At 66.2% G+C, this 114,718-nt stretch carries 103 protein-coding genes, 3 tRNA genes and 1 pseudogene; 63 read left to right on the top strand and 44 right to left on the bottom strand.

Translation table 11 applies throughout. The features are described 5' to 3' along the window. Positions 1-112: 112 nt before the first annotated feature. The 3 genes and pseudogenes from RI03_RS12055 (at position 113) to RI03_RS12045 (ending at position 4,852) form a co-directional block, all read left to right on the top strand. Positions 113-2,007: pseudogene (locus RI03_RS12055) on the top strand (putative bifunctional diguanylate cyclase/phosphodiesterase). Then, positions 2,004-3,848: a sensor histidine kinase gene (locus RI03_RS12050; protein ID WP_010217651.1), complete on the top strand. Its 1,845-nt coding sequence runs from the start codon at positions 2,004-2,006 to the stop codon at positions 3,846-3,848. The pseudogene RI03_RS12055 and the gene RI03_RS12050 overlap by 4 nt, the downstream one beginning before the upstream one ends. 143 nt (positions 3,849-3,991) lie before the next feature. Next, complete coding sequence (locus RI03_RS12045) at positions 3,992-4,852, top strand: serine hydrolase (RefSeq protein WP_232283549.1); 861 nt, start codon at positions 3,992-3,994, stop codon at positions 4,850-4,852. Positions 4,853-4,900: 48 nt separating this feature from the next. Here RI03_RS12045 and RI03_RS12040 read toward each other — a convergent pair whose 3' ends face one another. Both RI03_RS12040 and RI03_RS12035 read right to left on the bottom strand, forming a co-directional pair. Continuing rightward, positions 4,901-5,368 carry a hypothetical protein gene (locus tag RI03_RS12040; RefSeq protein ID WP_010217650.1) on the bottom strand — a complete coding sequence of 156 codons (468 nt, stop codon included), beginning with the start codon at positions 5,366-5,368 and terminating at the stop codon, positions 4,901-4,903. 9 nt (positions 5,369-5,377) lie between these two features. Continuing rightward, the gene (locus tag RI03_RS12035) at positions 5,378-5,818 is read right to left on the bottom strand and encodes a copper chaperone PCu(A)C (RefSeq protein WP_026046681.1); all 441 of its coding nucleotides are present in this window, start codon (positions 5,816-5,818) and stop codon (positions 5,378-5,380) included. 168 nt (positions 5,819-5,986) lie between these two features. On the opposite strand from RI03_RS12035, the gene dnaK reads away from it, so the two are divergent. Together dnaK and dnaJ are read left to right on the top strand one after the other, a co-directional pair. Continuing rightward, entirely contained in the window at positions 5,987-7,888 is a 1,902-nt protein-coding gene (gene dnaK / locus RI03_RS12030) for a molecular chaperone DnaK (protein WP_010164421.1), read from the top strand. Positions 7,889-8,012: 124 nt separating this feature from the next. Further along, positions 8,013-9,146, top strand: a complete 1,134-nt coding sequence (gene dnaJ, locus RI03_RS12025) for a molecular chaperone DnaJ (protein ID WP_010217643.1) — start codon at positions 8,013-8,015, stop codon at positions 9,144-9,146. Positions 9,147-9,624: 478 nt separating this feature from the next. Here dnaJ and purB read toward each other — a convergent pair whose 3' ends face one another. Beyond that, complete coding sequence (purB, locus tag RI03_RS12020; RefSeq protein WP_010217640.1) at positions 9,625-10,944, bottom strand: adenylosuccinate lyase; 1,320 nt, start codon at positions 10,942-10,944, stop codon at positions 9,625-9,627. A gap of 235 nt (positions 10,945-11,179) precedes the next feature. Between purB and RI03_RS12015 the strand changes: the two genes are divergently transcribed. Then, complete coding sequence (locus tag RI03_RS12015) at positions 11,180-11,632, top strand: EF-hand domain-containing protein (protein ID WP_010217639.1); 453 nt, start codon at positions 11,180-11,182, stop codon at positions 11,630-11,632. A gap of 163 nt (positions 11,633-11,795) precedes the next feature. Here the strand turns inward: RI03_RS12015 and arsH are convergent, their stop codons facing one another. Genes arsH through radC form a run of 5 tightly spaced genes read right to left on the bottom strand, consistent with a single transcriptional unit; the run spans position 11,796 to position 15,368 of the window. Next, complete coding sequence (gene arsH / locus RI03_RS12010) at positions 11,796-12,533, bottom strand: arsenical resistance protein ArsH (protein ID WP_010217638.1); 738 nt, start codon at positions 12,531-12,533, stop codon at positions 11,796-11,798. Positions 12,534-12,564: 31 nt separating this feature from the next. Further along, positions 12,565-13,851: an arsenic transporter gene (locus RI03_RS12005; RefSeq protein ID WP_010217637.1), complete on the bottom strand. Its 1,287-nt coding sequence runs from the start codon at positions 13,849-13,851 to the stop codon at positions 12,565-12,567. Then, complete coding sequence (arsC, locus tag RI03_RS12000) at positions 13,851-14,273, bottom strand: arsenate reductase (glutaredoxin) (RefSeq protein WP_010217636.1); 423 nt, start codon at positions 14,271-14,273, stop codon at positions 13,851-13,853. Before arsC ends, RI03_RS12005 begins: the two co-directional genes overlap by 1 nt. A 17-nt stretch (positions 14,274-14,290) precedes the next feature. Next, on the bottom strand, positions 14,291-14,623 hold the full coding sequence (locus tag RI03_RS11995; protein ID WP_010164411.1) for an ArsR/SmtB family transcription factor: 333 nt from the start codon (positions 14,621-14,623) through the stop codon (positions 14,291-14,293). A gap of 52 nt (positions 14,624-14,675) precedes the next feature. Then, positions 14,676-15,368, bottom strand: a complete 693-nt coding sequence (gene radC, locus RI03_RS11990; protein WP_010217634.1) for a RadC family protein — start codon at positions 15,366-15,368, stop codon at positions 14,676-14,678. Between the two features lie 198 nt (positions 15,369-15,566). On the opposite strand from radC, the gene RI03_RS11985 reads away from it, so the two are divergent. From RI03_RS11985 to RI03_RS11960, 6 genes are all read left to right on the top strand, one after another. Further along, positions 15,567-15,860: an AtpZ/AtpI family protein gene (locus tag RI03_RS11985; RefSeq protein WP_010217632.1), complete on the top strand. Its 294-nt coding sequence runs from the start codon at positions 15,567-15,569 to the stop codon at positions 15,858-15,860. 20 nt (positions 15,861-15,880) lie between these two features. After that, positions 15,881-16,639 (top strand): F0F1 ATP synthase subunit A, encoded by a 759-nt coding sequence (locus RI03_RS11980; protein ID WP_051007269.1) that lies wholly within the window; start codon positions 15,881-15,883, stop codon positions 16,637-16,639. Between the two features lie 60 nt (positions 16,640-16,699). Beyond that, on the top strand, positions 16,700-16,912 hold the full coding sequence (locus RI03_RS11975; RefSeq protein WP_010164404.1) for a F0F1 ATP synthase subunit C: 213 nt from the start codon (positions 16,700-16,702) through the stop codon (positions 16,910-16,912). A 19-nt stretch (positions 16,913-16,931) separates the two neighbouring features. After that, positions 16,932-17,426: a F0F1 ATP synthase subunit B family protein gene (locus tag RI03_RS11970; protein ID WP_010217624.1), complete on the top strand. Its 495-nt coding sequence runs from the start codon at positions 16,932-16,934 to the stop codon at positions 17,424-17,426. Next, on the top strand, positions 17,419-17,973 hold the full coding sequence (locus tag RI03_RS11965) for a F0F1 ATP synthase subunit B family protein (protein WP_010217622.1): 555 nt from the start codon (positions 17,419-17,421) through the stop codon (positions 17,971-17,973). The genes RI03_RS11970 and RI03_RS11965 overlap by 8 nt, the downstream gene beginning before the upstream one ends. Before the next feature lie 116 nt (positions 17,974-18,089). Then, positions 18,090-18,413: a hypothetical protein gene (locus RI03_RS11960; RefSeq protein WP_010217620.1), complete on the top strand. Its 324-nt coding sequence runs from the start codon at positions 18,090-18,092 to the stop codon at positions 18,411-18,413. A 207-nt stretch (positions 18,414-18,620) separates the two neighbouring features. On the opposite strand, the gene RI03_RS11955 is transcribed toward RI03_RS11960, so the two are convergent. After that, positions 18,621-18,950, bottom strand: coding sequence for an antibiotic biosynthesis monooxygenase (locus RI03_RS11955; RefSeq protein WP_010217619.1), 330 nt, complete (start codon positions 18,948-18,950; stop codon positions 18,621-18,623). A 205-nt stretch (positions 18,951-19,155) separates the two neighbouring features. Between RI03_RS11955 and uvrC the strand changes: the two genes are divergently transcribed. Continuing rightward, entirely contained in the window at positions 19,156-21,078 is a 1,923-nt protein-coding gene (gene uvrC, locus RI03_RS11950; RefSeq protein ID WP_010217616.1) for an excinuclease ABC subunit UvrC, read from the top strand. Between the two features lie 7 nt (positions 21,079-21,085). Here the strand turns inward: uvrC and RI03_RS11945 are convergent, their stop codons facing one another. Then, positions 21,086-22,039, bottom strand: a complete 954-nt coding sequence (locus RI03_RS11945; protein ID WP_238542353.1) for an energy transducer TonB — start codon at positions 22,037-22,039, stop codon at positions 21,086-21,088. A gap of 386 nt (positions 22,040-22,425) precedes the next feature. Here RI03_RS11945 and RI03_RS11940 point away from each other — a divergent pair, with 386 nt between their 5' ends. Further along, positions 22,426-23,385, top strand: a complete 960-nt coding sequence (locus RI03_RS11940) for a phytanoyl-CoA dioxygenase family protein (protein ID WP_232283548.1) — start codon at positions 22,426-22,428, stop codon at positions 23,383-23,385. Positions 23,386-23,419: 34 nt separating this feature from the next. Here the strand turns inward: RI03_RS11940 and RI03_RS11935 are convergent, their stop codons facing one another. Continuing rightward, positions 23,420-24,418 (bottom strand): 2-hydroxyacid dehydrogenase, encoded by a 999-nt coding sequence (locus RI03_RS11935; RefSeq protein ID WP_010217612.1) that lies wholly within the window; start codon positions 24,416-24,418, stop codon positions 23,420-23,422. A 97-nt stretch (positions 24,419-24,515) separates the two neighbouring features. Between RI03_RS11935 and RI03_RS11930 the strand changes: the two genes are divergently transcribed. Both RI03_RS11930 and RI03_RS11925 read left to right on the top strand, forming a co-directional pair. Next, entirely contained in the window at positions 24,516-25,019 is a 504-nt protein-coding gene (locus RI03_RS11930) for an SH3 domain-containing protein (RefSeq protein ID WP_010164393.1), read from the top strand. Beyond that, a complete protein-coding gene (locus RI03_RS11925; RefSeq protein ID WP_010217610.1) occupies positions 25,019-25,480 on the top strand; it encodes a GNAT family N-acetyltransferase in 462 nt (153 codons plus the stop codon). The genes RI03_RS11930 and RI03_RS11925 overlap by 1 nt, the downstream gene beginning before the upstream one ends. A gap of 51 nt (positions 25,481-25,531) precedes the next feature. Here the strand turns inward: RI03_RS11925 and RI03_RS11920 are convergent, their stop codons facing one another. Both RI03_RS11920 and RI03_RS11915 read right to left on the bottom strand, forming a co-directional pair. Next, on the bottom strand, positions 25,532-26,530 hold the full coding sequence (locus tag RI03_RS11920) for an alpha/beta hydrolase (protein ID WP_010217607.1): 999 nt from the start codon (positions 26,528-26,530) through the stop codon (positions 25,532-25,534). 48 nt (positions 26,531-26,578) lie between these two features. Then, positions 26,579-27,778, bottom strand: coding sequence for an acetyl-CoA C-acyltransferase (locus tag RI03_RS11915; RefSeq protein WP_010217605.1), 1,200 nt, complete (start codon positions 27,776-27,778; stop codon positions 26,579-26,581). A gap of 250 nt (positions 27,779-28,028) precedes the next feature. Here RI03_RS11915 and RI03_RS11910 point away from each other — a divergent pair, with 250 nt between their 5' ends. The 3 genes from RI03_RS11910 to RI03_RS11900 are packed head-to-tail and all read left to right on the top strand — an operon-like array spanning position 28,029 to position 30,659. After that, entirely contained in the window at positions 28,029-28,781 is a 753-nt protein-coding gene (locus RI03_RS11910) for a prepilin peptidase (protein ID WP_010217603.1), read from the top strand. Continuing rightward, the gene (locus RI03_RS11905; RefSeq protein ID WP_010217601.1) at positions 28,778-29,233 is read left to right on the top strand and encodes a hypothetical protein; all 456 of its coding nucleotides are present in this window, start codon (positions 28,778-28,780) and stop codon (positions 29,231-29,233) included. Before RI03_RS11910 ends, RI03_RS11905 begins: the two co-directional genes overlap by 4 nt. Before the next feature lie 10 nt (positions 29,234-29,243). Beyond that, entirely contained in the window at positions 29,244-30,659 is a 1,416-nt protein-coding gene (locus RI03_RS11900; RefSeq protein ID WP_010217599.1) for a coniferyl aldehyde dehydrogenase, read from the top strand. 185 nt (positions 30,660-30,844) lie between these two features. Here the strand turns inward: RI03_RS11900 and RI03_RS11895 are convergent, their stop codons facing one another. The 4 genes from RI03_RS11895 to hppD form a co-directional block, all read right to left on the bottom strand. After that, a complete protein-coding gene (locus tag RI03_RS11895) occupies positions 30,845-31,444 on the bottom strand; it encodes a DUF1989 domain-containing protein (protein ID WP_010217593.1) in 600 nt (199 codons plus the stop codon). After that, positions 31,441-32,148 (bottom strand): guanitoxin biosynthesis heme-dependent pre-guanitoxin N-hydroxylase GntA, encoded by a 708-nt coding sequence (gene gntA / locus RI03_RS11890; protein WP_010217590.1) that lies wholly within the window; start codon positions 32,146-32,148, stop codon positions 31,441-31,443. The genes RI03_RS11895 and gntA overlap by 4 nt, the downstream gene beginning before the upstream one ends. 56 nt (positions 32,149-32,204) lie before the next feature. Next, positions 32,205-33,491 (bottom strand): homogentisate 1,2-dioxygenase, encoded by a 1,287-nt coding sequence (gene hmgA / locus RI03_RS11885; protein WP_010217588.1) that lies wholly within the window; start codon positions 33,489-33,491, stop codon positions 32,205-32,207. A gap of 162 nt (positions 33,492-33,653) precedes the next feature. Continuing rightward, positions 33,654-34,718, bottom strand: coding sequence for a 4-hydroxyphenylpyruvate dioxygenase (hppD, locus tag RI03_RS11880; protein WP_010217587.1), 1,065 nt, complete (start codon positions 34,716-34,718; stop codon positions 33,654-33,656). 81 nt (positions 34,719-34,799) lie between these two features. Here hppD and RI03_RS11875 point away from each other — a divergent pair, with 81 nt between their 5' ends. The 10 genes from RI03_RS11875 to argE all read left to right on the top strand — a co-directional run bounded on the left by RI03_RS11875 (position 34,800) and on the right by argE (position 51,830). Next, positions 34,800-35,252, top strand: coding sequence for a MarR family winged helix-turn-helix transcriptional regulator (locus RI03_RS11875; RefSeq protein ID WP_010217586.1), 453 nt, complete (start codon positions 34,800-34,802; stop codon positions 35,250-35,252). A 74-nt stretch (positions 35,253-35,326) separates the two neighbouring features. Next, positions 35,327-37,396 (top strand): malate synthase G, encoded by a 2,070-nt coding sequence (locus RI03_RS11870; RefSeq protein WP_010217585.1) that lies wholly within the window; start codon positions 35,327-35,329, stop codon positions 37,394-37,396. Positions 37,397-37,500: 104 nt separating this feature from the next. After that, positions 37,501-39,615, top strand: coding sequence for an autotransporter assembly complex protein TamA (locus RI03_RS11865; RefSeq protein ID WP_010217584.1), 2,115 nt, complete (start codon positions 37,501-37,503; stop codon positions 39,613-39,615). Continuing rightward, a complete protein-coding gene (locus RI03_RS11860) occupies positions 39,615-43,859 on the top strand; it encodes a translocation/assembly module TamB domain-containing protein (protein ID WP_010217583.1) in 4,245 nt (1,414 codons plus the stop codon). Before RI03_RS11865 ends, RI03_RS11860 begins: the two co-directional genes overlap by 1 nt. Positions 43,860-43,921: 62 nt before the next feature. After that, complete coding sequence (locus RI03_RS11855; protein WP_170318374.1) at positions 43,922-45,424, top strand: flavin-containing monooxygenase; 1,503 nt, start codon at positions 43,922-43,924, stop codon at positions 45,422-45,424. Positions 45,425-45,653: 229 nt separating this feature from the next. Continuing rightward, on the top strand, positions 45,654-46,292 hold the full coding sequence (locus RI03_RS11850) for a CerR family C-terminal domain-containing protein (protein ID WP_010217581.1): 639 nt from the start codon (positions 45,654-45,656) through the stop codon (positions 46,290-46,292). After that, entirely contained in the window at positions 46,289-47,527 is a 1,239-nt protein-coding gene (locus RI03_RS11845; protein ID WP_026046677.1) for an HlyD family secretion protein, read from the top strand. Before RI03_RS11850 ends, RI03_RS11845 begins: the two co-directional genes overlap by 4 nt. Before the next feature lies 1 nt (position 47,528). Next, positions 47,529-49,127, top strand: a complete 1,599-nt coding sequence (locus RI03_RS11840; protein ID WP_010164372.1) for a DHA2 family efflux MFS transporter permease subunit — start codon at positions 47,529-47,531, stop codon at positions 49,125-49,127. Further along, positions 49,124-50,623, top strand: coding sequence for an efflux transporter outer membrane subunit (locus RI03_RS11835; protein WP_010217579.1), 1,500 nt, complete (start codon positions 49,124-49,126; stop codon positions 50,621-50,623). The genes RI03_RS11840 and RI03_RS11835 overlap by 4 nt, the downstream gene beginning before the upstream one ends. 37 nt (positions 50,624-50,660) lie before the next feature. After that, positions 50,661-51,830, top strand: coding sequence for an acetylornithine deacetylase (gene argE, locus RI03_RS11830; RefSeq protein ID WP_010217578.1), 1,170 nt, complete (start codon positions 50,661-50,663; stop codon positions 51,828-51,830). A 525-nt stretch (positions 51,831-52,355) separates the two neighbouring features. Here the strand turns inward: argE and RI03_RS24655 are convergent. After that, entirely contained in the window at positions 52,356-52,790 is a 435-nt protein-coding gene (locus tag RI03_RS24655) for a hypothetical protein (RefSeq protein WP_238542352.1), read from the bottom strand. On the opposite strand from RI03_RS24655, the gene RI03_RS11825 reads away from it, so the two are divergent. The 3 genes from RI03_RS11825 (at position 52,752) to RI03_RS11815 (ending at position 56,582) form a co-directional block, all read left to right on the top strand. Then, positions 52,752-53,642: an EAL domain-containing protein gene (locus tag RI03_RS11825; protein ID WP_238542351.1), complete on the top strand. Its 891-nt coding sequence runs from the start codon at positions 52,752-52,754 to the stop codon at positions 53,640-53,642. The genes RI03_RS24655 and RI03_RS11825 overlap by 39 nt on opposite strands. A 2-nt stretch (positions 53,643-53,644) precedes the next feature. Beyond that, the gene (locus RI03_RS23560) at positions 53,645-56,131 is read left to right on the top strand and encodes an ATP-binding protein (protein ID WP_138995657.1); all 2,487 of its coding nucleotides are present in this window, start codon (positions 53,645-53,647) and stop codon (positions 56,129-56,131) included. A 61-nt stretch (positions 56,132-56,192) separates the two neighbouring features. Continuing rightward, entirely contained in the window at positions 56,193-56,582 is a 390-nt protein-coding gene (locus RI03_RS11815; RefSeq protein WP_010164364.1) for a response regulator, read from the top strand. A gap of 30 nt (positions 56,583-56,612) precedes the next feature. On the opposite strand, the gene RI03_RS11810 is transcribed toward RI03_RS11815, so the two are convergent. After that, positions 56,613-57,500, bottom strand: coding sequence for a class I SAM-dependent methyltransferase (locus RI03_RS11810; protein ID WP_010217571.1), 888 nt, complete (start codon positions 57,498-57,500; stop codon positions 56,613-56,615). 8 nt (positions 57,501-57,508) lie between these two features. Between RI03_RS11810 and RI03_RS11805 the strand changes: the two genes are divergently transcribed. From RI03_RS11805 to RI03_RS11785, 5 genes are all read left to right on the top strand, one after another. Beyond that, positions 57,509-58,234 (top strand): ComF family protein, encoded by a 726-nt coding sequence (locus RI03_RS11805; RefSeq protein WP_010217564.1) that lies wholly within the window; start codon positions 57,509-57,511, stop codon positions 58,232-58,234. Positions 58,235-58,279: 45 nt separating this feature from the next. After that, on the top strand, positions 58,280-58,537 hold the full coding sequence (gene grxC / locus RI03_RS11800; protein WP_010217562.1) for a glutaredoxin 3: 258 nt from the start codon (positions 58,280-58,282) through the stop codon (positions 58,535-58,537). Continuing rightward, the gene (locus RI03_RS11795; protein ID WP_010217560.1) at positions 58,534-59,355 is read left to right on the top strand and encodes a carbon-nitrogen hydrolase family protein; all 822 of its coding nucleotides are present in this window, start codon (positions 58,534-58,536) and stop codon (positions 59,353-59,355) included. The genes grxC and RI03_RS11795 overlap by 4 nt, the downstream gene beginning before the upstream one ends. After that, entirely contained in the window at positions 59,352-59,822 is a 471-nt protein-coding gene (locus tag RI03_RS11790; RefSeq protein WP_010217559.1) for a DUF1178 family protein, read from the top strand. The genes RI03_RS11795 and RI03_RS11790 overlap by 4 nt, the downstream gene beginning before the upstream one ends. 60 nt (positions 59,823-59,882) lie before the next feature. Beyond that, positions 59,883-59,959: transfer RNA gene (locus tag RI03_RS11785), tRNA-Arg, on the top strand. 27 nt (positions 59,960-59,986) lie between these two features. Here RI03_RS11785 and RI03_RS11780 read toward each other — a convergent pair. From RI03_RS11780 to RI03_RS11760, 5 genes are all read right to left on the bottom strand, one after another. Then, entirely contained in the window at positions 59,987-60,970 is a 984-nt protein-coding gene (locus RI03_RS11780; protein ID WP_010217558.1) for an aldo/keto reductase, read from the bottom strand. Between the two features lie 124 nt (positions 60,971-61,094). Continuing rightward, complete coding sequence (locus RI03_RS11775) at positions 61,095-62,117, bottom strand: potassium channel family protein (protein WP_010164348.1); 1,023 nt, start codon at positions 62,115-62,117, stop codon at positions 61,095-61,097. A gap of 112 nt (positions 62,118-62,229) precedes the next feature. Next, entirely contained in the window at positions 62,230-62,511 is a 282-nt protein-coding gene (locus tag RI03_RS11770; RefSeq protein ID WP_010164346.1) for an SWIB/MDM2 domain-containing protein, read from the bottom strand. A gap of 43 nt (positions 62,512-62,554) precedes the next feature. Next, positions 62,555-62,758 carry a DUF2945 domain-containing protein gene (locus tag RI03_RS11765; RefSeq protein WP_010217557.1) on the bottom strand — a complete coding sequence of 68 codons (204 nt, stop codon included), beginning with the start codon at positions 62,756-62,758 and terminating at the stop codon, positions 62,555-62,557. A gap of 130 nt (positions 62,759-62,888) precedes the next feature. Continuing rightward, positions 62,889-65,471 carry a TonB-dependent receptor gene (locus RI03_RS11760; RefSeq protein ID WP_010164342.1) on the bottom strand — a complete coding sequence of 861 codons (2,583 nt, stop codon included), beginning with the start codon at positions 65,469-65,471 and terminating at the stop codon, positions 62,889-62,891. Between the two features lie 249 nt (positions 65,472-65,720). Between RI03_RS11760 and folE the strand changes: the two genes are divergently transcribed. The 3 genes from folE to RI03_RS11745 are packed head-to-tail and all read left to right on the top strand — an operon-like array spanning position 65,721 to position 67,452. Next, a complete protein-coding gene (gene folE / locus RI03_RS11755) occupies positions 65,721-66,341 on the top strand; it encodes a GTP cyclohydrolase I FolE (protein ID WP_010164340.1) in 621 nt (206 codons plus the stop codon). Further along, positions 66,341-67,093 carry an SDR family oxidoreductase gene (locus RI03_RS11750; RefSeq protein WP_010217556.1) on the top strand — a complete coding sequence of 251 codons (753 nt, stop codon included), beginning with the start codon at positions 66,341-66,343 and terminating at the stop codon, positions 67,091-67,093. The genes folE and RI03_RS11750 overlap by 1 nt, the downstream gene beginning before the upstream one ends. After that, positions 67,093-67,452: a dihydroneopterin aldolase gene (locus RI03_RS11745; RefSeq protein ID WP_010217555.1), complete on the top strand. Its 360-nt coding sequence runs from the start codon at positions 67,093-67,095 to the stop codon at positions 67,450-67,452. Before RI03_RS11750 ends, RI03_RS11745 begins: the two co-directional genes overlap by 1 nt. 145 nt (positions 67,453-67,597) lie before the next feature. Here RI03_RS11745 and leuA read toward each other — a convergent pair whose 3' ends face one another. After that, complete coding sequence (leuA, locus tag RI03_RS11740; RefSeq protein ID WP_010217554.1) at positions 67,598-69,256, bottom strand: 2-isopropylmalate synthase; 1,659 nt, start codon at positions 69,254-69,256, stop codon at positions 67,598-67,600. Positions 69,257-69,486: 230 nt separating this feature from the next. Between leuA and RI03_RS11735 the strand changes: the two genes are divergently transcribed. Continuing rightward, positions 69,487-69,879 carry a BLUF domain-containing protein gene (locus RI03_RS11735; protein WP_010164332.1) on the top strand — a complete coding sequence of 131 codons (393 nt, stop codon included), beginning with the start codon at positions 69,487-69,489 and terminating at the stop codon, positions 69,877-69,879. Between the two features lie 46 nt (positions 69,880-69,925). Here the strand turns inward: RI03_RS11735 and RI03_RS11730 are convergent, their stop codons facing one another. The 5 genes from RI03_RS11730 to miaA all read right to left on the bottom strand — a co-directional run bounded on the left by RI03_RS11730 (position 69,926) and on the right by miaA (position 75,389). Further along, a complete protein-coding gene (locus RI03_RS11730) occupies positions 69,926-70,546 on the bottom strand; it encodes a YceI family protein (RefSeq protein ID WP_010217553.1) in 621 nt (206 codons plus the stop codon). Between the two features lie 251 nt (positions 70,547-70,797). Continuing rightward, entirely contained in the window at positions 70,798-71,817 is a 1,020-nt protein-coding gene (gene ilvC, locus RI03_RS11725) for a ketol-acid reductoisomerase (protein ID WP_010217551.1), read from the bottom strand. 103 nt (positions 71,818-71,920) lie between these two features. Further along, entirely contained in the window at positions 71,921-72,436 is a 516-nt protein-coding gene (gene ilvN, locus RI03_RS11720; RefSeq protein ID WP_010217549.1) for an acetolactate synthase small subunit, read from the bottom strand. 197 nt (positions 72,437-72,633) lie between these two features. Further along, complete coding sequence (locus RI03_RS11715) at positions 72,634-74,385, bottom strand: acetolactate synthase 3 large subunit (protein ID WP_010164325.1); 1,752 nt, start codon at positions 74,383-74,385, stop codon at positions 72,634-72,636. Positions 74,386-74,459: 74 nt separating this feature from the next. Further along, positions 74,460-75,389: a tRNA (adenosine(37)-N6)-dimethylallyltransferase MiaA gene (miaA, locus tag RI03_RS11710; RefSeq protein ID WP_010217547.1), complete on the bottom strand. Its 930-nt coding sequence runs from the start codon at positions 75,387-75,389 to the stop codon at positions 74,460-74,462. Between miaA and serB the strand changes: the two genes are divergently transcribed. After that, the gene (serB, locus tag RI03_RS11705; protein ID WP_010217546.1) at positions 75,382-76,263 is read left to right on the top strand and encodes a phosphoserine phosphatase SerB; all 882 of its coding nucleotides are present in this window, start codon (positions 75,382-75,384) and stop codon (positions 76,261-76,263) included. The two genes, miaA and serB, sit on opposite strands and share 8 nt — an antisense overlap. A gap of 70 nt (positions 76,264-76,333) precedes the next feature. On the opposite strand, the gene RI03_RS11700 is transcribed toward serB, so the two are convergent. Beyond that, positions 76,334-77,263 carry an SPOR domain-containing protein gene (locus RI03_RS11700; RefSeq protein ID WP_010217545.1) on the bottom strand — a complete coding sequence of 310 codons (930 nt, stop codon included), beginning with the start codon at positions 77,261-77,263 and terminating at the stop codon, positions 76,334-76,336. A 167-nt stretch (positions 77,264-77,430) separates the two neighbouring features. On the opposite strand from RI03_RS11700, the gene RI03_RS11695 reads away from it, so the two are divergent. From RI03_RS11695 to RI03_RS11685, 3 genes are read left to right on the top strand one after another with little or no spacing between them, the layout of a single operon-like run. Further along, positions 77,431-78,147, top strand: a complete 717-nt coding sequence (locus tag RI03_RS11695; RefSeq protein ID WP_010164321.1) for a ParA family protein — start codon at positions 77,431-77,433, stop codon at positions 78,145-78,147. A gap of 1 nt (position 78,148) precedes the next feature. Then, positions 78,149-78,709: a hypothetical protein gene (locus tag RI03_RS11690; RefSeq protein WP_010217544.1), complete on the top strand. Its 561-nt coding sequence runs from the start codon at positions 78,149-78,151 to the stop codon at positions 78,707-78,709. Further along, positions 78,706-80,046 (top strand): SPOR domain-containing protein, encoded by a 1,341-nt coding sequence (locus tag RI03_RS11685; protein WP_138995656.1) that lies wholly within the window; start codon positions 78,706-78,708, stop codon positions 80,044-80,046. The genes RI03_RS11690 and RI03_RS11685 overlap by 4 nt, the downstream gene beginning before the upstream one ends. A gap of 12 nt (positions 80,047-80,058) precedes the next feature. On the opposite strand, the gene RI03_RS11680 is transcribed toward RI03_RS11685, so the two are convergent. From RI03_RS11680 to RI03_RS11665, 4 genes are all read right to left on the bottom strand, one after another. Next, positions 80,059-81,129 (bottom strand): PA0069 family radical SAM protein, encoded by a 1,071-nt coding sequence (locus RI03_RS11680; protein ID WP_010217542.1) that lies wholly within the window; start codon positions 81,127-81,129, stop codon positions 80,059-80,061. Positions 81,130-81,252: 123 nt separating this feature from the next. Further along, complete coding sequence (locus tag RI03_RS11675; protein WP_010217540.1) at positions 81,253-82,488, bottom strand: dihydroorotase; 1,236 nt, start codon at positions 82,486-82,488, stop codon at positions 81,253-81,255. Continuing rightward, a complete protein-coding gene (locus RI03_RS11670; RefSeq protein WP_026046671.1) occupies positions 82,485-83,471 on the bottom strand; it encodes an aspartate carbamoyltransferase catalytic subunit in 987 nt (328 codons plus the stop codon). The genes RI03_RS11675 and RI03_RS11670 overlap by 4 nt, the downstream gene beginning before the upstream one ends. Positions 83,472-83,556: 85 nt before the next feature. Further along, positions 83,557-84,444 (bottom strand): LysR family transcriptional regulator, encoded by an 888-nt coding sequence (locus RI03_RS11665; RefSeq protein ID WP_010217537.1) that lies wholly within the window; start codon positions 84,442-84,444, stop codon positions 83,557-83,559. A gap of 106 nt (positions 84,445-84,550) precedes the next feature. Between RI03_RS11665 and RI03_RS11660 the strand changes: the two genes are divergently transcribed. Then, positions 84,551-85,417 carry an SDR family oxidoreductase gene (locus tag RI03_RS11660; protein ID WP_010217536.1) on the top strand — a complete coding sequence of 289 codons (867 nt, stop codon included), beginning with the start codon at positions 84,551-84,553 and terminating at the stop codon, positions 85,415-85,417. 46 nt (positions 85,418-85,463) lie between these two features. Here the strand turns inward: RI03_RS11660 and ruvX are convergent, their stop codons facing one another. After that, positions 85,464-85,928: a Holliday junction resolvase RuvX gene (ruvX, locus tag RI03_RS11655; protein WP_010217533.1), complete on the bottom strand. Its 465-nt coding sequence runs from the start codon at positions 85,926-85,928 to the stop codon at positions 85,464-85,466. A 12-nt stretch (positions 85,929-85,940) separates the two neighbouring features. Next, positions 85,941-87,071 carry a DUF3089 domain-containing protein gene (locus RI03_RS11650; protein ID WP_026046670.1) on the bottom strand — a complete coding sequence of 377 codons (1,131 nt, stop codon included), beginning with the start codon at positions 87,069-87,071 and terminating at the stop codon, positions 85,941-85,943. A gap of 274 nt (positions 87,072-87,345) precedes the next feature. Between RI03_RS11650 and gatC the strand changes: the two genes are divergently transcribed. The 8 genes from gatC to RI03_RS11605 all read left to right on the top strand — a co-directional run bounded on the left by gatC (position 87,346) and on the right by RI03_RS11605 (position 96,528). Further along, entirely contained in the window at positions 87,346-87,648 is a 303-nt protein-coding gene (gene gatC, locus RI03_RS11645; protein ID WP_010217529.1) for an Asp-tRNA(Asn)/Glu-tRNA(Gln) amidotransferase subunit GatC, read from the top strand. 187 nt (positions 87,649-87,835) lie between these two features. Then, the gene (gatA, locus tag RI03_RS11635; RefSeq protein ID WP_010217525.1) at positions 87,836-89,320 is read left to right on the top strand and encodes an Asp-tRNA(Asn)/Glu-tRNA(Gln) amidotransferase subunit GatA; all 1,485 of its coding nucleotides are present in this window, start codon (positions 87,836-87,838) and stop codon (positions 89,318-89,320) included. A gap of 2 nt (positions 89,321-89,322) precedes the next feature. Beyond that, positions 89,323-91,416 (top strand): HAD-IIIC family phosphatase, encoded by a 2,094-nt coding sequence (locus tag RI03_RS11630; RefSeq protein ID WP_010217523.1) that lies wholly within the window; start codon positions 89,323-89,325, stop codon positions 91,414-91,416. A gap of 112 nt (positions 91,417-91,528) precedes the next feature. Further along, positions 91,529-92,320 carry an FkbM family methyltransferase gene (locus tag RI03_RS11625; protein WP_081504218.1) on the top strand — a complete coding sequence of 264 codons (792 nt, stop codon included), beginning with the start codon at positions 91,529-91,531 and terminating at the stop codon, positions 92,318-92,320. 71 nt (positions 92,321-92,391) lie between these two features. Continuing rightward, on the top strand, positions 92,392-93,867 hold the full coding sequence (gatB, locus tag RI03_RS11620) for an Asp-tRNA(Asn)/Glu-tRNA(Gln) amidotransferase subunit GatB (protein WP_010217520.1): 1,476 nt from the start codon (positions 92,392-92,394) through the stop codon (positions 93,865-93,867). 154 nt (positions 93,868-94,021) lie between these two features. Further along, entirely contained in the window at positions 94,022-94,717 is a 696-nt protein-coding gene (locus tag RI03_RS11615) for a hypothetical protein (protein WP_010217517.1), read from the top strand. After that, positions 94,718-95,923 (top strand): M48 family metallopeptidase, encoded by a 1,206-nt coding sequence (locus tag RI03_RS11610; RefSeq protein ID WP_010217515.1) that lies wholly within the window; start codon positions 94,718-94,720, stop codon positions 95,921-95,923. It abuts the gene before it with no gap. 11 nt (positions 95,924-95,934) lie between these two features. After that, positions 95,935-96,528, top strand: coding sequence for a hypothetical protein (locus RI03_RS11605; protein WP_026046668.1), 594 nt, complete (start codon positions 95,935-95,937; stop codon positions 96,526-96,528). A gap of 12 nt (positions 96,529-96,540) precedes the next feature. On the opposite strand, the gene RI03_RS11600 is transcribed toward RI03_RS11605, so the two are convergent. Both RI03_RS11600 and RI03_RS23555 read right to left on the bottom strand, forming a co-directional pair. Then, positions 96,541-96,768 (bottom strand): hypothetical protein, encoded by a 228-nt coding sequence (locus RI03_RS11600; RefSeq protein ID WP_010217512.1) that lies wholly within the window; start codon positions 96,766-96,768, stop codon positions 96,541-96,543. Next, a complete protein-coding gene (locus RI03_RS23555; RefSeq protein WP_138995655.1) occupies positions 96,765-96,974 on the bottom strand; it encodes a hypothetical protein in 210 nt (69 codons plus the stop codon). The genes RI03_RS11600 and RI03_RS23555 overlap by 4 nt, the downstream gene beginning before the upstream one ends. 159 nt (positions 96,975-97,133) lie before the next feature. On the opposite strand from RI03_RS23555, the gene RI03_RS11595 reads away from it, so the two are divergent. Beyond that, positions 97,134-97,218: transfer RNA gene (locus RI03_RS11595), tRNA-Leu, on the top strand. A 60-nt stretch (positions 97,219-97,278) separates the two neighbouring features. Then, the gene (gene tig, locus RI03_RS11590) at positions 97,279-98,928 is read left to right on the top strand and encodes a trigger factor (protein ID WP_010217508.1); all 1,650 of its coding nucleotides are present in this window, start codon (positions 97,279-97,281) and stop codon (positions 98,926-98,928) included. Positions 98,929-99,150: 222 nt separating this feature from the next. Here the strand turns inward: tig and RI03_RS11585 are convergent, their stop codons facing one another. Beyond that, positions 99,151-100,611 (bottom strand): hypothetical protein, encoded by a 1,461-nt coding sequence (locus RI03_RS11585; protein WP_010217506.1) that lies wholly within the window; start codon positions 100,609-100,611, stop codon positions 99,151-99,153. Between the two features lie 396 nt (positions 100,612-101,007). Here RI03_RS11585 and RI03_RS11580 point away from each other — a divergent pair, with 396 nt between their 5' ends. From RI03_RS11580 to RI03_RS11570, 3 genes are all read left to right on the top strand, one after another. After that, the gene (locus tag RI03_RS11580) at positions 101,008-101,709 is read left to right on the top strand and encodes an ATP-dependent Clp protease proteolytic subunit (RefSeq protein WP_010164296.1); all 702 of its coding nucleotides are present in this window, start codon (positions 101,008-101,010) and stop codon (positions 101,707-101,709) included. A gap of 164 nt (positions 101,710-101,873) precedes the next feature. Then, entirely contained in the window at positions 101,874-103,142 is a 1,269-nt protein-coding gene (gene clpX / locus RI03_RS11575; RefSeq protein ID WP_010164295.1) for an ATP-dependent Clp protease ATP-binding subunit ClpX, read from the top strand. Positions 103,143-103,293: 151 nt separating this feature from the next. Next, a complete protein-coding gene (locus RI03_RS11570; RefSeq protein WP_010217504.1) occupies positions 103,294-103,944 on the top strand; it encodes a DUF4893 domain-containing protein in 651 nt (216 codons plus the stop codon). A gap of 29 nt (positions 103,945-103,973) precedes the next feature. Here the strand turns inward: RI03_RS11570 and RI03_RS11565 are convergent, their stop codons facing one another. From RI03_RS11565 to RI03_RS11555, 3 genes are all read right to left on the bottom strand, one after another. Further along, positions 103,974-104,573 (bottom strand): methyltransferase family protein, encoded by a 600-nt coding sequence (locus RI03_RS11565; protein ID WP_238542350.1) that lies wholly within the window; start codon positions 104,571-104,573, stop codon positions 103,974-103,976. 26 nt (positions 104,574-104,599) lie between these two features. Further along, positions 104,600-106,336: a M1 family metallopeptidase gene (locus RI03_RS11560; protein WP_010217500.1), complete on the bottom strand. Its 1,737-nt coding sequence runs from the start codon at positions 106,334-106,336 to the stop codon at positions 104,600-104,602. 97 nt (positions 106,337-106,433) lie between these two features. Then, positions 106,434-107,399 carry a bifunctional helix-turn-helix transcriptional regulator/GNAT family N-acetyltransferase gene (locus RI03_RS11555; protein WP_010217498.1) on the bottom strand — a complete coding sequence of 322 codons (966 nt, stop codon included), beginning with the start codon at positions 107,397-107,399 and terminating at the stop codon, positions 106,434-106,436. A 318-nt stretch (positions 107,400-107,717) separates the two neighbouring features. On the opposite strand from RI03_RS11555, the gene lon reads away from it, so the two are divergent. From lon to RI03_RS11540, 3 genes are all read left to right on the top strand, one after another. Next, positions 107,718-110,150, top strand: coding sequence for an endopeptidase La (gene lon, locus RI03_RS11550; RefSeq protein ID WP_010217496.1), 2,433 nt, complete (start codon positions 107,718-107,720; stop codon positions 110,148-110,150). 152 nt (positions 110,151-110,302) lie between these two features. Then, complete coding sequence (locus RI03_RS11545) at positions 110,303-110,575, top strand: HU family DNA-binding protein (RefSeq protein WP_010164287.1); 273 nt, start codon at positions 110,303-110,305, stop codon at positions 110,573-110,575. Between the two features lie 128 nt (positions 110,576-110,703). Next, positions 110,704-110,778: transfer RNA gene (locus RI03_RS11540), tRNA-Val, on the top strand. Positions 110,779-110,839: 61 nt separating this feature from the next. Here RI03_RS11540 and RI03_RS11535 read toward each other — a convergent pair. Beyond that, the gene (locus RI03_RS11535; RefSeq protein WP_010217494.1) at positions 110,840-111,514 is read right to left on the bottom strand and encodes a prolyl hydroxylase family protein; all 675 of its coding nucleotides are present in this window, start codon (positions 111,512-111,514) and stop codon (positions 110,840-110,842) included. Between the two features lie 126 nt (positions 111,515-111,640). Here RI03_RS11535 and RI03_RS11530 point away from each other — a divergent pair, with 126 nt between their 5' ends. After that, the gene (locus RI03_RS11530) at positions 111,641-112,507 is read left to right on the top strand and encodes a type II secretion system protein N (protein ID WP_010217493.1); all 867 of its coding nucleotides are present in this window, start codon (positions 111,641-111,643) and stop codon (positions 112,505-112,507) included. Positions 112,508-114,718 lie beyond the last annotated feature (2,211 nt).

The following is a 114,718-nucleotide window of genomic DNA, read 5'->3' as shown; positions in this document are numbered from 1 at the left end:
CGGGATGAAAATCCTCGGAATTTGAATATCTTCGCTACACAAGTTCTTAACCTAGTTTGCATACCGCAAGGAAAGGGCGCATCGCGTCCTTTGCCGATAATGGTGGTGCCAGATGCGTATTCTCATCGTCGACGACGAACCTGCCATGCACGACAGCTATCGACGCAGCTTTGCGCCGGTCGGCGACGGCATCAACCCGGCGCTCGACGCGATGGCAGCCGAGCTGTTCGGGGCGAATGTCGCTGCGCTCCCGGCTGATCCGCTGCAGTCGTTCGCGCTCGTTCACGCGTTGCAGGGGATGGAGGGTGTTGCCGCGGTCGCCGCCGCACAGCGCGACGACGATCCGATCGCGGTCGCGTTCATCGACGTGCGCATGCCCCCGGGGATCGACGGGCGCGAGACCGCCGCGCGGATCCGCGCGATCGACCCCGAGATCCATCTCGTCATCGTCACCGGCTATTCGGACTTCGCGCCGATCGAGATCGCCCGGGTCGCCGGCCCCGCGGACAAACTCTTCTATATCGCCAAGCCGTTCGAGGTTGCCGAGGTCCAGCAGATGGCGACTGCGCTGGTCCATCGCTGGGAAAATGACCGCGAACTGACCGCCGCGCGGCTTACGCTTGCCGAGCAGGTCGTCCAGTTGCAGGAACAGGGCCATGAGCTCGCCGCGAACGAAAGCCGCGCGATGCATCTGGCGAGCCATGACTCGCTGACCGAGGCGCCCAACCGGCTGGCCTTCCGCCGCGCGCTGGCCGAGCGCGCGCGCTCGAATGTGCAATTTGCGGTCGCGATGGTCGACCTCGACCGGTTCAAGCTCGTCAACGATACGCTTGGGCATCTTGCCGGTGACGAACTGATCCGCGCGATGTGCGGCGTGTTGCAACGCTCGGTCCCGGAGGGCGGGATGGTTGCGCGGCTGGGCGGGGACGAATTCGGCCTGCTGTTCGATACCCCCGGGCAGGATGCCGCCGCAGCGGACTGCGAGCGGATCGCCAAGGCGTGCGCGACCACCTTCAAGGTGCTTGGCCATTCGGTGCACGGCGGCGCATCGATCGGGCTGATCGCGACCGAGCCGGGCGAGACGCGCGATCCGGTCGACCTGATGCGCCGGGCGGATCTCGCGCTCAACGACGCCAAGCGCGACGGGCGCGGGATCGTCCGCGTGTTCGACGACGGGATGGACGAGACGATCCGTCTGGCCGCACGATCGAGACCGGCCTCTCGGGCGCGATCGCGCGCGACGAGCTCAGTCTCGCCTATCAGCCGATCGTCGGGCGCGAGCGGCTCGAGATCGTCGGGTTCGAGGCGCTGCTGCGGTGGAACACCGATGCGCACGGCCCGATCGGCCCCGATGTGTTCATCCCGATCGCCGAGGAATCCAACCTGATCCACGAGATTGGCGACTGGGTCCTGCGGGAATCGCTTAAGGTGCTGGTCGAATGGCCGACGCAATATGTCTCGATCAACTTCTCGCCGCGCCAGTTCCGGCGGCACAATTTCGTCGCGCGGCTGGTCGAGGAAGTCCAGCGCGCGGGGGTCGACCCGACGCGGGTGCAGATCGAGATCACCGAGACCGCGATCTTCGACGATGCCGATCGCGCCGCCGAGACGCTCTACAAGCTGCGCCAGATGGGTTTCCGCATCGCGCTCGATGATTTCGGGACGGGCTATTCGAGCCTCTACAACATCCGCAAGTTCGCGCTCGACTGCCTCAAGATCGACCGCAGCTTCATCGACGGCATGGGACGCGAGCGCGAGAGCGCGGCGATCGTCCACTCGATCATCCATCTCGGCCGTGCGCTCGGGCTCGGCGTGGTGGCGGAAGGGGTCGAGAGCGATGCCCAGTTGCAGGCGCTGCGCGTGGCGGGGTGTTCGCACATGCAGGGGTTCCTGTTCTCGCGGCCGGTGCCCAAGGCTTTCGCACGCCAGATCGCGGTGACGCGGTTCATGACCGATGGGTCGGGAACACCGCCGCTGCTTGAAGACGATCGCGCGACATCGGGATGATCGCGCGCCGCTCCCGCTGGACGCGCGCACGGGTATGGCGGCGGCGTTCGGTCCGGGCATTATGGCCAGGGACGCTGGGCGCGAAGCTCGTGCTGATCCTCACCGTAATCGGTCTGCTCGGCGCGGTTGCGCTGGTCGCGGTGCTGGCATCGGTGATCGTCCCCAGTTTCGATGCGCTCGAGCAGCGCGCGGTGGCGGCCGAGGTCGATCGCATGCATGCCGCGCTCGACACCATCGCGCGATCGGTCGAACAGAATGCGCGCGACTATGTCGACGGTTCCGCCGGCACCCCGATCGCTGCCGGCGCGTCGCGGGCGCTCAAGGTAAAGACGGTGGACGGGATCGCGCAGGTCGCGCCGCTCGACGGCGTGGAAGCGCTGCGGTGGCGCAAATCCGCAGGCGTCCGTGGCGAGCGCGACTTTGCAACGTTGCTGACGCATCTCCCGCTCGAACGCATCGCTGCGGGGCAGCATCCCGCCCATTTCTACACCCGGCTCGGCGGCGGCATCGTCGCGATCGGGGTGGCGCGGGTCTATCCTTCGCCCGGCGGTACCAGCGGATCGCGCCGGTATGTCGTGATGGCCCGGCGCCTGTCGGCAAAGATGCTCTCCGACGCCGCGCAACAGCCTGCGCGGATCGATCTCACGCAAACGCCGTCGACCACGGTCGTCCGTTCGTCGCCCGCGTCGCTGCGGATCGCGGTGCCGATCGCGGCCGTCGACGGGCGCGTGCTCGGGAGCGTGACGGTCACCGTCCGGCGCGATCTCGCGGTGCTGGGGCAGCGCGTGCTGCTGCTTGCGGTCGCCGGGTCGATCATCCTCTTGCTGATCGTGCTGCTCGTGCTGTCCCGGATGATGACGACGCTGGTGCTGCGCCCGCTCGCGCGGGTCGAGCGGCACATGCAGACCGTGCCGCAGACGGGCTCACTCGAATTGCTGCGCGATGTCCCGCGCAACGACGAGATCGGCTCGCTTGCCGCCAGCTTCAACGCGATGCTGTGCCAGCTGCAGGATCTGCGCGGGCAGCTCGAACTGCAGAATTTCGCACTTGGGAGAAGCGACAGCGCGACCGCGATCCTGCACAATGTCCGCAACGCGCTGACCCCGGTCAGCACGATCGTGAGCCGGGATTTGCAACAGCCGCCGCCGGTCGACCGTGACATGATCGACCGGGCGATTGCGGAGCTCGCGCAGGACGATCTCGAGCCGGCGCGCCGCGCGAAGCTCGCGGCCTTCACGGGCGCTGCGGTGGCGGCGGTTGCCAAGGACCGCGCCGAGCGGCAGGCGGCGTTGCTGGTCGCCCGCGAGGCGATGGCGCAGGTGCTCGAGATCATTGGGCAGCAACATCAGGCGGCGCAGGAGCGTCCTGAGCTATCCCCCTGTGACGTAACGGATATCGTCGCGCGGAATGCAACGATCGCGCGCTATTCGGGGACCGTCTCGATCGCGTTCAGTTTCCCCGCGCAGCGCTGCGACGTGATCGCGAGCCGGATCCTGCTGAGCCAGGTGATCGGCAATCTGTTCGCCAATGCCGCGGATGCGATCGCGGCGCGCGGCACCGGGAGCGGCAGCATCGGCGTGACGATCGAACGGGTCGGCGACACCGCCTGGATCGCGATCCGAGATGACGGCGAGGGGATCGAGCGGGGCGCGGCGTCCAGCCTGTTCCAGCGCGGCTATTCCACCCGCGCACACAAGGTCGGGGGGCTCGGGTTGCATTGGTGCGCCAATGCGATGCGCGCGATGCAGGGGACGCTTCGGCTCGACAGCGCGGGCCCGGGGCAGGGCGCGGTGGCCACGCTGACCCTGCGGCTCGCGCCGACCGGGGCGGGTGGAACGTGACGGTCGGCTTTCCGGGCCAGCGCCCCCCACTTTTCGCGCGCTCCCCGGAATTCGACGAACATCAGCACTTTGCAACACGTCGTATTCACATGCCGGAGTTTAGGCTAAGCACAATGCCGAAGGATCCCACGCAAGGACGATCGATGCGCGTACCCCTCCTCTCCCGCCTGCTTCTGTCCGGTCTTGCCGCCAGCCTCATCGTCCCCGCACCGGCCATGGCCGCAAGTTCGCCCGAGCTGATCGGGCTGGAACGCCAGTTGAGCATGCTGGTCGCGGGGCGCACCGGGGAATATGGCATCGCCGCGCTCGATCTGCGCGATGGTTCGGCGGTTGCCGTCAACGGCGACATCGCGTTTCCGATGGCGAGCACGGTCAAGCTCGCGATTGCGGCTGCCTATCTTGCCGAGGTCGACCACGGGCGACGCAGCCTGAGCGAGACGCTCTACGGCCGACCCGCCGCCAAGGTCATGGAATTGATGCTCGTCCGCAGCGACAATATCGCGGCCGACCAGTTGCTTGCGACGCTCGGTGGCCCGATGGCGGTCCAGCAGTGGCTGTGGTCGCACAAGATCACCGGCATCCGCGTGGACCGCACCATCGCGCAGTTGCTGCGCGAGCGTGGCCATCTGGCCGACAGCAAGGACGTCGCCACGCCGGTTGCGATGGTCGCGCTGTTGTACAAGCTCGACAACGGGACCATCCTGAGCGCGCAAAGCCGCAACGTCCTGTTCGACCTGATGGGCCGGTGCCAGACGGGAACGCGCCGTATTCGCGCGCTGCTGCCCGTTGGCACGCGGGTCGAGGACAAGACCGGCACGCTGGACGGGGTCACCAACGACGTAGGGGTCATCACCATGCCCGACGGGCGCCGCGTCGCGATTGCGATCTTCGCGCGTGGGGGGCGCGATCGGCAGCCGGTCATCGCGGAAGTTTCGCGCGTGATCTACGACCGGTTCTCGGACAGCGTCCGCATTGCCTTGTCGCTGTTCCTGCAGATGCGGTGACCCGATCGTCCTGGTCCGGTCGCGACGTCGACCGGATGATGATCGACCTCACCCCGGCCGGAACGGCAGGATGCTCTCATAGGTCGCAAGCGGCAGCGCGCCTCGTATGAACCCGCCGCGCCGCAGCACGAAGGTATGCCGCACGATCTCCGCCTGCTGCTCGATCCCGTAGCCTTTAAGCGGCAGGCCGGGCCGGATCGCGTAATCGTACCGGCAGAACGGGTGCCGCACGAGGGGGAGGAACACCCCCCGCTGGGTCTGCCAGATATGCGTCATCTCATGGATCAGCAGCCCTTGCGCATCGAGACTTTCGCATGCGAAATCATCGCGATACAATGAACCCTTGGGATGGAAGCAGATGCACCCGGTCGGCGCCATCACCGTCTCGCGCGGCTGGAAGAACGCCCATTTGCGCTGTGCAAGGCGCACCTTCGCGTAATCGATCGCATCGCCGAACACGCCTTTCGCCAGCGTGATCTCGCCCTCGGTCAGCGTCCTTTTCTCGCCGCGTGCCACGCCCCGCGCTCAGTCCTTGAAGGTCGGCGCGGGTGCGCCGGGTGCGATCGTCGGCACGAGCGCATCGATCCGTCGCCCGTCCGAGAAAGTGAAGGTCAGCGTGATCGGGCGGCCCGGTTTGATCCCGGGGTTCATGTCGAACAGCATCAGGTGCTTGCCGCCCGGTTTGAATTCGGTCGTCGACTTGGCCGGGATCTTGAGGTCGCCGAGTGGCTTCATCGTCGCCATGCCCCCGGCGGTCATCGATTCATGCAGCTCGCTCTTGACCGCGACCGGGCTGTTGACTGCGATCAGCGTCGTTTCGGTCGGCCCGCCATGGATCGTGAAATAGCCCGCCGACGGGCGGCTCGGCAGCGTGCCCAGCCGGACATAGCCGTGATCGACCTTGAGTTCGGGCGGCGACTGGCACCCGGCCACCGACAGCCCGGCAAAAACCATAAAAGACCGCACGTTCAAATCTTATCTCCCGCATTGGGAACCCAACTGCGTCTCTAGGCGTGCGAAAATCTTGCGACAAGCGAAAGCCCCCCTATATCGCTGGAGTAACGGGTCGTGTCGCTCAGTTCGAGGGCACGGCTGAACGCCAATTTTTTGACTGACGGGGGCCCAAGAGGACCAATGGCAAAAGTAATCGGAATCGATCTCGGCACGACCAACAGCTGCGTATCCGTCATGGAAGGCGGCAAGCCGAAGGTTATCGAAAACGCAGAGGGCGCGCGGACCACGCCGTCGATCGTCGCGTTCGCCAAGGATGGCGAGCGACTGGTCGGCCAGCCGGCCAAGCGCCAGGCAGTGACCAACCCCGAGAACACGATCTTCGCGGTGAAGCGGCTGATCGGCCGTCGTTTCGACGATCCGATCACCAAGAAGGACACCGAGCTGGTCCCGTACCACATCGTGCGCGGCAACAATGGTGACGCATGGGTCGGCGCGGGCGGCAAGGAATACAGCCCGTCGCAGATCTCGGCCTTCACGCTTCAGAAGATGAAGGAAACCGCGGAAGCCTATCTCGGCGAGACGGTCACGCAGGCGGTCATCACCGTGCCCGCATACTTCAACGACGCGCAGCGCCAGGCGACCAAGGACGCCGGGCAGATCGCCGGTCTCGAAGTGCTCCGCATCATCAATGAGCCGACGGCGGCAGCGCTCGCCTACGGTCTCGACAAGGACACCAACAAGACGATCGCGGTCTATGACCTCGGCGGCGGCACCTTCGACATCTCGATCCTCGAGATCGGCGATGGCGTGTTCGAAGTGAAGGCGACCAACGGCGACACCTTCCTCGGTGGCGAGGATTTCGACAACAAGCTGCTCAACTTCCTGTCGGACGACTTCAAGAAGGCGGAAGGGATCGACCTCACCAAGGACAAGCTGGCACTCCAGCGTCTGAAGGAAGCGGCCGAGAAGGCGAAGATCGAGCTGTCGTCGGCAGCCACGACCGAAGTCAATTTGCCGTTCATCACCGCGGACGCGACCGGCCCGAAGCATCTCGTCAAGGCGATCACGCGCTCGGATCTCGAGCGTCTGGTCGAGGACCTGATCCAGCGCACGCTTGAGCCGTGCAAGAAGGCGATGGCGGATGCGGGCGTCAAGGCGTCGGACATCAGCGAAGTCGTTCTCGTCGGCGGCATGACGCGCATGCCCAAGGTCCGTCAGGTCGTGAAGGACTTCTTCGGCAAGGAACCGCATTCGGGCGTCAACCCGGATGAGGTCGTTGCGATGGGTGCCGCGATCCAGGCCGGCGTGCTGCAGGGTGACGTCAAGGACGTGCTGCTGCTCGACGTGACGCCGCTGTCGCTCGGCATCGAGACGCTGGGTGGCGTGTTCACCCGGATGATCGATCGCAACACGACGATCCCGACCAAGAAGTCGCAGACCTATTCGACCGCGGACGACAACCAGGGTGCGGTCACCATCCGCGTCTTCCAGGGCGAGCGCGAAATGGCGGCGGACAACAAGATCCTCGGCCAGTTTGACCTGGTCGGCATCCCGCCCGCACCGCGCGGCGTGCCGCAGATCGAGGTCACGTTCGACATCGACGCCAACGGCCTCGTCAACGTGTCGGCGAAGGACAAGGGCACCGGCAAGGAGCAGCAGATCCGCATCCAGGCATCGGGTGGCCTGTCGGATCGCGACATCGAGCAGATGGTTCGTGACGCCGAGCAGTTCGCCGAGGACGACAAGAAGCGCCGTGCATCGGCTGAGGCGAAGAACAACGCCGAGAGCCTGATCCACACGACCGAGCGTCAGCTTGCCGACAATGCCGACAAGGTCGACGCCGCACTCAAGGGCGAGATCGAAGCGGCGATCGCCGAAGCCAAGACCGCGGTCGAAGGTGGCGATCCCGAGGCGATGAAGGCCAAGGCCGAAGCGCTCGGCCAGGTTGCGATGAAGCTTGGTCAGGCGATCTACGAGAAGCAGGCGCAGGCCGACGCTTCGCCCGCCGCCGACGGTGCAGCAGCACCGAAGGACGACGTGGTCGATGCGGAATTCTCCGAAGTCGACGACACCAAGGCATAAGCACAAACGCCCTCTCTCGCGTGGCGGGGGAGGGCCGCCGGGCGCGGCGGTGGCGGGCTTGGGGCAGGGCGGTCGAACCGTTCGCTGTTCCACCCGCCACCGTCTCCCGGTCTGAGGGCCTGACATGAGCACCGAAGTCGATTTCTACGAACTGCTCGAAATCGAGCGCACCGCCGACGACGGGACGATCAAGACGTCCTATCGCAAGCTGGCGATGAAATATCACCCGGACCGCAACCCCGGTTGCAAGGATTCCGAGGCGCATTTCAAGGCGATCAGCGAGGCCTATGATTGCCTCAAGGATCCGCAGAAGCGCGCCGCCTATGATCGCTTCGGCCACGAGGCATTCCGGCAGGGCGGCGGCGGTGGCGCTCGTGGTGGCGGTGGCGCGCAGGACTTCGGTGCCTTTTCCGATATATTCGAGAACATCTTTGGCGAGTTCATGGGCGGCCAGCGCGGTGGCGGTGGCGCGCAGGGACCGCGGCGTGGTGCCGATTTGCGCTACGACATGGAAATCACGCTCGAGGACGCATTCCACGGCAAGTCGACCGACATCACGATCGACGTATCGGGCGTGTGCGAGGTCTGCGAAGGCAGCGGCGCGACCCGCGGGACCGTCGCAAAGACCTGCGCCACGTGCCACGGCCACGGCAAGGTCCGCGCGCAGCAGGGCTTCTTCGTGGTCGAGCGGACGTGCCCGAGCTGCCACGGTGCGGGGCAGACGATTGCGGACCCATGCGGCGCTTGCCACGGCGAAGGCCGGATCGACCAGACCAAGACGCGCACCGTCAACATCCCCGCAGGGGTCGACGAAGGCACGCGCGTCCGCTTGACCGGCGAGGGCGAGGCGGGTCTTCGCGGCGCGCCGGCGGGCGATCTCTACATTTTTCTCCATGTCGCGCGGCATCCGCTGTTCGAGCGCGAGGGCACCACGCTGTTCGCGCGCACGCCGATCAGCTTCACGACCGCGGCGCTCGGGGGCGAAGTCACGATCCCGGGGCCGGACGGGGTGAATTATGCGATCAAGATTCCTGCCGGCACGCAGTCCGGACGCGAGCTGCGCCAGCGGGGTGCGGGCATGCCGGTGTTGCAGGGTCGCGGCCGTGGCGATCTGGTGATCCGCGTCGAGGTCGAGACCCCGACCAGCCTGACCGCCCGCCAGCGCGAGTTGCTCGAGGAGTTCCGCGCGACCGAGACGGGTAAGGAATGCCCGCAGACGAGCGGGTTCTTCAAGAAGGTGAAAAGCGCCTGGGTGTGAGGCGGGCGTCATGCTCAGAGGGGGTGGCGTAAGCGGGCGTCAGGAAGCGCTTCCCCCTCATCTGCTACTTCCCCGGCGAAGGCCGGGGCCCAGTAGTGAGACAGAAGATCCTCAAGCGCTGCGCTTCTTTCCCTCGGCCATCTCGACTGGGCCCCGGCCTTCGCCGGGGAAGTGGGTGGTAGGGAACAGGCTCGCGCCAAATATCAGGATAGTAAAAAAGCGCTTCTCCCGCCCCTTGTCACAAGGGGCGGTCGAGCGGTCGGTGGTTAGAAGATCAGGACTTCCGCCACCAGCGCGACACCGGCAGCAGCGATCAGGCCGCTGGCCAGGGTTTGCAAAATGCGCATTGTGGGTCTCCGTGCCGGATCATCCCGGCACGGAGGCATTTGGAGATTGTTGCTTAAGCAAGCAACATTGTTACGCACATTCGCAGGTGCAGCATTTGCACGCCGGAATGCCCTATATCGTCGACGAACTGTTAACCCTTCGCCCCGAACACCCGCGCGAAGATCGTGTCGACGTGCTTCAGGTGATAGCCGAGATCGAACTTGTCCTCGATGTCCGCGACCGACAGCGCGGCGGTCACTTCAGGGTCGGCCTTGAGCAGTTCGAGCAGCGACAGCTCGCCATCCGATTCCCACACCTTCATCGCGTTGCGCTGGACGAGGCGATACGAATCCTCGCGGCTCACCCCGGCCTGGGTCAGCGCTAGCAGCACGCGCTGCGAATGGACGAGACCGCCCATCTTGTTGAGATTCTTCTCCATTCGTGCGGGATAAACGAGCAGCTTCTCGATCACCCCGGTCATCCGGCCGAGCGCGAAGTCGAGCGTGATCGTCGCATCGGGGCCAATATAGCGCTCGACCGACGAATGGCTGATGTCGCGCTCATGCCACAAAGCAACGTTCTCGAGCGCCGGCGTGACATAACCGCGTACCATCCGCGCGAGGCCGGTGAGGTTCTCGGTCAGCACCGGGTTGCGCTTGTGCGGCATCGCCGACGAGCCCTTCTGGCCCGGCGAGAAATACTCTTCCGCTTCCAGCACTTCGGTGCGCTGCAAATGGCGCACTTCGGTCGCGAGCCGCTCGATCGACGAGGCGATCACGCCCAGGGTCGCGAAGAACATCGCGTGGCGATCGCGCGGGATGACCTGGGTCGAGACCGGTTCGACCGTCAGGCCGAGCTTGGCGGCGACATGTTCCTCGACGCGCGGGTCAATGTTGGCGAAGGTGCCGACCGCACCCGAGATCGCGCAGGTCGCGATATCGGCGCGCGCCGCGACCAGGCGCTCGCGGTTGCGCGCGAATTCGGCATAGGCCTGCGCGAGTTTGAGGCCGAACGTCACCGGTTCGGCGTGGATGCCGTGGCTGCGCCCGATCGTCGGGGTCATCTTGTGTTCGTGCGCCCGCACCGACAGCGCGGCGAGCAGCGCATCGATATCCGCGATCAGCAAATCCGCCGCCTGTGCGAGCTGCACCGCGAGGCAGGTGTCGAGCACGTCCGAGGAGGTCATCCCCTGGTGCATGAATCGCGCTTCGTCGCCGACCTGCTCCGCGACCCACGTCAGGAACGCGATCACGTCATGCTTGGTGACCGCTTCGATCGCGTCGATCGCGGCGACGTCGATCTCGGGCTTGGTCGCCCACCACGCCCAGAGCGCGTCCGCTGCCTTGCGCGGGACGACGCCGAGGTCGGCGAGCGCCTCGGTCGCATGCGCCTCGATCTCGAACCAGATGCGGAAGCGCGCCTCGGGCGTCCAGATCGCGGTCATGGCGGGGCGGGAGTAGCGGGGGACCATCGGGATTCCTTCGGCAAGCGGGCGTGGATCGGAACGCGCCCAACACAGGGCCGGATCGGCCCATCGTGGATTCGGCACGCATCTGGACGAGCGGGGGGGTAGCAGGGACGGGCCGAGGCTTCAAATCGGGCGTTTCGAGGCTCCTGCCGTAGCATTGCTGGGAAGCCGAGAGCATAAGGACGCATCGGATCCGCCGGGCGGGGACCCCCCCGGATCTTGAACAAGGAGATGCGTAATGTTCAAGTCCATCGTTATTGCGAGTGCGGTTTTGATTTCAGCGCCGGTATTTGGCCAGACCACGCAACCTGCAGCCGCAGTCCCTCCCGGCGCGCAGCAAGGGGCCACGAATATTGATGCCAACTCGTCGGCACCATCGTCGCAGGGTGCGGCTCCGGCCGAATCGACTCCGGGGCAGACCACGACCGCGCAGGCCGCCTCCGGCGCGCAGGTCGCAGAAGTCGTCGGCACCGAATTCCCGACCTATGACAAAGACGGCGACGGTGCGCTCAGCGCGAAGGAGTTTGGCGCGTGGATGGTGACGCTCAAGACCGCGAGCGACCCGTCGACCAAGGCAACCGCCCCCGCGACCAAGACCTGGATCGCCCAGGCGTTCGCGCAGGCGGACGTCGACAAGAACCGTAAGGTCTCCAAGGGCGAGCTGACGACGTTCCTGTCGGCAGCGGCCTGATCCAGGGCGCACGCCGCGCAAACGGCGTGCACCTCCCAACCAACCGTTCGCTTCGAGCGAAGTCGAGAAGTAGCCACAGACGCCGTGCCAGGTTTCTCGACTACGCTCGAAACGAACGGGTGGGGAAGGGTCGGATCCCGGCGAGTGTCGGCGTACCTCAATCCTACCGACCTGCGATGCTCGACAGGTCGGTCGCCGGGTCGATCACCCGCCCGGCGTCCTTGCGCTCGGAATACCGGTCGACCAGCTGCGCGCCATGCGGCCGCAGCAAGACGGTGAAGCGCACCAGTTCCTCCATCACATCGACGATCCGATCATAATAGGACGACGGCTTCATGCGCCCGTCCTCGTCGAATTCGGCGAACGCCTTGGCGACGCTCGACTGGTTGGGGATGGTCACCATCCGCATCCACCGGCCGAGGATGCGCAGCGTATTGACGCTGTTGAACGATTGCGACCCGGCAGACACCTGCATCACCGCCAGCGTCCGCCCCTGCGTCGGGCGCATTCCACCCATCGCGAGGGGAAGGTGGTCGATCTGCAGCTTCATGATCCCGGTGATCTGCCCGTGGCGTTCGGGGCTGCACCAGACATGCCCCTCCGACCACAGCGACAGCTCGCGCAGTTCATGGACCGCGGGGTGATCGTCGCCCGCGACCTGATCGGGGAGCGGCAGGGTCGACGGATCGAAGATCCGCGTCTCGCACTCGAAAAACTGCAACAGTCGCGCGGCTTCCTCGACGCACAGTCGCGAGAAGGAGCGTTCGCGAAGCGACCCGTAGAGCAGCAGGATTCGCGGCGCCGGATCGCTCGGCCCCAGCCCGAGCGCGGGGCGGCGATGCGCATAGCGCGGATCGAGCGCGGGGAGGTGATCGGGATCGGCAAGCAGGCGAAGCGGCATCAGCGCACCTCTTTAATGGGAGGGAGCGGAATCATGCCAGGCTCAGCCGGAGCGCCAGTGCAGCGAGGGTGACCAGCAGCACCGGGATCGTCAGCGTCGCACCGATGCGGAAGTAATAGCCCCAGCCGATCCGGATCCCTTTCTGCCCCAGCACGTGCAGCCACAGCAGCGTTGCGAGCGAGCCGATCGGCGTGATCTTGGGGCCGAGGTCGCAGCCGATGACATTGGCATAGACCATTGCTTCCCGGACCAGCCCGGTCGCGTGCGTCGCCTCGATCGAGAGCGCGCCGACCAGCACCGTCGGCATGTTGTTCATCACCGACGACAGCAGCGCCGCGAGAATCCCGGTGCCGAACGCCGCGCCCCACACGCCGCCCCGCGCGCTGCGATCGAGCAGCACAGCCAGATGATCGGTCAGCCCCGCGTTGCGGAGGCCATAGACCACCAGATACATGCCGAGCGAGAAGACCACGACCTGCCACGGCGCACCGCGCAGCACCGTTCGCGTCGCGATCACGTCGCCGCGCGCGGCGATCCCCAGCAGCAGCAGCGCCCCCGCCGCGGCGATCGCGCTGACCGGCACGCCGAGCGGCTCGAGCAGGAAGAACCCGACGAGCAACGCGCAGAGCACGACCCACCCCGCCTTGAACGTCGCCGGATCGCGAATCGCCGCGGCTGGCGTGCGCAGTTGCTCGACGGGATAGCGCGCCGGAATATCCCGGCGGAAATACAGCGACAGCACGACCAGCGTCGCCGCGATCGACGCAAGGTCAACCGGCACCATCACCGAGGCGTAGCGCCCGAACCCGATCCGGAAGAAGTCGGCCGAGACGATGTTGACGAGGTTGGAAACGATCAGCGGCAGGCTCGCAGTATCGGCGATGAAGCCCGCCGCCATTACGAAGGCAAGCGTCGCCTTGTCGCGATACCCCAGCGCACGCAGCATCGCGATCACGATCGGCGTGAGGATCAGCGCCGCGCCGTCATTCGCGAACAGCGCGGAGACGGTCGCGCCCAGCAACACGATCAGCACGAACAGCCGCCGCCCATGCCCGCCGCCCCAGCGCGCGACATGGAGTGCGGCCCATTCGAAAAAGCCCGCCTCGTCCAACAACAGGCTGACGATGATGATCGCGACGAAGGTCGCGGTGGCATTCCACACGATGCCCCAGACCACGGGAATATCGGACAGCGACACCACCCCCGCGAGCAGAGCGACCCCCGCGCCGCCAAGCGCGCTCCAGCCGATGCCAAGCCCGCGCGGTTGCCAGATGACGAGCGTGATCGTGGCGATGAAGATCGCGAGCGCGAGCAGCATCAGGCGATGCGCTGCCCGGCGGCATCGACCACCTGCTCGCCGTCTTCCTTGGCGAACGCACCTCGCTGCGGGGTGGGGAGCAGGTCGAGCACCGCCTCGGACGGACGGCACAGTTTCACGCCCAGCGGGGAGACGACGAGCGGGCGGTTGATCAGGGCCGGGTGCGCCGTCATCGCGTCGACCAGCGCGGCGTCGGACAGCGTTTCGTCATCGAGCCCGAGCTCGGCATAAGGCGTGCCTTTCGCGCGGAGCAGCGCACGCGGCGTCATCCCCGCGCGCTCGACCAGCGCGACGAGCATGGCGCGCGACGGCGGGGTCTTGAGATATTCGACGACATGCGGTTCGATCCCGGCGTTGCGGATCATCGCGAGCGTGTTGCGCGAGGTGCCGCAGGCGGGGTTGTGGTAGACGATGATGTCCATGGTCACGGTGCGGTCCTTCAGCAGCAGGGGGCAAGTTCGGCGAGGAGCGGGGTGCACAATTCCTGGTTGCCCGCGCAGCAATCCTGGACGAGGAACAGCATCATTTTGCGCACCGAATCGATATCGGCGCGGTAGAAGATCGTGCGACCCTTGCGCTCGAACCGCACCAGCCCCGAGCGGGTGAGGATCGCGAGATGCGCCGACATGGTGTTTTGCGGTACGCCGAGCTGGCGTGCGACTTCCCCGGCGGGCAGGCCGTCGGGTACGTGGCGCATCAGCAGCCGGAAGGTATCGAGTCGAGTCCCCTGGGCGAGTGCGCCGAGCCCGGCGATGGCGAGAGCTGATTCCATGTATCCAGAATAGCGGATGCAACGGCAAGCGCAAGGCTTGGCTAGGGGCGAATCACAGCAATCCCATCGCACGGAGGCTGGAATGCCCCGACGCGGCGATGATGACGTGATCGTGCAGCGCGATCCCCATCCGCTTCCCCGCCTCGGCGACGCGTCGGGTAATGTCGATGTCGGCGCGGCTCGGGGCGGGGTCGCCGCTCGGATGGTTGTGGACGAGGATGATCGCCGCCGAGCCGAGGTCGATCGCGCGGCGGATCACCTCGCGGACATAGAGCGCCGCCTCGTCGATCGACCCGTCGCTCATCACTTCGTCGCGCAGCAGCATGTTGCGCGCGTTGAGGTGGAGCACGCGGACCCGTTCATTGGTACGATGCGCCATGTCGGCGTGGAGATAATCGAGCAGCGCCTGCCAGCTCGCCAGGACAGGGCGCGTGCTCGCCTCGACCCGCAGCAGCCGCAAGGCGGTCGCCTGGACGATGCGGATCGCCGCGGCGGAGGTGTCACCCATGCCCGGCATCCGCAGCAACGCCTCGGGCTCGGCGGTGAACAGCCCCCCGATCCCGCCGAACTCGGCGAGCAACGCCTTGGCCAGCGGCTTGGTGTCGCGCCGCGGGATCGCCAGCGCGAGCAGATATTCGACCAGTTCGTGATCGAGCAGCGCCTCGCCGCCCTGCTGGAACAGCCGCTGACGCAGGCGGGCGCGGTGTCCGGTCTGGTCCGGAAGGGCGGGGGCGGGGCCGGTCATCGTCGCCAGACGTATCGTTACGCTTGCGACGAAGCAACGCATTGGCGGACGCAGGCGCGCGGAAGGACCGGACCGCGACCAATGGTTGACACCCCCCGGCCAGCTTCCTAAACGATCCGTCATACGGGAGGCTTCCTCCTGTTTTCCGAACATACCGTCGCGGTGCCAGACAGCACGGCGGCGTTTTCTTATCAGGACATGCGCCCCTTGGCCGATAACCGCCCGACCGACGACCTCGACGCCCGCATTGCTTCGGCACGTGCGGCATCGCAGTCGCATGGCCGTGGCGCGGTGCCGCAGGCGAAGGGCTATGGCCAGGGCACTCGTGTTCTTGCGCTATTGCTCGGCGCGCTGCTTGGCGGTGGGATCCTGGGCTGGGCGCTCGATTCGTGGTTCGGCACCAGTCCGTGGGCATTGCTCATCGTGCTGGCGCTGGCCGTCGTCGGGGCGTTCATGAACATCATCAAGATTTCGAAGGAGCGCGCGGAGTGAGCGCCGGCAAAATCGATCCGATGGAACAGTTCATGGTGGAGCCCGTCCTCGGGCGCCATCTTTCGCTGTTCGGCTACGACGTCTCCTTCACCAACTCGGCGCTGTTCATGGTCGTCGTGTTCGTGGTGCTCGCGGTGTTCATGGCGGGCGGGCTCAAGCGACAGCTGATTCCCGGGCGCTGGCAGGTGATGGCCGAGAATGCGGTGAGCTTCATCGATTCGATGGTTACCGTGAACATCGGCTCGGGCGGCAAGAAGTTCGCGCCGTACATCTTCTCGCTGTTCTTCTTCATCCTGTTCGCCAACCTGATCGGCGTCCTGCCGCTCGCGATCCTGCCGGGGCTGCACACCTTCGCGGTGACCAGCCACATCACGGTCACCGCGATCCTGGCGTTCCTGTCGTTCGCGATCGTGCTGGTCGTCGGCTTCGCGAAGCACGGCTTCAAGTTCTTCTCGCTGTTCGTGCCGCATGGTGCGCCCGGCTGGCTGATGCCCGTCATCATCCCGGTCGAGTTCGTGTCGTTCATGGTCCGCCCGTTCAGCCTCGCGCTGCGACTGTTCGTCGCGATGACCGCCGGGCACATCCTGCTCGAAGTGTTCGGCAGCTTCGTCGTTCAGGGCATCAACGCCGGCGGCGCGCTCGGCCCGGTCGTCAGCGTCCTCAGCTTCATCATGATCGTCGGCGTCAGCGCGCTCGAGCTGCTGGTCTGCGCGATCCAGGCATACGTCTTTGCACTGCTCACGTCGCTGTACCTGCACGACGCGGTGCATCTGCACTAATCGTTTTCAACACTCATCTGACTGTATTCTAAGGAGCTTAACATGACTGATCTTGGTGCAATGTACATCGGTGCCGGCCTGGCAGCGATCGGTGTCGGTCTCGCGGCACTCGGCGTCGGCAACGTGTTCGGTTCGTTCCTCGAGGGCGCACTCCGTAACCCGGGCGCAGCAGACGGCCAGCAGGGCCGCCTGTTCATCGGCTTCGCGGCATCGGAGCTGCTCGGCCTGATCGCGTTCGTCGTCGCGATCCTCATCCTCTTCGTCGTCAAGTAAGCCAGAGCGAGCGCATCCGATGCCGCAGTTAGACCAGATTTCCGCGATCTACGCTTCCCAGCTCTTCTGGCTGGCGATCGTATTCGCGCTGATCTATTTCGGGATCGGCAAGGCGATGGTCCCCAAGATCGAGGCGACGATCGATGATCGTAACGGCCGGATCGAGGGCGACCTCGCCGCGGCAGAGGGTGCGCGCGCGCAGGCGCACGCCGTCGAGGCGGCCTATCAGACCGGGCTCGAAAGTGCCCGGTCCAGGGCAGCCACGGCGCTGGGCGAAGCCAAGGCGCGGGCGACCGCGAATACCGAGGCTCGGCTCAAGGCAAGCGACGCGGCCCTGCACGACCAGCTGGTCGCCGCGACCGCGCAGGTCGAAGCGTCCAAGACGCAGGCCGTCGCCGAGATTGAAACTGCAACGACCGATGCGGTCGAGGCGATCGTCGCCAAGCTTTCGGGCGTGGCGGTCGACCGTTCGACGATCGCGGCACGCGTGAAGACGGAACTGGCGCATGGCTGAGCAACCGACCGTCACCACCGCCACCACGCGCGGTGTGGTGGAACTGCATCACGAACCGACCGCACTCGGCATCAACGCCGCGGGTTGGGTCGCGTTGTCGATGCTCGTCGTCTTCGCCATCCTGCTCTGGCAGAAGGTGCCGGGGATGGTGGCAAAGATGCTCGACGGCCAGATCGAAAAGATCAAGTCGCAGCTGGATGAGGCGTCGCGGTTGCGCGCCGAGGCCGAAGCGATGCTCACCGCCGCCAAGCAGCGCGACGCGGCAAGCGCTGGCGACGCCGCAGCGATCGTCAAGCATGCAGAGGCCGAGGCAGCAGCGATGCTCGCCAAGGCAGAAGCCGATCTGACCGAACTCGTCGCGCGTCGCCAGACGATGGCGCAGGACCAGATCGCCGCCGCCCAGCGCGGTGCTATCGCCGAGGTTCGGGCGCAGGCGGCGGATGCCGCGGCGCGTGCCGCCTCGTCGATCATCGCCGAACGTCATGGCGCGGACGCTGACAAGGCGCTCGTCGACCGGACGATCGCCGGGCTCGGTCGCCTCAACTGAAATCACGGCCGGATCGGGGGCGACCTCGTCCGGACGCCTCATTCTAAATGTCACACGACCGGGTTAGGGTCAGGATGACGGCGATTCGCGCCGTGATCCTGCAATGAGGCCCTGCCATGAAATCTGCCGTTCTCGCCGCGATCGTCGCTCTGACCGCGACGCCGCTGGCCGCGCAAACCACCGCGCCGGCTGCACCGGTCGCGCCCGCTGCGGCGGCGACCCCCGTTGCCAAATTCACGCTCGATACGCCGATCGAAACGATCGCGTCCGACCCCGTGGCGAAGAAGGTCCTCGACACCGACCTCGACAACATCACCGCGCACCCGATGTACGATCAGTTCAAGAGCATGTCGCTTTCGCAGGTCCAGCCGTTGTCGCAGGGCGCGCTGAGTGATGCCGCGCTGGCGAAGGTCAAGGCGGATCTGGCGGCGCTGAAGTAAAGGGTGTGGTTGGGGTGGCCGGCCGTGTGTTGCGACGCTAGCGGCCACCCGCGATCAAGACAGGATGCGTGGCGGCGATCCTATCGTGCCACGCCCCCCCACCGTTCGTTTCGAGCGTAGTCGAGAAACCCGGCACCACCTCAGGTTTCTCGACTACGCTCGAAACGAACGGTTTTCTTGGGTGCATCCGATACAGACGGCCCCCAGTCAAACCGTGCGCCCGCGCTCCCGCCAGATCGTGGGGATCTCGCTCCAATCGGGTGCTGCGTCCGCCTCATACCCAAGCACCGCCCCGGTCGCGATCGCGCGGAACGCCTTCATCGCCCGCAGATGCGCACCGCTGCGCAGGTACGCCAGCATCGCGGCACGGTCGGTCCATACGGTCAGCGTATGATGCACCCCGTCGATCCGCCGCGCCTCAGCGCGCAGATTGCCCGGGGCGGTTTGGGCCTGCCGCATCGAGCCGACCGCGTGCCATGCGAACCGCGGGAAGCTGAGCGGGCCCTTGAGGCGCAGGCCGGTGATCGAGATGTACATGGAGCGAGCCTTAACCGGTATTGTCGGGCGCGCCCAATGTGCTTGAGCGTAGCGCAACGGGGTGCCAGTCGTTTCGAGCGTAGTCGAGAAACCCGGCACCGCGCAGGTTTCTCGACTACGGTCGAAACGAACGGTGGGTAAGAGTGAGCTCTCATAGCCAACGAAACCGTGGCATCCCCCCGCGGGAATCCCTAGATCGTCGGTAATGTCCGATCCCAATGCCCCGACCCGCTTCAACGAAGACAAGGCCACCTTCACCGTCCGCGGCAGCGACGCGCCCGATATCGAGGCGGGCGTCGCGGCGATCCGCAACGTGCTGGCAACGCTGCCGATACGGCCGGGCGTGTATCGCATGCTCGATGCACGCGGTGAGGTGCTTTACGTCGGCAAGGCGCGCGCGCTCAAGAACCGCGTGACCAACTACACGCAGGTCGACCGGCTGACCAAGCGGCTCCAGCGGATGGTCGCGCAGACGCGCTCGATGATGATCGTCACGACCAACAACGAGGCGGAGGCGCTGCTGCTCGAAGCGCAGCTGATCAAGCGCTATCGCCCGGCGTACAACGTGCTGCTGCGCGACGACAAAAGCTTCCCGTTCATCCTGTTGCGCGCCGATCATGATTTTCCGCGCATCCAGAAGCACCGCGGCGCGCGCCGCGCCAAGGGCAATTACTACGGCCCGTTCGCGAGCGCAGGCTCGGTCAACAACACGCTCAACGCGCTCCAGAAGCTGTTCCTGTTGCGAAGCTGCACCGACGGCTTCTTCAAGAACCGCGACCGGCCGTGCCTGCTCTACCAGATCAAGCGCTGCTCCGCGCCGTGCGTCGGGCGGATCGACACCGAGGGCTATGCCGAGCTCGTCGCGGACGCCAAGGCGTTCCTTGCGGGCAAATCGACCGAGGTTCAGGCCAAGCTCGGCGCGCAGATGCAGACCGCTGCCGAGAACATGGATTTCGAGCTCGCCGCGATCATCCGCGATCGGCTTCGTGCGCTGACCTTCATCCAGGGCAGCCAGGCGATCAACGCAGAGGGGCTGGGCGATGCCGACATCTTCGCGATGGCGTGCAAGAACGGTGTGATCGGAATCCAGGCGTTCTTCATCCGTGGCGGGCAGAACTGGGGCCACCGCAGCTTCTTCCCCGCGCACACCGCCGACGTGCCCGAGGACGAGATCTTCACCGGCTTCCTCGCGCAATTCTACGAGGAGGTGCCGCCCCCGCGCACGATCCTGCTCGACCGCGACCTGACCGAAGCCGAGTTGCTCGGCGAGGCGCTCGGCGCGCAGGCGGGGTTCAAGGTCGCGCTGTCGATGCCGCAGCGGGGCACGCGCCGCAAACTGCTCGAACAGGCCAAGCGCAACGCCGAGGAAGCGCTCGACCGTCGGCTCGCCGAAAGCACCACGCAAGCGAAGCTGCTGCGCGAGGTCGCCGAGTTGTTCGACCTGCCCGAACCGCCCGACCGGATCGAGGTGTACGACAACAGCCATATCCAGGGCACCAACGCGCTCGGCGCGATGGTCGTCGCGGGGCCGGAGGGGTTCCGCAAGGGCCAGTATCGCAAGTTCAACATCAAGAACCCCGACACCATCCCGGGCGACGATTTCGGAATGATGCGCGAGGTGTTCGGGCGGCGCTTCGCCCGCGCGCAGGCGGACGATCCCGATCGGGATTCGGGCGACTGGCCCGATCTCGTGCTGATCGACGGCGGGCGCGGGCAGCTCAATGCGGTGAAGGGCGTGCTCGAGGAACTCGGGATCGAGGACGTCGTCCTCGTCGGGATCGCCAAGGGGCCGCACCACGGGCGCGACGGGCGCGAGGTGTTCCACATGCTCGACGGGCGCGAGTTCCAGTTGCCGGTCAATGCGCCGGTGCTGTTCTACCTCCAGCGGCTGCGCGACGAGGTCCACCGTTTCGCGATCGGCGCGCACCGCGCGAAGCGCGCGAAGGCGATCGGTGCGTCGCCGCTCGACGACGTGCCCGGCATCGGCCCGGCGCGGAAGAAGGCGTTGCTGATGCACTTCGGCACCGCGCGCGCGGTCCGCAACGCAAGCCTCGACGATCTCCAGCGCGCCCCCGGCGTGAGCGCGGCGGTTGCGCAGCAACTGTACGACTTCTTCCACTCCCGCTGAGGAGTGCTCAGCCGTGGTGAGTCCCGGCGGGGAGGCGGAAGCGGACCCGGGTCACGCAGCCGCGATACCCGGTCTCACTTGGCAGGACCGCAGCGCTCGTCAACGCGGCGACCGCGGTTTCGCCGAAGGCCGCTGCGGGTTCGGACGCCAGCACCCGGACGTTCCCGATCGCACCCCACGGCGCGGTATCGTAGCGCACTGCCGCGACGCCCTCGATCCGCCGTCGCTGGAATGCCCTGGGATAGGCCTGGCCGGACAGCAGCCCGGAAATCGTCTTCGGGTCGATCCGGCAGGCGGGGATCGTGTCGTCGGTGCCGGGTGGCGTATCCGCGGGAAAGTCCGCCGGCACCGCGGGGCGACTGCCGACGCGGAAGTAATGATAGAGGCAACCGATGCGCGCGGTGCCCGGCGCGTAGCGGTTGCGCGCCAGCGCGTGCTCGCCCGCGCGGTCGAGCGCGGTGGTCCCGGACGACCCGAGCAGGCGGACGTTGCGCGGGGTTCCATCGGGCATGACGTCGAACGCGAAGAACGCCCACGCCCAGTCCCCCGGCGGCACCGCGATCGTCTCGAACGCAGGATTGTTGAGCGCACGAAATTGCCCGGGTCCGCGCACGCAGGTCGATCCGCTCGGGCGGATCCGGTCATAGACCTCGGGCGGCGCGGCGAGCGGTCCGGGCCGACTGGCCAGCGCGTACAGCGTCTGGAGCGGGACATCGGCAACCGGGGTCAGGCTGGTCGCGAAATCGACGGCACACGTGCGCCGCTGCCCCGCCGCGAAGCGCGACGCAGCGATGGACGGCGCGAGATCGCTCCGGTCGAGATAGAAGAGGGGCTCGGCGGGAGACGCGTCCGGCCGGATCGTACCGGGCTGGCCGTTTGCGGCGATCGTGAAGACGTAGCGGAGGACCGGCAGCGGCTGGGAGGGGCTGGCCGGACGGAATCGCGAGACAACGTTCGGCATCGGGGCGACCAGCACAGCACCGGCGAGCGCTTTCCCATCACAGGTTACAGGTCCGGGGGCGAATCGCTCGATTTCGACCACGCGCGGGTTTGCCGGTGATGTGACGGCGATGATCGGCGGTGGTGGCGGAACCGTCATGCTGCTGAACCCCCGAGCCTGTGCGTCTCTCGCGCTATTATCCTGATCCCCGGAACGAAACAACGCCCGGTCTTGATCGCCCCCCCGCCGCGAAAAACGAACGGACTGCGGCGCTCACCCGAATTCATGGCGCGGCGCTTCTGGTAAATCTGGCCGTAACGGTCCATTACGATGCGGGGGCGCTAGGGATATTTGCCACATCGGGACGGTCTTTCGATCGTGCCGTCCGGCCAGTGGGGCGTAGCGATATGGACGTGATGCGAGGGTTGAAGCGTCGCGCAGGGGCGGTGCCGTGGCGGATCGCGTCCGATCTCGCACAGGTGCGGCCAATCCATTCGGCGCGCGACCGGCACTATCACACCGCGCTCGACCGATATCGGCCGCAGCTTCCCGATCTTGCGCCATGGCAATCCGAAATCGTCGACACCGTGGCGCGGCAGGGCGTGGCGCAGGCCGACCTGTCCGCGCTCGCGCTGTCAGGTGCGGGGCGCTTGTTGCAACAGGCCACGGCACTCGCCGACGTCTGGGCCGAGCCGTTGCGCGAACAGGCGCGCAGCGGCGTCCAGTTCCTCCAGGTTCCCGCCGCCGACATCGCCGCACACCCCGATCTGTATCGCTTCGGATTGCAGGACGCGCTGCTCGATCTGGTGGAGACGTATATCGGGCTGCCGGTCGCGTATGACGGCGTGATCCTGCAATATACCGTGGCGGACGGCCGCGCGGTGTCGACCCGCAAATGGCATCGCGACCGCGAGGACCGGCGGATGATCAAGCTCGCGGTCTATCTGACCGACGTCGACGCGGAGAGTGGCCCGTTCGAACTGGTGCCGGTGGCCGAGCCGCTGTCCTATGAAACCGGGCCGCGCGACCTGTTCTACCTGCGCGATGCCGACGAGGTCATGCGCGACGGGCGCATCCTCGGCGCGGAGCCGATCGCCTGCACCGGCCCAGCGGGGACTGCGGTCTTCGCGGATACCGCGCGCTTCTTCCATCGCGGCAAGCCCGCGACCGCGCAGGACCGCGCAGCCCTGTTCTTCAGTTACTTCGCGCGCGTGCCGCAGCGGCCGTATTTCTGTCATCGCTCGGGGCTGTCGCATCGGGAGATCGTCGCGATGACCGAAGACCTGTCACCACGCCAGCGCGCGGCGGCATTGTGGCGGCAGGGGTTGCCGCTGACGTGGCGGCTGGTGCCGCCGTCGCGGGTTTGAGGAGGGCGAGGGTGGCGCGTGCGCTGCCCCGACCTTACGCCCAGCCCTCCAGCACCTGATCCGGCGGACGATGCCCGTCCGCCCACATGCGGATGTTGGCGATGACCTTCTCGCCCGTCGCCAGCCGCCCCTCGAACGTCGCGGAGCCCATATGCGGCGTCATCACGACATTGGGCAGCGCGAGCAGCCGCGGGTCGATCTGCGGCTCGTGCTTCCACACGTCGAGCCCTGCACCCGCCAGCCGCCCGTTCTCGAGCGCATCGACCAGCGCATCCTCGTCGACGATCCCGCCGCGCGACGTGTTGATGACGTAGACATGTGGTCGCAACAGCGCGATCCGGTCCGCATCGATCAGCCCTTCGCTGTCGGCGTTGCGCGGGGTGTGGATCGTCAGCAGGTCGATCGCGCCGAGCATCTCGTCGAGGTTCGGATGCCATTGCGCCTGCAGTTCCGCCTCGACCACCTTGGGGAGCCGGTGGCGGTTATGGTAATGCACCGACAGCCCGAACGCGCGCGCGCGCCGCGCGACCGCCTGGCCGATCCGGCCCATGCCGAGGATGCCGAGCGCCTTGCCGCCGATCCGGTGCCCGAGCATCCCGCCCGGGGTCCAGCCCTGCCACGCGCCCGAACGCACCAGCTTCTCGCCCTCCGCGAGCCGCCGCGGGACGGAGAGGATCAGCGCCATCGTCAGGTCGGCGGTATCCTCGGTCAGCACCCCCGGCGTGTTGGTGACGAGGATGCCGCGCGCCCGCGCTGCTTTCAGCGCGATGTGGTTCACGCCAGCGCCGAAATTGGCGATCAGCTTGAGCTTCGGGCCCGCGCCCTCGATCAGCGCGGCGTCGATCTCGTCGGTCACGGTCGGCACCAGCACGTCGCAGTCGGCCATCGCCGCAGCCAGGTCTGCGCGAGTCAGCGCGGCCGCGCCGCGGTGGATTCGGGTGTCGAACAATTGCTCCATCCGCTGCATCACCGCATCGGGCAATTCGCGGGTCACCGCCACGCGCGGGTTGGGGACACGTCTGGTTTCGGCCATGCGACAGGCTTGGCGGAGCCCCCGCGCAACGTCAACGGGTGTTGAAGCGCGCGCGCAACTTGGGATAAGCGAGCGCATGAACGCGAGGGAACACGGCATGCGCATCGGGGCCAGGATCATGCTCGCGGGGACGGCGCTCGCGCTCGGCGCAGGGGCGCTTGCGCCTGCGTTCGCCGCGATGGCAAACAAGAAACCGCCGTTCTACGCCTCGATCTCCGCCAAGAAGGCACGGATGCGAAGCGGCCCGGCGCGCAGCTATCCCGCGAACTGGCTGTACCAGCGCGCCGACCTGCCGGTGAAGGTGATCGACGTGTTCGAACACGGCCAATGGTATAAGGTCGAGGATCCGGACGGTACGCAGGGCTGGATGACCGGCGGGCTGCTCAGCGAGACGCGCACCGGGCTGGTGACGGGGCAGGTCGCCGAACTCCGCGACCGCGCGGATGCGGGCGGCCGGATCGTCTGGCGCGCGGCGCCCGGCGTGGTCGGGCGGTTGAGCCGCTGTTCCGGCGGCTGGTGCTATTTCGACGTCCACGGGCGCGGCGGCTTTGTCGAGCAGATGCGCTTCTGGGGCAGCGAACCGGGCGAAACGCTCCCGTGATGGACTGGACGATCCGGCGCGACGATCTGACGCATCCCGACGTTCTCGCGCTGCTCGACCTGCACTTGCGCTCGGCGCACGAGAACTCGCCGCCGGGGAGCGTCTATGCGCTGGATGTCAGCGGGTTGCGCGATCCGTCCGTCACGCTGGGGACGCTGTGGGAGGATAGGACGCTGCTCGGAATGGGCGCGCTCAAGGCGCTCGGCGACGCGCAGGGCGAGGTCAAGTCCATGCGGACCGCGCCCGCGCACCTGCGGCGGGGCGTCGCGGCGGCGCTGCTCGACCATCTGATCGCGGAAGCGCGGGCGCGGGGGTATCGTCGGCTCAGCCTGGAGACGGGCACGGACGCCCCGTTCGAAGCAGCGCACGCGCTGTACGAACGCGCAGGGTTCGTGGAATGCGCGCCGTTCGGCGCGTATCACGACACGGTGTTCGCACGGTATTTCACGAAGGTGTTGTAAGGACGGTCGCGGCCGCCACCCCGGTTTGCCGCCTCGAACGGGCGGCCGGTACTAGCGCCACCGCTCCGACACGAACCGGGCAACCTCCGCCTGCATGTCGCGATCTTCGGGGGTGTCACCACCAAAGCCGCCATGCGGCATCGCCTCGAACACATGAAGTTCGGCCGCGACGCCCGCGCGTCTGAGCGCCCGGTGCAAGCGCACGGTGGTCGACAGGAACAGATCGCGCGTCCCGGTCTGCAACAAGGTGGCGGGCAGACCCGCCAGATCGCCGAAAAGCGGCGACAGATCGGGGTCCGCGAGATCCGCGCCGTTCGCGTAGAGCCGGCTCGTGGCCATCAACGATCCGGGGAGTACGACGTCGACCAACTGGTTGACGCTAAAACTGTCGCCGGATTCGGTCAGGTCCGCCTGTGGCGACAGCAGCACCAGTCCGGCGGGCATCGGCAACCCCGCGTCCCGCGCGCGGCGCAGCATCGCGATGGCCAGATTGCCCCCCGCCGACCGCCCCCCGATCACGATATCGGAGGCGGCGTGGTGCGTCAGGACATGGCGATACGCCACGAGACAGTCGTCGAGCGCAGCGGGGAAGGGGTGTTCGGGCGGCGTGCGATAATCGACGCCATAACAGCGCATGCCATGCTGGTTGGCCTGCATCCGCGCGCCCACGCGGCACGCCAGACCTCCACCGAACACCAGCGCACCACCGTGCAGGTCGATATAGGCGCGCCCCGTCTTGAACGTCGCCTCCGGTCCTGCAACCGGCGTCGCGACATGGATGGTCGTCTCCGCGATCGTCACGGTCTCGACGGTCGATCGCAAGGTTCCGGCAAGCGCTTCCATCGCCGTCGCATAATGGGCGTCGGCGGCGGTCTTGAGGTCGATCCACGCCGGATGATCCGCCGGGTCTGGAAGGACGTGGAGCGTATTGAGCGGCACGCCGTCCGCCCGCACCGCGCGTGCGAGCATCGCGCGCGCTTCGGCCGAAATCGAGCTGGGGAACGGAACCGTCCGGGCCGGAACGGCAACGCCGTGTGTATCATCGTCCATTGCGTTCCGACTTTTTTTGCGTGCGTTCCGGGCGGCTTTCTGTCGCTCCTAGGACATCAGCTCCACTGCCACCGCGGTCGCCTCGCCCCCGCCGATGCACAGCGACGCCAGCCCGCGCTTCCCGCCACGCGCTTCCAGCGCCGACAGCAGCGTCGCAAGAATGCGCGCGCCGCTCGCGCCGATCGGATGGCCGAGCGCGCAGGCACCGCCGTTGACGTTGATCCTGTCGTGCGCGATGTCGAGGTCGCGCATCGCGATCATCGCGACGACCGCGAACGCCTCGTTGACCTCGAACAGGTCGATGTCACTGGCGGACCAGCCTGCCTTTTCGAGCGTCTTGCGCATCGCGAACACTGGCGCAGTCGTGAACAGCGACGGCGCATGCGCATGCGCGCCATGCGCAACGATCCGTGCGAGCGGGGTGAGGCCGAGCTTCTCCGCCACCGACGCGCGCGTCATCACTAGCGCGGCGGCACCGTCCGAGATCGACGAGGCGTTCGCCGCGGTGATCGTGCCTTCCTTCGAGAAAGCGGGCTTGAGCGTCGGGATCTTGGCGACATCGCCCTTGGCAGGCTGCTCGTCGAGGCTGACCGTGGTCGCCCCCTTGCGCCCGGCGATCTCCACGGGGACGATCTCGCGGTCGAATGCGCCCGAGGTCTGCGCGCGTTGTGCGCGGTGGAGCGATTCGATCGCGTAATAGTCCATCTGCTGGCGCGTGAACTGGTACGCCGCGGCGCTGTCCTCGGCGAAATTGCCCATCAGCTTGCCGGGCTCATACGCATCCTCGAGCCCGTCGAGGAACATATGGTCCTTCAGCACATCATGCCCGATCCGCGCGCCGCCGCGGTGACGCATCGAGAGATAGGGCGCGTTGGTCATGCTCTCCATCCCGCCCGCGATCAGCAGATCGGCCGACCCCGCCGCGAGCGCATCCGCCGCGAGGATCGCCGCCTGCATCCCCGATCCGCACATCTTGTTGATCGTTGTCGCCTCGATATGGTCGGGCAGCCCCGCCTTGAGTGCCGCCTGCCGCGCAGGCGCCTGGCCGAGCCCGGCGGGGAGCACGCAGCCCATGTAGATCCGCTCGATCGCGTCGCCCGAAAGCCCCGCACGCTCGACCGCGCCGCCGACCGCAGTCGCGCCGAGCTCGGTCGCGCTCGCCCCCGCCAGCGCACCCTGGAACGATCCCATCGGCGTGCGGGCGTAGGAGACGATAACGACGGGATCGGCTGCGGGACGGGTGGCCATAGTGGGAAACCTCTCAGAGAAGCGATCTTTGACATGCTGCGGCGCGCCTGATCCCCCCCGTTCGCCCTGAGCGCAGTCGAAGGGCCCCTTGCCAAACAGACCAGGTCTGAGGTGCGAAAGGGGCTTCGACTTCGCTCAGCCCGAACGGGTGGGGGGATCGGATACGAGCGGTGTCGATCTAGGGCCGACATCTCAGATTTACAAACTATAGGACGCGCTTCGATGACCCGCAGCGATCGAGGCGAGACGCATGGATGACTGGATCTGGCCGGTGCTGTTGGGCGGTCTCGGCGCGATCTTCGGGAGCTTCATCGCGACGATCGTGCTGCGCTGGCCCGAGGGGCGCTCGGTGTTGCACGGGCGCTCGGCGTGCGACGGTTGCGGGGCCACGCTCACCGTGCGCGATCTGGTGCCGCTGCTCAGCGCGCTCATCGCACGCGGCAAGTGCCGTCGCTGTGGCGCGGCGATCGACCCGCTTCACTGGCAGATCGAGCTGGCTGCGCTGCTGATCGGCGTCGCGGCGGGGCTGGCGGTGCCGGGGCCGGTCGGGATCGCGGGCGCGGTGTTCGGCTGGCTTCTGCTGACCCTCGGCGCGCTCGACGTCGTCGCTTTCTGGCTCCCCGACGTGCTGACCGTCACGCTCGCGGTCGGCGGGGTGGTGACCGGTGCGCTCGGGGTTGCGCCCGAGCTCGACAAGCGGTTGATCGGCGGCGTGGTCGGGTTCGTCGCGTTGTGGGCGGTCGGCGCTGGCTACAAACGGTTGCGCGGGCGCGAGGGGCTCGGTGGGGGCGATCCCAAGTTGCTCGGCGCGATCGGCCTGTGGCTCGGGTGGCGGATGCTGCCGACGGTGGTGCTGTTCGCGGCGCTCGCGGGGCTTGGCGTCGCGGTGATCGGGGCGTTGCGCGGACGGTCGGTGGCGATGACCGACCGGATGCCGTTCGGCGCGCTGCTTGCGATCGCGGCTTACCCGGCGTGGCTGATGCTGTTAGGCATGGCGTCATGACCGCGTTCCTGTTCCTCGCGCTCGCCGCCGTGCAGGCGACACCCGCGCCGCAACCGACCCCTGCGCCGCTCAGCGCGGTCGACGGGCTTCCGCTCGGCGCGATCCCCAAGCAGGACCTGCCGAGGCAGGGCTGCGCTGCGTATCTGTGGACCGCCAGTGGCACGCGCGCCTTCATCGCGATGGCGGGCGCGGACCCGGCGCGGCTGCGGCTCGCGGTCGACGGGCGGATCACCGATCTCGAACGCAGCGGACAGACGGGCGGCGGCAATTTCGGCCTGGCCGAGACGTCGACCTATGGCGGCGGCGCGCTTGTTGCGAAGCTGACGATGCGGATCGAGACTCGCTCCTCGATCAGCGGGGGCGGGGTGGTGTCGGACGGCATCCTCGAGCTCGACCGTGCGGGGCAGGACAGTGTGGTGGTGCCGGTCGCCGGGTTGGTCGGCTGCGCTTAGGGAGACGGGAATGACACTCGACGCGACGCTCAAAGCGCAACGGCTTGCGTTCAATACGGAATTACCCGTCTCGCTGGAGGCCCGCAAGGACCGGCTCAAGCGTGCGGTCGCGATGATCGGTGACAATGCCGATGCTTTTTGCGACGCGTTGAGCGAGGATTTCGGGCACCGCAGTCGCGAACAGTCGATGCTGACCGACATCGCGTCCTCGATCGCGCCCCTGAAGCACGCGCTGCGGTCGCTCGACGGCTGGACGAAGCGCGACAAGCGATCGGTACAATTCCCGCTCGGGCTGCTCGGCGCGCGCGCTTGGGTGGAATATCAGCCCAAGGGCGTGGTCGGCGTGATCGCGCCGTGGAATTTCCCGGTTAATCTGGTGATGGGGCCGATCGCGGGGATCTTCGCCGCGGGCAACCGCGCGATGGTCAAGACCAGCGAATTCACCCCGCGCACCGCCGCGCTGTTCGAACAGGTCTGCGCGAAATATTTCGCGCCCGAGGAACTCGCGTTCTTCAGCGGCGGGCCGGAGGTGGGCAAGGCCTTCTCCGAACTGCCGTTCGACCACCTGATCTTCACCGGCGCGACCGGGATCGGCCGGCACATCCTGCACGCCGCCGCCGACAATCTCACCCCCGTGACGCTCGAGCTCGGCGGCAAGTCACCCGTCATCATCGGCAAGGACGCCGACATCGCGCGCGCGACCGAGCGCGTCGCGATCGGCAAGATGCTCAACGCCGGGCAGATCTGCCTCGCGCCCGATTACATGCTCGTCCCGCAAGCGCAGGAGCAGGCGGTGGTCGACGGGCTCAAGGCGGCGGTTTCGGCCATGTATCCGACGCTGCTCGCCAACCCGGACTATACCGCGATCATCAACGACCGGCATCACCAGCGCCTCGCCGACTGGGTCGCCGACGCGCGGGCAAAGGGCGCGACGGTCGAGGTGGTCAATCCCGGCGGCGAAGACTTCGCGGGCTCCAACGCGCGGAAAATGCCGCTCCACATCGTCCGCGATGCGACCGACGACATGATTGTCATGCAGGAAGAGATCTTCGGCCCGATCCTCCCGGTGCGCAGCTACGTGGGCGGCGTCGACAGCGCGATCGACGAGGTCAACAGGCGCGATCGCCCGCTCGGCCTTTATTATTTCGGGCCGGACGAGACCGAGCGGCGCCGCGTGCTCGATCGGACGATCTCGGGCGGGGTGACGATCGACGACGTGGTGTTCCACGTCTCGATGGAAGACCTGCCGTTTGGCGGAGTCGGGCCGTCGGGGATGGGGTCGTACCACGGGTTCGACGGGTTCAAGACGTTCAGCCATGCGAAGGCGGTGTTCAAGCAGGCGAAGCTCGACGTGGCAAAGCTCGCGGGGCTCAAGCCGCCCTATGGCAAGGCGACGATGACGAGTGTGCGGCGGCAGATGAAGTAGGGGGCAGACCGGCGCTTCTTCTTTCTTCCGTCCGCTTCCTTATCCCCTTCTCCTTCCCCGGCGAAGGCCGGGGCCCAGGAGCGATGGCGGAGGTAACTGCGTCCGGTCGCCCGCAATCTTCTGTTCCTCTCCTGGGCCCCGGCCTTCGCCGGGGAAGTGGTAAGGGCGGAAGCCGCTACGGGATATCAATCCACCCGGTAATGGATCGGCTTAAAACTCCCGCCGTTGCTCGCCGGCGCGGAGCAGGCGGTGAGGCCGATGATCAGATCCATCTCCGCGCGCAGCGAGATATGGTCGCCCGCCTTGCTGATCGGCGGCAACACGTCGAGCTTGCCCGTCGTCCCATCCACCGTCACGTTCATGAAGCAGTTGAACGCGGTCGGGATCATGTCGGGCTTGACGCCATAGGGCTCTAGCGCCGCTGCCAGGTTGCCGAAGCACCCGCGATGCGGCGGCAGGTCCGGGTAAAAATGGTGGAACGTGTCGTACGAACACGGCGTCAGCAGGAAATCATGCCGCCCGACCGTGTCCGCGATGATCGTCAGCATCGGCCGCGAACGGTTGGAATAGAGAATGTTGTTCGTCGTCAGAAAGATCGTCTCGGCATAATCGAGTGTCCGCCCCGACGAGATCACCTCGGCCAGATCGTCGGCGTTATACGCCAGCAGGTCGGACACCTGCACCCCACGCGGGTCGATCACGGTCAGCGTCTGCCCCGCCGTCAACCGAAACGCATCTCCGCTGCGTTCGGGGATCTCGACAACGCTGCCCACTTCGGGGCTCATTCGGGCGCGCCCGAATAGCGGAACGGGCAGGCCCACGCCTCGTCGACGACACGCCCGCTATATTGCCGCGCCTCGCTCATCTCGCCGTGCCGCGCGAGCATCGGGTTGCGCGAACCTGCCAGCACTTCGTCGCGCGTGAGGATCTTCTCGCGCATGCCCTCATATTTGCCCTGCGCGCGAAGCGTCTCGAACTGGTCGTGGAGGTTGAACACCATCGTCGGCCGCGCGAACCGCCGCGCGGGGCGGCTGGCATTGGGGTGGAGCCCGACGATGAAGAACGCCTCGCCGCCGAAGCTCAGCGAGAAATGCGGGCTGTCGGGGTCGGTGCTGACCGTCGCGTCATAGCCCTGGCCGCGCCACACGTCCTTGTCCGAGATCGACTGGACACGCTGCCACAGCGCAGCCTCGAATGCCTGCTCGCTCAGGTCGTCGGGGCCGTCGAAAATCACCGCGAAGCTGCGGAACAGCCCCGGATCCTTGCGATAGGCCGCGGCGAAATGCATCAGACCATCGTGGATCCTCAAGTCGTCCCACGCGCTGTCGAGCCGGTCGCACGCGAGGACGGAGAGCGTCCCCTTCGCCAGCGCCGCCTTGGCGCCGACGCAGGGGAAGTCCGCCTCCGCGACATGCGCATCGAGCAGGGCCTGGAAGTCGTGCTGGGCACGGTGTTTCCACGGGAACAGCGGAGTCTGGGGCGTAGGCATAGAACAACAAGACTCCCGCGCGAGATGCCAGTTCCGCGAATTCGTGCTGATAAGAGTTAAGTATCCGGGAGTTGTGCTTTGGGAAAGCCAGACCAGGCAGCGTCATAGTCTTCGTCAAGCGCGCTTGTTTCTGCAGCGAATCGGGTCGGGGTGAAGACCCAGCGGCTTTCGATCATGAACGCCATCGTGCCGTCGATCTTGCGCGGGGCGAGCGGCGCGTTGCTCGCCGCGTCCCACGTCGCGACGTCGGGGCCGTGCCCGCTCATTTGGTTGTGGAGCGACAGCGCGCCCGGCACGAACCCGTCCGCCTTGGCGTCATAGGCGCCGGTGATCAGCCCCATGCATTCGCTCATCGTGTTGCGGTGGAACCACGGCGGGCGGAACGTGTCCTCCGCCACCATCCAGCGCGGCGGGAAGATCACGAAATCGACGTTGGCGGTGCCGGGCACGTCGCTGGGCGACGTGAGCACCGTGAAGATCGACGGGTCGGGATGATCGAAGCTGATGCTGCCGATCGTGTTGAACCGCGCGAGATCATATTTGCACGGTGCATAATTGCCGTGCCACGCGACGACGTCGAGCGGCGAGCGGCCGAGGTCAGTGGTCCACAGGCTGCCGAGGAATTTCTGGACGAGTTCGTACTCGCCCTCGACGTCCTCATACCAGGCGACGGGCGTTTCGAAGTCGCGCGGATTGGCGAGCCCGTTCGCGCCGATCGGCCCGAGGTCGGGGAGGCGGAAGGGCGCGCCGTGATTCTCCGCGACATAGCCGCGCGCGCTCCCATCGGGGAGGATGACGCGGAAGCGCACGCCGCGCGGGATGATCGCGACTTCGCCGGGGGCGAGGTCGATCCTTCCTAACTCGGTGTAGAGCGTGAGGCGGCCGTGTTGCGGCAGGATCAGCAACTCGCCATCCGCCGACACGAACGCGCGGTTCACCATGTCTGTGTTCGCGCGGTAGATGTGCATTGCGACGCCGGTCTGTGTCTTCGGGCCGTCGCCCGCGACGAGCATGGTGGTGAGCGAGTCGAGCCAGTCGGCGTCCTGCATGTCGAGCGGACCCCAGCGGAGGCGGTTGGGGGCGAGGGGGTCGTCGGTGGTGCCGGGGGCGAAGAGGGGCGCGCCCGCGTAGCGGGTGAAGGCCGGATGCGCGGCGGAGGGGCGGAGGCGGTAGAGCCACGAGCGCTTGTTCTCATGGCGCGGCGCGGTGAAGGCGCTGCCGCTGAGCTGCTCTGCGTAGAGGCCGAAGGGGGGCTTCTGCGGCGAGTTGCGCCCGATCGGGAGCGCGCCGGGGATGGCTTCGGTGGCGAAGTGGTTGCCGAAGCCGGTCATGGTGTTGGTCATTTCGCTCTCCAGCCATTCGGGGCGGTGCTCGGTACGGCCCCACCCCAAACCCTCCCCTGAAGGGGAGGGGCTAGAAGAAGAGCGCAACCGAAAAGCCCCTCCCCTTCAGGGGAGGGGTTGGGGTGGGGGAAGCCTCGCAGAGAACAGCCCACCCCAAAAGCCTCAAGCCTCGACCGCCCCCGGCACCACGCCCCGCCGGATCTGGTCCAGCTCGATGCTCTCGAACAAAGCCTTGAAATTCCCCTCGCCAAAGCCGTCATTGCCCTTGCGCTGGATGATCTCGAAGAAGATCGGCCCGACCATATTCTCGGTGAAGATCTGCAGCAGCAGACCGCCACCCGTCTCGGGCGCGCCGTCGATCAGGATGTCGCGCTTGCGCATTTCCTCGACGTCATGGTCGTGCCCGGGCAGGCGCTTGTCGATCAGATCGAAATAGGTCTGCGGGGTCGTCTGGAACCGCACGCCGTTCGCGCGCAACGTGTCGACCGTCTTGAAGATATCGTCGGTCGCAAGCGCGAGATGCTGGATGCCTTCGCCCTTATAGTCCTTGATGAACTCCTCGATCTGCGAATGCTCGTCCTGGCTTTCGTTCAGCGGGATGCGGATCTTGTCGTCCGGCGCGGTCATCGCCTTGGAGAACAGCCCCGTCGACTGGCCCTCGATGTCGAAATAGCGGATCTGGCGGAAGTTGAAGATCCGCTCGTAATAATCCGCCCAATAGGCCATCCGCCCGCGCTGCAGATTGTGCGTAAGGTGGTCGAGCGTGTGCAGCCCGACACTATGGTCGTCCACGCCCGCGCCTTCGACCGGGGTGAAGTCGGTCTCGTAAATCCGCGACTTTTCATCGACCAGATACAGGTTTGCGCCACCGATGCCTTCGATCGCGGGGAGATCGAGCTCGTCCGGGCCGACGGCGCCCCTGACCGCGACCGCGCCGCGCTCGACCGCCATTTTCAGCGCCTCGTCGCCATCGGCGACACGGAACGCCATCGCATTGGCCGAGGGGCCGTGCGTATCACGGAAGCCAGCGACCTGGCCTGCGTCATCCATGTTGAGCAGGAAGTTGATGTCGCCCTGCGCATAACGGCGGACGTTCTTCGACTTGTGGTTGCCGACATGGGTGAAGCCCATCTTGACGAACAAGTCGGCCATCGCCTCGGGATCGGGCGAGGTGAATTCGACGAATTCGAAGCCGTTAAGGCCCATCGGGTTTTCGGTGGCAGTCATCGCATCGGCTCCGAGATGGTTTCAGATGTAACGATATAGCGGCCTTGCCAAGGCCGGTCCATCCCTTATCCCTGCAGGACAATGACAACGCTCAAGCTCGATCAGTTCCTGCCGTATCGCCTGTCGATTGTGTCGAACCGCGTCTCGGCGGCGGTGGCGAGCACGTATCAGGCGCTGTTCGGGCTCCGGATCCCCGAATGGCGGCTGGTCGCGATCATCGCCGAGAGCGAGGGCGCGACGCAGCAGGCGCTTGGCCTCGCGACGCGGATGGACAAGGTGACGGTCAGCCGCGCCGCCGCGACGCTGGTCGAGCGCGGGCTGGTCGAACGTCGTCCGAATGCCAGCGATCAGCGCTCGCACCTGCTGTCGCTGACCGAAGCGGGCCGGACGCTGTACGAGAATGTCGCGCCCAAGGCGCTCGAGCTCGAGGCGCAGGTCTTCGCCGGCTTCACCCGGGCCGAAATCGCGAGCTTCCGCGCGATGCTTGACCGGCTCGAGACATCGGCCGCGCCGTTCGATCCCGAACGCGCTTGAAGCGGACCGCAAGGCTGGCCTAAGCCTGTCGCCCAAGCCCTCCCCAGGCAGACGTTGGTTCCAGGAGGATGTTGATGCCTGAAATGATCGACCGCGCCGGTCTGTCGGTCGCCGCCCCGCTCGCTGCCTTCATCGAGGCGCGCGTGCTCCCCGGCCTCGACGTAGCGGCAGAGGGCTGGTGGCAGGGCGTCGCGGACATCTACGTTCGGTTCGCTCCCGAGAACCGCGCCTTGCTCGCGACCCGCGACTCGCTCCAGGCGCAGATCGACGCGCGTTATGGTTCGGGGGAGGCGGTCGACGAGCCGTTCCTGCGCGAGATCGGCTATCTGGTTCCCGAACCCGCCGCCTTCACGATCGGCACGACCAACGTCGACGCCGAGGTCGCGACGATGGCCGGACCACAGCTCGTCGTCCCGATCCTCAACGCGCGCTTCCTGCTCAACGCCGCCAACGCCCGCTGGGGAAGCCTGTACGACGCCTATTACGGCACCGATGCACTTCCCGGCATGGCAGTCCCCGGGGGATACGATCCCGTGCGCGGGAAGCAGGTGGTCGAGGCCGCGAAGGCGTTCCTTGACGATGCGGTTCCGCTGACGACGGGCTGCTGGGACGAACTCCGCGGCGACGAACCGGACCTGCGCCACCCCGAGCAACTGGTCGGGCGCAAGGGTGCCTCGTGGCTGTTCGTCAACAACGGCCTGCATATCGAGGTGGTGGTCGACCGCGACCATCCGATCGGTCGCGACGATCCGTCGGGGATCGCCGACGTTATCCTCGAATCCGCGCTGACTACGATCTGCGACCTCGAGGATTCGGTCGCGGCGGTCGATGCCGAGGACAAGGTCGCAGCCTATGCCAATTGGCTCGGGCTGATGCGTGGCGATCTGGAGGAGGCGTTCGACAAGGGCGGCAAGACGATCACCCGGCGGCTCAACCCCGATCGCGTCTATGACGACGGGCTGACGCTGCCGGGGCGGAGCCTGTTATTCGTCCGCAACGTCGGGCATCTGATGACGACGCCTGCGATCAGGCTGCCCGATGGGAACGAAGCACCCGAGGGAATCCTCGACGCGATCGTCACCAGCACGATCGCGCTCTACGATTTGCGTGGGCTGGGTTCCTATCGCAACAGCCGGGCGGGCTCGGTCTATATCGTGAAGCCCAAGATGCACGGGCCCGAGGAATGCGGCTTCACCGACCGCCTGTTCGACGCGGTCGAGGACCTGCTCGGGCTTGAGCGGCATACGGTCAAGGTCGGCGTGATGGACGAGGAACGCCGCACATCGGCCAATCTCTCCGCCTGCATCGCGGCGGTGAAGGACCGGATCGTCTTCATCAACACCGGTTTCCTCGATCGGACCGGGGACGAGATGCACACCGCGATGCACGCCGGACCGATGATCCCCAAGGCCGAGATGAAGGGGAGCGACTGGATCAAGGCGTATGAAGACCGCAACGTCCGCATCGGGCTGGCGGCGGGGCTGTCGGGCAAGGCGCAGATCGGTAAAGGCATGTGGGCCGCGCCCGACCGGATGGCGGACATGATGGAGCAGAAGATCGGCCACCCGACCGCAGGCGCGAACACCGCCTGGGTCCCGTCGCCGACCGCGGCGACGCTCCATGCGATGCATTATCACAAGGTCGACGTGTTCGCCCGGCAGAAGAAGATCGCCCACGAGCACATCCCGTCGCTCGCGTTGCTGTTGCGCGTGCCGGTCGCGGCGCAGGGGCGCAACTGGACGCCCGACGAGATTCGCGCCGAGCTCGACAACAATGCGCAGGGCATCCTCGGTTATGTCGTGCGCTGGATCGACCAGGGGGTTGGGTGCTCCAAGGTCCCCGACATCCATGACGTCGGGCTGATGGAGGACCGAGCGACGTTGCGGATTTCGTCGCAGCATATCGCCAACTGGCTGCTCCACGGCGTTGCCACGCGCGCGGAGGTCGATGCCGCATTCGAACGGATGGCGGCGAAGGTCGATGCGCAGAATGCGGGCGACCCGGCATATCGACCAATGGCCGGGAACGCCGAAAGCCTTGCGCTACAAGCGGCGCGCGCGCTCGTCTTCGACGGGATCACGCAGCCGAACGGCTATACCGAGCCGTTGCTGCATGCCTATCGCCAACGCGTAAAAGCCGAATGAGCAGAATCTCGGAAACCATTTCCTATTCATGCGTTAGGGACGCTGAGCGGGGGACCGAAAAGCCGGCCCTCGTGTGAAGCGGGGAAGCGTAGCTCTTGATTTCTTTGGCGTATTCGAGCGGGCTTCTCGCCATCGCGGTTGCAAGTCTCCAGCAGGCACCCCCTCCGGTGGTGACGGCCGCGCCGGGTGCTGTCCCGGGTATCGGCCAAACCACCGAGTCGCCGATTGTTTCCGATTCGGAGTTCGACAAGGCGCTTCCGCCGCTCAGCAACGACATCAATGCCCCGCTCGAACCGATGATCCCGGTGCCGGTGACGACGACCGGCGTTCCGGTTGCGCCGCAGCCAGCATCGCCTGCAGTGATGGGCGTACCCGTCGCCACAACGCCCGCGCCGACGATCCCCGCCGACCTAAACCAGCCGCTTCCTCCGCTTGCGAGTTTCGACACCGCGCCGCTGGTCGACGTCGCGGTCAAGGACGAGAAGGCGCCCGAGATTCGCTACGAGACCGTGATCCGCGGGCTCGATCCGCTCAAGCTGACCGGGCAGTTCAACGGCCTGTCCGCGCTCAAGGGCGGCAAGGGCAAGGCCCCCAACGGCACCGTCATCGCGGCGCGCGAGCGCGAGGACGAGCAGCTCGCGATCCGGCTGATGAAGAGCTTGGGCTATTATGACGGGACCGCGGTCTCGACGATCGAGACCGTCCCCAGCGACAAGACCCGGGTCAAGGCGATCGTCTCGGCGACTCCGGGCAAGCAGTACAAGCTCGGCACGATCGTCGTGAAGGCGGGCCCGACCGTTCCGCCGACGCTGATCCGCGACGCGCTCCCGCTCAAGGTGGGGGAGCCGATCGAGGCGGTGCGCATCCAGGGCGCGGAAGCCAACGTCGCGCTGACGCTGCCGCAGAACGGATACCCCTTCGCCAAGGTCGGCGAGCGCGACATCCTGCTCGACGATCAGGTCGGCACCGGCGACTACACCCTCCCGGTCGAGGTTGGCGCGCGGTCGTCGTTCGGGACGGTAACGACCGAAGGGCGGCTTGCGTTCGGGGCCGATCACGTCCGCATATTACAACGCTTCCAGGCGGGCGAACTGTACGACAACCGCAAGGTCGATGATCTGCGCGCGGCACTGGTCGCGACGGGGCTGTTCTCGACGGTGTCGGTCGAGCCGAAGCCGACCGGTAACATCAACCCCGACGGGACCGAGCAGGTCAATCTGCTGGTCGAGCAGGAGCGCGGCAAATATCGCTCGCTCGCGGTCAGCGGCGGGTACAGCACCGGGCAGGGCGCGCGGGTCGAAGGCTCGTTCACGCATCGCAACCTGTGGTCGCCCGAGGGCGCGCTGATCGCGACGGCGGTCGGCGGCACGCAGGAGCAGGGGTTGAGCGGGACCTTCCGCCGCTCGAACGCAGGCAAGCGCGATCGCACGGTCACGCTGACCGCTGCAGTCGACCACACCAATTACGACGCGTTCAACGCCTTCACCGCGACGCTGTCGGGCCGGATTTCGTATGACTCCACGCCGTTGTGGCAAAAGAAGTTCACCTACGCCTACGGGTTCGAAGTCGTCGGCACGAACGAAAGCGTCTACGACTTCGCGCGCGGCGATCGTCGGCGCGCGACCTATTTCATCGCGGCGCTGCCGGGTCAGGTCCAGTTCGACCGGTCGGACAGTCTGCTCAACCCGACCAAGGGCTATCGCCTCAAGCTGAGCGTCAGCCCCGAGACGTCGGTGCGCGGGTCGATCAGCCCCTATGCGCGCACGCTGATCGAGGCGAGTGCCTACTATCCGGTCGGCGAGAAGTTCGTCATCGCGGGTCGCCTCCGTGCCGGCGCGATCGCCGGGATCGAGCGTGACGACCTCGCGCCGTCGCGGCGTTATTATGGCGGCGGCGGCGGGTCGGTGCGCGGCTATGGCTATCAGCGGCTCGGGCCGCTCGATCCGCAGGGCAATCCGGTCGGCGGGCGCAGTTTGAACGAGTTCGCACTCGAGGCGCGCTATCGCTTCGGCAATTACGGGATCGTGCCGTTCATCGACGGCGGGAACGCCTATACGAGCGTGCTGCCCAAGGGCTCCGACCTGCGCTTCGGCGCGGGGATTGGCGGACGTTTCTATACCAATTTCGGGCCGTTGCGCGTCGACGTCGCAACCCCGCTCAATCCTCGTAAGGGCGACGGCAAGGTCGCGCTGTATATCTCGATCGGACAGGCCTTCTGATGGCGGAAGTAGAAACCGGCCCTTCGGCGGCGCCGGAAACCGTCGTTGTGCGACGTCCCTTGTGGCAGCGGATCTTCAAATGGGTCTCGATCACGCTTGGCGTGCTCGGGCTGCTCGCGATGGGGATCGTCGCCGGGCTGGATACCGCGCCGGGTCGGCGCGTGATCGCCAATTTCATCGGGGACTATAAGACCGCGGGCGGGCTCAACATCCGCGTCGGGCGGATCGAGGGATCGATCTACGGCAAGATGGTGCTCAACGACGTGCGGGTCAGCGATCCGCAGGGGGTGTTCCTGTCGTCGCCGCGGATCGCGGTCGACTGGAAGCCGTTCGATTACGTCCGCAACCATATCAACGTGCTGTCGGCACAGGCGAACCTCATCACGATGACGCGCTCGCCCGCGTTCAAGCCGACCCCGACCGACCCCAACGCACCGATCCTCCCCGATCTCGACATCGATATCGGTCGCCTGACCGTGGACCGGATGGTGCTGGGCAAGGCCGTGATGGGGTCGCCCCACATCATCAAGATCGACGGCGCGACACACATCGCGGACAAGCGCGCGCAGATCACTGCGGACGTCGATGCGCTGACCGGCCCCGGCATCGCGGGTGGCGACAAGCTTCGGTTGCGGCTCGACGCGGTGCCCGATTCGGACCGGCTCGGGATCGACGCGCGGATCACCGCGCCAGCGCGTGGCGTGGTCGCCGAAATGAGCGGGCTCAAGGCCCCGCTCGACTTCACGATTGCGGGCAAGGGAGGCTGGAAGGCCTGGACCGGCAAGGCGAGCGGGTCGCTCGGCGGCGCGCAGTTCGCCGACCTCGACCTTCAGGCGCATAACGGCTTCTTTCAGATCCGCGGCAAGACCAACCCCGGTCTCTATCCCGGTGGTGCGCCCAAGGACAAGGCGACCCCGACCAACCCGATCGCGCGCCTCACCGCGCCCGCGCTCGACGTGTCGATCGACGCGCGTTTGAACGAACGCAAGATCGATACCGTCATCGCGCTCAAGTCGGATGCGCTGGCGCTCAACGCCAAGGGTCTGATCGATCTCGCGCAGAGTGCCTTCAGCCAGTTCGCGGTCGACGCGAAGCTGCTGACGCCCGGCGCGATCCTCCCCAATCTCAACGGGCGCGACGTGACCGCGCGCGTCGTGCTCGACGGCAAGTTCGCGACACCCACGGTCAATTATGTCGTCAGCGCAGGCGTGCTCGGCTTCGGCGAGACCCGCGTCCAGCAGCTCTACGCCTCGGGTCTTGCGCGCGTGAACGCGGATCACATCGTGATCCCGGTCGCGGCGCGTGCCGCGCGGGTCACCGGGCTCAACGCGGCCGCGGGTGGCCTGCTCGACAATGTTGCGATCAACGGCAGCTTCGCGATCGCCAACGGCAAGGTGCTGTCGGACAATCTCAAGATCCGTTCGCGCAAGATCGACGCGACCGCGCTGATCGTCGCCGATCTCGCGACCGGCATGTACCGCGCCGCGCTCAACGGCCGGGTCAACGATTACCGGGTCGAGAGCTTCGGGATCGTCAGCGTCAAGACCGACGCCAAGCTCGTCACCATGCCCGGCGGGTTCTGCATCACCGCGCACGTCGCGGCGCGGACCTCGCAGATCTTCAACGAAGGCGCGCGCACCTTCCTCGGCGGCAACGCCGCGGTGACTGCGGACGTCGGCTATGATCCGAACGGAATCATCACCTTCCGCAACCTGCGGCTCAACGCACCGCAGTTCCGTGTCACGCGCGGGCAGGGGCGGTACGATCCGAAGGGACCGCTCGCGGTCGATGCGGATGCCTATTCCACCCAATATGGCCCGCTGTTCGCTCGGGTCACGGGTACTGCGACCAAACCGGTCGTGCTGCTGCGGGCGCCGCGTCCGGGCGTGGGCATCGGTCTCGTCAATCTCGAGGCACGCGTGCGCGGCACGGGAACATCGTATCTGATCCTCGCCAAGGGCGGGACCAATTACGGGCCGTTCACCGCCGACCTCAACGTCGTGCCGGCGGCACCGCTGACGGTCGACATCCGTAATGCGCGCTTTGCCGGGATCGACTTCAAGGGTCGCGTCCAGCAGCTCGCCTCCGGTCCGTTCGGCGGGCGGGTGACGTTCGCCGGATCGGGCATCAGCGGGGCGGCGTTGCTCGGCGCGCAGGGCAAGTTCCAGCGGGTTGATGTCGCCGCACGGGCGAGCAACGCCAAGATCCCGGGGCTGGTCGACTTCACGATCGGTCGCGCACTGGTTAACGCCCGCGCCATTTTGACCCCGACGCCGCAAGTCGTCGCGGACGCGCAGGTCGCGGATCTGCGCTACGGTCCGACGGTGATTTCGGCGGCACGCGCCAAGGTCAATTACGTCGGGGGCTCGGGCACCGCGCAGTTGCTCGCGACGGGGTCGAACGGCGTGCCGTTCCGACTCGCCGCCAATGCGCGGCTCAGCCCGAAGCAGTGGCTCGCGGCGCTGCAGGGCCAGGCGAACGGCATCGGCTTCCGCACCGTCAACCCGGCGCGGATCGATATCGACGGCGCCACCTACCGCCTGCAACCGACCAAGATCGACTTCGACAACGGCTCGGCGCGCGTTGCGGCAGTCTATGGCACGGGGCTTTCGGCGCAACTTCGGCTCGACAAGCTCGACCTGTCGGTCGCGAACGCGCTGGTGCCCAACCTCGGGCTCGGCGGTGCGGCGACGGGGTCGCTCGACTACGCACAGCCGCGTGGTGCCTCGGTCCCCAAGATCGCGGGCCAGTTCCGCATCGCCAACTTCACGCGCTCGAGCCTCGCCAGCGTCTCCGATCCGGTCGACGTCGTCGGCCAGATCGGCCTCACCGACGCGGGCGGGGAAGCACGCGCGCTGGTGCAGCGGGGCGGGACGACCGTCGGTCGGATGGTCGCGACGTTGCGCCCGCTGGGTGCGGGGGCGAACTGGACGACGCGTCTGATGGCGGCCCCGCTATCGGGCGGGATCCGCTACAATGGTCCGTCGAGCGTGCTGTTCTCGCTTGCCGGGCTCAGCCGCCAGCAATTGTCGGGGCCGATCGCGATCGCCGCCGACTTTGGTGGCCGCGTCGATGCGCCGCAGCTCAACGGCGTCATCCGCGCGGACTCGCTGACCTATGACAATGAAGTCTATGGAACGCGGCTCAGCCAGATGAAGATCGCGGGGCGGTTCACCAACGACCGGCTCGAGATCACGCAGCTCTCGGCGCGCGCGGGTGAGGGGACGGTACAGGCGCAGGGCTCGGTCGGCTTCGCCGCTGCCTCGGGCTTCCCGATCGACATTCGCGCGACGCTCAACAACGCGCGGCTCGCACGGAGCGATGCGCTGGGGGCGACCGCGACGGGGACGATCGCGGTGACCAACTCCAAGGCGAACGGCGGTCTCATCAAGGGCGACATCCGCATCCCGAATGCGCGCTACGAGATCATCCGCCAGGGCCAGGCCGAAGTGCCCGAACTGACCGGCGTCCGCCGCAAGAGCGATCTGGTCAAGGCGGCGGGCGCTCCGGCGGCGGAGGCACCGGTCGGGCTGTTCAAGCTCGATATCCGGATCCGTGCGGACAACCAGCTCTTCGTCTCGGGCATGGGGCTCGAATCCGAATGGGAGATGGACATGCGGGTCGCCGGCACGTCGGCGGCACCGCAGGTGCTCGGTCGGCTGCAACTGGTGCGCGGGACCTATTCCTTCTCGGGCAAGCGGTTCGAGGTCACCAAGGGCGACATCCGCTTCAACGGTGGACCGTTGTCCGACCCGGAGATCAACATCAGCGCGACCACGACGACCAGCGACGTCGACGTCACGATCAACGTGACCGGCACCGGCCAGAAGCCCCAGATCGCGTTCACCTCGACCCCGGCCTTGCCGCAGGACGAAGTGCTCAGCCGCCTGTTGTTCGGCAGCTCGGTGACCAACCTGTCGGCGATCCAGGCGATTCAGCTCGCGTCCGCGCTCAATTCGCTGCGCGGGTCGGGGGGCGGGCTCAACCCGCTCGGCAAGCTGCGCTCGGCGACGGGCATCGACCGGCTGCGCGTGCTCGGCGCGAACGATGCGACCGGGCAGGGCACCTCGCTCGCGGCGGGCAAGTACATCACCAACAACATCTACGTCGAGATCATCACCGACGCGCGCGGCTTCACCGCGACGCAGCTGGAGGTGTCGCTGACCAAGGCGTTGAGCGTGTTGTCGCAGGCCGGGTCGTTCGGCGGGTCGAATGTCACGGTGCGCTACAAAAAGGATTTCTGATCGCAACCTAACGCTTTCCGAGGAGCCCGAAATCGAATATCGGGTATCCTCGGAGAGTGGCTATGTCAGAGCGTAAACCTGAGCATTTCGATGTGGTCGTGGTCGGTGCCGGAATATCCGGTATCGGCGCGGGCTATCATCTGCAGACGCAGAGCCCGGATCGTACCTACGTCATTCTGGAGGGGCGGCCGCAGCTTGGCGGGACGTGGGACCTGTTTCGCTATCCCGGCATCCGGTCTGATTCGGACATGTATACGCTCGGCTATTCGTTCCGGCCGTGGACCGAGGCCAAGGCGATCGCCGACGGCCCGTCGATCCTGCGCTATGTGACCGAGACCGCGCGCGACTTCGGGATCGACCGGCATATCCGCTTCGGCCATCACGCGAAGCGCGCCGCCTGGTCTACGCCCGATGCGTGCTGGCGGGTCGAGGCGGACGGGCCCGGCGGGCCGGTCGTGTTCACCTGCGCTTTCCTGTTCATGTGCAGCGGCTATTATAATTACGCACAGGGGCACACGCCCGAATGGCCGGGCACCGCGGACTTTGCGGGGCGGATCGTACATCCGCAATTCTGGCCCGGCGATCTCGATTATGCGGGGAAGGAAGTCGTCGTCATCGGCAGCGGCGCGACCGCGGTCACGCTCGTCCCCGCGATGGCGGACACCGCCGCGCACGTGACGATGCTCCAGCGCTCGCCCACCTATGTCGTGTCGCGCCCGGCGGAAGATGCCGCCGCCAACTGGCTGCGGCGCAAGCTGCCCGCGAAACTGGCGTACGGTCTCGTGCGGTGGCGCAACGTTTTGCTCGGGATGCTGTTCTTCAATCTCGCGAGGAAGCGGCCTGCGCAGACCAAGGAGCGGCTGATCGGCATGGTGCGCGACCAGCTCGGCGCCGACTATGACGTCGCGACCCATTTCACCCCCAACTACAATCCGTGGGACCAGCGGCTGTGCCTGGTTCCCGACGCGGATCTGTTCGAGGCGATCAAGACGCAGCGTGCCTCGGTCGTGACCGACCGGATCGCGCGCTTCACCCGCGACGGGCTCGTTCTCGAATCGGGGGCGGAGCTTCCCGCCGATGTCGTCGTCACCGCGACGGGGCTCGAGCTGCAATTGCTCAGCGACGTTGCGTTCAGTGTCGACGGGGTACCGGTCGATCTGACCGATACGTTCAACTACAAGGGCATGATGTACAGCGACGTCCCCAACATGGCGTCGTCATTCGGGTACACCAACGCGTCGTGGACGTTGAAGGCGGACCTGACGTGCGGTTATGTCTGCCGCCTGCTCAACACGATGAAGAAGCGCGGGCTGCGGCAGGCGACGCCGCGCGTCGGCGGGGCGGATCTCGCGCCCGCGCCGTTCCTCGATTTCACCTCGGGCTATGTCACGCGCGCGATGGCGAAATTCCCCAAGCAGGGGAGCAAGGCGCCGTGGCGGGTGCACCAGAATTACGCGCGCGATCTGCTGGCGCTGAAATACGGGTCGGTGGATGACGGGATGGAATTCTCGAATCCCGCGCCGGGGCGGGTGACCGCGAAGCGCAAGGATGCGGTGGCGGCGTAGCTTTTCCGTTCACTTCCCCGGCGAAGGCCGGGGCCCAAGCGGACAGGCTTCCATAGCGCGCGCACTGTCCGTCAACGACCCGACCACTCTTGCGGTCCGGCCTTCGCCGGGGAAGCGGGAGGACGGGAGCGCGGGCCCTCAACCCGGAACCCACGCCCGTTTCGAATGTTTCTCGACCATTGCTGCATTGCAACTTGCCGTGTTCGTTCGAACGAACTAAAGGCGCGCTGTGTTGCAGCAACGACTCCTCGACATTGCCATCGCCGAATTCGGGGCCAAGGGCCTCGAAGGCGCGAGCACGCGCGGGATCGCCAAGGCGGCGGGGACCGCGATGTCGTCGATCACCTATCATTACGGCGGCAAGGAAGGCCTGTATCTGGCGGCGGCGGACTATATCGCCGGTCAGATCGGCGACCATATGGCACCCGCGCTGCGCGACGGCGGCGTGACGGCGGATATGACCCCGGACGACGCGCGCGCCGCGATCCACCAGATCCTCGCGCGCTTCATCGACACGATGGGCACGCAGAAAAGCAGTGCGTTCTCGCTGTTCGTCGTCCGTGAGCAGATGGAGCCGACCGAAGCGTTCGATCGCATCTACGGCGGGCTGATGGGCAAGGTGCTCGAGACAATGGTGCAGCTCGTCTGCATCGCGACCGGTCGCCGCGACGCTTTCGCGAGCGAGGTCGCGGTCGTCACGCTGATGGGGCAGGTCGTCACGCTGCGCGCGTCGCGCGCGACCGTGCTCAAGCTGCTCCGCCGCAAGGATCTGGATTCCGAGGCATTGTCCGCGCTTGCCGCGCGGATCGGTGCCAACGCCGACGCCATTCTCGACCGCATGATCGCCGAACGACAGGAGCTTCCATGAGCGACGACCCCAACGCCGCCAAGCAGGACGATGCAAAGCCCGAGGAGGCGAAGCACAAGTCCGACCAGCAGGACTCGCACGGCAAACAGCAGGACGATGAATCGAAAAAGAACGATTCGGACGGCGACGATTCCGATAACGGCGATTCCGATGACGACGATTCCGATGACGGGGGGGACTCCAAGCCAAAGAAGCCGTCGATCTTCAAGAAGCCGCTGTTCTGGATCATCCTGATCGTGGTCGTGGCGGTCGTCGCGATCGGCGGGACGCTCTATTATCTCGATGCGCGGCAATATGAATCGACCGACGATGCGTTCGTCGACACGCATATCGTCCGGCTCGCGCCGAAGGTGGCGGGGACGCTCAAGTCGGTCGCGGATGTCGACAACCGGCATGTCGAGGCAGGCCGCCTGCTCGCCGTGATCGAGGCGTCGAGCACCGGCGCGCAGGTCGCCGAGGCGCAGGCGAACGTGAAGCAGGCCGAAGCGCAGGTCGAACAGAACCGCGCGCAGGTCGCCGCGGCGCAGGCGAACCGCGCGCAAGCGGTCGCGCAGGCCCGTGCGCCGCTTGCCACCGCCGCCAAGGCGCGGCAGGACCTCGCGCGCTACGAAGCGCTGCTGCGGATCGATCCGTCCGCGGTCGCCGGGCAACAGCTCGACGCCGCGCGCGCCACCGCGCGTTCGACTGCCGCCGACGCCGCCGCGGCGCGTCAGCAGATCGACAGTGCGGACGCGAACATCCTCGTCGCGCGTCGGCAGGTCACGGCGGCGCAGGCCGTGATCGAAGCGCGCAAGGCATCGGTGCAGCAGGCGAGCATCACGCTTGGTGACAATCGCCTCGTCGCGCCGGTGTCGGGGCAGGTCGTCAACCGCTCGGTCAACGTCGGTTCCTATGTCGGGCCGGGCACGCAATTGCTCGCGATCGTCCCGGACCATGTCTGGATCACCGCCAACTTCAAGGAAACGCAGCTGCGCGACATGAAGATCGGGCAGACCGTCGAGATCAAGGTCGATGCCTATCCGGACGTGAAGTTCCTCGGCCACGTCGATTCGGTCCAGCGCGGGGCGGGCCAGGCGTTCGCCTTGCTGCCGCCGCAGAACGCGACGGGCAATTACGTCAAGGTCGTCCAGCGCGTTCCGGTCCGGATCGAATTCGACGCGAAGAACGGCCCCGACCCGCGCAGATATCCGCTCGGCCCGGGCATGTCGGTCGTCCCCACCGTCAAGGTGCGCTGAGGTGGCGAGCGCCAAGGCGCAGGACGGTTGGGATCCGTCCCGGTCCGGCGCGGGCAGTTTCAGCCCGTGGCTGATCGTCGCGATCATCAGTATCCCGACCTTCATGGAGGTGCTCGATACCTCGATCGCCAACGTTGCGCTCGATCATATCGCGGGCGGCCTGTCGGTCTCGAACGACCAGGCGACGTGGGTGCTGACCAGCTACCTCGTCGCCAACGCGATCGTCATTCCGATCAGCGGCTGGTTGTCCGACGTGATCGGTCGCAAACGCTATTTCCTGCTGTCGATCGGGCTGTTCACGATCGCCTCGCTGATGTGCGGGCTCGCGCCCAACCTGTCGACGCTCGTCATCGCGCGCGTGCTGCAGGGGATCGGCGGCGGCGGGCTCGCGCCGGTCGAGCAATCGATCCTCGCTGACACCTTTCCCCCCAAACAACGCGGGATGGCGTTCGCCGCCTTTGCGATCGTCGTCGTCGTCGGGCCCGTGCTCGGGCCGACGCTCGGGGGCTACATCACCGAGAATTCGAGCTGGCACTGGGTCTTCCTGATCAACGTGCCGATCGGCATCGCGTCGCTGTTCCTCGTCAACATCTTCGTCGACGAGCCGGCGGCGATCAAGAACGACCGCAAGAAGCTGCTCAAGCGCGGGATCCGGGTCGATTACATCGGCATCATCCTGATCGCGCTCGGTCTCGGCTTCTTCGAACTGACGCTCGATCGCGGCGAGCGCGAGGACTGGTTCGCGAGCAGCTTCATCATCATGACCGCGGGCATCTCGTTCGTCGCGCTGACCGCGCTGGCGTTCTGGGAACTCAACCACGATGACCCAGTGGTCGATCTCAAGCTGCTCAAGAGCCGCAATTTCTCGCTGACGCTGCTGATCATGGGCGTCACTGGCATGATCCTGTTCGGGACGACTCAGCTCATTCCGCAGATGCTCCAGCAGGTGCTTGGCTATACCTCGTTCCAGGCGGGTCTCGCGCTGACCTTCGGCGGGATCGCGACGCTGGTCGCGGTGCCGTTCGCGGGGCGCCTGTCCGGGGTGGTCGACGTGCGGCTGCTGCTGTTCCCCGCATTGCTGGTCCAGGCGTTCGCGCTGTGGAACATGACTCACCTCAGTGCGGACATCTCGTTCCAGGATGCCGCGATCGCGCGGCTGTTCCAGGCAATGGCGCTGCCGTTCCTGTTCGTGCCGATCAACGCGGTCGCCTATGTCGGCCTGCCGCAGAACAAGACCGCGCAGGCGTCGAGCCTGCTCAACGTCGCGCGCAACCTCGGCGGGTCGATAGGCATCTCGACCGCACAGACTCTGCTCGCCTCGGCGCAGCAGCGGCACCAGTCCGAACTGGTCGAGAAGCTCAGCCCGATCGACCCCAATTACACCGATTGGATCGCGAAGGCGCAGGGCGCGTTCGGCGGGCAGGGTGATCCCGCAACGACCTCGCTCGCCGTCCTGTACCAGACGGTGCAGCGGCAGGCGTCGATGCTCGCGTTCCTCGACGTGTTCCGTTCGCTGATGATCGTGGTGCTCGTGGTGGCACCACTCGTATTCCTGATGCGCTCCGGCAAGTCCGGTGGCGGTGGAGGCATGGCCCATTGACCCGCTCGCTCTTATCCGTTGCCCTGCTCGGCAGCACGCTGCTGGCTGGCTGTACCGTCGGACCGAACTATACCGCGCCCAGGCTCGCGGTCCCGCCCGCCTTTGTGGAGCGCCAGCCGGCACCCGCGCCGGGGGCACAGGTCGATCCGGCGCGCTGGTGGTCGGCGTTCGGTGACCCGCAGCTCGATTCGCTGGTCGAGCGCGCGCTGAAGGACAGCCCCGACATCGCGATCGCGGCGTCGCGGGTGCGGCAGGCGCGGTTGCAGGAAGTCGCGGCGCGCACCGTCGGCAAGCCGACCGTCGATGCGACGGGCAATGTCACCCACATCGAGTTCAGCAAGAACGCCGGGCTCGCGTCAATCGCGCAGGCCTTTTCCGGCGGGAGCAGCGGTGGCGCCGGGGGTGGCACGGGTGGCAGCAGCGGCTTCGCCCTGCCGGGGAGCGGGATCACGACCTTCTCCGCAGGCTTCGATGCGAGCTGGGAACTCGACCTGTTCGGCGGCGGCCGGCGCGGGGTGCAGGCGGCGGGCGCGCGGGTCGAGGCGGCGGAATGGACCCGGCGCGACGCCGCGGTGACGCTCGCCGCCGAGGTCGCGCAGGCCTATTTCGCGTTGCGGCTCGATCAGGAGCAGATTGCCGTCATCCAGGGCGAACTGGTCTCGCAACAGCGCTCGCTCGACATCGCGGGCAATATCGCGCGCGTCGGGCTGGTCCCGTCGATCGACGTTACGCGCCAGCGCGGGTCGATCACCAGCACGCAGGCGCGGCTTGAGCCGATCCGCGCCGACGTGCGGGTGCGGATCCACGCGCTCGGCATCCTGCTCGGGGTCGAGCCGGAGACGCTCGACGGCGAATTGATGCGCCCGGGTGTGCCGCTCATCGCGCTGCCAGTGGTCCCCGCCGGCCTCCCGTCGGACCTGTTGCGGCGTCGCCCGGACGTGCGCGCGGCGGAGCGGCAGCTTGCGGCGTCGACCGCCGACATCGGCGTCGCGGTCGCGGACCTGTATCCGAAGTTCAACCTGACCGGGGTCGCGCAATTGCTCTCGACCTCACTCGCCACGCTGTTCACCGGGAATAGCCTGCAGTTGACCGGAACGAGCGCGGTGCAATTCCCGTTGCTCGACTGGGGGCGGCGCAAGGCGACGATCGGAATCCGCAAGGAAGACTGCGAACAGGCGTATCTGCAATATCGCACGACGGTGCTGGGGGCGTTGCGCGACGTCGAGGATCCGCTCGCCCGGCTCGACGCCGAACGCGCGCGCAACGCCGCGTTGCAGCGCTCGGTCGCGGATGCGCAGACCACCGCGCGCTCGGTCGAGGCGCAATATCGCACCGGCTTCGTCACGCAGACGTCGCTGCTCGATGCGCAGGTCAGCGTGCTGACCGCGCGCGAGCAGCTTGCCGCGAGCAACGCGCAATTGCGGCAGGATACCGCCGCTTTGTTCAAGGCCATCGGCGGCGGGTGGGAAGAACCTGCACGAAACCCTACGGGATGATTGGCAAGATGGTTAATCCATGCCTAGAACCAAGGACATGGATACGACCGACCAGCTCCGTTCCGCCGCGCTGACTCATCTCGAGGCGTTGATCGGTTTCGACACGACCTCGCGGGATTCGAACCTGCGTCTGATCGAGTACGTCGAAGCCTTCCTTGCCGGGCATGGCGTGATCAGTCGTCGGGTCGCGAATGCGGAGGGGACCAAGGCCAACCTCTATGCGACCATCGGCCCGGCGGTCGCGGGCGGGGTCGTCCTGTCCGGGCATACCGATGTCGTGCCGGTCGACGGGCAGGCGTGGAGCAGCGACCCGTTCGTGCTTACCCGGCGGGGCGAGCGGCTGTACGGGCGCGGGACCTGCGACATGAAGGGCTTCCTCGCGCTCGCGCTGGCATCGGTCCCCGGGTTCGCACGGGGGACCAGCGCGCGGCCGATCCACCTCGCTTTCTCCTATGACGAGGAAGTCGGCTGTATCGGGGCCCCGTCGATGATCGAGAAGCTCGTGACCAATCTGCCCGCGCCGCTCGCGGTGATCGTCGGCGAACCGACCAGCATGGAGGTGGTCAGCGGGCACAAGGGGATCTCGACCTGGCGCGTCACCGTGACCGGGCATGAAGCGCATTCGAGCCTAACTCATCTCGGTCTTTCCGCCAATATGATCGCCGTCGGTCTGATGGAACGGCTGCGGCAGATCGGCGAGGACCTGGCGCGGCACGGCGACCCGGACTCGCCTTATCATCCGCCGCACGCGACGCTGACGATCGGGCTGATCAACGGTGGAACCGCGGTCAACATCCTCGCGCGCGAATGCACGTTCAGCTTCGATCTGCGGACGCCGCCGGGGCAGGATCCCGACACGATCATCGTCCCATTTCTGGACGCGTGCGCAACGGCTCACCGCACGGCGCAGGCGCAATTCGCGGATGCCGGGGTGTCGGTGATTCGCCGTTCGGCGACTCCGTCGTTCGCGCCGGAGCGGGATGGCGCGGCGGAAGTGCTGGCGCGGCGGCTGGCCGGGGACAACGGCCCGACCCGGGCCGCAGCCTATGCGGCGGAGGCGGGACAGTTTCAGCGGGCAGGGTTCTCGACGATCATCTGCGGGCCGGGCTCGATCGAGCAGGCGCACCAGGCGGATGAATTCATCGATCTCGCGCAGATCGAGCGCGGCGCGGCGTTTATGCGGCGGTTGGGGGAAACGTTGGGGTAAACGAAAGAAAACGCGTCTGAAAGTTGGCCAAGACGGTCAAAGTAATCAGAAAAACCGGTTTCGGCGGTAATGCCGTTGAAAGCGCAGCAGGTTAGTGGAGCTCGATTATGATCGTTAATCAGTCGTGATATTCATCTTGAATGTCGGTCCGTCGCCGCAGCGCGATCAGTGACGCTGATCGTAAGTACGCAGCTCCGGACCGACCGAACTGAATTTACCAGGGGCGCGTGAGTTCGCCGTAGATGAGACCGATGATGAACGTGATCATGACTTTCCTCCGTTATGCGCTCAGTCGAGCACGGCAAATTATTAATGAAATCTTAAACATAATGCAAACGCCTTGCGTCGAGGTCGCGCTGCGGCAGGAAGCGGTTAACTGTTCCTTCAATCGCACTGCATATGGTTGCGCAGATGGCGCACGTTCCGCATCCCTCACTGCCGCCCGACACCGGCAACGATCCAGCGACCTTGGGTGATCGCGACGCCTCGTCGCGTCGGGTCGCACAAGGTTGCTGGGGACCTATGTCATCGGCCACTGTCGACGCTGTCGACGGTGTCGTGCCGGCGCTCGAGCATCCGTGGCAGATGCTGTGTCTCGTGGAGATCACCAATTTCGTGCAATTGCGCCGCTATCTCGGTTGTCGTCGCGCGGACGGTTTGGTGCATGATCTGTACGATCGCCTGCGTTCGGAAATCGGTTTCGAAGAAGCCGCTCGGGCCGGACGCGCGACGCTCGAGTTCGTTTGCCGGGAGCGTTCTCTCGATGTCTTGCGGTTGATCCTGGATCGGGTTGTGAACGCCTGCAGAGCGTCGTTCGACATCGAGGGCGAGGCTCATCAATTCGTCGTAGCGGTTGGTGCCGCCGCCACCGCATGCCCCAATACCGATGCAATGCGACTCGCCGAAGAGGCCGAAGCCGCGTTGAGCGATTCGCTGCTCACCGGGGGAATCGCGCTGCACGATGTCTCCGTCGGAACCCCCGCGCTCGACCGCCTGGCGTTGATCCGCGATCTGCCGCACGCGATCGCAGCGGGCGAGATGTTCCTGCAGTATCAGCCGAAAATCCATATCCGGCGGCAGGAGATCAGTAGTGCCGAAGCGCTTGTCCGATGGCAGCATCCCGAACGCGGGCTAATTCTCCCGGGGGATTTCATCACGGTCGCCGAGGATTCGGGCCACATTCTCGCGTTGACCCTGTGGACGTTGGAACAGGTGATCGCGGATCAGGTTGCGCTTGCGTCCGATGGCCAGGATCTCACGATTTTCCTCAACATCTCGGGGCAACTGCTCGGCGATTCCTTGTTCGTAGCGACCGCCTGCAGGCGTGTCCGGGAATCGGGTGCCAAGATCGGGTTCGAGATTACTGAAACCGCAGTAATTCGGCATCCCGACGTTGCGATCTCCAACCTGCGGGCGCTCGCGGACGTCGGCATATCGATCGCGATCGACGATTACGGCGCTGGATTATCCTCGCTGGCCTATCTCAAGAAGCTCCCCGCCCAGGAGCTCAAGATCGACAAGATGTTCATCCTTGATCTCACCAGCAGCAACCGCGACCCGCTGATTGTCCGCTCGACAATCGATCTGGCGCATGCACTCGAAATGGAGGTCACCGCAGAAGGGGTTGAGACGCCGGCGGCACTGGCATTATTGTCGGTAATGGGCTGCGATATCGTCCAGGGGTATCTGATCAGCCGACCACTGTCGCTTGGCGCGTTCCGGCAGTTCCTCGGGAACGATCCGATGTCGGCGTTGACCGCCCCGAAGCAGCCGATGTTCAGTAAGTCTGCTTCGTTCTGGAAGAGTGCGTAGCCTTGCGGCGGGATGGCCCTGAGAACGTGGCTTCTTTCATGGTGCGTGGCAGGGCGAGCAGGCGCGCAATTGCACTTGTCGTACTGTGCCTTGCGGCAGTGCTCGGAAGCGCGACCGCGTTTGCGGGGGCTTTAACGGCCTTTGATGAGAGAGTTGGCGCGGCCAGAGCGGCAATGCTTGGAGACCCTGCGAAGGCCCTTGCCGAGGCGAAACTCGCCGAGCGTGCTGCATACGATGTAGAAACGAGCCAGCGGACGACTTCGATCGCAACGGCAGAATGGCTTCAGGGTGAAGCCTATCTACGTATGAATAAAATCGAGCAGGCTGGCCCGAAAATCGATAAAGCGCTTCGGCGGGTCGATCAGCAAAAGACGACGAGTAAACTTGTCGGGGACTTATTGCTTTCGCGAGGAGCGCTGAAGACGCAAACTGCAGAGGTCGCTGCGGCTCTACAGTCCTATCAGCAAGCCTACCGCGTTTTTCAAAAAATTGGTGAGGTTCGTAGCGAAGCGATTGCTATCATCAGCATTGGTATGCTTTATGAGGAAGCAAAAGACTATGAGGCGGCGCTAAAATATCTTCGGCAATCTAGAGACATATACTCCGGTGACCCGCAGCTGCTGTTTTCGGTATCCAGCAACAGCGCGGTTGCCCTTCAAGAGTTGAAGCGTTTCGGAGACGCCCAAGCGGAATTTCGGCGGGCCTTGCTTATTGCAAGGCAGATTAAGAGTCCGGTTCTCCAGGCCAGGACGCTTCGCAATATCGCGCGCGGATTTCTTCTCGAGCGAAACATCTCCGCAGCCAACCGATCGATTGCCGCGGGGATGTTGATTGCTGGAGATGGCAATCTTTCCAATCAAAGTCCCTTCATCGCTTTGATGGCCTGGTCAGCCCGTTTGGACGGACGGATCGACAAAGCCACGACCTTGATCGCTCGATTCTTCGACACACCGGATCCCAACGTCTCCGCCCTTGATCTGCGCGAAGGCCATCAGATCGCCTATGACATCTTCAAGGCGGCCGGAAATGAGGGACAGGCGCTGACGCATCTCGAGGCGCTCAAGGCGCTCGACGACAAAACTTCGACGCTTGCCGCTTCCGCCAATACCGCGCTTGCTGCCGCGCGGTTCGACTTTGCGAGCCAGGAGCTCAAGATCGAAAAGCTGCGGCGCGCGCAGCTCCAGCGCGATATCGACGATGCGAAGCTCCGTGCCCGTACGCAGCGGACGATCATTGGCGGTCTGGCGATCGCGTCGGGGATCATCGTCGGGCTGCTCACCTTCGGGTTGGTCACCATCCGGCGCAGCCGCAACGAGGTCCGCGCCGCCAACCTCGACCTTGCCGAGACCAACGCGGCGCTCGCCAAAGCGCTCGCCGCGAAGACCGAATTCCTCGCGACGACGAGCCACGAAATCCGCACCCCGCTCAACGGCATCCTCGGCATGACGCAGGTCATGCTGGCGGACCGCGCGATCGATCCGGCGGTGCGCGAGCGAATCACCGTGGTCCATGGCGCTGGCGTCACGATGCGCGCGCTGGTCGACGACATTCTCGACGTCGCCAAGATGGAGACGGGCAACCTGACGATCGAGGCGGTGCCGTTCGATCTGCGCACCACGCTGACCGAGGTCTCCCGCCTGTGGGAAGACCAGTCGCGCGCGCGCGGGGTGCGGTTCGTGCTCGACCTCGCGGATTGCCCGCCGTTCGTGGTCGGCGATTCGGCTCGGTTGCGGCAGATTGCGTTCAATCTCCTCTCCAACGCGCTGAAATTCACCGAACAGGGCACCGTCACGCTGCGCGCGGTGGCCGAAGGCGAGTGGCTTGCGCTTTCGGTCGCCGACAGCGGGATCGGGATCCCCGCGGACAAGCTCGACCTGATCTTCGAATCGTTTCGGCAGGTGGATGCCGGTACCACGCGCAAGTTCGGGGGGACTGGTCTGGGGCTTGCGATCTGTCGCAATCTGGCGCGAGCGATGCACGGCGACATCGCGGTCGCGAGCGTCCCCGGGCAGGGGTCGACCTTTACGGTGCGGCTGCCGCTGGTCCGCGCGAACGGCCCCGAGGCCGCCTTGCCGATGACCGAGCAGAGTGGCGACACACTGTTGATCGTCGACAGAAATCCCATATCCCGGAGTATGTTGCGGGCAGTTATCGAGCCGCGGGCGAGCGCGGTGGCGGTCACGTCGTCGATCGACCAGGCGATCGACCGGATCGCGCAAGGCGGCGTCACGCGGCTTCTGATCGACGAAGCGACGATCCGCGCGATGCCCGATGAGGCAGCCGCGCTCGCCCGGGTCGGCGAGCTCGCGGTGCCCTGCGCGTTGCTCTGGACGACCCCGACCGCGCAGGATCACGTCCGCTTCGCGACTGCGGGAATTGCGCTCGTCATCGCTAAGCCGATTGCCGGAACCGCATTGGCAGATCAGTTGTTTGACGAAATAAGAACTGCAAAATCCCCAATTTCCGGGCTTGTCTCGCAGGCGGCATGACCCGATAGAGGGTCAACAATGTCGGCTGTATCGCCTTTTCCAAGCGTCTCGGGGTGAACCGATGAACATACTTTTCATCGAAGACGACCCGATGAACCGCCGTGTCGTGAAAGACATGCTCGATGTTGCGGGCGCCACGATGACGGGGGCGGAAAGCGCCGAGCTCGGGCTCGACCTGATCGACGCCAATGATTACGCCATCATCCTGCTCGATCTGCGCATGCCCGGGATGGACGGGTTCGAGGCGTTGCGCCGGATCCGCGCGCGCGCCGATGCCAAGGCGCAGCTTCCGGTCATTATTCTCACCGCCGATACCGCGGCCGATCTGCGCGAACGGTGTCTGGCCGATGGCGCGGATGACATCCTGTTCAAGCCGGTCGCGATGGATTCGCTGTTCGACGCGATCGGGCGGACGCTTGCCAAGGGCGCGGGCAACGGGATGATCGTTTGACGCGAGCGATCCCGCAGCAAGCCCCGTCGTTCAACCCGCGTCGCGCTCGGGAAACCGTTCGAGCGCGGTCTTGAGCGACTGCGTGCCGCTCCCGCGCCGCGCGGGTTGTGGCTGGCTCGGGGCAGGGGCCCAACCCGTCAGATAGATGATATCGAAACGCTCGGCGGTCTTGCCGTCCGGATCGGCGCGCGCCGCAAAGGCCTCCGCCGCCAGCGCGAGCGTATCGCGGCGCAGCGGGACGCGGTCGCGCAGGATATTGGTCGCCGCCATGCCGCGCAGGTCGCGCAGCAGGCCGCCGATGCTCGAATAGCGCACCGTCAGCGGCTCGATATCCGCAACGGGCAAGGCGAACCCCGCACGCATCAGCAGGTCGCCCGCCGAGCGTACGTCGACCTGCGGGTGGATCCGCGCGGCGGGGCGGTCGCGCTCGACCTCGCGCAAGGTCGCGCGGAGCGTCGACAGGGTGCCGGCCCCGCAGAATGCCGCGAGGAACAGCCCGTCGGGCCGCAGCACCCGCCGCGCGAGCGACAACGCGCCGGGCAAGTCGTTGACGCTGTCGAGCACACCCGCGGAGACGACCAGGTCGAACGATTCCGAGGCGAACGGCAGCATGTCCTCGTCGGCCTGGACGCCGTTCGCCGACCGCGCGAACACGCCCCCAGCGTCGCACCGCGTGACCGTCACTCCGGGTGGCGCGGGGAAGCCGGCATCAAAACAGCCCAGGTCGAGCATGTCGGTAAAGTCGCGCGTCACCGTCGCAAGCCGTTCGGCCAGCCCGTCGATCATCACCGTACGAATGAAATCGAAGTCGGTGAAGTCGGGGGCGGCACGGTCGCGGCGGGTGCGGCGGGCGGTGCGGTCGAAGATGTCGGGGGCGCTCACCGCGCCGCTTGTGCCGTGCGCGCGTGCGCGCGACAAGGGGCGACGTGTCCGTCTGGCTCGCCCCGCTGCGCCTCGTCGCCGATTTCGCGTTGCCGCCGCGCTGCCCCGGCTGTGGCGCGGTGACGGGGCAGGACCATCGTTTCTGCGCGGTCTGCTGGGGCAGTTTGCGGTTCCTTGCGCCGCCGTGGTGCGCGGCCTGTCACACGCCGTTCGCGTTCGACCGGGGGGAAGCGGCACTTTGCCCGGATTGCGTCGCGGATCCGCCGCGGCATGCGGGCATCCTCGCGGCGGTCGAATATGGCGATGTCGCGCGGACGGTCGCGCTGCGGTTCAAATATGGCGGTCGGATCGCGTTTGCCGAGACGATCGCGCGCCAATTGCGGCGGTTGCTGCCAGGCGATGCAGACCTGCTCGTGCCGGTCCCGCTGCATCGCTGGCGCCTGTGGGCGCGCGGGTTCAACCAGGCGGCGCTGATCGCCGCGGCGCTGGGGCGATCGAGCGGGGTGCCGGCCGACCCGCTGCTGCTCCGGCGGATCAGGGCGACGCCGCCCCTGCGGGGCATGGGGGCCAAGGCCCGCGCGCGGGCCGTCGCCGGGGTGTTTCGGACGGTCGATCCGAAGGGGACCGTCGCGGGCAAGGCGGTGGTGCTGGTCGATGACATCCATACGAGCGGTGCGACCACCGACGGTTGTACCGCCGCCTTGCTCGAGGCGGGCGCAAAAAGCGTGACGATCCTGTGCTGGGCACGCGTGCTGGACGCGAACAGTTGATGCCAAAAGATTGACAATGCGGTGGTCACCCCACATTTCTGGGGCATGTCCAAGATCGAAATCTACACCAAAGCCTTTTGTCCCTATTGCTCGCGCGCGCTGAAGCTGCTCGCGTCGAAGGGTGTCACGCCGGAAGAGTATGACATCACGATGGGCGGCCCGAAGCGCACCGAAATGCTCGAGCGCGCCAATGGCCGGACGACCGTTCCGCAGGTCTTCATCGACGGTCAGCATGTCGGCGGGTCGGACGATCTTGCCGCGCTCGAGCGCGATGGCAAGCTGGACGCGCTGCTCGGCGTGTGAAGATCGCGCTTGCCCAGCTGACCAGCGGGGTCGATCCGGCGCACAACGCAGCGACGCTGGTCGATGCCGTGGGAGCAGCGGCGGCGGGCGGCGCCTCGATGCTGTTTACCCCGGAGATGTCGGGGCTGATCGATCGCGATCGCGTTCGCGCCAGCGCGGTGCTTCGGCCCGAGGCGGAAGACGACGTGTTGGCCGCGGTGCGTGCGGCGGCGGCGCGGCATCGGATCTGGGTCCATCTCGGGTCGCTCGCGGTCCACGGCGAGGACGGGCGGCTCGCCAATCGTGCGTTCGTCATTGACGACACGGGCGCGATCCGCGCGCGCTACGACAAGCTTCATTTGTTCGACGTGGATTTGCCGACCGGCGAAAGCTGGCGGGAATCCGCATCTTATGCGCCGGGCGCGGGCGCGGTCGTGGTCGATACGCCGGCGGGATCGCTCGGTTTGTCGATTTGCTACGATCTGCGCTTTCCCGATCTCTATCGCGCGCTGAGCGATGCCGGCGCGACCGTGCTGGCGATTCCGGCTGCGTTCACCCGGCCGACCGGAGCCGCACACTGGCATGTGCTGATGCGCGCGCGCGCGATCGAGGCGGCGGCCTATGTTGTCGCGGCGGCGCAGACCGGCGAGCATGAGGACGGGCGGGCGACCTACGGCCATTCGCTGGTCGTCGACCCATGGGGGGAGATCGTCCTCGACATGGGCGCGGCGGCCGAGGTCGGTTTCGCTGAGATCGATCCCGCGCGGCTGGCGGATGTTCGCGCGCGGATCCCGGTGCTGTCGCATCGGCGCGTGATCCCGGAGGTTGCCCGGGTTTGATCGTGTTCGACCTGCAATGTTCGGCGCGCCACGTGTTCGAAGCGTGGTTCGGGTCGAGCGCCGCTTATGACGAGCAGCGGACCCGCGGTCTGCTGGCGTGCCCGATCTGCGCGGATACCGCAGTGACCAAAGCGGTGATGGCCCCGAACATTCCCGCCAAGGGCAACCGCGCGACCGAGCCTTCTACGGCCCCCGCCGCCGTCACGGTGGCGGCGAACGCGCCGTCACCCAAGGATATCAAGGCCGCCTTGCAGGTCATCGCCAAGGCGCAGGCGGAGATGCTCGCGCAATCGACCTGGGTCGGGCGCGGGTTTGCGGACACGGCGCGCGCGATGCACGACGGCACCGTTGCGCAGGCCCCGATCCACGGCCAGACCACGCTCGCCGAAGCCACGGCACTAGTGGAGGAGGGCGTCCCGATCGCCCCGCTCCCGCTGCCGATCGCGCCACCCGAGACCGTCAACTGACGGCGCTGCGCCGACGCACGATTGACCGGCTCCGGCCGACACTTTACGATCCCGCACCGTGCCCCCGTAGCTCAGGTGGATAGAGCGACGGTTTCCTAAACCGCAGGCCGGTGGTTCGAATCCACTCGGGGGCACCAACGGTCCGTCGATGCCCCCGGCGTGGCTCAGCGTCCGGTAACGGCGAGCAAGGGCGCGGGGTAGCGTGCGCCCTCGATCGGGATCGCGCGGGCCGCAGCGTCGATGGCGGCAAGATCGTCAGGGCTCAAGATCACATCGGCACCGCCGAGATTTTCCTCGAGCCGGTGCAGCTTGGTCGTCCCCGGGATCGGGACGATCCACGGCCGCTGCGCGAGCAGCCACGCGATCGCGATCTGCGCCGGGGTTCCGTCCTTCTCCGCCGCGATCCGTTTCAGCAGGTCGACCAGCGCGGTGTTCTTCGCCAGCGCATCGGGGGTGAAGCGCGGCAGGTTTGCGCGGAAGTCCCCGTCCTCGAGCTTGGTCGCGCTCGTGATCGCCCCGGTCAGGAAACCCCGCCCGAGCGGGCTGTACGGCACGAAGCCGATCCCGAGTTCGTCGCACAGCGCGAGGATGCCGTTGCTCTCGACATCGCGCGTCCACAGCGAATATTCGTTTTGCAGCGCGGTTACCGGTTGCACCGCATGCGCGCGGCGGGCGGTGTCGACGCCGGGCTCGGACAGGCCGAAATGCTTGACCTTGCCCTCGGCGATCAGCTCTTTGACCGTACCTGCGACATCCTCGATCGGAACGGAGGGGTCGACCCGGTGCTGGTAGAACAGGTCGATCTGCTCGACCCCCAGCCGCTGGAGCGAGGCATCGGCGACGCGCCGGATCTGCTCGGGCCGGCTGTCGAGCGCGCCCATGCCCTTGCCGATATCGAACCCGAACTTGGTCGCGATGACGACGCGGTCGCGCACCGGCGCCAGCGCTGCGCCGACCATTTCCTCGTTGGTATAAGGGCCATAGACTTCCGCTGTATCGAAGAACGTCACGCCGCGCTCGACCGCCGCGCGGATCAGCGTGATCCCCTCGTCGCGGGTCATCGTGGTGGCATAGCCGTGATTGAGCCCCATGCAGCCGAAGCCGATCGCGGAAACCTCCAGGCCTTGCCCAAGCGTACGCATCTTCATCGCCAGTCTCCCGCGACGCGCAGCTCCGTGCCAGCGTCCTTCCCCCAGATAGGACGCCTAATGCGCAATGACAGGGCGGCGGCGACGATCTGGCGGGTGCGCGCGACGAGACCGGCCGCGCGCGTTACGGTCGCTGGACGACCTCGACGATGAGGTCGCCCGGCTCGAGCCGGTTCGTCTCGGGTTCCCAGAAGCCAAAGGTGTGTGTGCCACGATAGACGCGATGCCCCAGCCCGGTGGTGATCGCGGATAGCGGCTTGCCGATCTCCTCGTGCGTCACCGTGCGTTCGCGCAGCGCGACGCGGCCCCCGGAGGCGGCAAGGTCGGCCATATACTCTGCCGTATGCGCGCCGTGGATCGAGCCGGCCAGCAGCAGCCCCGCGAAGCTCGCCGGATTGATCACCGTGTTCGCCCCCGCCTGCCGCGCGATCGCTTCGTTGTCCTGCGAGCGGATCACCACGCTGATCGGAACATTTGGCGCAAGCCGGCGCGCGGTCAGCACGATCAGGATCGACGTGTCGTCGCGACCCGCCGAAACGATCACCGCGCGCGCGGTCTGGATCCGCGCCGCCTCGAGCGCTGCGTTGCGGGTCGCGTTGCCATCCATCACCGTCGCCCCGCACGCTTCGGCGCGCGCTAGCGCCGCCGCGGTCTCGTCGATCACGACGATCGCGGCGGGGTCCGCCCCGCGCGCGATCAGTTCGCGCACCGCTTCGGCACCGCTGGTGCCATAGCCGGTGACGATCACATGCCCGTCAAGGCGACGTTGAAGCACCGACATCCGCCATTTCTCCCAAACCCGTTTCAACAGAAAATCATAGGCCGTGCCGAGAAAAATCAACCACACGAACAGCCGGATCGGCGTCACCACGAACGTGTCGAACATCCGTGCCTGCTGGGTCACGGGAACGATGTCGCCATAGCCGACCGTCGTCACCGTAATCGTCGTGAAATACAGGATATCGGCGAACGTCACCGGCGCTCCCGAATTCTGGCGGAGCCCGTCCCGGTCGAACCAGTGTCCCGCGAGCGCAACGCCGATCAGCGCGAGCGCGAGCAGCGCGCGCCATGACAGCGACAGCCAGCCCGGGGTCGGGCTTTGCCGCCGCAAATGATACCGAGCCGTTTTGGCATGGTCGCTGCGCATGGCGATCCCTAACGCCGGATTGGGGATGGGGGAACGACGCGATCCCGCCTTGAAACGAAAACGGCCGCGACACCGTGGGGTGCCGCGGCCGCCGCGATCACGATGCTGGCTGTTAGGCCTTCATGTGGCCGGCGAGATGCTTGTTCATCTCGAACATCGTCACGCGGTCCTTGCCGAACACCTTCTTCAGCGCTTCGTCGGCGACGATCTCGCGCTTGTTCTCGGGGTTTTGCAGGTCGTGCTTCTTGATATATTCCCAGACCTTGCTGATCACTTCGCTGCGCGGCAGCCGGTCGTTGCCGACAATGGCGCCGAGCTCGGGCGAGGGCTGGATAGGCGCGAAAATGCCGCCGGTCTTGGGGGCGTCGCTCTTTGCGGTTGGGGTCTTGGCCATTTTTTTGGTCCTTCCTGGTGTGTCGTTAGAACCGACATCGGTTTCACGCCTTGTCGAGCGCTGCGCTCTTGTGCGCTGCCTTGCCGCCGTTGTCACTCTTTACGATGAACTGCGGTTCCTCGGGGGAGGCGTTCACCTTGTGGCCCTTGATCTCGGTCGGGCTGGTCTGTTTCTTTTCGACGACACCATGCGCGGTGCCGCCGTGCGATTTCCAGGTCACCGCGTCACCCTTCTTCGGGTCCTTCATCGACTGTCTCCGTCAAGCCTGACCCAACAAAGCACGAGCCGCGCGATCGTTGCACCCTGACCGCAAGTCGGCCCGCCTTTCCACCCGGAAAAGCAGGCCGTTCGCCGATTTCGGGCGGGTAACGATCCGGTCAGAAGCTCTTGCGGAGCGTGACGCCGTACGTGCGCGGTTCGTTGATATAGGCGCTGTAGCTGCCCGACTGGATCACCGTGTTGAACGCGCCGATGTAGTAATTGTCGTTGCCCAGGTTGCGGACCCAGCCCTGGATCTGGAACGCGTCCGGCAAGTCGAGCCCGATGCTCGCGTTGACGGTCTTGACCTTTGAACTGGCCAGCGACGCGGGAACGGTGTCGGTCAGCGCGGTGTTGCTCTGATAGACGAACTCGCCACGGATGAACCCGCTGATCCGGTCGGTGATCTGCTGCGTATAGGTCGCGTTGACGTTGCCCGAGAATTCCGGGACGCCGCCCGGTCGCGCGCCGGTCAGGTCGCGAAACTGCGGGGCGAGCGTGCCGGCTGGCGACCCTGCCGGAACCTGGCAACGGGTGTCGAACGAGAAGCACGGCGCGCGCGTGAAGCTGTCGTATTTCGCATCGAGATAGGTGCCCGAGGCATTCAGCAGCAGCGCGCGGAACGGCTTGTACGACGCCTCGACCTCTACGCCGCGGACCGACTGGCTGCCCGCGTTGACCAGCGCGAAGCCGGTGCCGGTGAAGCCGTTCGACTGGAAGCCTTTGATCTTCTCGTCGAACACCGCGACGTTCAAATAGCCGCCGTTGAAGCGCGCCTTGGCACCAACTTCGTAGACCGTGACATTTTCCGGCGCGGCGGTGCGGCCGACGCCGTTGTTGGCGGGGCGGCTGTCCGACGACAGGTTGTACGCGCCCGCTTTCCAGCCGGTCGAATAGCTGGCGTAGACGTTGATGTTGCGAGTGAAATCGAACTTGGCGCGGGCCAGATAGGTGAACTTGTCGCCCTTCAGCACACCGTCTTCATTGGCGTTGGGGAAGTTGACCGGACCGTGATTGGCGGTGTCGGGGTAGAAGAACTGGAGCGCGTTGAGCCCGGCGAACAAGTTGGTGGGGATCCGCGCCGCGGCCGGGGCGGCGGGGTTGAGCAGCCGCAGCGGCAGGAACCCGAGCTCGGGCACGTTCTGCAGATTGAGCTGCGAGAAGCGATCGGTCAGCACGACGTTCGAGAAGGCCGACTTGCGATCGTTGAGATAAGCACCGCCGACCGTCAGCGTCAGTTTCTCGAACAGTTTGTAATCCGCCTGTCCGAAGATCGAGTAGCTGATGTCGGTGAGCCGGTAATTGTCCAGGATCCCGGTGCCCTGCGCGAAATAGGTCTGGCCCGGAACGACGCTGGTATTGCCTGCGCCGCGCTGGAGCGCCTCGAGCGTGGTGATCGGCGAGGTGCCGGTGAGGGCGGCGCCGGTCGCGGCAAGGGCTGCGGCGTCGGCGAAGCGACGACCGTCCGCGCCGTACAGGATGTTGCGCCCGGTCTTGATCCGCTCGTCCGAGTAGAAGCCGCCGAGCAGCCAGTTGAACGGCCCCGCATAATCCGACGCCAGCCGGATTTCCTGCGTGAAGGTCTTGATCGTGTCGTCGGTCGTCTGGTTCGAGATATCGCCGCCGGTGAAATCGACGTCGAGATCGGTGCGGTTGGTCTGCCGACGATACGCGGTGATCGAGGTCAGCTTGGCGAAGCCGAGCGTCCAGTCGATCTGGCCGGAAATACCCTTGCCGTTGAGGCGGTTGTTGGGTGCGGTGTTGTACACTACCTCGCGGTTGAATGGCGTTGCGGCATTGCCGACAAGCCCGCCGACCCCGCCGATCGCGCGCGGCAGGCCGATCAACTGGGTCAGCGGCCCGTTGTTGATCGTGACCGCGCCGCAGCAGACTTCGTTGATGTTGTTGAGGTCGCCGATGATCCGGACCGAGAAGGTGGACGACGGTTCGAACAGCACGTCGGCACGAAGCGACTGGCGGTCACGCCCGTTGACCTTCGACCCGGTCAGGCGGTTGGTGTAATAGCCATCGCGCTGGTTGACGCTGCCATAGAGGCGGAACGCGAGCGTATCGGTGATCGGCCCGGTGAGCGACGCGCGCGCCTCGATATTGCCGAGGTTGCCGACGGTCGCCTCCGCATTGCCGCCCCAGGTAAATTGCGGACGCTTGGTGACGATCGAGATTGCGCCCGCCGCGACGTTCTTGCCGAACAGCGTCGATTGCGGGCCGCGCAGGACCTCGATCCGCTCGAGTTCAGGAAGATCCGAAATCGACGAGGCGGAACGCGAGCGATACACGCCGTCGATGAAGACGCCGACCGAGCTTTCGATCCCGATGTTGCCGTTGCCGTTGCCAAAGCCGCGGATCGTGAAGTTGGTCTGCCCGGCACTCTGGAACTGCGTGACCTTGAGCGAGGGAACGCTTGCCTGCAGATCGATCAGGTCGTGGATCTTCGCCTTCTTGATCGTGTCGTCGCTGGTGACGGCGACCGAGACGGGCACGTCCTGCAACGTCTGCTCGCGCTTGGTCGCGGTAACGATGATGTCGTCGGTGTCGGTCGCGCTGCGATCGATCTTCGGCGCAGCGGAGGTTGCGGCGGGCGCACCCTGTGCTTGCGTGGTGGGGGGGGTATCCTGCGCGAAGGCAGGCACCGCGTACAGCAATGCGATTGCCGACGCGCCAAGCAGGTCCGACTTCCTCATCTGTCATCCTCTCGCTGCCACAGGTGCCGGTCTTGCCGCCGGATCTGCGTTTTCGAATTTAGGGTTTGTGAAATAGCGTGTCGTTGATTCTCTCGTCAACGCCATAATCGTACGTAAAGAACCGGAGAGGGTCATCGTTGCCGAAAGGAGACAGTTGCAAATCAGGACCAATTCAGGTTCTTGGTATCGGGATGCGCGAAGCTGCGGTTGCCGTAGCGTCAGGCGCGCGCACGTTTTGAAAGACCAACGATGAACGATCACAGCAGCGGCCCGGATGACGGCGACGTGGTGGCCGCGCCGGCCAAGATTCCGGTGCCCGACGACGTGGCCGAAGCGGTCCGGACGCTGATCCGCTGGGCCGGGGACGACCCCAGCCGCGAGGGACTGATCGAGACGCCGCAGCGAGTCGCGCGCGCGTGGAAGGAATATTGCATCGGATATCAGGATGATCCGGCGGTCCACCTCGCGCGCGTGTTCGAGGAAGTGGGCGGCTATGACGAGATCGTGCTGCTCAAGGACATTCCGTTCCAGTCGCATTGCGAGCATCACATGGCGCCGATCATCGGCAAGGCGCATATCGCCTATCTGCCGTCGGACTGGGTCGTCGGAATCTCCAAATTGGCACGCGTGCTCCACGCCTATGCGCGCCGTCTGCAGGTGCAGGAGCGCCTGACTGCCGAAGTCGCCAACTGCATCTGGGAAAATCTCAAGCCGCTCGGCGTCGCGGTGGTGATCGAGGCGAGCCATGCGTGCATGACCGCGCGCGGCGTACGGACGCCGGGTGTCACGATGGTGACGAGCCGGATGATGGGCGTGTTCCGCGATGACGAACGCAGCCGGAAGGAAATTCTCGCGCTGATGGGCTGCTGATGCAGGCGGCACGAACGGTATTGGTGACCGGCGCGGCGCGGCGCCTCGGGGCGACGATCGCGCGGCACCTGGCGGGGGAAGGGTGGCGGGTGGCAATCCATCACCACCATTCGGCCGGGGACGCGGAGGCGCTTGCCGGGGCATTGCCGGGGTCGATCGTGCTGACCGGGGATCTGGCCGATCCAGCGACGCCGGAGGCGCTGGTCGCTGCGGCGCGCGGGGCGTTCGGCGTGCCGTTGATGGCGGTCGTCAACAGTGCGTCTTTGTTCGACTACGACACGCCGCCGGACGTTTCCGCGGCATCGCTACAGCGCCATGCGCGCGTCAATCTCGATGCGCCGGTGCTGCTCGCCTGCGCGCTTGCACGCCAGGACGATCTTGCGGAGGGCGCGGTGGTCGACGTGCTCGACCAGAAGGTCGCCAATCTGAACCCCGATTTCTTCGCCTATAGCTGCGCCAAGGTCGCGCTCACCGGCGCGACGACGATGCTCGCGCAGGCGCTGGGGCCGCGCATTCGCATCAATGCGGTATCGCCCGGTCTGACGCTGCCGAGCGCGGACCAGACCGATGCCGAATTTGCTGCAGTCGCGTCCCGGAACGTGCTGCGCCGCCCGGTCGATCCGGAGGATGTCGCGCGTGCGGTTGCGTTCCTACTCGATGCGCGCGGAATCGTCGGCCAGAATCTTTTCGTCGATTGCGGGCAGCATTTCGTGCAGTTACCGCGCGACGTGATGTTCGAAGGTCGGGTATGATGGCGACGGTCCGGTTCACGACGATCCTCGAGCGGCTCGAACTGACGATGGGGTTGGGCATCCACCCCGGCGAACGCGCCGCACCGCAGCGCGTGATCGTGTCAGTGCGGATGCAGGTCGCTTACCCCACGCCGCCCGCCGACGACCGGATCGAGCAGGTGCTCGACTACGACTTCGTCCGCAGCGGGATTCGCGCGCTGGTCGCGGATCGGCATTTCGACTTGCAGGAGACGCTGTGCGAGGCGATCGCCGCGCTGTGCTTCACCGACCCCCGCGTCGAGCGGGTGACGGTGCGGACGAGCAAGCCCGACGTCTATCCCGACGCCGCCGTGGGGTGCGAGATCGAACGCGAGCGGTAATTCCCCCGCGTCTTCAAAACGGCGCTTCCCCGGCGAAGGCCGGGGCCCAGTAGCGAGACAGGCTGTAACGAAGCGGCGTCGCCAATTACTCCTTGCCTCACTAGTGGACCCCGGCCTCCGCCGGGGAAGGAAGTGATAGAAAGCGCTAAACCCGGTTCGCCGCGCTCAGCACCGCGCGAACGCTCGCCGTCGCGACGTCGGCATCGATCCCGACGCCGAACACCGTCCGCCCGTCCGGCGTGCGGCATTCGACATAAGCGGCGGCCTGCGCATCCGCGCCGTGGCCGATCGCATGCTCGTTATAGTCCACCACGTCGAGCGTCGGCCCGGTCGAGCCTTCCAGCGCGGCGATCACGCCCGAGATCAACCCGTTGCCCCGCCCCGAGATCGACTGCTCGGTCCCGTCCACCGCGACATGTCCGACGAACAACCGGTCCCCGACGCTCCCGCTTTCTTGATAATCGACCAGCCGGAACCGGTCCGCGTCGCGCGCCAGATAGGTCGCTTCGAACTGCCCCCAGATATCGGCAGCATTGAGTTCGCGGCTGGTCTCGTCCGCCAGCCGCTGGACGTGCCGGCTGAAGTCCGCCTGCAACCGCTTGGGGAGCTTCAGGCCCTTGTCCTGCTCGATTACCCAGGCGACGCCGCCCTTGCCGCTCTGCGAATTGACGCGGATCACCGCCTCGTAGCTGCGCCCGAGGTCGGCCGGGTCGATCGGCAGATAAGGGACTTCCCACAGCGGATCGTTCTTGGCGTCCTGCGCGGCGAAGCCCTTCTTGATCGCGTCCTGATGGCTGCCGGAGAAGGCGGTGAACACCAGCTCACCCGCATAAGGCGTGCGCGGATGCACCGGCAATTGCGTGCAATAATTCACCGTGCTGACGATTCCGTCGATGTCCGAGAAATCGAGCTTGGGATCGACGCCTTGCGTGTACATGTTGAGCGCAACCGTCACGAGATCGCAATTGCCGGTCCGCTCGCCATTCCCGAGCAGGCACCCCTCGACCCGGTCCGCGCCCGCCATCAGCCCGAGCTCGGCGGCGGCGACGCCGGTGCCGCGGTCGTTATGCGGGTGCAGGCTCAGCGCGACGCATTCGCGGTTCCGGATGTTGCGCCCGAACCATTCGATCTGGTCGGCATAGACGTTGGGCGTCGCGCATTCGACGGTTGCGGGCAGGTTGAGGATCAACTTGTGATCGGGCGTGGGCCGCAACACGTCCATCACCGCCTCGCAGACCTCGAGCGAGAAATCGAGTTCGGCGGTCGAGAAGGTTTCGGGGCTGTATTCGAAATACCAGTCGGTATCGGGCTGCGCGGCGGCCTGATCGCGCAGGATCATCGCGCCGTCGATCGCGATCCGCTTGACCTCGTCGCGCGTCATCCCGAACACGATCTTGCGCCACGCCGGGCTCACCGCATTGTACAGATGGACGATCGCGCGCGGCGCCCCGCGGAGCGACTCGAAACTGCGCTCGATCAGGTCGCGCCGCGACTGCGTCAGCACCTGGATCAGCGTGTCGTCGGGGATCCGGCCCGACTGGACCAGCCCCGAGATGAAGTCGAACTCGGTCGCGCCCGCTGCGGGAAACCCGACCTCGATCTCCTTGATCCCGACCTTGACGATCAGGTCGAACATCCGCGTCTTCTTCTCGGCGTCCATCGGGTCGATCAGCGCCTGGTTGCCGTCACGCAGGTCGGTCGACAGCCAGCGCGGGGCGGTGTCGATGATCCGCGACGGCCATTGCCGGTCGGGCAGCGTAATCTGCGGGAAGGGACGGTATTTGGTCGAAGGGTCGCGCAGCATGATGGGTCTCGTCAATAAGATGGACGGGATTGGATCAGGCCCTCAGGCGCGTCGTGCGCAACGGCGCACGGGGTCGGTTCGCGCCTAAGGGCGCGTAAGTCGAAGCAGCGGGAGAGGGAGCACGGTCGCCATACCACTTTGGTAGCGCGCGCACCGCAGCGCTGTCCAGCCCGATCGAAGGATGATTTGCATCAATGTCGTTTTCGACATCTTGTGATAGCCCGCAGCGAATGCGTCAGATCATCTATACCAGCGTCACGACCACAGCGAGTGGGCGGGCATCGGACGATTGTGCGGCGATCCTGCGCGTTGCCGCGGCCCGCAATGGTCTGGATGGCATCACCGGGCTGCTCTATACCGAAGACGCATCGTACCTCCAGACGATCGAGGGGCCAGAGGAGAGCGTCGCGGAGCTGTTCGCCGACATCAGCGCGGATCCGCGCCACCGCGACATCAAGATCCTGGTCGACCGTGCGGTCGAGGAGCGCGAGTTCGGCGACTGGATGCTGGTCCACCGCGACCGGCGCGAGACGACCGATGCGTTCGACCGGCGGCTGCATGTGCTGCTGCGCGGCGTGTCGCCCGAAACCGCAGACTATTTCCGCGCCCTGGTAGACGCCTGAACGCCGCGACGTCCGGCGGGGTCTCCGCCGGACGTCGCGTACGGGATCAGGACGCGTCGAACCCGGCGTTGATGACCAGGTCGACCTTGTCCGAGACGAGCGGCAGGTAGCCGTTCACGCCGAAATCGCTGCGCTTGATCGAGGTCGTCGCCGAGAAGCCGACGACGGTCTTGTGCGCGCCGAACAGTGACGGACCCGCGCCGATGAACTTGGCGTTGAGCACGACCGGCTTGGTCACGCCGCGCAGCGTCAGATTGCCCGCGATCGTCGCGGTCATGCCGGTGACGGTGACCTTGGTCGAGACGAAGCGCCCCTCGGGGAACTTGGCGGCATCGAAGAAATCCGCGGTCTTGAGATGCGCGTCGAGCGCGGCGACGGTGGTCGACACCTTGTCGATCGGGAAGACGATCTCGACCTTGTCCTTGGCGGCATCGCGCGGATCGATCGTCAACGTGCCGGTCGGCTGCGTGAACTGGCCGCTATATTCGCTGAAACCCAGGTGGTTGAGCGTGAACACGACCTGCGTGTGCGCGGGATCGACCTTGTACGTCCCGGCGGCGACCTTCGAGACGGTGCGCGTGCCCGGCGGGGTGGTCGGCATCTGCGCGACGAGCGGGGCGGCCGCGATGGCTGCGATCGCGGCGAGGAAGAGGGGGGTACGCTGCATAGGATACTCCTGTTGGAGGATCGCCTTGGGGCACCGGGTGGCGGTGGAACAAGCAACGTTTTGGCAACGGACGGTTTCTTGCGCGGGATGGGGGCTAGAGACGGGGGCGTTGGGCTGCTGGACTGCCCCACCCCAACCCCTCCCCTGAAGGGGAGGGGCTTTTAGGGCACACTTCTTCTTAGCCCCTCCCCTACAGGGGAGGGGTTGGGGTGGGGCAGTGCCTCGCAGAGACCAACCCCCCCCAGAAACCCTCAGTTCTTGTCCTTGTCCACCAGCTTGTTCGCGCCAATCCACGGCATCATCGCGCGCAGCTCCGCGCCGACCTTCTCGATCGGATGCGCCGCCGCCGCCTTGCGCGCCGCCTTCAGCTCGGGCTGCCCCGCGCGGTTGTCGAGCACGAAGTTCTTCACGAACCGCCCGCCCTGGATGTCGGCCAGCACGCGCTTCATCTCCGCCTTGGTCTCGGGCGTGATGATCCGCGGCCCCGTGGTGATGTCGCCATATTCGGCGGTGTTGCTGATCGAATAGCGCATGTTGGCGATGCCGCCCTCATACAGCAGGTCGACGATCAGCTTGGTCTCGTGGAGGCACTCGAAATACGCCATTTCCGGCGCATAGCCCGCCTCGACCAGCGTCTCGAACCCGGCCTGGATCAGATGCGTGATCCCGCCGCACAGCACCGCCTGCTCGCCGAACAGGTCGGTCTCGCACTCTTCCTTGAAGTTGGTCTCGATGATGCCCGAACGGCCACCACCGACGCCCGACGCATAGGCGAGCCCGATGTCGTGCGCGTTGCCGCTCTTGTCCTGGTGGATCGCGATCAGGCACGGCACGCCACCACCCTTGACGTATTCGCTGCGCACGGTGTGGCCCGGGCCCTTGGGCGCGATCATGATGACGTCGAGGTCTTCGCGCGGCTCGATCAGGCCGAAATGCACGTTGAGGCCGTGGGCGAACGCGATCGTCGCGCCCTGCTTGAGGTTCGCGTGGAGATCGTCCGCATAGATCGCGGCCTGATGCTCGTCGGGGGCGAGGATCATCGTGATGTCGGCCCAGGCGGCGGCCTCGGCATTGGTCATCACCTTGAAGCCCGCGTCGGTCGCCTTCTTCGCTGTCGCGGAGCCGGACCGGAGCGCGATCGCGATATCCTTGACGCCGGAGTCGCGCAGGTTCTGCGCATGCGCGTGGCCCTGGCTGCCATAGCCGACGATCGCGATCTTCTTGTCCGCGATCAGGTTGAGATCGGCATCGGCATCATAATAAACGCGCATGGTGGTTCCTTTTTGTCAGTCGCGCGCAGGCGGAAATCGCTTCCCGCGGACGCTTGTGAGGGAATCCCCGCGTGCACGGGGACGACGAAACGGTGGGTAGGGTTTAGACGGCCTTCGCGCCGCGGGCCATTGCGACGATCCCGGTACGGGCGACCTCGCACAGCCCGACTTCGCGCATCAGCGTGACGAAGGTGTCGATCTTCTCGCGCCCGCCGGTCACTTCGAACACGAAGCTGGTCGTCGTGGCATCGACCACGCGTGCGCGGTAGACATCCGCCAGGCGCAGCGCCTCGATCCGGTGATCGCCGACCCCCGACACCTTGAGCAGCGCCAGCTCGCGTTCGACATGCGGCCCGAGCGCGGTGAGATCGGTGACCGAATGCACCGGGATCAGCCGGTCGAGCTGCGCGAGGATCTGCTCCATCGTCGCATCGCTTGCGGACGTGACGATCGTGATCCGGCTGACCGCCTTGTCGGCGGTGACGTCGGACACGGTCAGGCTCTCGATATTATAGCCGCGCGCGGTGAACAGCCCCGCGATCCGCGCGAGGATGCCGGGTTCGTTGTCGACCATCACCGCCAGCGTGTGGCGGGAGGCTTTTTCCTGGGTGATGTGCATGATTTATCCTGTGGCACCGGTCGTGCGAACGGGTTCGGCCAAAAACTTCGTCACCCCGGGCGTGTCCCGGGGTCCACCGCGCCGCTCGACCAACGGCCGGTGGAGGCGGCCCACGGTGGACCCCGGGACGAGCCCGGGGTGACGTGGAGGAGACGAGCACCGTCCGGCCATCGCGCTCCTGCAAAACGCTGCCTCCATCACACCAGCGCCTTCGCTTCGTCGTCCATCTCGCCCGAGACTTCGCTCGCCTGCAGCAGCATCTCGGTATGCGCGGCACCCGACGGGATCATCGGGAAACAATTCGCCAGTTTCGTCACCCGGCAATCGACGATCACCGGCCCGTCATGATCGAGCATCGCCGCGATCCCGTCGTCGAGCTCGCCCATCGTCTGGATGCGAATGCCTTTCCAGCCATAGGCTTCGCCGAGCTTCACGAAGTCCGGCAGCGCGTCGCTGTAGCTTTCCGAATAACGGCTCGAATAGGTCAGCTCCTGCCACTGGCGGACCATCCCCATATATTCGTTGTTGAGGATGAAGATCTTGACCGGCAGGCGGTATTGCGAGGCGGTTCCCAGCTCCTGGATGTTCATCTGGATCGAGGCTTCGCCCGCGATGTCGATCACCAGCGCCTTGGGGTTGCCGATCTGCGCGCCGATCGCGGCGGGCAGGCCATAGCCCATCGTGCCGAGACCGCCCGAGGTCAGCCACTTGTTCGGCGCTTCGAACCCGAAATGCTGCGCCGCCCACATCTGGTGCTGGCCGACTTCGGTCGTGATGATCGGATTGCGCTTGTGCGTCGCCTCCCACAACGCGCGGATCGCACGCTGCGGCATGATGTCGCTCGGCAGGTCGGTGAAGGCGAGGCTCTGCTTGTCGCGCCATTCCTCGATCATCGTCCACCATTCGCGCAGATCGGGCTTGGGATGGCGGCGTGCCTTGAACACGCGGACCATGTCCTCGAGCGCATGGCCGACGTCGGCGACGATCGGCAGGTCCACGCGCACGTTCTTGTTGATCGAAGACCGGTCGATATCGACGTGGATCTTCCGCGAGTTGGGGCTGAACGCATCGAGCCGCCCGGTCACACGGTCATCAAAGCGCGCGCCGAGGCAGACGACGAGGTCCGCCTTGTTCATCGCCATGTTCGCTTCATAGGTGCCGTGCATCCCGAGCATCCCGAGCCACTGCGACCCCGTCGCCGGATAGGCCCCCAGGCCCATCAGCGTCGACGTCACCGGCGCACCGCTGATCCGCGCGAGCTCGCACAGCAACTGGCTCGCTGCCGGCCCCGCGTTGATGATCCCGCCGCCGGTATAGAGGATCGGGCGTTCGGCGGCGGCGAGCATGTCCATCGCCGCCTCGATGCTCGGCTGGTCGGCCTTGATCTGCGGGCGATAGGTCTTGTGCCGGATCGGGCCGGGCTTGGTGTAGCGCGCGGTCGCGACCTGCACGTCCTTGGGGATGTCGACCACCACCGGGCCGGGGCGACCCGAGGTTGCGATATAGAACGCCTCGTGGATCGTCGCGCCAAGCTTGGCGGGGTCCTTCACCAGGTAATTGTGCTTCGAACAGTGGCGCGTGATGCCCACCGTGTCGGCTTCCTGGAACGCATCGGTGCCGATCAGCGCGGTCGGCACCTGTCCGGTGATCACCACCATTGGGATCGAGTCCATCAGCGCGTCGGTGATGCCGGTGACCGCATTGGTCGCGCCGGGGCCCGAGGTCACGAGCACCACGCCGGGTTTGCCGGTCGAGCGCGCATAGCCCTCGGCGGCATGGGTCGCGGCTTGCTCGTGACGCACGAGGATGTGCTTGATGCGGCCGGAGCGGAACAGCGCGTCATAGATCGGCAACACCGCACCACCGGGGTAGCCGAACACGACCTCCACGCCGAGATCGCACAGCGCCTCGATCAGGATGTCGGCTCCACTCTTCTCGGTCACGGTCATTCTCCTCGTCGTCGATGCTGCGTGGCAGCAACGGGAAAAGCGCGGCTATAGGTATGAAACGTGCGTGTCAATCTTTATAGATGAAACAATCTGTCGAATATACGCATTCTATCGGAACTTTGTGACTCAGTTATTCTGGTCCAGCTTGGCGGGGGCTGGTTGCGGAACCACGTATATTGGCGTTTTGCGTATTGCCGCGTCGCCAGCCGCAACGCTTCCAGCGTCTGCTCACGCGAGCTGGTGCCCGCCACGAAGGCGGCGAGTGCGGGCACGCCGATCGCCCGGCGGATGGGCGCGTCGTCAGGAATATCGTTTCTTTGCAAGAGGATGCGGACCTCCTCGACCGCGCCGTCGTCAAACATCGCAGCGGCGCGCGCATCGCAACGTTCGAACAGCCAGTCCCGCTCGGGCAGCAGCACGACCGCGCTCTGTGCAACCTTCGCTGCGATCCCGCCGCTTCGCTCCGCCTGCCACGCCGCAAGCGGCCGCCCGGTCGAGCGCACCACCTCGAGCGCGCGCGCCACCCGCGTCGTATCCGCCGCGGCGAGCCGCGCCGCCGCCGCCGGGTCGGCGTGCGCCAGCGCGGCATGCGCCTCCGCCACCGGCATCGCGCGGACCGCGGCGCGGATCGCGGGGTCGATCTCGGGCACCGGCGCGATCCCGTCGAGCAGCGTGCGGAGATACAGCCCGGTCCCGCCGACCAGCACTGGCAGCTTCCCCGCCGCGTGCGCCGTAGCCACCTCCGCGCGCGCCGCGTCCGCCCAGCGCGCGGCGGAACAGGTCTCCGCCCCGTCGATATGCCCGAACAAGCGATGCGGCACCCGCGCCTCGTCGGCGGGGGAGGGGCGCGCGGTCAGGATCCGCAAGTCACGATAGACCTGCGCCGAATCGGCGTTGATGACGATCCCGTCGTGCGCTTCGGCGACCGCGATCGCGAGCGCGGACTTGCCGCTGGCGGTCGGCCCTGCGATGAGCGCGAGCTTCGGGAGATCGTCTTTGTTCATTGCCACGCTGATAGCATCCGGGCGGCTAAGCGCTGCCGATATTTCGACCGCGCGCGACCGGCTCGACTCGGCGGGGTGTTCCGCGGTCGCGGATGGCTGGATCGAACCGGGGCAGGCGGCGGACGTACTGTTCGCAAGCGCGCCCGATGCCGCGCGCCGGGCGCTCGAGGGGGCGTTCCCCGGGGTCGACGTGATCGTCCAGCAGGCCGAAGGTCGCGAGAAGCGGTTGCTGATCGCCGACATGGATTCGACCATGATCACGGTCGAGTGCATCGACGAACTCGCCGATTACGCGGGCATCAAGCCGCAGATCGCCGGGATCACCGAAGCAGCGATGCGCGGCGAGCTCGATTTCGAGGCGGCGCTCGATGCGCGGGTCGCGCTGCTCGCCGGGCTCGACGAGCGCGTCATCGCGCAGTGCCTTGCAGACCGGGTGGTGAACATGCCCGGTGCCGAGACGCTCGTCCGCACGATGCGCGCGCGCGGGGCGACCGCGATCCTCGTGTCAGGCGGGTTCACCCGCTTCGCCGAGCCGGTCGCCGAGCGTCTGGGCTTCCATTATGCGATCGCCAACCGCCTCGAGATCGCGGCCGGCGCGCTGACCGGCCGGGTCGAGCGACCGATCGTCGGCGCGCATACCAAGCTCGATACGCTGCGCGCGGCGGCGGCGGACCTTGGGCTTCCGCCCGAGGCGACGCTCGCGGTCGGCGATGGCGCGAACGACCTGCGGATGATCGAGGCTGCGGGGTTGGGGGTGGCGTTCAAGGCCAAGCCGATCGTCGCGGCGGCGGCCGGCGCACGGATCGACCACGGCGACCTGACGGCGCTGCTCTTCGCGCAGGGGATCGCGCGCGCGGAATGGGTCGCGGGGTGAGGGACGGGGGGCAGCGGGTTACGACGCCAACGCCGCTCAAGGGAAAGTTTCTCCCGCGGGAAGGGCAGGCTTAGCGCGGCACCGCCACGCACGGCCTTACCGTACCACAAGCGTGCGCCGCCGCTGCGCTTGACGGATAGGGCCCCGCCAGCACGCGAGTCAGCGTGCCCGCCTTGACGTAGCTGACGCTTGTACCGGCAAACCGCGCTGCCATCTGGGTCCACAGCCGCCGCGCATTCGCGGGGTCGCCGAACGCGCCGAGCTGGACGCGCCAGTTCCCCTGCGACGATGGCACAGTCGGGACGGGCGGGCGCACCGCCGGTTTGCGCGGGGTTTCCGCCAGCGCGGTCTTTGATCGCGGGAGATCGTCCGCGCGAATCTTGGCGACCGCAACGGGGCGCGCGGAATCGGCTGGCATCTGCGGCCGGCGTGCCTCGGCTTCATACTGGCGCGCGAGTTCGAGCCCCTGTTGACGCTGCGCGACCGGAACCGCCCGGTCCATTTCGGCCTGGACCTCGGAGGCATGCGGCGTGTCCGCGGCGGCGGAGCGAACCAGCAGCGCATACGCGCGCGGCCAGTCCCGCGCCACGCTATCGCCATTGAACAACATCGTCCCCAGCACGAGTTGCGCGCGCGGTTCGCCACGCTGTGCCGCCTTCTCGAGCCATGGGAGTGCCTCGCTCCGTTTGCCCGCGTCGAACAGCACCAGCCCGTATTTGGCGATCGCAGCGACATGATCCTGCAGCGCCGCCCTGTGGAACCAGCCCGTCGCGACGGACCGATCGGCCGGCATTCCGCGACCAAGCATATAGGCCTGCGCCAGATTGAACTGCGCATCGGCATCGCCCCCTTCGGCAGCGGGCCGCCATGCCGCGACGGCGGTGCGATAATCCCCCTTGCTCCAGGCATCGACCCCGTCGCGAACATCGGCACGCGCGGGCGCGACGATCAGCCCGATCGCGCATAGCGCCGCGAGCGCCGTCTTGCCTGGCAGGTACATGGTCTTGGTCCCGGATCGAAAGCAGTTGCCCCTCTCTATCCCGGTCATGGCAAAGAATTCGTTAGCCGTGGTTCTACCAAAGTATGAGGACGAACCCCGAAATTAACCGATTCTTGATGCATCGCTGGCACTCCACAATCTCGAACAGGCGGGAGTGAAAGAGGCTCATGCGCGTCCTTGCGATGGCATCACAAAAAGGCGGATCCGGCAAGACCACCTTGTCCGGGCATCTTGCCGTCCAGGCCCAGCTTGCGGGCGCGGGGCCGGTCGTCCTGATCGATATCGATCCGCAAGGGTCCCTGTCCGATTGGTGGAATGAACGAAGCGGCGAATTCCCCGCCTTCGCGCAAACCACGGTCGCGCGGCTCGCGGCCGATCTCGAGACGCTCCGCCAGCAGGGGTTCAAGCTCGCGATGATCGATACGCCGCCGGCGATCACGATGGCGATTCAAAGCGTGATCGCGGTCGCCGAGCTGATCGTCATTCCGACGCGCCCGAGCCCGCACGATCTGCGCGCGGTCGGCGCTACGGTTGATCTGTGCGAGCGCGCGGGCAAGCCGCTGCTCTTCGTCGTCAACGGCGCGACGGCCAAGGCGCGGATTACCTCGGAAGCGGCGGTCGCCTTGTCGCAGCACGGCACGGTCGCGCCGATCACGCTGCACCACCGCACCGATTTCGCCGCGTCGATGATCGATGGGCGCACCGTGATGGAAGTCGATCCGAAAAGCCGTTCGGCGGGGGAAGTCCGCGATCTGTGGACTTACATCTCGGACCGGTTGGAGAAGAATTTTCGGCGTACGGTGTTCGCGGTTCCGGCCGGGGTCAACGGCTATGCGACTCCTCGCCCGACGCAGGGCGGGTTCGGTCGCCGGGTGGTGAGCTGAGATGAGCGCCTTCGGTCAATCCAAGCCGCTCGCCTCGCTCTCGTCAACGTTGCTGGCGCGCAAGGGGCAGGCGAAACCCGCGATGCGGCCGCAAGGCTTTGGCGGGTTCGGATCGATGTCCAACAGTCAGGACGATCTTGGCTGGAATGACATGGGACCTGCCGAGACCGCCGCGCCGCCAGTACCGCCGCCCGCGGCTGTCGTTCCTCCGGTGATCGTCCAGCGCGAAGCGCTCCGCGAAGAGCTTGAGACTTCCGTCGAGGCGACCGCCCCGGCACCCCGCACCGCGCGTGTGATCAAACTCAAGCCCGTATCGTTGGCGACCGCGACGCGGATCGGGCGCGAGACGCGCCAGAAGCACAGTCCGAAAGGATCGGGGCGCACTGCCTTTACGTTGCGGCTCGACCAGGATCGACACCTGCGGTTGCGGCTGGCGAGTGCGCTGCAGAATGCCTCCGCACAGGTCCTCGTTACCGAGGCGCTCGACCAATTCCTCCAGACCCTGCCCGAAGTCGAGGCACTGGTCGCCCAGTTGCCGACCCCGACCAAGCGAGTGAAATGATGAAGACCCGGCCCGCCATCTCCTTCGGTCCCGTGACACTGGCCCTTTCCGTGATGTTGCTGGGCGGGTCGATCGGCGCGGTCGCCACCTCGTCGATTGCCGATGCCAGCGCGCGCGAACAGTCCCGCGCCGAGAAGCAGGCCCGGCGGGAGATCGGCAAGGCGCGCGGTGCGCTGTCGCACCGGCAGTTCGCCGAGGCCATCTCGCATGCCGAGATGGCGGTGACGTTCGAACCGAATGCCGCCGACTATCGGATGACGCTGGCACAGGGGTATCTCAAGGCGGGCCGTTTCCAGTCGGCGCGCGACGCGTTTGGCGACGCACTGATGCTCGATCCCACGAACGGCAAGGCGGCACTCCAGTTTGCATTGATGCAGGTCGCCACCGGGGACTGGGCAAGCGCACGCGCGACGCTCGATTCGCACGCAACGATCATCCCGGTCAACGATCGCGGCCTGGCGCTGGCGCTTGCGGGCGATCCTGTCGCTGCGGTCGAAGTGCTCGGTACGGCAGCGCGGTCGCCGGGAGCGGATGCCAAGACCCGGCAGAACCTGGCGCTCGCCCTGGCGCTTGCCGGCCGCTGGCGTGAGGCACAGGTCGTCGTTGCGATCGATGTCGCACCGGCAGAGGTCGCGCATCGCTTGCTCGAATGGTCAACCTTCTCGCGCCCGACGTCGGCGTCGGATCAGGTTTCGGCGTTGCTTGGGATCATGCCGGTTGCCGATAGAGGTCAGCCGCAGGCAATAGCGCTCAGCCGCGCCGCAGCGCCGATGACGGAGGTCGCTGCAGCGGTTGCACCGATCGAAACGGCGCAGCCGGTCGAAGTTGCGGAGCAGCAACCCGCGGCACCCGAGCGCACGCCGGTAGTGGTGGCGGCAGTCGATCCGGTAGGGCCGACGATCGGCGGGGTCGTGTTCGCGCCCCACAGCGAGGTGGTCCAGACGGTTCCCACGCGGCGGGATGCGCGGGCGACGACCCCGGTGACGATGGCCCGGATTGCGGCGCTCCGCCCCGCCTTGGCGCATACCGCCAAGCGCCCCGCAAAGGGCGGTTTTTACGTCCAACTTGGGGCCTATGACAGTCCCGCAGTCGCGCGTGACGCGTGGATCCGCGCCGCGCGCCGGTTCGCGGGGCTTGCGGGCCAGGTGCCGCAGGGCGCGGGGATTGCTGCCGGCGGGGCCAATTTCTATCGTCTGTCGGTCGGCGGCTTCGTCCGCGAGGATGCGGTTGCAATGTGCCGCGACTATCGCGCGCGCGGCGGCAATTGCTTTGTCCGAGCCGGTGCGGGCGATCAGGTCGCAATGTGGGCCAAAGGACGCGAGCTAGCGTCACGTTGACACGTCGCCCGTCTAGAACAGTTCGCCCTGCGGTCCGCTAGGCGGGCGAAACAGATCGGTACGCAGCGCGATCCGCTTCTGATCTAGGCCGTGCTTGCGGCAAGCGATCGTGAAGCGGGTGCGCAGCAGATCGGCCCACGGGCCGCTCCCGCGCATCCGGGTGAAGAAACCGGGATTATTCTCGCGCCCGTCCCGCAACGCCGCGATCGTCGCCATCACCTTTCCTGCGCGGTCGGGGAAATGCGCCTCCAACCACGCCTTGAACAATGGCGCGACCTCCCACGGGAGGCGCACCGGAATGAAGAAGGCCGCCTTTGCGCCCGCTTCAGCGGCAGCTTCCAGAATATGTTCGATCTCGTGATCGGTAATCGCCGGGATCACCGGCGCGATCGAGACATAGGTCGGCACGCCTGCTGCCGTCAGCGCGCGGACGGCTGCCAGCCGCCGGTGCGGCGCAGGTGCGCGCGGCTCGAGCGTCATTGCGATTCGCGGATCGAGCGACGTGATCGAGAGCGCGACCGACACCAACTGGTCGGATGCCATCCGCGCGATCAGATCGATATCCCCAAGCACGCGATCGGACTTGGTCGTGATCGTCAGCGGGTGCCGCGTTTCCGCCAGGACCTCAAGGCAACCCCGGGTGATCCGCCACTCGGACTCGATCGGCTGATACGGATCGGTATTGGTGCCGAACGCAATCGGCGCAACCGTGTAGCCGGGCTTCGCGAGTTCCTTGCGGAGAAGGTCGGGGGCGTCAGGTTTGGCGAACAGGCGGCTTTCGAAATCAAGCCCGGGGGACAGGTCGTGATAGGCGTGGCTCGGTCGCGCGAAGCAGTAGATGCAACCGTGTTCGCATCCGCGATACGGATTGATCGAACGATCGAACCCGATGTCCGGCGACTGGTTGCGCGTGATGATGCTCCGCGCACGTTCGACCGTAACGGTGGTCCGGAGCGGCGGGGGGGCGCCATCGATACTCTCGCATTGGTCGAGCCAATCACCATCCGCCGCGCGCTCCGGCAGGGCAAAGCGGCTACTCTGCGAGTTGATCGTGGCACCGCGATGAGGTCTTGCAGCCGGCATGATTCATTGTCGCATAACGGCGCGAACAAAAAAAGAACAAACCACAAGGCAACGCTAGGGCCGTCTGAAAAATCTGCATCGTTCGATAGTCGCGCGCGGGCGCTATCGCAAAACGTCCTGCCGTCAGGCGGGGATCGCGATCTCAGTCCCGCCCTTGAACAGCCGCCTGACCTTGCCCTCCACCGGAAGGCCATCGAACGGCGTATTGCCCGCCTTGGCATGCAACCGGTCGCCCTCGATCTGCCAGGGGGCCTGCGGATCGCATAGCAGCAGGTCAGCCGGTGCGCCGGTTGCAAGCGTCCCTGTCTCCACCCCCAGCACCCGGGCCGGATTGGCGGCGAGCAAAGCGAACAGCCGGTCGAGCGTGACATGCTCGTCGCGCACCAGCCCGAGTCCAAGCGCAAGCAGGGTCTCGGCACCGGCCATTCCCGCCGCCGAATCGCCGAACGGCAAGCGTTTCTCCTCGGGGCCACGCGGATCGTGCGATGAACACAGCACGTCGATCGTCCCATCCGCCAGAGCCAGCAGTGCGGCACGGCGGTCGTCCTCCTGCCGCAGCGGGGGCGAAATATGGGCAAAGGTTCGGAAGTCGCTCATGGCGATATCGGAGAGGAGCAGGTGCGCGGGTGTGATCCCGCACGTCACGCGAACCCCACGCCGTTTCGCCGCGCGGACGAGATCAAACCCGGCGGCGGTGGTTACAGTGCGAAGGTGAAGCGCCGCGCCGGTTTCCTCCGCTAGCATCAGGTCACGGGCGATCGCGAGGGCTTCCGCGACCGATGGCGCGGCGGCAAGCCCCATGCGAGTCGCGGTTTCGCCCGCCGTCGCCACGGCTCCCGCGGTGATTCCGCCGTCCTCCGCATGGGCGATGACGACCAGCCCCAGGTCGTTGGCATAGGACAGCACCTTGCGCATCACGCCCGAGTCCGCGATCCATCCCGCACCGGTGCCGACCGCGCGCGCACCAGTGTCGCGATTGATCGCCATTTCGGCGAGATCCTTTCCCGCCAGCCCGCGTGTCGCGGCAGCAATGGGATGGATCCACAGCCCGGGTCGCCCGATCAGCGCAGCGCGCTGCACCACGCCCGGATCGTCGAGAACGGGCGACTGGTCAGGCATCAGGCCGACCCGAACGATCCCGCCGGCATGAAAGGCGGGAACGTCGATTGCGAACACGCCGAGATCGACGATCGCGGGCGCGAGCACCAGTCCTGCGCAGTCGATCGTCTCGGCACCCTCGGGCACCTCGATCAATCCGGTTGCGGCGATGCGGTCGTCCGCGATCAGTACGCCACCGCGCGACACGCCTGCGACGGGGCACGCGAGCGTCGCATCGAGCAGGGCGATCATCCGGCTCATGCCCAGCCCGCCACGCCGCGCGACCGGCGAGTGAGTACGTCGAGGCACGCCATCCGCACCGCCACGCCCATCTCGACCTGTTCGGTGATGGCCGAACGCGCGTGATCCGCGACGACCGAGTCGATTTCGACGCCCCGGTTCATCGGGCCGGGGTGCATGACCAGCGCGTCCGGCTTGGCGAGCGCCAGGCGGCGTTCGGTGAGACCGTAGCGCAGATGATATTCGCGGTTCGACGGGACGAACCCGCCGTTCATCCGCTCGTTCTGAAGGCGCAGCATCATCACGACGTCCGCGCCCTCGAGTGCCTCGTCGAAATCCGTGAAGGGGGTGACGCCCATCCGTTCGATCGCAGCGGGCATCAGCGTCGTCGGCGCGCAAACCCGCACCTCCGCGGCGAGCGCGGTCAGTGAAAGGATGTTCGAGCGCGCGACGCGGCTGTGGAGCAGGTCGCCGCAGATCACCACGCGCTGCCCGGCGATCGTCCCGCGCCGACGCCGGATCGTCAGCGCGTCGAGCAACGCCTGGGTCGGATGTTCGTGCTGTCCGTCGCCTGCGTTGAGCACCGGGCAATCGACCTTGCCCGCGATCAGCCGCACCGCGCCCGAGGACATGTGGCGAATGACGATCATGTCAGCGCGCATCGCGTTGAGCGTCATCGCGGTGTCGATCAGCGTCTCGCCCTTCTTCACGCTCGACTGCGCGGCGTGCATGTTGACGACGTCCGCGCCAAGCCGTTTCCCCGCGATCTCGAACGACAGCAAGGTGCGCGTGGAATTCTCGAAAAAGGCGTTGATTAGCGTCAGCCCGCCGAGCCTTCTGTCGCTGATCGCGCGGGTCCGGTTGGCGGCGACCCAGCCGTCCGCCTCATCGAGCAGGAACAGGATTTCATGCGGCTGCAGCCCCTCGATTCCAGTGAGGTGCCGGTGCGGGAACACGGCGCGGCCGGGAATGAGCGAGCCGGGGCGGTGATCGGAGCTTTGCATCGAGGGTGCCGGGTAGCGGGGCGGGCGCGCGGTGGCAAGGTGGGACAAAGTCGAAGCGGAGGGCGCGGGCAACTCGCCTTGTTTCTCAGTCTTCCAGATAGGCAGCCAGTTCTTCCGGCGTTCCATTCGGGAAAGCCTCCCGCAAGAGTCCGAGAAAGGCGGATACCCGTGCGTTCAACAGCCTGCGCGACGGATACAGCGCCCAGAGCGTAATTTCCGACCCCGTCACGTCGCCCCACGAGATCAGCCGCCCGGAGGCGATGTCGCGGCTGACCAGCGACAGCGGGAGACGGGCCGCGCCTGCTCCGGCGCGCACCGCATCGCGGATCATGACGAGCGACGACAGGCGCAGCACCGGAACGACCGGGACCTCGGTCCGTCCCCCGGGGGTGGTCACGGTCCAGATATCCGCAACCTCGCTCCCGCGCACTACGGCGGGTATCGGCGCAGTTGCCGGGCGGGGCACGTCTGGCGAACTGACCATCACGAGCCGGTCATTCAGAAAGGCGCGTCCCACCAGCGCCGCATCAGGGGAAGGATTGACCCGGATGACGAGGTCATAGCCTTCCTCGATCATGTCGACCGCGCGATCATCGGTCGTCACCTCCAGTCGGACCGCCGGATGCCGCCGCACAAACTGGGCGGCCAGGCGACCCATCGCGGTCTGCGAGAAGAGCAGCGGCGCACTGATCCGCAACCGGCCGCGCACCTCCGCGCTGCCGGAGGCGATTGTCGAAGCGGTCTCCTCGAGTTCGGTCAGCAATGCCCCGGCACGCTCGAACAGCGCGCGGCCTTCCTCGGTCAGCTTCAGGTCGCGCAACCCGCGCTCGAACAGCCGCAGCTCGAGCGTCGCTTCCAGTTCCGCGACGCGTCGGGACAACGTCGCCTTTGGTCGAAGCGCGGCGCGCGCCGCCTTTCCGAAGCCGCCGTGGCGCGCAACGAGGATGAAGTCGGCAAGCGCGAGCAAGTCCATATCGTTCCACCGGTGAGACGCTGCGTCCAGATTGCGCGTCTATTTACGCTCCCGTGGATCGATCATCTTCCGTCTGCCAGCAAGGCTTGATTGAGGAGCTACTCAAATGACCATTCTCGTAATCGGTGCGACCGGCCGCGTCGGCCGCCACGTTGTCGACCAGCTCGTCCGCCGCGACGCCGACGTCCGCGTCCTGACCCGCGATGCCGCCAAGGCGGCGTTCCCGGCGGGTGTCGCGGTCATGGAGGGAGATCTGCTCGACATCGATTCGTTGCGGAAAGCGTTTGCCGGCATCAGCACTGTCTTTCTGCTCAACGCGGTGACGGGCGACGAATTCACCAAGGCGATCCTCACGCTCAACATCGCGCGCGAGGCGGGGGTGGAACGCGTCGTCTATCTGTCGGTGTTCCAGGCCGAGCAGGCGGTCAACGTGCCGCATTTCGCGGTAAAGTCGGGCGCCGAGCGAATGCTGGATTCGATGGGCTTCGGTGCGACCATTTTGCGTCCGACCTACTTCATCGACAATGAGGTGATGGTGAAGGACGTGATCGTCGGCCACGGCGTCTACCCGATGCCGATCGGCAGCAAGGGAGTCGCGATGGTCGATGCCCGCGACATCGCGGAGGTCGCGGCGATCGAACTGATCCGTCGCGAGACGGCGGCGGAGAAGCTGCCGATCGAGACGATCAACCTCGTCGGCCCCGAAACGCTGACCGGTCCGGCTGTCGCCGCGATCTGGTCCGAGGTGCTCGGCCGTCCGGTGGTCTATGGCGGGGACGATCCGAGCGGGTTCGAGCAGACGATGGCGACGTTCATGCCGCGCTGGATGGCGTATGAAATGCGGCTGATGGCCGAACGCTACGTCAGCCACGGGATGATCCCGGAGGACGGCGACCGCGAACGCCTCACGGTGATGCTTGGACGGCCCCTCCACGCATATCGCGATTTCGCCCGCGACCTCGTGGCCGCTTAGTCGCGGCGCGAGGGTCGGTCCGGTGCCCGTCAACGCTCAGCTCGCGCTAGATCGCGACCAGGGCGTCGATCGCGCTTTGCAGAATGTAGGCAGCGGCCATCTTGTCGACGAGCTCGGCGCGTTTGGCGCGGCTGGCATCCTGTTCGATCAGCGTGCGCGTGACGGCCTGCGTCGACCAGCGTTCGTCCTGGAGGAAGATCGGCAGGGCGAGGTCGGCGAGGTTGCGGGCGAAGGCGCGGCTCGACTGGCTGCGCGGGCTTTCGCTGCCGTCGGTGAGGTTGAGGGGGAGGCCGATGACGATCCCCTTCACCTGCTGCGCCGCGATCAGCGCGGCGAGCGCCAGCTTGTCCTTCTGGAACTTGGTGCGCCGGATCAGCACCGCGGGCGAGGCGAAGCTCCAGCCGGCATCGCACAAGGCGGTGCCGATCGTCTTGGTGCCCACGTCGAGGCCGATCAGCCGCCCCCCGGCGGGGAGGGCGGCGCGGAAGTCCTGGCGGTCGGTCGTAATCATCGCGAAGGTCGTTTACACAGGCTGGCGGCGATGCCCAGCCGCTGCCGTGCCGAACGACGCGAGCCGGCGCGCGGCGTCGGCGCGGACGTTCGCCCAGAACAGGCTATAGTCGTAAACGTGGTAATTGTTGCCCGGCAGCACATAGCCGCCGAGCGACGGCGGGTTGCCGATCAGCAGCAGCCCGCGCGAATCGCAGCGCGCGGCGACCCGCTTCGGTTCGATCGTCGCGGTCGACAGGTCGGACGAGGGGAACAGCGTGCCGCGATTGGCGTCGGCGGGGGCGATCGAATCGGGCATGCCGGTCAGCGGGTTGGTGCAGATCATTGCCGTCCCGCGGCGCGCGACGCCGTCGACCGAACTGCTCGCATTGTACGTGTCGAGGATCAGCGACGGATCGGCCGGTTCGGCGAAGCTCTGCCACGACAGGATGCAGCCCGACTGGTCGGCAGTGCGACATTCGGGGAGCCCGAGCGCGGGGAGGTCGGCGGTGCGCGAGACCGGCCAGCCAATGACATAGGCCGCGACGATTCGCTTCGCGATCGGCTTGCCGGCGATCTTCTCGCGCAACAAACGGATCAGGTGGAGCGAGCCCTGGCTGTGCCCGGCGAGGATGATCGGCCGGTCCCCCGCCTGCGCGACGAACGCGTCGAAGGCGGCGGCAACGTCGCCATACGCGAGATCGAGCGCCTTGGCGGCATTCGCCTGCGTCGTCAGGAACGCGCCGAAGGTCGCCTGGCGATAGCGCGGCGCCCACACGGCGCCAACGTCGTTGAGGGCGCTTGCCTGGCCGCGCAAGAACAGCTCGGCGCGGTCATTGGCTTCTTTGTTGTCGAGCGGCGCATTCCAGCGCGAGCGTTCGAGGAACGAGGTCGGGTGGATGAAGAAGACCGCAGCCTTGGGAGTCGCACCGCGCGTGTAGCCGGCCGGTGTCCACAGCGCAGGGTTGCCGGGCTTGTCGGGGCGCGCGAGCCACATCCGCACGTCGCGATAGCTGGCGGCGGGTTGGGCTGGCAGCGCCTCGAACCGGGCGCTCGGCACCATCGCCATCTTGAGCATTTCGGCGCCCCAGAAACGGTACGCGAAGGCCCCGGCAATCGCTAGCACGATGAGAAACACCACAACATAAAGAAACTTCCGTGCCACTGACGACTCCATTGTGCAGTGCAGCATAAATTGCCGATCGAGCAATTGCGCACTTGGTGGGCCGGGACTGCGCGCGTTGCAATCGTCTTGATCGGGTTGGGCAGGACCGTTGATATCCTCGTGTGGTTGACCACCCCCAGCGCGCCCCGCCTTCGCCGGGATGACGGGAAGCGGCTTGATCCGGGGGCGGGAAGGCGGGCATAGCTTGCGTCGTGCAGTGCAGCGATGCTAGCCGCCGCGCGAGACGAGTATCCAGACAGATCCAAGGGGCCGTATGGCAGTCGACATTCCCACCGTGAAGAAGATCGCGAGTCTCGCCCGGATCGCGATCACCGACGCAGAGGCCGCGCGGATCGCGCCCGAGCTCGACAATATCATGGGCTGGATCGAGCAACTGGGCGAGGTCAACTGCACCGGGGTCGCGCCGATGACCGCGGTCATCCCCAACCATTTGCGGCTGCGCGACGATGTCGTGAATGCCGATCCGCTGACCGGCGGCGGGATCCGCGACGCGGTGTTGGCGAACGCGCCGCAGGCCGAGCACGGGTTCTTTACCGTGCCCAAGGTGATCGAATGAGCTTCTCCCTCGTCACCCCGGCGAAGGCCGGGGCCGCGATGTTATCTGCGTGCGGCGCCTTGCCTAACGTGGTGGCCCCGGCCTTCGCCGGGGTGACGGAGGGTGGGCGCCGGACTGGCCCCAGCATCGCTCGCGGTGAGTTTCACTACGTAACCGCCCCGCGCTTCGGGGTGACGGGAATTTCTGCATGACCGACCTTACCGATCTCGGCGTCGCCGCCATCCGTGATGGCGTCCGCGAAGGCACGTTCACTGCCCGCGAAGTCGCCGAAGGCTTCATCGCCAACGTCGCCGCTGCCAAGACGCTCAACGCCTTCCTCGTCGAAACCCCCGAGCATGCGCTTGCCGCCGCCGATGCGGCGGACGCGGCGCGCGCGGCGGGCGATGCGCCAAAGCCGCTTGCTGGCGTACCGATCGGGATGAAGGACCTGTTCTGCACCAAGGGCGTCCCCGCGACCGCGGCGAGCCACATCCTCGCGGGCTTCACCCCGCCGTACGAATCGACCGTCTCGGGCAATCTGTGGAACGCCGGCGCGGGGATGCTCGGCAAGCTCAACATGGACCAGTTCGCGATGGGATCGTCGAACGAGACGTCCGCGTTCGGCAACGTCATTTCGCCGTGGCGTCGCAGCGACGGCGGCAATGCCGCGATGGCACCCGGCGGATCATCGGGCGGAAGCTCGGCAGCGATCGCGGCGCGGCTGTGCCCGGCGGCAACCGGCACCGACACCGGCGGCTCGATCCGCCAGCCCGCCGCGTTCACCGGCATTTCCGGGATCAAGCCGACCTATGGCCGCTGTTCGCGCTGGGGCGTCATCGCGTTCTCGTCGTCGCTCGACCAGGCCGGTCCGATGGCGCGCGACGTTCGCGACTGCGCGATCATGCTCGAGGCGATGAGCGGGTTCGATGCCAAGGATGCGACCTCGCTCGATCTTCCGGTCCCCGCATGGGAGGCGGGATTGTCCAGCAATCTCAAGGGCAAGCGGATTGGTATTCCCAAGGAATATCGTGTCGATGACATGCCCGCCGAAATCGAGGCGCTGTGGCAGCAGGGGATCGACTGGCTCAAGGACGCAGGAGCCGAAATCGTCGAGGTTTCGCTGCCACACACAAGATATGCGCTCCCGGCCTATTACATCATCGCGCCTGCGGAAGCCTCGTCCAACCTCGCGCGCTATGACGGCGTGCGGTACGGCCTGCGCGACCTGCCCGAAGGTGCGAACCTGCAGGACATGTACGCGGCGACCCGCGCCGACGGCTTCGGCGACGAGGTCAAGCGCCGCATCATGATCGGGACGTACGTCCTGTCGGCGGGGTTCTACGACGCATACTTCACACAGGCTTCGAAGATCCGCACGCTGATTGCACGCGATTTCGAACAGGCGTGGGCGACGTGCGACCTGCTGCTCACCCCGACCGCACCGAGCGCCGCCTTCGCGCTGGGGGAAAAGAGCGCCGACCCGATCGCGATGTATCTCAACGACGTCTTCACCGTGCCGTCGTCGCTCGCCGGGCTTCCGGCGATGAGCGTGCCGGGTGGGCTCGACGGGCAGGGGCTTCCGCTCGGGCTGCAGATCATCGGCAAGCCGCTCGACGAACAGAGTGTGCTCAACGCCGGGCTGGCCCTTGAACAGCGCGCCGGCTTTGTCGCGCGCGCGGAACGGTGGTGGTAACGATGACGCAAACCGGAAACGCGGTGGCCTTGCTACGGGCTGCGCGCCCGGCGATTGCCGGCAAGCTGGCGTCGCTGGTCGCGCACTGGCCCAAATATGCCGAGGCGCATGCCGCCGATCCGGCAGGGTTCGCGGAGGTCGAGACCGCGGTTCTGGTCGATTACGTCGCGTCGCTGATCGAGCGTTCGGACGAAAATTATCGACACCTGTACGTCGGCGAAAAGGCCAAGCAGTTTCACGATCCTGCGGCCACACCGGAAGATCGGCTGGATCGCGAAATGGCGCTGCTCAAGGCCGAGCGCGCCATTTTTGTTGATGCACTCGCAGCGCATCCCGCGGCAGCAGAGGCGGTAGCGCACGCGTTCGACGCGATCGACCATGCATTGCTTGCCCCCGCACAGGCGACGCTGAAGGCGTTGTTCGTCGGCGATTGCCTGTATCTCGACGTGATCGCGTTCCTCACCGCCCCCGCGCTGGCGGATGGCGTACGCCTCGCGCCCACCTTCGTTACGTCGCACGAGCCGGGCGAGATCCAGGCGCATCTCGCGCGCCTCGCGGACGAACGCTTCGACGTCGTCTTCTACAGCCCGTTCAGCTACGCGTTCCTCGCCGATTTCGAGGCGTTGCAGCATCCGAAGACGTCGCTGACCGGCAAGGCCGGGCGGCACATTCGCGGCGCCGTGAGCGCGGCGGAGACGCTGTTCGACACGCTTGCCGACCTGTTCGACTGCCCGATCGTCGTCCATGCGCCCGCCGCCTTCCTGCGCCACGAGGACAGCCTGCGCGAGCGGATCGACGCGATCGCGACTGCACCCGCGCGCGGTGCCGCGATCAAGGCGTTGCGCGCATCGCTGCAGACGCGGGCCGAGACGCGCAACGCGGCGGGTCAGGTGATTCATCTGCTCGACGAGGAAGCGCTCATCGCCGGGATCGGCGCGCATGAGGCCGGGCGGTACCTGTACCGCTCCGACTTGCAGCATCCGGCGCGGTTCGGCGTGCTGGTCGCCGAACAGTATCGCGACATCGTCTATGTCGTCGCGTGGCTGCTCAAGCGCAAACTGGTCGCGTGCGACCTCGACAATACGCTGTGGAAGGGCGTGATCGGCGAGGGGCTCGGGGTCGAGCATCATTACGACCGCCAGGCACCGTTGCTCGAACTCAAGCGGCGCGGCGTCGTGCTTGCGATCAATTCCAAGAACGATCCGAGCAAGGCGGTGTGGGAAGCAGAGCCCGGACGGCTGGCGCTCGACGATTTCGTGTCGCGGCAGATCAACTGGGATCCCAAGACGATCAACATCACCCGCATCGCGGAGCATCTCAACCTCAAGGCGAAGGATTTCGTCTTCGTCGACGACCGCGCCGACGAGCGCGCGATGGTCAAGGAACGGTTTCCGGCGATGGCGGTGCTCGACGCGGAGGAGCCGCGGTCGTGGCGGCTGTTCGACCTGTGGGCCAAGCTGCTGCCCGCCAAGCCGGGGGCGGATCGTACCGACTTCTATCGCCAGCGCGACGCGCGGCAATCGTTCATCGCCAACGAGGCCGAGACCAGCGCGCGCGAGCGTGCGGCGTTGTTCGAGCAGCTCGGACTGCAACTCGCGATCCGCGAAGCCGGTGCGGACGATGTCGCGCGCGTGACCGAGCTGATCAACCGCACCAATCAGTTCAACATGGCAGGCAGCCGGATCACGCGCCGCCGCGTCGAGGACCTCGTCGCGGATCCCGACGCGCGCGTCCTGATCGCGGATGCCGCCGACCGGTTCGGCGCGATGGGGACGATCTCGGTGCTGATCGCCGAGCCGCAGGACGGCCGCGTCGTGATTTCGGCGTTCGTACTGAGCTGCCGGGTGTTCGGCTACGGGATGGAATATGCGATCCTCGAGGCGTTGCGCGGGGCGGTCCCCGCTGGCGTTTCGATCTTCGGCCTGTTCCAGGAAACGCCGCACAACCAGCCGTGCCACGACGTCTATCCGCAAGCGGGGTTCGGCCCCGCGACCGGCGGATGGCAGCGTGATGCCACGGTCGGTCCGATCGCGGTTGCCGGGTGGCTCAAGACCGACGTCGCGGTCCTCCCGATGGCGAGCATGCAGCGGGTATAGTCGCCCGTCCGCGCTGCCCGGGTGGTACGTTCATAACTTATCTTGACGCAGCCTTGCCTTGAGTCCCCAGTAGAACAGCGCTAGTCTTCCTGTGACGCGAGGGGCAATCGAGATGCGGGCGCTGCATTATCTTCATAGTTCGTGGGAAGACCTTACCCGGGCCGGACCACAGTTCTGGCTTGGGGGACTGCGATCTCGATTTCGGACGGCCGACTGGATCGAGATTGTCGTGCCTGGCAACCTTACTGCCAAAATCCGACCGATGACCAGTGATTTCAGTGTACTTCGGCAGATCTTCCGCAATCTCGAATATGCCTTGCCGACGGGGCATGTGCACGAGCAGGTGCAGGCCGAATATGCGCGGATCCTGGCCAGTGGCGGCGTGCCGGTGATCGTCGACGCAGGCGCCAATATCGGGGCGGCATCTGTCTGGTTTCACCATCAATTCCCAGAGGCGAGCATCGTTGCGATCGAGCCCGATCCGGACAATGCCAGGATGGCGCGGGTCAACACCCAGCATCTGCCACAGGTGCGGGTGCTTCAGGCGGCCATCGGGGGCGAGTCGGGCCACGTGACCATTATCAAGGGCGATGCCGAATGGGGCGTCCAGACCGAGCGCAGCGCGGAAGGGTGCGAAATCGTCACGGTAGCCGAGGCGATCGCGACGGTGCCAGGCGGGGTCTCCTTCATCGTCAAGATCGATATCGAGGGATTCGAAGGCGACCTGTTCGAAAAAAACCTCGACTGGATCGACGAGACGTTTCTCGTGTTCATCGAGCCGCATGACTGGAAGTTGCCGGGGCAATCCACCAGCCGCACTTTCCAGCGCGCGTTCGGTGCGCGGGCGTTCGAGATCTTCATTCAGGGCGAGAATCTGATATATATGCGCGCGCCTCGGCACTGACGCTATCAGCGCGGCGGCTGCGGCGTTATTTTCCAAATGCAGAGCGCCGATCTGCGTGCTAGCCAGCGCGGATGAGCGAACATCAGACTTATGTGATTCACGGCGAAACCGGTGACTGGGAGGTCGTCGTCGGCCTTGAGGTCCATGCGCAGGTGACCTCCAACGCCAAGCTGTTCTCGGGCGCAGCGACCGCGTTCGGAGCGGAGCCCAATACGCAGGTGTCGCTGGTCGACGCCGCGATGCCGGGGATGCTCCCGGTCCCCAACCGCGAGTGCATCCGCCAGGCGGTGCGCACCGGCATGGCGATCGACGCGCAGATCAACACATGGTCGCGGTTCGACCGCAAGAACTATTTCTACGCCGATTTGCCGCAGGGGTATCAGATCAGCCAGCTCTATCATCCGCTGGTGGGCGAGGGCGCGATCGACATCAGCCTCGACGACAAGAACCCCGACCAGAGCGGCAAGCGCATCGGCGTCGAGCGGATCCATGTCGAGCAGGACGCGGGAAAGCTGATGCACGACCAGCATCCGACGCGCTCGTACGTCGATCTCAATCGCTCGGGCGTCGCGCTGATGGAGATCGTCTCCAAGCCGGACATGACATCTCCCGCGGAAGCAGGGGCTTACCTGCGAAAGCTGCGGTCGATCCTGCGCTATGTCGGGAGTTGCGACGGCAATATGGAAGAGGGCTCGATGCGCGCGGACGTCAACGTCAGCGTGCGCAAGGCCGGCGACCCGCTCGGCACGCGGACCGAGACCAAGAACGTCAATTCGGTGCGCTTCGTGATGGCGGTGGTCGAGCAGGAAGCGCGGCGGCAGGTCGAGGTGCTCGAGGAGGGCGGCCGGATCGTCCAGGAAACGCGGCTGTACGACCCCGACCGGAACGAGACGCGTTCGATGCGGTCGAAGGAAGATGCGCACGATTACAGGTACTTCCCGGATCCTGATCTGTTGCCGCTGGAACTCGACGACGCGTTTCTGGAGGAATGCCGGGCGTCCTTGCCCGAGCTGCCCGACACCAAGCGGCGGCGCTATGAGGCGCTCGGGATCACGCCTTACGCGGCGGCGGTGCTGACCGCCGAGGTCGAGGCGGCGCGCTGGTTCGATGCGTTGCTCGAAACCGGGACCAAGCCGGTCGCTGCGGCGAACTGGACGACGTCCGAACTGTTCGGTGCGCTCAACCGCACCGGGACCGATTTCGCGACGTCGCCGGTCAGCCCTGCACAGGCGGCGGAACTGCTCGCGCTGGTCGCGGACGGGACGCTGTCGGGGAGCCTCGCCAAGCAGGTGTTCGAGATCATGCTCGAAACCGGGCAGAGCGCAGGCGCCGTGGTCGAGGAGCGCGGGCTCAAGCAGACCAGCGATACCGGCGAAATCGAACGCGTCATCGCTGAAGTCATGGCGGCGAACGCGGACAAGGTCGCCGACTATCGCGGCGGCAAGGACAAGTTGTTCGGCTTCTTCGTCGGGCAGACGATGAAGGCGATGGGCGGCAAGGCCAATCCCGGTGTCGTCAATGATGTCCTGAAAAAGGTCTTGGGCTGACGTGATGATTGCCCGTCTTCGATCGAGTCCTTGATCGAAGACGGCGTTTCGGCGTAAGATCTTCCCGTCGACCTTGGGGGCAAGGGCGGCGATACGGGGGGGGATCATGCGGTTGCGACGTTGGGCGCTGGGTGCGGCGTGCGTATGGCTGACGATGGGTGCGCCAGGCGCCTGGGCGCAGGAGAAATCGGGAACGAAGCCCGGCTTCGTCCTGCCCAAGGGTTCAGCCAGAATTCTGCTGATTCGCCCGACGATCAAGGTCGGCGCACAATCGACCGGCGGGATGTTCGAGCCCAATGCCGACTGGACCGCGCAGGCGCGTGAGAATATCGCGGCGGCGCTGGCGGTTGCGCAGACCCGGCTGGGCAATCAGGTAATCGTCGCCGACGAACCGGTCGGCGCTACGGCGCAAGCGCTCGCGGAGTATCGGGCCTTGTTCTCGGTGCTTGCGGACAGCGTGGTGCGGTATCAGTTCTTCCCCGGCAACCGCTTGCCAAGCAAGAAGCGCAAGGGTGTGTTCGACTGGACGATGGGCCCGGGCGTGGCCGAGATCGCGCGCGGAACGGGCGCGGATTACGCGCTGTTCCTGTTCAACGAGGACCAATATGGCTCGACCGGGCGCAAGGTCCTGCAGGTCTTCGCGGCAATGGCCTATGTCTCGGTCAAGTCGGGCGAGCATACGGGGATGGCCGGGCTGGTCGACCTGCATAGCGGGGATCTGGTGTGGCTCAACGCCGATATGGCGATGGGGGGCGACGTGCGCACGCGGGCGGGCGCGACGAAGCGCGTCGCGCAATTGCTCGAGGATTTTCCCGGCAGCGCGGTTCCGGCCGTGGCGGCGACGAAATAGATGCGTGGCGGCGGATGGGGTCGGGCGGCGGCGGCGGTGCTCGCTCTGATTGTCGGCGCGGCGGCGCAGGCGGAGCCGATTCCGAGCCTGCCGCCCTATACCGGCGCGTATCAGCCGCAGGGCGTCGACGAGCGCGGACTGTGGATGGAATTCGACGAGCTCGAACGCAGCTTCCGCGATTCCACCGTGGTCATCAACGATGCGCCGCTCAAGGCGTATATCCAGCAAGTCGTGTGCCGGATGGTCGGCGCGGCGCGCTGCCAGACGGTCCGGCTCTACATCGTCCGCGACACCAGCTTCAACGCGTCGATGGCGCCCAACGGAATGATGATCGTCCATACCGGCCTGTTGCTGCGCGCGCGCGACGAGGCCGAGCTCGCCGCGGTGCTCGGGCACGAATTCTCGCATTTCGAACTGCGCCACAGTCTGCTTGGCTTCAGGCACAACCGGATCGCCGGGGATATCGTGGCGTGGGCGGGCGTCGCGGCGGCGGGGGCGGTCGCCTATGGCGGGTCTAGCGCCTACGACACCGTACGGACGGCACAGTCGGTGCAGAATGCCGCGATCGGATCAACCTTTGCGCACAGCCGCGACCAGGAGCGGCAGGCGGATCTGCTGTCGATGGCGTATCTCAAGGCGTCGCCCTACGATCCGCGCAGCTTCCCCGACATCTGGGACCGGTTGATGGACGAGGCGGACGCCACCGCACACGGCCGCCGACAGCGCAGCACGCGGTACGACAGGGTCGGCTTCTTTGCAGATCATCCGTCGGACCTCGAGCGCGCCAGGACGTTGCGCGCGCTGGCGGTCGCGATCGACAGGCCGGGCGAGGACGGCAAGGCGCGCTACGATACGGCGGTTGCCCGCTGGCGCGCGCAGTGGCTCGCGGACCAGATCAAGCGCAACGATTTCGAGGGCACCGACTATCTGCTCGGGCAATTGGCCGGGTCGGAATGGTCGCCCGACCTGCTGTTCGCACGGGGTGAGTTGTATCGGACGCGGGGCAATCCGCGCGATCTGGTCGCGGCGGTCGGCTTCTACCGTGAGGTCGTGACGCACGACCCGACTAATGCCGAGGCGTATCGCGGACTTGGGCTTGCCCAGTTGCGCAGCCACGACGCGGCGGGGGCCGCAGCGCTCAAGACCTATCTGACGATGAAGCCCGCGGCGGACGACGCGGCGATGATCTCGATGCTGATCCAGTGAGGACATTCCGCATGAAATGCACACCATGGTTGGGCGCGATCCTGATCGCGACGGCGCAGCCCGCGCTGGCGTCGAATACGCTGATCACGGCGCAAACGCCGGTGGCGGTTGCCAAATCGCCGATGACGGTGACGCCCGATCGCGAATGGAACAAGATGGGCGCGCGGCCCGGCCGCAATTCCGAGAGCTGGACGATCGACGGCGACGGGCTGAACGAAGTCACCTTCTACGGCGGGATCGAACCGGACCGGGCGCTGTTCCGCGAGGTAAACAAGCACGCGACGCCGTTGCCGCGCTTCTCGTCGACGATGTTGCTGACCGATCTCCCCGCGCTGTTCGAGGCGAGCTATCGGATCGCGCTCAATACCCCCGTAATGAAGATCGATGCGGTCAGGCCGGCGACGTTCCTCGGGCAGAAGGGCGTGCAATTCAGCTACACGTACAGCCGGGTCGACGAGGAAGTGCGCCGTAGGGGGGATGCCGTCGCGGCGATCATCGGCGGAAAACTGTTCATGATCACGTTCGATGCGCCGGACGTGTTCTACTATCAGCGCGACATTGCCGCCTATCGTGCAATCGTCGCCAAAGCGACGATCGCACGATAGCGGGAGGCCGGCTTACTGCGCGTCGTCGTCCTGGTTCTTGGTCACGCCGCCAGTCCCGCCGACGCCGTCAGCCATGCCGGACGACGTGAAGTTCTCGGGCTCATCGCCGCCTTCGCCGTCTTCGACTGCGTCCTTGCGCGCTTCCACCATTTTCTGGAGGTCGCTGCGATCATCCTTGTCGGCCTTAGGATCGTCGAGCGGGCCCTTGATCGGGCCTTCGCTCGTGTCGATGTCGCTCATGCGAAATCCCCCGACAAACCGGAGTCGTCGACCGGCTGTGCGGGATCGATCGACGGGTCGCCCATAGGTGCCTGATCGGGGATGTCGGTATCTGGCGTCGGCGCCGGGAGCTCGGTCGGCATCGGGGTCGGCTGACCAGGTTCGGTCGGGACCGTACCGGGGTCGCCGGGCATCGGGGGAAGCTCGGTGGGGGGGGTGCTTGCCATCAGTTTTCTCCTCTGCGCCTTGTAACGCATGGGCCGGGAGGGGGTTGCCCCGTATTGTCCCGGATCAATCGCCTCGACTGTTTTTGCGACACGTGTCGCCGCGACTTGCCCAACCCTGCGCGCCTGCTATAGACGCCCCCCACACCGGCGGTGTCCTGTGCGGGCGTGGCGGAACTGGTAGACGCAGCAGGTTTAGGTCCTGCCATCGCAAGATGTGGGGGTTCGAGTCCCTTCGCCCGCACCAGCCGCCCGTGGCAAACGGGCGGTAGCCAAACGAATTTCCTGTAAAAGGCCAGACCTGAACATGCAGACTGTCGAGACGTTGAACGAGGGCCTGAAGCGCGCCTACACGCTGAAGATCACCGCGAAGGACATCGATTCGCGCGTTGACGCCGAACTGAAGCGCGTCGCGCCGACGGTGAAGATGCCCGGCTTCCGCCCCGGCAAGGTGCCCGCCAATCTTGTCCGCAAGATGCACGGCCCGGCGCTGATGCAGGACGCGCTCAACAGCTCGATCCAGCAGGGCATCCAGGAGCTGATCGCCGAGCACAAGCTGCGCCCGGCGCTGCAGCCTTCGGTAAGCCTCGATGACGGCTATGAGCTTGGGCAGGACGCCAGCATCAAGGTCGAGCTCGAAGTGCTCCCCGACGTGCCGACCCCGGCGATCGAGGGCCTCAAGCTCGAGCGTCTGACCGTGCCCGTCGACGAGGCTGCGGTTCAGGCACAGCTCCAGAAGTTCGCCGACCAGCAGAAGCGCTGGGAAGAGGCCGAGGATCGCGCGGCGGAGACCGGCGATCTTGTCGTGATGGACTTCGTCGGCAAGGTCGACGGCGTTGCGTTCGATGGCGGCACCGGTGAGGACATGTCGGTCGAAATCGGTTCGGGGCGTCTGATCCCGGGCTTTGAGGAGCAGGTCGTCGGCGTGAAGGCTGGCGACGAGCGCCAGATCAACGTCAACTTCCCGGCCGATTATCAGGCCAAGGAACTGGCCGGCAAGGCCGCGACGTTCGACCTGACGATCAAGTCGGTGAAGACCGCGGGCGAGACCAAGATCGACGACGAGCTCGCGACCTCGCTTGGCCTGCAGAGCCTCGAGCAGCTGACCGAGCTGCTCAAGGGCCAGATCGAGCAGGAGCTCAATGGTCTCACGCGCACCTACATGAAGCGCAAGCTGCTCGACCAGCTCGCCGAGGGGCATGACTTCGAAGTGCCGCCGTCGATGGTCGAGGCCGAGTTCGGCCAGATTTGGCAGCAGCTCGAGCATGAAGCGACGCACGAGGAAGATCCGGCGGCAGCACTCGCCGAGATGGAATCCGAGCGGGACGATTACCAGAAGATCGCCGAGCGTCGGGTTCGCCTGGGCCTGTTGCTCAGCGAGATCGGCCAGGCCAATGGCGTCGAAGTCAGCCAGCAGGAAATGAACCGCCTGATCGCGCAGGCAGCCCAGCAGTACGGCCCGGAGGATCGCCAGCGCTTCCTCCAGTACGTCCAGCAGGAGCCGATGGCAGCCGCCCAGCTCCGTGCGCCGCTGTATGAGGACAAGGTCGTCGATTACCTGTTCGAAAAGTCCGAGATCACCGATCGCGAAGTGACGCGTGAGGAGCTCGAGGCAGCGATCGAGAGTGACGAGGGTTTCTCGACCGGCACGCACAGCCACGACCATGACAATCACAAGCCCAAGGCAGCCAAGAAGGCCCCGGCGAAGAAGGCCAAGGCATCCGATGCTGAAGGCGCTGCGGAAGTCGATGCCGAGGCCCCTGTGACCGACGCCGCTACCCCGGCCGATCAAGCCGAGGCGGCCCCGGCGGAACCAGTAAAGAAGGCCGCTACCAAGAAGGCGCCTGCCAAGAAGGCAGCGCCTTCCACCGAGGGTGAGGCAGCGACCGAGGCTCCCGCAAAGAAGGCACCGGCCAAGAAGAAGGCTGCTGCTCCGACGGAGGAGCCCGAGGCCTGAACCTTCCGGGTTCAACCACGGCACGATGATACGGCAGGGGCGGTCTACGGACCGCCCCTGTTTTCGTTTGTGCGGAATTATTGTCACGGCCAATGCCTATGCCGGCTTCGGCCATCAGAGGTTCGGCAGTGTCGAGATAGTCGCCACGACACGGCGGAAAGGCCATGCCGACCCGTCCGTCGGGTTTGCGACGGGCGGCTCCGACGTTGCCGACAAACGGTCTCAGGCTTTGGTGGAATCGATCGGAGCGGGCGTGCGGACTGCTCCGGCGTCCGCCCAACGCGCGATCAGCATCGCTGCGGCGACGGCCGGAAGCACCCATATGACGCGCATCTGGTAGCGATCATGCGGCGTGGAGAGACAGCCGCAGACCAGATCGTTGACCAGCACGCCCCCGAGGGCGGTCGTGGCGTAGCCCGACCAGGGTGCAAGGGGTGATCGGGGAAGCCAGGACGAGATTAGGATCGCCGCCGCGCCGATCGACAATAGCAGCGAGATCGTTTCGAACGGGGCAAGCGGGATCGTGCCGCGATACGCCGGGGACTGGCGCACCTCGGCAAACACCGCCGCCGGCAGCTTGACTTCGAAATAGCGTTGTTGCTCGCGGTTGTAATAAAACTCGGAAAGACCGCCCTTGCCGATCTGCGTCGCGAAGTCGCGCACCAGCATCGCCGCGGTTGCCACGGGGGCGTTCCGAACGCTGGCAAGCACGAAGGGGAACTGCTCGGCGGCGAGAAGGCGCTGCTGTTCCGGTGGGACGGTCATGAACACGCCCGTCCTGGGGTCCGGATCCCACAGGAAGCCATCGCTTGGAACGGGAAGCCGGTCGACGAATTTGCAGAGCGCCAGGTCGGAGTGACCACAGTTCGCGCGGAGATAGGCGGTTCCCGGGCCGTCGTCGACAAAGCGCGCGGTCAGGAAAGGGGGGCGGATCGGGGCCTGGCCGGTGATTCGCGTGATCGCGGCGGTGAAAGCACTTTCACCGGCAAGGCCGATCAGCGCGCACCCGAGCAGGACGGCGGGGGGCAGCAAGCGTGCGATCCCTGCGGGCCTCCGTTGCGGTCGCAGCAGCGTCCAGGCCGCGAAGGCGAGGCCTAGGCTGCCGAGCAACAGCACGTTCGACGAATGTGCCAGCGCGGCGAGGGCCAAGATCGCCACGAGATAGCCGCGCACCAACGGTCGCTCCCGCTTCCATCCGAACAGAACCACGGCCGCGGCGACGATCGTGATTCCGCTGAAAAGGTCGGGCATGAGCAGGCAGACGAAGAACGGAAGCGGCGTTACCGAAAGCAGCGCAAGACCGCCGACAGTCACGATCGCGAAGTGTCGACCCTCGCCCGGATCGACGAAATGACGCAGCAAGATGATCAGGATCGACGTTGCAATGAGCGCCTGCACCAGCAGGACCGCCCAGAAGCTGTGTAAGAATACCCCTAAATACAGGATGATGCCGTAGTAGGCTGACCGTCCGAGCAGGACTGGCTTGCTAAGGACGGGTGCTTGTGCGGCTGCGACGGCGGGTCTTGCGTCCGGTGTCGCGGTAGCAGGCTTTGCAGCCTTGGACGTCCACTCGCTGGAAATTCCGGTCGCATGATAAACCGCCGCGTCGACACCGCGAACATAAGCGATCGTATCGCTGAAGTAAAAGGGGCCGTTATTGACGATCCCCGGCCAAAGGAACATCGCACTTGCAAGAAGCAAGAGATATTGAGCGGGCCGTAACCGGGTTATTTCACAGCGCGTCATGCAATCCTGCTGATGTGTCTTTGCCGGAATCGCTCAGGGCGACGTGGCGGGTGGCGCATACTGGGCGGGTTGGGCTGGTGAACTGTTGTTCCGGAATGCGGGGTCGCAGGTGCGGGTAAAGCATGCCGCGCATGCGAGCAAGCAATCGCTGCCCTCCCCGAACGCGGTCTCGAAGCCGGGCAGGCGATGATGCGGGCGTGGCGAGGGAGACTCAACGGGGCGGGGGTTTGCTGGTCCCTGATCGTCGCGTGATCCGTGACGGGGCTTGAACTCGTTTCCGCCAGCGCCGATGTATGGTGCCTCTTCGGGGCATAAAGGATTTCAAGACTCATCATGCGCAATCCGTTCGACACCGGTGACTTCCTGGCCCCCATTCACGGCGCCGGGCTGACGACCTCCCCGCAGGGCGGCCTCGTCCCGATCGTCATCGAGCAATCCAATCGCGGCGAGCGCAGCTTCGACATTTATTCGCGGCTGCTGCGCGAACGCATCATCTTCATCACGGGCGGCGTCGAGGACCATATGGCCTCGGTGATCAGCGCCCAGCTGCTGTTCTTGGAATCGGAGAATCCGAAGAAGGACATCTTCATGTACATCAACTCGCCGGGCGGCGTCGTCACGGCGGGCATGGCGATCCATGACACGATGCAGTACATCCGGCCGCGCGTCGGCACGGTCTGCATGGGCCAGGCCGCTTCGATGGGCAGCTTCCTGCTCGCAGCAGGCGAGCCCGGCATGCGCGTCGCGCTGACGAACGCGCGGATCATGATCCACCAGCCGTCGGGCGGGGCGCAAGGCATGGCGAGCGACATCCAGATCCAGGCGAAGGAAATCCAGCGGATCAAGAACCGGATGAATGCGCTCTACGCCCAGTACACCGGCAAGCCGATCGAGGAGATCGAGCGGGCGATGGATCGTGATACGTTCCTCGAGGCGCATGAGGCCAAGGAGTTCGGTCTGGTCGACCAGGTGTTCGACAAGCGTCCGGCCTTGCCCGACGACTCGACCACGCCGCCCGCGCTGACCTCCGCATAATTTCGTAAATATCGTAAATTCACCGTATATTCAGTGCCGGGCGTCCACGGTTTAGCCCGGCACACCGATCTTGAGACGATTTTGGTGATTGTCGGATCGCGCGGGGGCGGTCTAGGATGGACCCTCGCAGTAGTGCGCCCCAAGGGCTGCCAAGGATGGACTAAATGCCAAAGATGACCGGCGGCGACTCCAAGAGCACGCTTTATTGCTCGTTCTGCGGCAAATCGCAGCACGAAGTCCGCAAGCTGATTGCGGGCCCTACCGTTTTCATCTGCGATGAATGCGTCGAACTGTGCAACGACATCATCCGCGAGGAGACGAAGTCCGCGCTGGTGAGCAAGAAGGACGGCGGCGTGCCCACGCCGCAGGAAATCTGCGACGTGCTCGATGATTATGTCATCGGCCAGAAGCGCGCCAAGCGCGTGCTCTCGGTGGCGGTGCACAACCATTACAAGCGCCTCAACCACGGCCAGAAGGGCGCGGACGTCGAGCTTGCCAAGTCGAACATCCTGCTGATGGGCCCTACCGGCTGCGGCAAGACGCTGCTCGCGCAGACGCTTGCGCGCATCCTCGACGTGCCGTTCACGATGGCCGATGCGACCACGCTGACCGAAGCGGGTTACGTCGGCGAGGATGTCGAGAACATCATCCTCAAGCTGCTCCAGGCATCCGACTATAACGTCGAGCGGGCACAGCGCGGGATCGTGTACATCGACGAGATCGACAAGATCAGCCGCAAGGCCGAGAACCCGTCGATCACGCGCGACGTGTCGGGCGAGGGCGTCCAGCAGGCGCTGCTCAAGCTGATGGAAGGCACCACCGCGAGCGTTCCGCCGCAGGGTGGCCGCAAGCATCCGCAGCAGGAATTCCTGCAGGTCGACACGACGAACATCCTGTTCATCTGCGGTGGCGCGTTCAGCGGCATCGAGAAGATCATCGGGGATCGTCTGCAGGGCAAGTCGATCGGCTTCGGTGCCTATGTCGCAAGCCCTGAGGAACGCCGGACCGGCGAAACGCTCAAGGCGGTCGAGCCCGAGGATCTGCTCAAGTTCGGGCTCATCCCCGAGTTCGTCGGCCGTCTGCCGGTGATCGCGACGCTCGAGGATCTCGACGTGCCGGCACTGGTGACGATCCTGACCGAGCCGAAGAACGCTTTGGTGAAGCAGTATCAGAAGCTGTTCGACATGGAGACGGTCAAGCTCGGCTTCACCGACGAGGCGCTGGTGCAGGTCGCCAAGAAGGCGATCGATCGCAAGACCGGGGCGCGCGGGCTTCGCTCGATCCTCGAGGGCATCTTGCTCGATACCATGTTCGACCTGCCCGGGATGGACGGCGTCGACGAGGTGATGATCGACAAGGACGTGATCGACGGCCGCAAGGAGCCGATCCGCGTCTATGCCAAGAAGGAAAAGGCCGGGGCGGGGGCGGCGTAACAGCGCTCCTTCATCCGGATCGAAAAGGGCGCCGAGCGATCGGCGCCCTTTTTTTGCGTGCGAAATTCACCATTCGTTAACCAGCGACGGTTACCGGGCGTATACCTGCCTTTCGGCCAAGGTTCGGTCCTGTTGCCCGGAGTAGACGGTCATGCGCATCATCACGATGCTGCTCTTCGCTGGCGTGGCGCTCGGGGGGTGTGCGCCGCACCCCCGGCTCGCCGTTGCCACCCAACCGGACATTCCCACTGACTGGCATATGCGTCTCACGCCGGTCGACCGGGCGGCGATCGATCAGCTCGACACGACGTGGAGTCGCGCGCGGGCGGCGGTGCCACGGCGGATGCGCGGCGCTTATGCTGCGGAAGGCCCGCTGGTCGATCCTGCGATTGCGCTTCCGAAGCCGGACTTGCCGCCGGGTCTCTATTATTGTCGGCTGGTGCGGTTTGGCGGGCACGCGGGGTTTGCGACGGCCAAGCCGGATTTCTGCACGGTCGTCGCCACGGCCGATGGGGTCGCATTCAACAAGCAGAGCGGCGCGAGCCAGCCGCGCGGCTGGCTGTTCGACCATAATGATACGCGCGGCGTCTTTCTCGGCGCGTTCCTGCCGGTGCGGGGTGGTGCGGCGCCGGCATACGGCGCGAACCCTGCGCTCAACGTGGCGGCGGTGGTCGAACGCGTCTCGGCGTTTCGTTGGCGAATGGTGATGACGCGCGCGGGGAACGGAGCGCTGCTTGATCTGTACGAACTGGTGCCGGTGACGCCGAAGGTGCCCGGCTCGGTGCCGGCGGTGGCGGGCTAGGTACTGCCGGCGGCGGCGCGGCGATCGCGTCAGAAGACGCCCGGCACGAACCGCTTCACGCGCGCGGCATAGCGATCATACGCCACACCGAACGCCGCACGCAGCACCGCCTCCTCATGCCGGATCCGCATCGCGGTGCCGAGCGCGAAGACCGGGAGCGCGACGACCAGATTGGCGAAATGCCCGCAGGCGAGCGCCAGCGCCAGCAGGATGAGCAGCAGCGCGGCGTAGATCGGGTTGCGGACATAAGCGAAGGGTCCGGTCTCGACCAGCGTGCCGTCGCCGCGGGTCCGCGCGACGAGCGCCCAGTTGCGCCCCATCGTCCGCGAGGCGGAATCGAACAGCGCCGCCGCCGCGAGCATCAGGAGCAGGACGACCGCAGCGCTCGCCAGCGCGAGCGGCGACACCGAGCCGCGCGTGGTTACGATCGGTCCAAGCCCGGCCACCGCGATCCCGAAACCCTGGACGAGGATCCATCCGATCGAGGCGTTGCGACGTCCGCTATCCGCGCTGCGCGGCGCACGGCGTCCCCGCGCGCGCGCCAGCAGCAAAACGTAAAGGAACGCCAGAAGACCCACGCTCAGCGCAACGAGGCCGGGAAGCGCGACGGGGACGGGGGCAAAACGCATGAAGGTCTCCATGGGAACCGGGTGGGTCAATCCTTGGCGGTCGTCGTGGCTCTCTTGCGCCCCTGGTCATCGCGCCAAGCCTGATATTGCTCGACCGCGATCGAGCGACGGAGCACGCGGGCCGCGGGATCGACCACGACATGCGTTCCGGGCGCGACCGCGACACTGCCGAACCCGGCGGACATCGGCAGACGCACGACCCGGCCGCCGACCTGTACCTCGACCGGCAAGGGGAAGGGGCGGCCGCCCGGTGCATTCCAGTGGACCGACAGTCGAGTCGGCGTGCGCGTCTCGATCAGGTCGGGCAAGGCGGCGTGCCGGAGATAGACGTCGAAGAACCAGCCATAGTCCTTGCCCGTCACGCGCCGGACGATCCGTTCGAATTCGGCGGTGGTGCCATAGCGCGGCACGAAATTGCCCGGCCGCGGATCGAGCCGCCCGTAGACCGCGAGGCGAGTCACGTCGCGAAACGCGCGGTCGCCGATCAACCCGCGCAGCGTGTGGAGCATCCATGCGCCTTTGTAGTAGATGTCCTGGCCCGGACCGCCCTTGGCGATCTCATACACCTGCTCCTCGGTGCGGACGGTCCCCGAGACGATCGGGCGGAGATTGGCGATCTTGTTGCGCTGATCGTCCATCATCACCGCGTAGCGCGCGTCACCCTCGCGCCAGCGGCCGTAGAGGGGCTGCATATATTCGGCATAGCCCTCGTGCAGCCAGTAATCGTCCCAGTCGGCGGCGGTGAGCTGGTTGCCGAACCATTCGTGCGCGAATTCGTGCTGGAACAGCCAGTCGAACCCTTCGGGGGCCTTGGCATAGCCGTTGCCGTAGGCGTTGATCGTCTGATGCTCCATGCCCTTGTGCGGGGTTTCCACGACGCCGACCTTCTCGTCGCCGAACGGATAGGGGCCGATCTGGCTTTCGAAGAAGTCGAGCGTCGGCGCGAATTCGGCGAAGAGCGCGCGCGCCGGTGCGTCCTCGCCGGGGAGATACCAGTAAAAGAGTGGGATCGTGTTGCCGAAGCGGCTCTTGTAGCTGCCCGAGAGCTGTTCGTACGGCCCGACGTTGAGCGCGATGCCGTAGGTGGTCGGACGCTTGACCCGCCAGTTCCAGCGGGTGCGCCCGTCGGCGAGCGTGTCGACCCCGAGAAGCACGCCGTTCGACGGGGCCTTGAGCCCGTGGGGGACGGTGATGTGCAGAGTGACGACGCCGGGTTTGCCGGTCGGGAAGTCGAGGCACGGCCAGAACAGGTCGCAGCCGATCCCTTCTGCGGTCGTGGCGAACCAGGTCGCGCCGTCGGGGGTCGTCGACCAGACCATCCCCGAATCCCACGGCGCTTTGACCGCGACGTGGGGCTGCCCGCCATAGACGATCCGCGCGATTACGTGCCGGCCGGCGGGGACGGTGTGCGGCAGGGTGATCCGCAACTGGCCCTCGGGGTTGGTCCAGGCGTCGGGGCGGAGGTCGGTCCCGTCGATCGCGATCGACTCGACCGGCAGGTTGCGATCGAGATCGACGACGAGCCGCGCGAGCGGCGCGCGGGCCGCGAAGTCGAGCGTGGCGATCCCGCGCAGCGACTGGGTTTCGGGCAGGATTTCGAACGCGAGGTCGGCCGCCGCGAAGGTCAGCTTCGCCTGGTCGGGATCGATTGCGCCGCCCGACTTCTGCGTTTGCGCGGTGATCGGCGGCTCGCCCTTCTGCGGGAGGGCTGCTGCGGTCAGCGACAGGCCGGCCAGCAGCAACGCAACGCGAGACACCATCATTCCGGAACCGCTCCACCAAACCCCTGCGCGACCGTGTTAGGCGTAAATCCTCGGGATCGCACCTGATCTTCGCACGCGTGGCAGAGTAGCCCGAGCGTTACGTCGCTGCACCGCGGGGAGCGTAGCGCATCGCGACGTCGCACCGGGCATAGCGCGCGCCGTAATCGCGCATGATCTCCGCGTCGTGTCGAAACCCGAGCTTCTCGTACAGATGCACCGCCGCCGCGCATTTCGTGCTGGTGAGCAGATACAGGGGGTCGGCCCCCATCGCCTGTGCACGCGCGATCATCGCGGTCAGCAGGAATTCGCCAGCCTTCAGGCCCCGCGCGCTCTCGCGCACCCCCATCTTGGTCAGCTCGAACCCGGTGTCGCCGGTTTTCTGAAGCGCGCACGTGCCGACGATGCCAAGCCCGCGCGCCTCGACGAACAGGATGGTGCCGCCGGGATCGAGGATCTTCGCACGCGGGTTGTCGAGCACCGCGCGGTCGGTGTCCTCGAGGCGGAACATGGTGGTGATCCACTCGGCGTTGATATCGCGGAACGTGGTCGCAAGATCATCGGCATATTCCCGGATCTCGAGGGTTTGCGGATTGGCCTGCGCGGCGAGCACATCGAGCGGCGTGGCGGCGAGCGCTGCCTCGATCGCGGTGATTCGCGCGAGGAACGCATCGGCCTCGCCACCGCACAGGACGTCGACCGCCGCCTCGACGCGGGGCCAGACCAGCAGCCGCGCGCGCGTCATCGCGGCGACCCCGGCGGGGGTCAGCGAGATCGTCCGCTGGCGCTGGTCGCTCCCGGGCTCGGTCTGGACGAGCCCTAGGTCGACGAGTTGCGCGACGCCGCGCGTCACCCCGGGCTGGCTCGCGCCGACCGCCTGGACGAGCTGGCCGATCGTTAGGGGACCGTTCTCAAGCCCTGCGAGCAGTGGCATATGGGTCGGCTGCACGCCGAGTCCCGCGTCGGCGAGGATCCGCGCCGCCCCGGCCTGCATGCGTTCTCCGAGCCGCTTGAGACGGCTGCCGAGGAAGATGGGGCCAAGGTCCTGCAGGATATCGAGTGGCATGGCGTGGCCTTTATATACGGCGTTATATAACACGATATACAATTTTAAGTGCGGGTCTACTTTCCTCCCGTTCGTTTCGAGCGAAGTCGAGAAACCCTGCGTTATGCCAAGTTTCTCGACTTCGCTCGAAACGAACGGGTGGGGCGCGATGCAGGCGGCTTGCGACGACACAGAGGGGGTGCTGGGTCTGCCCGACCGCGTCATTCCGCCCGGCGCACGGCTGCAACGCTCCACCAAAATCGCGGAACGATTGATGGCAACGCCATTCACCCCATATAAAGGGAGAACGCGCTTGAATGGCGCGGACCCGGAGTATTCATGACGCAATCTTCTGCCCCGCATTCCTATCCCGTCCTGCCGCTGCGCGACATCGTCGTGTTCCCGAGCATGATCGTTCCGCTGTTCGTCGGGCGCGACAAGTCGGTTGCCGCGCTCGAGGCCGCGATGGCGGGCGACAAGGAGATCTTCCTCGTTGCCCAGCTCGACCCCGCGCAGGACGATCCCGCGCGCGACGACCTGTACGACATCGGCGTCACTGCGACCGTGCTCCAGTTGCTCAAGCTTCCCGACGGCACCGTTCGCGTGCTGGTCGAGGGCAAGCGCCGTGCCTCCTTGTCGGACCTCGCCGAGCGTGATGGCTATCTCGCCGCGCAGGTCGACCTGCTCGAAGCCGAAGACGACGACTCGGCCGAGCCGGTCGCGCCGAACACCGAAGTCTCCGCGTTGATGCGCTCGGTCGTCGACCAGTTCGAGAATTACGCCAAGCTCAACCGCAAGCTCCCCGCCGAGACAGCGGTCCAGCTCGGCGAAATCGAGGATGCGAGCAAGCTCGCCGACGCGGTCGCCGCGAATATCCAGGTCAAGGTCAGCGACAAGCAGGCGCTGCTCGTCGAGCGGGATCCGGCCAAGCGACTCGAGATGGTGTTCGCCTTCATGGAAGGCGAGCTCGGCGTCCTGCAGGTCGAGAAGAAGATCAAGTCGCGGGTCAAGCGCCAGATGGAGAAGACCCAGCGCGAATATTACCTCAACGAACAGTTGAAGGCGATCCAGCGCGAGCTCGGCAACGAGGGCGAGGAAGGCGAGGGCGACGAGATCGCCGAGCTGACCCAGAAGATCGCCACGATGAAGCTGTCCAAGGAAGCGCGCACCAAGGCGACGTCGGAGCTCAAGAAGCTCAAGACGATGGCGCCGATGTCGGCGGAAGCAACGGTGGTGCGCAATTACCTCGACGTGCTGCTCGGCCTGCCGTGGGGCAAGAAGTCGAAGATCCGCAAGGACATTTCGGCGGCGCAGGCGGTACTCGATGAGGACCATTATGCGCTCGAGAAGGTCAAGGACCGGATCATCGAATATCTCGCGGTGCAGGCGCGCACGAACAAGCTGAAGGGGCCGATCCTGTGCCTCGTCGGGCCTCCCGGTGTCGGCAAGACGTCGCTCGGCAAGTCGATCGCCAAGGCGACGGGGCGCGAGTTCATCCGCCAGTCGCTGGGCGGCGTGCGCGACGAAGCCGAGATCCGCGGGCATCGCCGCACGTACATCGGCTCGCTGCCGGGCAAGATCGTCACCAACCTCAAGAAGGCCGGGACCAGCAACCCGCTGTTCCTGCTCGATGAGATCGACAAGCTCGGCCAGGATTTCCGCGGCGATCCGGCGTCCGCGCTGCTCGAGGTGCTCGACCCCGAACAGAACGGTAAGTTCCAGGATCATTATCTCGAGATCGATGTCGACCTGTCGGACATCATGTTCGTGACGACCGCCAACTCGCTCAACCTGCCTCAGGCGCTGCTCGACCGGATGGAGATCATCCGGCTCGAGGGCTATACCGAGGACGAGAAGGTCGAGATCGCCGAGCGGCACCTGATCGCCAAGCAGATCGAGGCGCACGGGTTGAAGGCGGGTGAGTTCACGCTGACCACCGAGGGCCTGCGCGCGCTGATCCAATACTATACGCGCGAGGCGGGCGTCCGCACGCTCGAGCGCGAGATCGCCAAGCTCGCACGCAAGGCGCTTCGCCGGATCCTCGAGAACAAGGACACCGCGATCACGATCACCGCGGAGAACCTGTCCGATTTCGCGGGCGTGAAAAAGTATCGGCACGGCCTCGGCGAAGAGGAAAACCAGATCGGTGCGGTCACCGGTCTCGCGTGGACCGAGGTCGGCGGCGAGTTGCTCACGATCGAGAGCGTCACCGTGCCCGGTCGCGGCGTTGCCAAGATCACCGGCAAGCTCGGTGACGTGATGAAGGAGTCGATCGAGACCGCCTTCAGTTTCATCAAGGCGCGCTCGCCCTCCTACGGAATCAAGCCGAGCCTGTTCGCGCGGAAGGACGTCCACATCCATCTGCCCGAGGGCGCGGTGCCGAAGGATGGTCCGTCGGCGGGGATCGGGATCGTCACTGCGATTATTTCGACGCTGACCGGCGTACCGGTTCGGCGCGACATCGCGATGACCGGCGAGGTAACGTTGCGTGGTCGCGTCCTGCCGATCGGCGGGCTCAAGGAGAAGCTGCTTGCGGCGCTGCGTGGCGGTATCACCACCGTCCTGATCCCGCAGGAAAACGAGAAGGACTTGGCAGAAATTCCAGCCAACATCCTGAACGGCCTCAAGATCATCCCGGTGTCCCATGTCGACGAAGTGTTGCGTCTGGCATTGACCGGGCCGCTCGAGGCAATCGAATGGAGTGAAGCGGACGATCTCGCGGCGCAGCCACCGGCAGGAATCCCGCCGGTTGGTGGAGAAGTCCATCACTGATGCTTTTGCGCATCTGAACGACCAGTCCGCGCCGGTTTCGGGGCGGGGTTGCTGCTTTTTGCTTTGACAGCCCCCCCCGTACCCGCCTTACTGCGCCACCGGCCGGCTGGCTGGGAATCAGATTTCTATTGGTAAACGGGGGTTTAATGGCGATGAACAAGCAAGAATTGATCGCGACGGTAGCGGATACCTCGGGGCTGACGAAGGGGGATGCGAGCAAGGCGGTCGAAGCCGTGTTCGACGCGGTCTCGGCAGCGCTCAAGGCAGGCGATGAAGTCCGTCTCGTCGGGTTCGGTACGTTCTCGGTCAGCAAGCGCAAGGCATCGACCGGTCGCAACCCCCGTACCGGCGAGCCGATGACGATCAAGGCATCGTCGCAGCCGAAGTTCAAGGCCGGTAAGGGCCTGAAGGACTCGGTCAACTGATTTTCGTCCACTTTCTGCGCGCGCGCCGCTTGCAAAGCGGGGCGCGACCGGATTAAGGACGCGGCATTGGGGCGGCATCGCGCTGCCCCGTTCCGTTTCGCCAGGCTCCGATCCGGATGCCAGGCAGCGGGCGCGTAGCTCAGTGGTAGAGCACACCCTTCACACGGGTGGGGTCGCAGGTTCAATCCCTGCCGCGCCCACCATCTCATGAAGCCCGCGGCATCCCCTGGTGCTGCGGGCTTTTTGCGTGCGGCTTGACGCGCGTCACCAGCCCCAGTGACGTTCGCGAAACCATTTTGTGATGACGTATTTGGTGCCCGCGCGAACCTTCATTCCGTGATGCAGCGTCGCGGGGTTGAGCGTGCCGTCGGGGCGGCGGTTGTTCCACGCGAGCAGCTTGCCGGTTTCGGGCTGGACGATCTTGTCGATCGCCTTGAAACGCGTGGCGCCGCCCGCCTCGGGTTCATTGAGGTAGATCATCACGGTCCACGTGCGGTTGCCAGCGACGTTGCAAAATCGGTCGTAGTCCACGCCGCTTGGCTCGAAATAATCGGTATGCTGCTTGAATTCCTGACCCACGGCATAGCGTTGCCCCTGGATCGGTTCGCCATAGATCGGATCGAGCCCGGTCAGCGCGCTGATTCGGGCGTTCAGGTCGATTGTCAGCGGGTCGAGCGGGTCGAGGTCGCCGGTCTCGCTGGTGCGAAAGCTCGCGTCGCCGTTCGTATCCGACAGGGTCGAGGGACGCCGCGTCGCATCGACCGACGCGCACAGCGCGGTGCAGGTTGCAGCGTCAATAAAGTTGCGCCGGATGAACAGCGTAACCTTCGCGCTGGGGACACGCTGGACGCCCGGCTGCGCCGCAAGCCACGTGACCATTGCGTCCGCGGGCAGCCCCGATCCGTAGTTGGCAGACATGGCGTCGAACGGTTCCATCATAATGCTTTCCTGCCAAAATCTGCCGCTGTTTTCCAGCTTCGCGCCGTGTCATATGAGGTTCACAGCTATGATACCGGACTGTAACACGCGCCGCCTAGCAGGGCTTTGAACAGGGAAGATGTCCGCATGCGGTTGGTTTTGGATGCGCGGGCGCGGGCGTTGCTGCGGCGCCTTCCCGTCACGACGGTGTACACCGGGATCGAGCTCGCGTTGATCGCGGTCCTTGCCGTCCAGAGCGCGCGTCTCGTCTATGCGGTGATCACCCCGGTCGGTCCGGTCGGCGTGTGGCGGCCTGACCAGGGCGCTATCCCCGGTTCACCGGAGGCAATTTTGCGCGGGTTCGATCCGTTCTTCCGCACCAGCGGTGGCGACGCGGCGGGGCCTGCGGTCGTGACGACCCTGCAACTCACGCTGTACGGCACGCGGATCGACGAAGCGCAGGGCGGGGGCTCCGCGATCATCGCGGGTGCTGACGGGATCCAGCAGAGCATCGGCGTCGGGCAGGAAATCTCGCCGGGGGTGATCCTGAAGTCGGTAGCGTTCGATCATGTCTCGATCGAGCGCGGCGGACGCGCCGAGGATCTGTTCATCACCCAGGCCGAGCAGGCCCCGGCACCCGCGGTCGCGCCGCCCGGCGCGCCGCTGATGGGGGGCGGTGGCGCGCCACCACCCGCCGGTCCGCCCGCGGCGATCCCGGGACCCACGCAAGGCATCACCGCCGCGCAGGTGCGCAGCGACATCGGCTTCATCCCGCGGATCGACGGCGGAAAGGTCAGCGGGCTGACCGTGCGCTCGCAAGGTTCGGGCGCGGCGTTCCGAGCGGCGGGGCTTCGCGACGGCGATATCGTGACCCAGGTCGGCGGGCGTCCGGTCAGCGGGCAGGCCGATATCGACCGGCTCGCGCCGCAATTGGCGCGCGGCGGCCCTATTGCCTTGTCGGTCGAGCGCGGCGGACAGGTCGTTCCCCTTACCCTTACGATTGCGGGCCAATGAAAAGACTGATTCTCCGGCCCGTCCTGGCGTCGGCGCTTGCGCTTGCCTGCGCTGGCACGGCGACCGCGCAGCAGACGATGAACGTGCGCGATGCGGACATCCGCGCGTTCATCGCGGATGCCGCGCGGGTGACCGGGCGGACCTTCATCATCGACGCACGCGTCCAGGGGAAGGTGACCGTCGTCACCGATCACCCGGTCAGCAAGTCGCAATATTTCGAGATTTTCCTGTCCACGCTGCGCGCCAACGGGCTGGTCGCGGTGCCGACGACCAACGGCAGCTTCCGGATCCAGCCGCTTGACAACGCGGCATCGCAGCCGAGCCGCGTCGGGTCGCGCGGGGCGGCGAGCAACAGCTTCGTCACCGAAATCGTCCGGCTGCGTTCGGTCGATGCGCAGTCGGCGGTGGATACGGTGCGCGGGCTGGTGTCGCCGCAAGGCACCGTCAGCGCGAATCGCGGCGGCAACAGCCTGGTGATCGTCGATTTTGCGGACAACGTTCGCCGCGTGCGCGAGGTGTTGCGGCGGATCGACACCAATACCGCGACGACGCGGATCGTCGCGCTCAAGAATGCCGGCGCGCGCGAGATCGCGACTGCGCTGCAGTCGCTGGCCGGACAGAGCGGCGGCGGTGGGGGTGGCGCGGGCGCGAGTGCAGGCGGCGGGGCGGCGGCGCCAAGTGCCAACGGCACCAGCGTGGTCGCGGTACAAAGCTCGAACTCGGTCGCGATCAGCGGCGACGCGACGACGGTCGCGCGGCTCGCGGCGGTCGCCGAAGATCTCGACCGGCGCGCGAAGAACGGGACCGAGATCAAGGTCCTGTTCCTAGAGAATGCCGATGCCGAGCAGTTGCTCCCGGTGTTGCAGCAGCTTGTCGGGCAGACGCCGTCGCCGATCACCAACCAGCAATTGTCGCAGTCGAACTTCGGCAACAACACCCAGACCGGCAGCAACGGCAACAATTCGGTCCAGCGCCAGGCCAATACCCCCGCGGTCCAGCAGGACAGCAGCGCGCCGGGCGGCACGCCGAGCCAGGCCGCGATCACCGCGCAGGGCGGGCGCACCGCCGCGGTCGTGACGCGCTTCGTCGGCGCGAACGCGATCGTCATTGCCGCCCCCGCCGAAGTGCAGCGGCAATTGTCGGAGGTCGTGCGGCAGCTCGACACGCGGCGCGAGCAGGTGCTGGTCGAGGCGATCGTCGCCGAAGTGTCCGATCAGGTCGCGAGCCAGCTTGGCGCGCAATTCGCGATCGCCAATCTGAAGGGTGGCGTGTTCGCGGCGTCGAGCTTCCAGAACACCGCCCCCAGCCTGCTGACGATCGCGGGCGCGGTCGGCGCGCGACAGCTCAACACGACGACCACGACGATCAACGGCGGGACCGTCACCACCAGCACCAACAGCGCGACCAGCGACACGCTCGCACAATCCGCGCTGAGTTCGATCCTCGGCGCGAGCGGCGGGTTCGGCGGCTTCACCGGCAAGATCGGCGATACGATCTTCGCGTCGATCATCAACGCGGTGAAGAGCGACACGACGTCCAACCTGCTCCAGGTCCCGCATCTCGTGATGCTCGACAATCAGGAGGCGCACAGCCTCGTCGGGCAGGAAATTCCGATCACCACGGGCAAGGCGCTGTCGAACAATTTCGACAATGCGTTCCAGACCACGCAGCGCGAGAACGTCGGGATCGAGCTGACCGTGCGCCCGCAGGTCAATTCGAGCGGAACGGTCAAGCTCAACCTGCGGCTCGAGGTCAGCTCGATCGCGGGGCCGGTGTCGAGCAGCAACAGCGACCTCATCCTCAACAAGCGCGAGGTCGAGACGGTCCGCACCGTCGACGACGGCGATATCGCGGTGATCAGCGGGTTGCTCGACGACAACGAGCGGCGGACGATCGAGAAGATACCGCTGCTCGGCGACATTCCTGGGCTGGGCAACCTGTTCCGCTCGAAGGCGAAATCGCGGACCAAGACCAATCTGATGATCTTCATCCGCCCGACGATCCTGCGCACGGCGGAGGACAGCCGTCGCCTGACCGAGCAGCGCTACGGCTATCTGCGGCTCCAGCAGGGGTTGCAGGACTCGGATGCCGAGCCGTCGATCGATCAGCTGGTGCGCGACTATCTCGGGGCGGCACCGCCGATCCCGAGCGCGCCGGTGCTGGGCAATGTCGACGATCCGCCTGAGACTGCCAAGGCACACAGGGGATAGG

Source organism: Sphingomonas sp. PAMC 26621 (genome assembly GCF_000251145.1).
In the GTDB taxonomy this organism is placed as follows: Bacteria; Pseudomonadota; Alphaproteobacteria; order Sphingomonadales; family Sphingomonadaceae; genus Sphingomonas.
This window is presented reverse-complemented; position numbering and strand designations above follow the sequence as displayed.

Coding starts and splice junctions, on each gene's coding strand:
- RI03_RS12050 (WP_010217651.1), top strand. CDS start 2,004: ATGATCGCGCGCCGCTCCCGCTGGACGCGCGCACGGGTATGGCGGCGG.
- RI03_RS12045 (WP_232283549.1), top strand. CDS start 3,992: ATGCGCGTACCCCTCCTCTCCCGCCTGCTTCTGTCCGGTCTTGCCGCC.
- dnaK (WP_010164421.1), top strand. CDS start 5,987: ATGGCAAAAGTAATCGGAATCGATCTCGGCACGACCAACAGCTGCGTA.
- dnaJ (WP_010217643.1), top strand. CDS start 8,013: ATGAGCACCGAAGTCGATTTCTACGAACTGCTCGAAATCGAGCGCACC.
- purB (WP_010217640.1), bottom strand. CDS start 10,944: ATGGTCCCCCGCTACTCCCGCCCCGCCATGACCGCGATCTGGACGCCC.
- RI03_RS12015 (WP_010217639.1), top strand. CDS start 11,180: ATGTTCAAGTCCATCGTTATTGCGAGTGCGGTTTTGATTTCAGCGCCG.
- arsH (WP_010217638.1), bottom strand. CDS start 12,533: ATGCCGCTTCGCCTGCTTGCCGATCCCGATCACCTCCCCGCGCTCGAT.
- RI03_RS12005 (WP_010217637.1), bottom strand. CDS start 13,851: ATGCTGCTCGCGCTCGCGATCTTCATCGCCACGATCACGCTCGTCATC.
- arsC (WP_010217636.1), bottom strand. CDS start 14,273: ATGGACATCATCGTCTACCACAACCCCGCCTGCGGCACCTCGCGCAAC.
- RI03_RS11995 (WP_010164411.1), bottom strand. CDS start 14,623: ATGGAATCAGCTCTCGCCATCGCCGGGCTCGGCGCACTCGCCCAGGGG.
- radC (WP_010217634.1), bottom strand. CDS start 15,368: ATGACCGGCCCCGCCCCCGCCCTTCCGGACCAGACCGGACACCGCGCC.
- RI03_RS11985 (WP_010217632.1), top strand. CDS start 15,567: ATGCGCCCCTTGGCCGATAACCGCCCGACCGACGACCTCGACGCCCGC.
- RI03_RS11980 (WP_051007269.1), top strand. CDS start 15,881: ATGGAACAGTTCATGGTGGAGCCCGTCCTCGGGCGCCATCTTTCGCTG.
- RI03_RS11975 (WP_010164404.1), top strand. CDS start 16,700: ATGTACATCGGTGCCGGCCTGGCAGCGATCGGTGTCGGTCTCGCGGCA.
- RI03_RS11970 (WP_010217624.1), top strand. CDS start 16,932: ATGCCGCAGTTAGACCAGATTTCCGCGATCTACGCTTCCCAGCTCTTC.
- RI03_RS11965 (WP_010217622.1), top strand. CDS start 17,419: ATGGCTGAGCAACCGACCGTCACCACCGCCACCACGCGCGGTGTGGTG.
- RI03_RS11960 (WP_010217620.1), top strand. CDS start 18,090: ATGAAATCTGCCGTTCTCGCCGCGATCGTCGCTCTGACCGCGACGCCG.
- RI03_RS11955 (WP_010217619.1), bottom strand. CDS start 18,950: ATGTACATCTCGATCACCGGCCTGCGCCTCAAGGGCCCGCTCAGCTTC.
- uvrC (WP_010217616.1), top strand. CDS start 19,156: ATGTCCGATCCCAATGCCCCGACCCGCTTCAACGAAGACAAGGCCACC.
- RI03_RS11945 (WP_238542353.1), bottom strand. CDS start 22,039: ATGCCGAACGTTGTCTCGCGATTCCGTCCGGCCAGCCCCTCCCAGCCG.
- RI03_RS11940 (WP_232283548.1), top strand. CDS start 22,426: ATGGACGTGATGCGAGGGTTGAAGCGTCGCGCAGGGGCGGTGCCGTGG.
- RI03_RS11935 (WP_010217612.1), bottom strand. CDS start 24,418: ATGGCCGAAACCAGACGTGTCCCCAACCCGCGCGTGGCGGTGACCCGC.
- RI03_RS11930 (WP_010164393.1), top strand. CDS start 24,516: ATGCGCATCGGGGCCAGGATCATGCTCGCGGGGACGGCGCTCGCGCTC.
- RI03_RS11925 (WP_010217610.1), top strand. CDS start 25,019: ATGGACTGGACGATCCGGCGCGACGATCTGACGCATCCCGACGTTCTC.
- RI03_RS11920 (WP_010217607.1), bottom strand. CDS start 26,530: ATGGACGATGATACACACGGCGTTGCCGTTCCGGCCCGGACGGTTCCG.
- RI03_RS11915 (WP_010217605.1), bottom strand. CDS start 27,778: ATGGCCACCCGTCCCGCAGCCGATCCCGTCGTTATCGTCTCCTACGCC.
- RI03_RS11910 (WP_010217603.1), top strand. CDS start 28,029: ATGGATGACTGGATCTGGCCGGTGCTGTTGGGCGGTCTCGGCGCGATC.
- RI03_RS11905 (WP_010217601.1), top strand. CDS start 28,778: ATGACCGCGTTCCTGTTCCTCGCGCTCGCCGCCGTGCAGGCGACACCC.
- RI03_RS11900 (WP_010217599.1), top strand. CDS start 29,244: ATGACACTCGACGCGACGCTCAAAGCGCAACGGCTTGCGTTCAATACG.
- RI03_RS11895 (WP_010217593.1), bottom strand. CDS start 31,444: ATGAGCCCCGAAGTGGGCAGCGTTGTCGAGATCCCCGAACGCAGCGGA.
- gntA (WP_010217590.1), bottom strand. CDS start 32,148: ATGCCTACGCCCCAGACTCCGCTGTTCCCGTGGAAACACCGTGCCCAG.
- hmgA (WP_010217588.1), bottom strand. CDS start 33,491: ATGACCAACACCATGACCGGCTTCGGCAACCACTTCGCCACCGAAGCC.
- hppD (WP_010217587.1), bottom strand. CDS start 34,718: ATGACTGCCACCGAAAACCCGATGGGCCTTAACGGCTTCGAATTCGTC.
- RI03_RS11875 (WP_010217586.1), top strand. CDS start 34,800: ATGACAACGCTCAAGCTCGATCAGTTCCTGCCGTATCGCCTGTCGATT.
- RI03_RS11870 (WP_010217585.1), top strand. CDS start 35,327: ATGCCTGAAATGATCGACCGCGCCGGTCTGTCGGTCGCCGCCCCGCTC.
- RI03_RS11860 (WP_010217583.1), top strand. CDS start 39,615: ATGGCGGAAGTAGAAACCGGCCCTTCGGCGGCGCCGGAAACCGTCGTT.
- RI03_RS11855 (WP_170318374.1), top strand. CDS start 43,922: ATGTCAGAGCGTAAACCTGAGCATTTCGATGTGGTCGTGGTCGGTGCC.
- RI03_RS11845 (WP_026046677.1), top strand. CDS start 46,289: ATGAGCGACGACCCCAACGCCGCCAAGCAGGACGATGCAAAGCCCGAG.
- argE (WP_010217578.1), top strand. CDS start 50,661: ATGGATACGACCGACCAGCTCCGTTCCGCCGCGCTGACTCATCTCGAG.
- RI03_RS11815 (WP_010164364.1), top strand. CDS start 56,193: ATGAACATACTTTTCATCGAAGACGACCCGATGAACCGCCGTGTCGTG.
- grxC (WP_010217562.1), top strand. CDS start 58,280: ATGTCCAAGATCGAAATCTACACCAAAGCCTTTTGTCCCTATTGCTCG.
- RI03_RS11780 (WP_010217558.1), bottom strand. CDS start 60,970: ATGAAGATGCGTACGCTTGGGCAAGGCCTGGAGGTTTCCGCGATCGGC.
- RI03_RS11775 (WP_010164348.1), bottom strand. CDS start 62,117: ATGCGCAGCGACCATGCCAAAACGGCTCGGTATCATTTGCGGCGGCAA.
- RI03_RS11770 (WP_010164346.1), bottom strand. CDS start 62,511: ATGGCCAAGACCCCAACCGCAAAGAGCGACGCCCCCAAGACCGGCGGC.
- RI03_RS11765 (WP_010217557.1), bottom strand. CDS start 62,758: ATGAAGGACCCGAAGAAGGGTGACGCGGTGACCTGGAAATCGCACGGC.
- RI03_RS11760 (WP_010164342.1), bottom strand. CDS start 65,471: ATGAGGAAGTCGGACCTGCTTGGCGCGTCGGCAATCGCATTGCTGTAC.
- folE (WP_010164340.1), top strand. CDS start 65,721: ATGAACGATCACAGCAGCGGCCCGGATGACGGCGACGTGGTGGCCGCG.
- RI03_RS11750 (WP_010217556.1), top strand. CDS start 66,341: ATGCAGGCGGCACGAACGGTATTGGTGACCGGCGCGGCGCGGCGCCTC.
- RI03_RS11745 (WP_010217555.1), top strand. CDS start 67,093: ATGGCGACGGTCCGGTTCACGACGATCCTCGAGCGGCTCGAACTGACG.
- leuA (WP_010217554.1), bottom strand. CDS start 69,256: ATGCTGCGCGACCCTTCGACCAAATACCGTCCCTTCCCGCAGATTACG.
- RI03_RS11735 (WP_010164332.1), top strand. CDS start 69,487: ATGCGTCAGATCATCTATACCAGCGTCACGACCACAGCGAGTGGGCGG.
- RI03_RS11730 (WP_010217553.1), bottom strand. CDS start 70,546: ATGCAGCGTACCCCCCTCTTCCTCGCCGCGATCGCAGCCATCGCGGCC.
- ilvC (WP_010217551.1), bottom strand. CDS start 71,817: ATGCGCGTTTATTATGATGCCGATGCCGATCTCAACCTGATCGCGGAC.
- ilvN (WP_010217549.1), bottom strand. CDS start 72,436: ATGCACATCACCCAGGAAAAAGCCTCCCGCCACACGCTGGCGGTGATG.
- RI03_RS11715 (WP_010164325.1), bottom strand. CDS start 74,385: ATGACCGTGACCGAGAAGAGTGGAGCCGACATCCTGATCGAGGCGCTG.
- miaA (WP_010217547.1), bottom strand. CDS start 75,389: ATGAACAAAGACGATCTCCCGAAGCTCGCGCTCATCGCAGGGCCGACC.
- RI03_RS11700 (WP_010217545.1), bottom strand. CDS start 77,263: ATGTACCTGCCAGGCAAGACGGCGCTCGCGGCGCTATGCGCGATCGGG.
- RI03_RS11695 (WP_010164321.1), top strand. CDS start 77,431: ATGCGCGTCCTTGCGATGGCATCACAAAAAGGCGGATCCGGCAAGACC.
- RI03_RS11690 (WP_010217544.1), top strand. CDS start 78,149: ATGAGCGCCTTCGGTCAATCCAAGCCGCTCGCCTCGCTCTCGTCAACG.
- RI03_RS11685 (WP_138995656.1), top strand. CDS start 78,706: ATGATGAAGACCCGGCCCGCCATCTCCTTCGGTCCCGTGACACTGGCC.
- RI03_RS11680 (WP_010217542.1), bottom strand. CDS start 81,129: ATGCCGGCTGCAAGACCTCATCGCGGTGCCACGATCAACTCGCAGAGT.
- RI03_RS11675 (WP_010217540.1), bottom strand. CDS start 82,488: ATGAGCCGGATGATCGCCCTGCTCGATGCGACGCTCGCGTGCCCCGTC.
- RI03_RS11670 (WP_026046671.1), bottom strand. CDS start 83,471: ATGCAAAGCTCCGATCACCGCCCCGGCTCGCTCATTCCCGGCCGCGCC.
- RI03_RS11665 (WP_010217537.1), bottom strand. CDS start 84,444: ATGGACTTGCTCGCGCTTGCCGACTTCATCCTCGTTGCGCGCCACGGC.
- RI03_RS11660 (WP_010217536.1), top strand. CDS start 84,551: ATGACCATTCTCGTAATCGGTGCGACCGGCCGCGTCGGCCGCCACGTT.
- ruvX (WP_010217533.1), bottom strand. CDS start 85,928: ATGATTACGACCGACCGCCAGGACTTCCGCGCCGCCCTCCCCGCCGGG.
- gatC (WP_010217529.1), top strand. CDS start 87,346: ATGGCAGTCGACATTCCCACCGTGAAGAAGATCGCGAGTCTCGCCCGG.
- gatA (WP_010217525.1), top strand. CDS start 87,836: ATGACCGACCTTACCGATCTCGGCGTCGCCGCCATCCGTGATGGCGTC.
- RI03_RS11630 (WP_010217523.1), top strand. CDS start 89,323: ATGACGCAAACCGGAAACGCGGTGGCCTTGCTACGGGCTGCGCGCCCG.
- RI03_RS11625 (WP_081504218.1), top strand. CDS start 91,529: ATGCGGGCGCTGCATTATCTTCATAGTTCGTGGGAAGACCTTACCCGG.
- gatB (WP_010217520.1), top strand. CDS start 92,392: ATGAGCGAACATCAGACTTATGTGATTCACGGCGAAACCGGTGACTGG.
- RI03_RS11615 (WP_010217517.1), top strand. CDS start 94,022: ATGGGTGCGCCAGGCGCCTGGGCGCAGGAGAAATCGGGAACGAAGCCC.
- RI03_RS11610 (WP_010217515.1), top strand. CDS start 94,718: ATGCGTGGCGGCGGATGGGGTCGGGCGGCGGCGGCGGTGCTCGCTCTG.
- RI03_RS11605 (WP_026046668.1), top strand. CDS start 95,935: ATGAAATGCACACCATGGTTGGGCGCGATCCTGATCGCGACGGCGCAG.
- RI03_RS11600 (WP_010217512.1), bottom strand. CDS start 96,768: ATGAGCGACATCGACACGAGCGAAGGCCCGATCAAGGGCCCGCTCGAC.
- RI03_RS23555 (WP_138995655.1), bottom strand. CDS start 96,974: ATGGCAAGCACCCCCCCCACCGAGCTTCCCCCGATGCCCGGCGACCCC.
- tig (WP_010217508.1), top strand. CDS start 97,279: ATGCAGACTGTCGAGACGTTGAACGAGGGCCTGAAGCGCGCCTACACG.
- RI03_RS11585 (WP_010217506.1), bottom strand. CDS start 100,611: ATGTTCCTTTGGCCGGGGATCGTCAATAACGGCCCCTTTTACTTCAGC.
- RI03_RS11580 (WP_010164296.1), top strand. CDS start 101,008: ATGCGCAATCCGTTCGACACCGGTGACTTCCTGGCCCCCATTCACGGC.
- clpX (WP_010164295.1), top strand. CDS start 101,874: ATGCCAAAGATGACCGGCGGCGACTCCAAGAGCACGCTTTATTGCTCG.
- RI03_RS11570 (WP_010217504.1), top strand. CDS start 103,294: ATGCGCATCATCACGATGCTGCTCTTCGCTGGCGTGGCGCTCGGGGGG.
- RI03_RS11565 (WP_238542350.1), bottom strand. CDS start 104,573: ATGCGTTTTGCCCCCGTCCCCGTCGCGCTTCCCGGCCTCGTTGCGCTG.
- RI03_RS11560 (WP_010217500.1), bottom strand. CDS start 106,336: ATGATGGTGTCTCGCGTTGCGTTGCTGCTGGCCGGCCTGTCGCTGACC.
- RI03_RS11555 (WP_010217498.1), bottom strand. CDS start 107,399: ATGCCACTCGATATCCTGCAGGACCTTGGCCCCATCTTCCTCGGCAGC.
- lon (WP_010217496.1), top strand. CDS start 107,718: ATGACGCAATCTTCTGCCCCGCATTCCTATCCCGTCCTGCCGCTGCGC.
- RI03_RS11545 (WP_010164287.1), top strand. CDS start 110,303: ATGAACAAGCAAGAATTGATCGCGACGGTAGCGGATACCTCGGGGCTG.
- RI03_RS11535 (WP_010217494.1), bottom strand. CDS start 111,514: ATGATGGAACCGTTCGACGCCATGTCTGCCAACTACGGATCGGGGCTG.
- RI03_RS11530 (WP_010217493.1), top strand. CDS start 111,641: ATGCGGTTGGTTTTGGATGCGCGGGCGCGGGCGTTGCTGCGGCGCCTT.